Source organism: Acinetobacter sp. XS-4 (genome assembly GCF_023920705.1).
In the GTDB taxonomy this organism is placed as follows: domain Bacteria; phylum Pseudomonadota; class Gammaproteobacteria; order Pseudomonadales; family Moraxellaceae; genus Acinetobacter.
Genome location: NZ_CP094657.1, coordinates 2,882,282 through 2,997,624, shown reverse-complemented (window position 1 = coordinate 2,997,624; position 115,343 = coordinate 2,882,282). Strand labels below are relative to the sequence as shown.

Genomic DNA, 115,343 nt, shown 5'->3' with positions numbered 1-115,343 from the left:
AAGATTCGTTTAATAACACCCACTTTACCATCAGAGGAATGGAAAGATGGTTTTAAAGTTATTTCAGAAAATACCTATTCGGACCCAGAGAATCTACATGAAATAATGATTGAAATGATAAATACTCATATGTATTCTAAAATTAATCATTTAGGAAAAATTAAATTAAATAATACAATTAGAATTACAGAAGATGAAAATATTTATTTTGAAAGCCCAAATGTAAAAATGCAATTTTCTTATTCAAAAAAAATTTTAGATTTAATTTTATCCGGTAAATATTCAGCTTTAGATCTAGTATGTAATTTGACTGAAGATGGAACAAATCCTTTAGAGACTTTTCATTTAATAGATTTCTTATGGATGAATGGTTTTATTGAAACAGAATGATAAATCTAATTTGGAGAATTTATGAGTATTAATAATTCTGAATCTGAAAAAACTTTAGCTCTTTATGATATTAAAGAACTGAAAAAAGTTTTAGAAGATGATTTTAGCCTAAATGCTATTTTGAATATGAGTAATCATAATTTTGGTGCTAATTTTTCTAATGAAGAATTAATAAAGTATATTACGGCCGAGCTAAATAAAGCAATTACTGCACAAAAATATGCAGTAAAAGGAAATGACGATTCATGGGTTGAGATTTCATTAGATGATCCAATTTTACAAGGGGTATCTGGTGGAGATGATGATTCTAACCTGATTAATATTAATACAACTACTAACGTAAACCAATCAGTTACTTTGAATATGATGGTTTTTGCTGTTTTAATCATAATCATGGTAGTGGCATTAGCACAAAATGATGGTGGATTTTGTTGTTTCCCTAGAAAAACTTCTGTAAGAAAAGTTGATGGGACTAAGACTTCGATTAAAGATATTAAAATTGGAGATAAATTAGCCGCTTTTGGTGGAGGACAAAATACAGTTATTGAAAAAATTATTTGTCATGTTAACCCTGGTGATAAAATTTATCAAATAAATGACCAGATAGAATGTACGTGGGAACAACTATTTTTAAGTGTTGAGGGGATCTGGTTAGCAGTAAATTTAGACGGGTACAAGTTATATCGTGAGTTAAAAAGAATATCAAACCCTGATTTTGGTCTTTCTGATGAAGATATTAAACAAATATCTGTGGGAGATCAGATATATTATATGGATGAATTAAAATATATTGAGAAATTTGATTATCGAATAGTAGATCAAAAAGAAACATTATATTCATTTGTAGTTGATGGTAATAAAACCTTTTATGCGAATGACTACTTAGTTGAAAGTCAGGTAAATAAAATACCTACTAATGTATAAGAGGAGCTTGTAGTAATGAAACCTATAGTTATAGAGCTCTTAGATATAGATGGTAGCAAAAAAAATCTTATTTACGATGTTCAGAGAAATTTACTTCTATGGGAGTGTGATAATTCTGAGGTTTCATTAAGTAGAGTTGGCCGGAAATATAAAATTCCTGACGAACCGTGGGAGCATTATACACAAAAAAAAATTAGCCCAATTTTACCTGGTTTGAAAAAGGGCCCCTTTAGATTAGTTAAAATTCAACTAGGTTTAAGTTGTAATTTTAAATGTGACTATTGTGCTCAATCTCCAAAAGAAAACTCTTTAGAGGTAAGGAGAGGGGCAAATAGAGAAGAAAGGGAAAATTTTGTAAATAATCTTTTAAATTATTTACAAGTCGATGAGCATGTCATATTTGAACTTTGGGGAGGAGAGCCTTTTCTTTATTGGGAAACTTTTAAAGAAATTTCTGAGAGTCTTTTAATAAGTTTTCCTTTTTGTAAAATTAGAACTACTACTAATGGCTCTCTCATAAATCAGGAAATTTTTGATTGGATATTAAGAAATGAAAGAGTTGAAATTATACTAAGTCATGATGGGCCTGGAACGCATCGTGATCAAGATGTTTTAGATAATCACTATATAAGAAAATTATATACTGAGTTATTTAAGCTTAATAGACATTTAAAATTTAATTGTGTATTAACTATTGATAATTTATCAGTAGAAGAAATAAGAAAATATATCGCAGATAAACTAAATACCTCATGTGAGTATATATTACTTTTAACAGAAGGTTTGGCTATGCCCATTAAGCAGGCGGTTTCATTGCCTTCTTTGCTTGACCTGACCGGACTATATAGAGAAATGATTGATGGGAATTCTTTGTTTATTTTTGGCAATGAACTTCAGGATTTTTTTGACATAATATCCCAGCGTAAACCAAACGTCTGTATCGAGCAAAAATGTGGGTTAGACAGAGAAGATGTAATCGTAGTCAATGTTAAAACTCAAGATATTGTTACTTGTCAGAATACCTTGCCTGAAGGAAGACATAAATTAGGCAATCTTAAGGAAATCGAATCTGTCCAACTTAATACAGCTTATCATTGGAGGTCACGATCTAACTGCGAAAACTGCCCTGTGTTGAATTTTTGTAGAGGCTGTTGTTTGTATTTAGAAGGTGAGAGTTTCAATAGAGCTTGTTTATCACAGTTTTATTATAGATTGCCATTTTTTTCTGCCGCTTTATATTGGATAACAGGGTTAACGCCTATAAAAATGAAAAGTTTTATGGGTGAAATAGATTTGTCTGAAATGACCTTGAGTTAATGAAATTATATGAAAGAAATTGATATTTTTGTAGAGCGTTCTGATGGGCGAATATGGCCTGTACCTGGTGTATATGCCTCTAAAAAGGATTTTGAAAATGAAGGGTTTGAAGCTAATGTGCATGATACTTTTTTAAATATTCCTGATAAAGTGATAATTGAATATTTAAATAAATTTCAGAATAACTCTTATAAAAAAATTATTGTTTTTATTGGTGGATTTACATATGAAAAGGTTTCACCATTAACAAAACAATGGTTTAAACTAATTAATAATAAAATGAAAGATTTAAAGAATAAAATTGATCAAATAGAAATTTCAATTATTGGTTTTTTTGCAGATTTTATTAATGTTAAAGATTTTTTTGATCAAGCTGATTATGTATATATAAATGGTTATGATTCTTTCTTTAAATTTATGTCAGATAGGGTGAAATTAAAAACTAATTTAGATCCATTGAAACGGAAAAATGCAGATTATCTTCCTGCTAATGGATTTATTTGGCGCTCAAAAAATCTTATGATAGATATGCCCTCTTTAATTTGTCCAGTAGGCTTATGTGCAAATTGTATTTATGACTTTAAAACCTGTACGACTTTTAAAAAAGCAAAAGAATATGATTTAGAGAATGACTTTAACCACCTATATGAAGAAATTATTAGTACAGATTTACCTTTAAATTTAGCGCTCACAGGAAACTCTTTAACGCTTTCTAACGAGAAAATTATTCTAACATATCAAATGCTTGAGAAGATATCCGGGAGAGGGATTTTTGAATTACATCTTGATGTAAATTTCCCGCAATTTTTTTCTTTCGAACAAGCATGGAAACTTGTTGAAGATAATAATATAGGATCTTTAAGGCTGGTTATTCCTGCTTTAACTAGCAAGGGGTTACAGTTATATGGACATTCAAATTTTGATATAGAGTCATCATTATTAAAATTAAGAGAAATTGTAGGGCGTACTACATTTATAATGGTTGAACTAATTATAGGTCTCCCTGGTGATACTATTGATGTTATAGAAAGTAAAATATCTTATTTAGAAAGTTTTGTTGATATTATTAATATACAAGTTATTTCTATCCATAAAGACTCTAAATTATTGAATCATTCTGATTATAAAAAGATTTCTGAAAATCTAGATATGTGGGGTAACTGTGAATGGGAGCTGCCCGATGTGTCAAGGAGTGAGCTTGCTATATGGTTAGATAATTACCAAAAAGAGAAATTAAATTCTATTATTAACTTTAATTACTCTTCATTTACTGAGGTTCTACATGCTAGTAATAATAGATTTTCATCGTTTGAAATTAGAGAAAATCTTGATAAGTTAGAAAATAATAAGCCGAATTGGCTTACATCTAAACTATTTTTGGATCGAATAGAGCTGAATAAAGATTATGTTAATGCTTATATTGAAATTTTTAAATAGTATTATTTATCTTTTTGAATTTAAATAGCGGATAAACTCTTGTTTGTTGGTGGGTGAAATTACAATATTTTTTATCTGTTTTTTATTTTCATAAATTATTGTGATTCTATCTAGAGATAATGCCGGTGATGATGCAAGAGTATTTGTTTCTTTAATACTTTTTATATTGTTTATTGGTATTCTCCAGCTGAAAATGCTGCTCCTTACTAATAATATATTTTTGTCGATTTTATAGTGTGTTGTAAACAAAGGATGCCATATTAGTAAGGTGATAATAAGTAGCTTAAAATTATTTTTAATACTTTTATTCTTTTCAAGATAATATGTTTTAAAAATGAAAAATAGATTTATGGTTAATAATAGTATTATTAACCATAAATCTATTTTTGAATTAAATATAAGGGTATTCATTTTATTTTAAATTTTCTTTGTTTAATGTTTTAATAAATTCATCCTTTTCCTTGGGGGAGATCATTATTGTTTTTAAATATCCAGTATCATCAAGATATTTTATTTTTAAGCGATCCAATGATAGTGCTGGAGCTGATAATGGATTATACGTTTTTTCTACGCTCTGTATGGATTTAATTTTAATTTTCCATTTAAGAACTGTACATTTTATAATAAGATAATTTTTATCTATGGTGTAATTGGTGTTAATGATGGGTGTCCAAATTAACCATAATAATATACTATAAATTATAATATCAAAAAAGTTATTTTTAATATTATGAGTGGATTGTAATTTTAAAATATCATTAAGTATATATATAGTTACACCTAAAAATATAACTAAAATCCACCAGTCTACTTTTGATTTAAACTTGTTCATTGCTCAATGTTCATGTTTTTCCTTAAAATACCATTTTTTAGAGTTTTTAGTCTATCACTATTTTTTAATTTTTGTAAAGAAAAGGTTTTTAATAGAAATGAATGTATTAAATGTATATTAATATATAAATTGTAAAATTTCAGTAATAATTTTTTATATTGGTAATATATTATTTTCTCAAAAAATAATTTTCTGTGAAAAAATGTTATTTTAAATATTTGATGGAAGAAGATGACATGGATTTACTATTTTTGAATGCTCTTAATTTGATTGGTTGCCTTTATTTGAAATCTATATGCAAATTATTATCTATCTTAAATACTCGACAAAAATACAGAGGATAATTAGTCTTGTAGGGGAAACTTAAAGTTTTGAATGTAAAGGAGTAAAATTCTAGTCATAGTCAATAATAAATTTTTCATTAGTTTTCAAATGACTAAAAGTTTTTCACCGTATGAAAATCTATAACCTCATTTTCACCATCGGTACGTAATACATCTAAAGCCAAAAATAGTTTTCCTTTTTAACTCTACTTCATTAGGTCTGTATTCTGAAAATAATAGTAATGTTCACAACTTTTCCAGTTGGTGAGTGGGCTTATAAATTAAGAATATATCTAGGCGAAAAGTTTTCCTTCATTAGTAAATAGCATTAAAAAGATCAAAATAATTTTACCTAATTGAATCATAATGCTCTAATAAGTTATTGTAAGAATATTTTTTATTTGAAAATAGATTTATGTCGATCGTTAACATAAAAAATGATGTCCTCGAATTTCTACATGGATTTTATAAAATTGACAAAGACGATTTTTATTTAGAAGTATTGTCTTTATTTCCTAGAGCATGTTGTGAGTATTCTTCAAGATTGTTGGCTCGATTTCTGATAGAGGAGAAAGCTTACGATATTACAGATATTTTAATGATAAAAGGGCAGTCTATCGTAGATGTAGGTCAATTACATTTATGGCTTAGCGTGAGTGGAGTTATTGTGGATATAACTGCAGGGCAATTTAAGCTAGCTGAAAATCCGATAATAATTGATGCACCTAGCTCTTGGCATCATAGAACTTTCTATGAATTGGAAACATATAGTCCTTCATTAGACTTCAAAAATTATGTTGATGATTTTGGTGAACTAACCTTGGAAAAGGATTATTTAATGATAGTTCAACACACTCGTCAGAATTCAACGTTGCTTTAAACTCTTAGTGTAATCGCAAGTTGGATAGCGATCACAGCCCAAAAAATTACCAAATTTTCCTGTCTTTTTCCATAAACGACCTTCTTCACATTTGGGACATAACCATTCAGGTGGTATATTTCTATTGATTGGTTTATGTTCATCCTGTGGTATATAGATAAATTCTTTAAAATTCTGCTCTTTAGTGATTTCCTCAAGGAATACTGAATTACGTTCACCAATAAGAAAGACTTTTTCTTTTGCACGAGTCAAGGCGACATAAAACAGGCGACGTTCCTCAGCAAAAGCATGTGTCTCTGGTTGTGGTAATACTATATTTAATAATGGATCATCTTCTTTTTCTGAAGGGAAGGCACTGTCACCACTGTTTAATCCGACGAGAATGACATAGTCTGCCTGTAAGCCTTTGGAAGAGTGAATTGTTTTAAACTCAATGCGACAATTTTTAAGAAATGGCAAAAGATTATCTAAATTCGGTTTATTGTGGTTATAGCGACCTAAAATATAAATAGATTTTTTACCTTCAGAGTTTGTATTAGCATTATTGATTTCTGTAAGTGTCTTAAATAGGTATTCATGAATCTCTTGTGTCTTTGTTAAAAAGCTTATCTCAACAACTTTATTATTTGTTTTATCAATGGCATTGACTACTTTTTGAAGCTGAGATTTATTTTTTTGGATAAAACCACTGGCTACATTGGCAATACCCTGATTTGAACGGAATGTTTGGGTCAGCTGTGTCTGCTTAGTAGGGCCAAAGACTTTTTCGAATTGAGTAAAAATACTGATATCTGAGCCTGCAAAACGATATATGGCTTGCCAGTCATCTCCAACACAAAATAATTTTGCTTCAGGCACCTGATTCAATAAGGACAGAATGAGTCTAGCTCTAGCCTGTGAAGTATCTTGGAACTCATCCACGATAATCAGCTTAAAAGGACTTTTGTATTTGTTTTCATTTATTAGTTGAGCGGATTCAATCAGTAAGTCATCAAAGTCATATTCTTTATTAGTTTTTAATAACTGGTCGTACTGTTGATAAACTTTGGAAAATAGTTCTAAAAAAAGTCTTTCCCGTAGGCTGAGTAGAGGTCTGGCTAATAAATCGGCCATATTGGCTTGATTAGACTTATAATGATTTAAAAAACTACCATAAAGCTCATTGGTACCATATTCAAAGATGGACTGTGCTTTAGAATCGATCTCTGCAAGACTACGAGGTCTAAATTCTTGTCCTCTTGATTTAAGCTCTTGTTCCAATTTTTCAAATATTGAACCTGTAATAAACTCATTAAAGGTTGTAGTGATTAAATCAGTTTTATATTGTTTATGGATTCCTGATTTCCATTTCATGTCGTCCAGATACTTTTGCCCAAAGTGTGCAGGTGGCTTACCATGCTGATCTATAGCGTAGTGTTCAAGATATAGATTTAGTTCAGGTAGGTAAAAATCGGGTTTATATTGGCGGTGGTTTTCATCAGCTGTATCATGTTCATAAGTTTTTTCATAATGATAGGGAACCCCTTGAGTGTATAACCAGTTTGCTATGGCTTTTTCACCATGTGACTTAACGATTTCTCCCTGATAGGTTTCGAAGCCATTCTTGAATCTATCAAATGATCGTTTTTGTGCTTTTTCCCAATCATTTATGGTTTTAAAAGCGAAGGGGGATAACGGTGGTCTTAAATAAGCAGTTTTAAATAAAAGATACTTTTCTTGAAATTCTAGATCAGTTTCAGTCAAATTTTGAATAATTCTATTTAATAGTGGCTGAATCCTCACTGCATCTTCAGAAACTGAAGGGCTTTTACCTGTTGCTCTACCAATTACCTTGACACCAAATTTATGAAAATTAAGGGCTTCAACACCAGTATTAAATTGAGTGAGAATATCTTTTAATCTAAGGTTAATACGTTCATTGAGTTCTTCTCCTGCATTTTTATTGAATGCGAGGACTAGAATCTCCTCAGGTTTGTAGAGCCCAGTTAATAAGGCATAGCCCACTTTACCAATAATCGTTGAAGTTTTTCCAGAACCTGCAGCTGCAACCAATAGATTGCGATCCTCAAAGATGATAGAGGAAATGCGCTGTTCATTAGTTAGAGGGGTACTTTCCACCTGATCAAAAAAACTTTTAAATGCTTTTAACTCGCTTTCAACAAAACATTTATTTTTAACGTCAATGGCGTAGTTTGCTTTGATTGGCAATTCAATAAATTGTCGAAGTTGTTCAAACAGATTTTGTAGATCAGCCTCAAAAGCAAAAGAGCTATCTCGTTCTATGAGATTACTAAACTTTTCTACGAAGTTTTTTGTTTTCATTGATAAGTCTGATCTAAATAGACTACATATACGATGAGATAAGTAAATATTTTGTTGGATAAAATTTTGATACTCTTGTAAGTATGGCTTTAGTACTTCCTTAATCGTATCCGCATTTTTCTTATTATTTAAAAATTCAATATCATCTAGTAGATTTGATTTTAGAACTTTAGCATGTGAATTGAAAACACCTTTAAGTACATAATTTTGTTCTGAAGTAGATAGTGTGACAGATGACCAAATCCAGCCACTTTGAATATTTATATCAAGTATTTCATCTAAAGTAAGGTGAGTGGTTTGTTTATTGAGATCTAGCTTTAATGTTGGAAATGTGTAGCTTAATTCCCAATTGGCAAATCCCGTAAAAATATAGCTAAGTAGACTGGGTTTTAAATCCATAATTATCTTTTTCAGAATTTTTAACGTTAAAAAATAGAATATATTTTAGTATATTTTTATTAACATCTCTAAACAAAGTTTTTGGTTTAGACGAACAAAAGTTCAAACTCTAAAATTGAGGAAAATGATGAGTAGAGTAAACAGTCCGGATTTTACCAAGAAGAATTGGATCAGGTCACATGACAAGGTTATGCCAATTTGTTAGTTTAATTAAAAAGTTTTTTAATTCATGATCATATTAATAAAAGAATCTTCATGATGAAAACTTGATGCACACTATATCCAGCCTTTCTTGTGATCTCAATCTCATTAGATTAATTTATCTTTTTTTGTAGATTATTATAAACAGTAGCCAGTTAAAGGGCTTGTCTTTGAAAGTTTTTTTATATAATTTAGATAAATAATGAGTAGCGTTTATATAATTGAATGAAAGTAAGATTTATAAATTTCTTAAACAGATCTTAGTTGAAGCTCTGCAAACTAACATGTTGTTCTGCGAAATAAGTATCTTGTTATTAAGTTAAAAGCTATTTATTTATAATAAAAAACCATGAATTTAGTATTGCTATCTAATAAAACTGAACATCATGTTTAGATGATAATTCTATCGGTAAATAACAATGAGCCGATGGCGCAGAATGTTTATACAGAGAGAATTATGGCTATTATTGTTCGTATCCTCAAAGCTAATCATGGGGACTGTATATTGGTTAGTCATGAGGGGGCCTTGAGTGCTTTCAACATATTGATTGATGGTGGACCTTCGATGGCCTTCAAGCATGGTCTCAGACAACGATATAAGGGAGCACTTTGCAAAGTGCTCGATGATCTGAAAGAAAAGGGGCAACATGTAGATCTGGTTATCTTAACTCATATTGATGACGACCATATCAATGGACTGATCAAAGCTTTTGAAGATTCTGAATATTTACCTCAACTAGTGAAAGCAATCTGGTTCAATTCGTCTCGATTGATTACACAGCATTTCAAAGTCCCTGAGATTTCGGAGAATAATATTCTATTGGCTGATGATTCTCCTCTAACAAGCGTGCAACAGGGAAAAGACCTTGAAAAATTGCTTGATGAAATCCAGTGCGTACGAGCACCGCCTATAATGGCTGGGCAAGTGTATAATGTAGGCCCATTCACTTTGAAAGTCTTGTCACCTGAACGAAGTCAGCTCGAGCGACTTTTACATAAGTGGCCAACTGAGGTTGAATCAGGTAAGACCTCATCGCATGACAATGATTATGGCCTTTCGTTAAGCGAGATATGGGCAGAGGATAAGTTTGTATCAGACCCATCTATTTATAATGGAAGCTCTATTGCATTTCTTCTTGAATCTGATGGTAGAAAAATGCTTTTCCTTGGAGATGCACATGATCAAGTTGTTGCAGGTAATATAAGAGCATTAGGTTACAGCGACACTAATAAGCTTAAACTTGATCTCGTGAAGATTTCACACCATGGTAGCCAGTACAATACGAGTAGCGAAACTCTTTCATTGCTAGATTCACCTTGTTACGCCATTTCCACTGATGGAACAAAACATGGTCTTCCTAATAAGCGGACTATTGCGAGAATCATTAAAGCAACAAATGGTAAGATTTTTTTTAATTACAGTCATGTGATTCCACCGCTACTTTTACCTGATGAAGTTGAGGGTTTTTCTTCTCGTTTAGACGTGCTTGATGAGGAGATCAAATTTTAATATGACAGCATCCGAAATCATGCAGTCTTATTGCGTTAGGGTTAATGCTGGTAGCGGCGTACTTGTCAATGCTATGACACAGGATTACTCCTATGTGCTGACCGCAGCCCACGCAATTGAGAATGTCACTGACCATGTGGTAATTGATCATCAGGGTAATAATCTTCCTGTTTTAGCAGTGCTCAAGTATCCAGTATCGCAAAATGTGGAAGCGGTCCCTTATGATTGCGCAATTTTAAAAGTTGAATATCAGGCAAGAGTTGCACAAAGATGTATTTCTGCATCAAGCTTGCCTCTACGTTCCGATCTTGTATTAGTTGGATTCCCAGGGACCGAGAGAAAAAGTTCGAATCCTATAAAGCATTATGATGGGCATTTGACTAGTGTAGCCAATGAGCTGGTCATTTTCACAGTTGAAGGTACTCCTGGAAAAGCGACGATCGACGGCATGTCAGGCGGAGGAGTTTACCACGTCCAAGGTGAAAGCCCATTTCTTATAGGTATTGAGTTCCAAATGGATGGTACTGGTCAAGACCAGCAATATGGTCGAGTGCAATGCTACAGCCTGATGAGATTTGAAGAAATCATAAAGGCACATGCAAGTGCATTGATGATTCCTGCTCATTTGGAATGCTTTTCTAGAATGCGGGAGATGATATTTGCATTCAATGTGATTGACCAAAACAACGTCTATCATCTTAAAGCAGCGTTAGAGGGACTTGCCGATTCTCTAATTGCGAGCGGGATGCCTCCACCTTATGAAGTCATGATGCAATATAATTTACAGTTGCTTGTTGATTCCAAACGCCCTGATGAGCTCAAAACTCAAGAATTATGGACAGCTTATTTAGAGTTTTTAGTAATCTGCGCTTTGATGGATAATATTGGAGTTACAAATGTTGACTATATAAAAAGTTTAGAGCGAAAGCGCAGGTTGTTATATACCAGTGATGGCACGAATTGGATTAGTCGCTTGGAAGAGCTGCTTAAAATTGCCCGCAAACTTTTAGACAAAGATGGCACGCTTATTGTTGCATCACCAGATGCGGCAGCAAAACATCTACCTCCGAGTTTTGTGCTTGATAGAGTGATAAGTGATATTGCTGTTGTACCAAATCAAGGACCATTTTCCATTGATGCGGTTGAAAGCTCTATCTATACGAGTTTCAAACTAACTCATCTGGAAGGGCTTCGCAATACTTGTGTGATCGATAGCGAATTTGAATATAAAAGTCTGCCATCTGGCATGGCACAATTACAATTTCTTAAGGACAAGCTTAATGAAATTATTAAGTGAGGAAGTCGATCTAGATTTCTTATCTGCTCAGTACGAGAACGTTAGGTTTTACATGTTTCGCTCGGATGACCCTTTTTCGTTCATCTCTTGCATAACGTGTATATGTGAAACGTCAGCAGAAGTAGTAGAAAATTGGCAAGCTATCCAAAATATTATTTCTGTTCATCATCAGCCTGCGGGCAGCTTGGCAGCATGGAATGTATATTTGGCTTTTGTCACAATTGAGCAAGTTCCTGTATGGGAAAAATATGAAATCGAAAATAATAAGTTTGCTGCTCGTAAGATCATAATTGATGGGCTTCTAGAAATACCTAGTCTTGAACAATTGGCTATTGAACTACAAAACCAGTTATTAGGTTCAGATTTAACGCTTGATACTCGAGTCAATAACCCAAAAGAGGCTTTGCTATCTTTAGAAAAGTATGTTCGTGGCGCACCATTAGATTCAAAAATCGAGTCTAGAGAAAAGCGTGCCCAGATGATCAATAGCATAATGGAATTTTTGAACAATAATGAAAATTAAAAAAGTTGAGATTGAGGCATTTCGTGCCTACAAATCAAAGTCAGAAGGAACTTTTGATTTTACGATTGAAGGAGATATTCCTTCAAACTTTGTTGCGATTTATGCGCCAAATGGTTTTGGTAAAAGCTCCTTTTACGATGCTGTGGAATGGGCTGTTACCAACCATTTGGAAAGGCTTGGAGGGGAATATAATAAATCTAACTTTGAGAGTGCGGCTAAGTCTACTAAGGACCCTAATGAAGGTCAAAAAATTCTACGTAACAAATACGCCGATAAACAAGTAATTACAAAGGTTGTGGTATCTACTACTAGACCTATCCCTTTTGAGAATGAACTTCCGAAACTTCGAGCGAATGGGCGGGACTTAAGTTTTGGCCATAAGAGTCAACGGAGAAATGAGTTTTTTCGACGTGTTGTTTTGAGCCAGGATGAGATTGATAGATTTCTCAGAGAAGCAAAGCCTCAAGAGCGATATGCCAAATTCATGGGAAGCTTTGGTGGTGATATTGAGATAGCTCGCAAGGAGTTATCAGTACTTATCAGTGATAATAATGCGGAGTTGAGTGTTCTTAATAAGAAACGTGAGTCGCTTATTGAAGAGTTAAAACAACCGATAAATCTTTCTGTATTCGAGCATTTCAATACAGTCGCGGCTGAACTTAATGCTGCGGGTGAGAATATTATATTAGCTGATGAAAGATTTTCATCTCAGAGCGAATATCGACTTAACGCTAGCCTTGTATCGCGACAGCATGAACTGAACACGTTACTCCATGCGAAGACCAAAACATCAGAAGTGCTAGCAGACGGGTTAACAAAAATACCTGAAATAGAGCGCCATATCCACTATCAAGTAGAGCAAAGAACTCAGCTTTCTAGGCTACAGAAGGGGGTTGCCGATGCAGACAAGTATCAGATGCTTTTTGGCTCGTACGAAAAATGTGTGACGGATCAAAAACAAGCATATGCTCTTCTGACTCGTCTTCTTGAAATCGCTGAGAACACAGAGACTTTTTTAATAACTGAGTCACGTCTTCACGAATTATTCACAATCCAAAAGGAGCTAACCGAAGAACGTTCCAAAAGCTCTATCAACCTTACAAGTCTTGAACAGCAACTAAGTGAATTGAACAGCGAGCTTAAGATTGTTGACGATAGAGCTTTGCTATTAAGAAATTCTGTCGACAATGCTGGACCAGTCTATATCTCACTTACGAGCCACCGAGCTCAGATTAGTATTCTAAGGCAACAAATCATCGCTAAAGAAATTACTATTCAGGTAGACAATATCCAGTTAGACGAATTGAATCGTGAGCTAAGAGAGGTCTCCGCATTAAACATTACATCCAATTTATTATTAGGTGGAAATGTAGGAGCTTTACTTTTTGATCAACAAAAAATTGAGCAATTGACAAGATGTCATGCTGACCTTGATTTGATTGAAGTTCATAATAAGGCTGTTTATGCTACTCAGAAAGCCTTAACTGAACAGATGGAGCAGCACGAACGGTTGATTGCCACAGGCTTAGATTATCTTGGTATACAGCCTTCTAATGTTTGCCCTTTGTGTACAACTCATCACTCATCTTCAGAGGCTTTGATAGATAAGATTAAGAGTCAAAATCTACTGTCTGAATTAAGTTTAGAGAATTCTAGAAAGCTTTCACTCTCCTTGGTGCGTCAAAAAGAACTTAGAGATGAAATTCAAGAGATTACCCAGCAGGCCGTTGAAGCACAGGTTCAGCAGCTCAATATTCTACGTAAAAAGCTTACTGAGGTTAGTGAGAGACATACTCAAGCAATGTTTGAGAAATCTACTTTGGAAGCAAAATGTAAGACCTTGGAAGTTGGAATCATTGAACTTGAAAAGTCAGTTTGGGGGCTTTCAAATGATGAGCTAGTGCTTAGAGTAGAGGCAGAGCTTAGCCAACTTGCTACAAAACGTTTGAATCTACTTGCACGGCAAGCGGAATTGTCTACCCAAATTCAATCTGTAACTGAGTGGAACAGATCTAAAGATTCCGAGTTGAATGCATTAATTGCTGAAAGGGAGAGAAAAAGTAGTGAATATGTCTACGTTACAGTAACGACATATCTAATTGAAAATGCTATTACTACTTCAGACCTCAAAAAGCATTGCTCGGTGAAGAAAAATGAGCTTGATGCGGAAGTACTCAAGTATAAAGTTGCTAGTGAATCCTTAGCTAGCCAGTGCAATTTGTTGCAGCAGGAAATGATGGCTGATGGCACATGGGTGGATTTTACTAATTTGAAACTGCAGAAGGATGATTTGGAAGTAAGCCTTGCCCGTTCCCAAACGGTAGTGAACGCTTTTTATGAGAGCTTATCCAATATTATTATCGTTCATCCTGAAGATACTTTGGAGAAAGTCAAAGGGCTCATAACAATGGCGGTTGAAGATTGTCGACTTCGTGTTCTAGAGCTTGATAAGCTGTTAAACAGCATTAAGTTGCTCCTAGAGCTTATGGCTTCGTTTAAGCCTTATATTAAACGTATCTCTCTTCAAGAGGAACTTACCAATGTAGAGCTGCAGCTAGAACAGCGTAATCGAGTTGATGTCACTCTGAAAGCGGAAAGGAATAAAATTGTCGACAGCCTAAAAATGCTTATTAATAACTTTTTTTATGAAGATCTTATTAATTCCATCTACAGGAAAATAGATCCGCATCCTGCCTTTAAAAAAGTAGAGTTTAAAGCAGACTTTGATTCCGATAAGCCCGGTCTAAACATCGTAGTTAGCGATGGGGCTGGAGAGTTGATATCTCCGATCCTTTATTTTAGTGCTGCTCAAACAAATATTCTTAGTTTGAGTGTATTTCTAGCGAGTGCGCTTCATGCGAAGGATGATGAGGGTAATCCCATTAACGTTATTATGATTGATGATCCAATCCAATCAATGGACTCCATTAACATACTTTCTACGATTGATCTCCTGCGAAGTATTTGCTTGCAGTTTGACAAACAAGTCATTATTTCAACGCATGATGAAAACTTCTTTAAATTACTCCAACGCAAAATTCCAACACAAATATTGGGGTCAAAATTTTTGCAATTAGAAAAGTTTGGTGTAGCTGTGTCAGTCGAACCATTCCTCAACTATTCTTTATAATAAGCAGCGGGGAATCTATTAAATCGTTCCTTGGATTGTGTTGCCTTAAAGGTTTGAACTTGTTAATGGAGGCTATTGGGGTTCTGTTTTTAGCTTAAGAGAGCTTTGTGAAATCGTAATTGGTAGGCCACACTTATAACATAAGTTTAAGAATGAGATCACATTGACCGAATCATTTCTAACATTGTCCAAAAAGTCGTTCAGTTCTTTGATAGATTGGCCGACCGTAGTAATAATTGTTAGAAGTAGAGAGTAGTTATGATCTAAGACAGGGGCGTCGACCGTCGCACCTTTTAAGAGTTACGTCCATACATAGGTTGTGAGTAATCATCCGTAAAACTTGATTCACGATAGTATTTCAGCAAAGAGACATTCTTCCAGCCTTTACTGAATTGAATTACGGGGGAAGTGTTTTGGTACTGGAATGGTGATTGGCCAAAGCTCTTAAGTAAACTAGCCTGTAAATTAGTTTATGTAATTTCCTTTTAAATTCTTCAGTAATAGATGGCAGAAGCATTCGTTTTATGATGTCTAGTTAACGTGTGCACTGCAGAATTCAGCCCAATCAGCCATTAAACCTTTACGTTTTTCAAGATAAGCTCCACGTAAGTAAGCTGCTTCAACTTCATCTGGTAGTTTGTGTGCTAATACATGCTCACAGACTTCACGAGGGTAATCTGTTTTATCGGCTGACCAATCACGGAAAGTTGAACGGAAACCATGTGTCGTGATCACTCGATTTTGCTTAGGATCAATATAACCAATCCCATCTTCTTTTAATTTCTTGTCATGCATCCGTTTGATCAAAGCAGTTAGGGACATATCTGACAGCATACCACCGCGTGGAGCAGGGAAAATGAAGTCATCTGGTTGAGGATGAGTTTCTTGATAAAGCTGTTCAAGTAATCTAATAGCTGCTTCAGATAAAGGAACTCTATGTTCTTTATCAGCTTTCATTCGTTCTTTTGGAATAATCCAGATTTTATTTTTAAAGTCGATTTCTTTCCATAAAGCTCCAAATACCTCACCCGAGCGACAAGCAGTTAATATGGCAAATTCTAAAGCTTTGGGAGAAATTCCATTTCGCTGTTGTAAGTCATGAATGAAACTAGCCACTTGCACATATGGTAATGATGGATGTGGTCTAGATTCTTGTTTTAAATTACCAAGAATAGGTTCTAAATTACCTTTCCATGCTGCAGGATTATCTCCAACAAAATATTCCATAGCTTTAGCATAATCAAAGATAGTTTCTAAACGACCACGAATACGTTTAGCAGTTTCATTCTTTTCAATCCAAATAGACTCAAGAGCAGTGGCAATATCAATTTTAGTGATTGAACCAATAATACGATCCCCCAGAGTTGGATAAATATAGGTTTCTAAAGTTGAAGACCATTGAGCAATATGTTTTTCATTCTTCAGTTCACGTGACTTATTTGCAATAACAATTTTGGCACATTCTCGGAATGATTTTTTACGATGATTTTGGATGCGTAAACTTTCTAATTTTTCTTTTTTTTGTTTTATTGGGTCAATGCCGTTACGAATCTGTTTTTTTATTTCTAGAGCTTTAGCTCTAGCTTCTGCTAAAGAGACTTCAGGATATGGACCTAAACCAATATCACGGCGGTGTACCTGCTGTTTACCATTATCATCAAAACGTTGTCCGACAGCAACACGTAAAATCCAAGCTCGGGAACCATTAACGATACGTAGATGTAGACCATCAACACCACCGACAGCATGTCTACCATTCTCTTTTAATTTTGATACACTGAGTGCTGAAAGTTCTTTAGCTTTCTTTGGCATAGGTTGATTTTGTCCCACATAAAAACCCACATAGAATATTGGAAATGATTGGATTGTACAAGATGGGGATGGATGATTGTTTTTATAATGTATTGAAAAATAAGGTGTAAATATATTATTTTGGATGCTTTGAGACAGGTGTTAGACGGACACCGCTTCCGCCAAATTCGAAAAGCCCCTGTTAAAAGCAGGGGCTTTTTTTATGTGAATGTTTTAATGCTTAGAAACCTATATAAAAATTTGAATAGAAATAGTTAAAACAAGAATGATTCTAATTGCTTTGGATAATAGATAAGTTGAGTTTAAGTTGTCTCTTACAGAACAAACTAATAGGTGAATGTGCTGCACAAATAATTTTTGATCTTATTCTAATTGCTTATAATCATGATGAACCTTTTGATCGAGATCGTCATGATCTGTCATTGTCATAGGCTGATTGATGGTTTTGTGTCATCTTGGTTTGGCCAGTGTGTGCCAATGAGAGCATCATTATTTTGCTCAGTTCTTTCTTTTTTGTCTGCAGTTCCCGTATCCTCAATGTTTTGATTCGGGTAGGGTTATTCATCCTCGGATGATTGACTATAGTTGTTAAAATAGACATAAGTTATTTAAATATAATAGCTTATGTCATATAAGTTATTTTAAAACCATAGTGAATTTAGGTTATCATTAATTCAAGGTAAGGATTTTCTACATTCTCAACAATATTCCAATTTGATAAATCACTTTTGACTTTTAATAGATAGTCTAAAACTTTTCTGAAATCATTAGAGTTAACAAAATTAGGTTGCCATCTAGTATCACGATTATTTGAATAAATAGGATATAATCGTAACTTCATTAATTTATTTGTTGTAAACAAAAGTTGGGAAATGAAACCATAAGGAGCTGCGTCAGGGTATCCGTCATACTCACCATCACTATTAAAAAAACCATTACCCATACTAAATATAATAGGTTTATCTTTTGTTTTATAGATTTGCTGTATTGTGTGCGGACCATGACCTAAAATTAAGTCAGCGCCTGCATCTACTATTTGATTGCCGAGATTTCTCTGGTAGCTTTGTACTGGTAGAAAATCAACTCCCCAATGCGGTAATACAATAATATAACTATCTGGAAATGTTTTTCTTTCAAGTCGAATACTTTCTAATAATTCACCTTCGATAGTATTAACACCGCTTTTAGATGGTGTAGCATAAAATTTAAAAATACGATGATTATTAAAACGATACCAATACGCTGAAAATATAGTTACATATTTCCCATTAATTTCAAATCTCATTGGTTTGTTAGCTTCTGTACTATCCATCCCTGCACCACAATAGAGAATATGGTGTGCCTTAAGTTCATCTATTGTATTTTTTATACCTAGGTTACCAAAATCAGCAGTATGATTGTTTGCTAGGGTAACAGCATGAATATTCCCTTTTTTTAAAGCATTTAGTGTCTGGCTAGGTCGTGCACCTAGAATAAATTTTTTGAGTCCTTGAAGTGGAGAAGGAGTGCTTTTATTAACTAATGCGGCTTCGAGATTTACTATATTAAAATCGGCCTGATTTAAAAAAGTACGTAGACAATTTAAACTATGATCATAACCATCCATAGTTAAGGTGTCATATGTTTTGCGTAATAATCTTCTTTTACTATAAAATTCACCAAAATAAGTATCACCAATAAAATTTAATACAACTTCATTTTTTTTAAATTTTTTATCGATTGATGGTTTTAAGTGTTCAGTATATTTTGTTTCATATATGGCCTTTTCGACTAAGTAATCTCTATGAAAAGCATTAATTGCACCTGAAACAATGATTAATTTATATTTTTCATTAATTTTTATAATACAAAAACACTCTGATGAATTTTCACCAAAAAAATAACCATATTCTACTTTATTGTTTTTCAATAAAAAAGAGCTGTTATTTAAAAATTTATTATTATAATAAGTATCACTAAATTTAAGATAATATTTAAGCTCAGGAGGAAGTTCAGTAAATAATAGAGAAATTTCCTTTAAATCACTAATAGAAAACCTTTGAGGAATTTTTGAATGTTTTCTACCAGTCATATTTTTAGCAACAGTATGATCTAGGTTGAGTGAATCAAGAATGTCTTTAAAGTGTTCACTCGTTTTAATTTTTGAACATTCGAAAATAGTATTTGCTAAGAGTAATGCTGTATCTGGAGAAGAGGTAATAATTAGATTTAATAGTGCTTGATATAGAGAAGGAGGATTCTGATTATTATAACCAATACTGTTTAAAGATTTCGCCTCTTTTTTTACAATTTCAGTTATGTTTAATATTTGATCAAGTGTTAGTTCTCTTTTTTCTAGTTTTTGAAAAATTAATAAAAGAATAAGTAATGGTCCTAAGCCAAAGCTATGGGTGGCAGAAGGATCGCCATCCTCAAACTCTAATAGTTTTGATTGGATATCAATTTTTTGCACGCAATACATTATTTAAAACTCCATATAAAATTTTTCCAAAGATTTTTTACTTCAATATCTGAATAATAATTAATACTATTATATGCTTCTTGTGATAAATATTGATATTGGTCTGGATCTGTTAATAAAGACTCTATCTTTTGTGCTAAACTATTAATGTCACTATCTTTAATTAAATAACCATTAATATTGTTTTTAATCAAATCAGATGGCCCATATTTGATGTCGTATGAAATTACAGGTGTACCACATGAAAGACTATCTAGTATAGCAATACAAAAACCTTCTATGCTGCTAGTAATAAGTGAGATAGTTGAGGTTTCGATTTCACGTAAAATATCAGTGCTATAACCTCTCAGAAAAACATTGTCCTCAAGTTTTAATTCTTGAATTAAATTTCTAAGTTCTTTTTCAGTTTTATAATTATCTCTAGCATCACCGAATCCGTATAAATCAAGTTGAACGTTTGGAATATTGTTTTTTACTATAGAAATAGCTTTTATCATGTGATCTAATCTTTTTTCAACATAATATCTCCCTACAGAAATAATTCTATTCTTATTGCGCTCTATAATTGAGATTCTCTTTCTTTTTTTTGCATAACTTGGAGGTATTACATTAATTGAAAAAAAATCACCAAATCTTAAAAATAAATCATTTTTTTGCTGTTGAGTTGAAACAATAATATTTTTAAATACTGTGGGGTTGTTCAAAATATTTCTGTAATTGCTATTGAAATCACCCTCTAAAATATCTTGAGGGTTACGTGTATGTACACTGTGGAAAATTGAAATTAAAACTGGTTTATTTTTCATTTTTAAAAGAATAGGCGCAAAAATTTTATTTTTATCAATAAAAAAATAACATTCTTGATTTTTCTGGCATAATAAATCTAACCAATATGCAATAAAACTTTCCTCATTTGAAAATGAAGCATATAGTGAATTTTGTCGATATAAGACTATTGAAGTACAAACATTTTTTTCATTATCAACTTTGTCATAATATTTTTCTATGCAAACCTCATGATTAGTGTTAAAGAATTTTTCACATATTTTATTTTGTTTTTTATCTAAGATGATTTCACTACTCTTGAAACCGCGAATATCAAAAATCTCACGTTTAATTTTTTTTCGATTTAAGTCAAAATAGTTTATATATGAAATGTTATATTCTTCATTTTCAAAACAGTGTAAATAAAGAATATATTCTCCTTTGTGAAATACTTTATAATCATAGGGATTTGCAGTTTTTTCAAAAATGTATTCTGGATTTGTTTTTTTGAAATCTTCTAATTTATATGGTTTGTTAAAAATGTCTATTTCCTGGAAATAATCATATACATTTAGGAAGTTTTCATGATTTTCTTCCAAATTGGAAATGTTTAAAGATAATTGGGGGTTGTATGCAGTAGTTATGATAATTGGATTCAAATCTATTTCTTTGAATAATCTTAAACGTGCCAAAGCTGAATGTTCAATTCCAGTTAAAGACTTTCCAATATTAATATTTAAAAAATAATACATGGTTACCCGTATGCAGCTGAAGCTAATGTTAATGGATTTTTAAAAATTAGAGTGTTAAATTCAATTTAAGTTTCATAATTTTATTTGCAAATATTATGTGGCGTTAAATTTGTACACTTCTTTTTTAAAAATAGTTAATTATTATATTTAAGAAATATTTATTTTTCTCTAGGTGTGTAATTTTTTTATTTAACTATTTGTTTTTAAATAAATTTAATTACGTGTGTTTAATACACATGTTTTAATTTTGTGTTTGGTTTAAATGTTTGTTTTTATTTGTTTTTAAGTTTATTTGATTTAAATTTTATTCTTAGGTTTGGAGTTTTATTAATTTTTTATTTATTTTTTTTATTTTAAATGAGTATATAGTTCATGATAAGTAAAATATTTTTTATATCTTTTTTTGCTTTGCTTTCTATGTCAAGTAGAGCTTCTGATATATGTAACAACAGTACTGCATTACTTGGTAATATTGAATCCGTATATAAATCTGGTAAATTTAGGATATATTATTCTAAGAATCCTTCTAGTCCTGACTATTTAACAGATATGAGTGATTTAAATAGTAATAATATACCGGACTATGTTGAAAATATCGCTATTCAAGCTAATGCTATGACTGATGCCTTAACTTATTTGGGTTTTACTCACCCATTGGAAAGTGAAAGGTATAAAGGAGTTGCTGAATATATTGATATTCATGTGAATTTATCAAGTGGAAATGGTTTAGCTTATGAAGGGGTTACAAATTATATTAATAAAATTAACAAAGAAAATAAATGTACTCTTATTCTACAAGTTAGAAAAAATCTTGAGAACTTTCCAGCAAATTGGGCAACTGTTGCTCATGAAATTTTCCATTTATATGAGTATGGATATAGTCAATTTAAGGAGGGGTGGTATATAGAGAGTATGGCAAAATGGTCTGAAAATGTCTTGAGAGCCGAGCAATCGAATGAAGGTACAGTACAATTGCCACAAACAATTAATGAATTAAATAATTCTGTATATGGTGTTGAATATAATCAACTTTGGTATAGATTGGCTTATTTATCTGACTCTTCAACTGGTCAATTGGTGCTACCATCTGAGTTACTGAATAGAACCTATATAAATGGAAGCAAAGTTTTTAAAAATGAAATTTTTAAAGGACATTCTTTCATGAAGAAAGTATTGGAAAATTTTAAGTTAAAGTCTGATCAAATATCTTTTCAAAACAATTGGAACCCCCATCGTTGGAGTGAGTCAGCTCAGCTCAATACCAGCAATAGAGCTTATATGTTAGATGCAATACAGGAGACAATGCTTCAATTTGGTATGAATAGAACTGCAGAAGAATCGACTTTTATCAATCTTAATTAACTTAAAATTATATTTAACGTAGGGAATAAATTTATTTCCTACATTCTATTTCTATCTATTTTATGCAATCTATTGTTTATATTTATAATTTATGTATTTATAAAATATTGGGAGACTATATTTTCTGGTATTTATTGAGTAAGTTTTCAACTTTAACTCACCCAACAGGCTGCCACCGCCTACTTTGAAGCGCTGTTTAATAATGCAACGATGAGTGCTATAGATCAGGAAGAACGTATTATGCAGTATTACCTTAAAGCTTCATCTTTAAACAAAAAATTAAACTCTAAATCTAAGCCAAATGGACAAGTGATGACTAACGCTATTGGAATGTTTAAGGGGTATGGACGTTGGGCAAGCCTCAACGAAAGATACTGTATATGGACTGCTTTGTAGTATTACGGAGTTTGTTGCCCATGAATTTTGGTGATGAATCTAAATGATGGATATAGTACTACTATTTAAAAAAGCTTGGAGTCGGTGTTTAGACTGTTGGATTGAGTTAATTAGCTTAAGTAGCGTAAAATTTGATTAATTGAAAAGTACTAAGGCGTTTATAATTAGATTCAACAAGATTATCCATAAGTTAAATTGAGCTAGAATAAATCTGTGGGATTACATTTTTAATGATGGTAAGTATGTACTCTGAGCAACTGTATTATAAAATGCCCCCTTTGCATCACTAACTTGCAAAGTAAAATCGCCTGTTATGTACCAAATTTAAATTAAGAGATATGGATAATTCATGAATTTAATAAAACCTAGTAGTAAGTTCTTTCTTGCAATTTTTCTTATGATGAATCTTTCAAATACATATGCAGCAAAAATACAGGCTGTAGATGCTGAAGTACAAGAGAGTGCTGTAGATGTAATGGAAGCTGCTGGAGCAGAAGCTGTAGGTGGACAAGAGGATATGTGCCGTGTTGACGAGGCATGTGATGTTGCATCTGCTGTTTCTGAGGATGAAATGTACGGTGGCATTCAACAAGAATATGTCGTAAAAGGCTGTAAGGTAACAATCTACAACGATGGGCCTGTGAAAATGGTCAATGTAAAGACGGATCAACCATGTGATGCTCCACTTCCTAAAGACCATAAATTTTCTAGATAGACTCTGTGAGCCTATAAATTATTTTGAGTGCCTTTAAAAAGTTTGAGTACTTAGCAGCTTATATGGAAATTTGGATTGAGTTAAGCAGATTGAGATTTCAGCTTAACTTTATATTTCATAGTGTCTTGAGAATGAATCCTCACTTTCTACTATTTAATCTTTAGCATGTTGTTTTTTCTCAAAATCATGAACCATTCGAATACGCTCTTCAGTTGCAGGATGAGAGGATAAAGTATCAAGCACAGCTGTAGATAGTTTATTAGCTGAAGATTCTTCTTGAGAAGTTGGTGGGTTGGACTGATTTTTTTTATCGATACCTTCTTCTGTTGTATCGCTTAAACGTTGTAAGAAATTTGCGAAGTGCGAGACTTCTATATGCTTCCTATCCATCAGCTGTAAAGCATATAGATCGGCTTCTGACTCAAATTTACGTGAGTAATTTGCACCAATCATAGCGGCAGGTAATGACGTAAATAAGTCTGAATTATCTCCTGTCATTGCAATGTATAATATACTTAAGCCTAAACTAGTTAACCCTTGTTGCAAACTATGGCGATAAACCAAATGGCCTTGTTCATGGGCTAATACGCCTAAGATTTCCTGATTGGTATGTGCCATTTTGATCAGTTCATCTGTGATGATAATCGTATTATTGGGTAGCGCTACAGCATTTGCCCCTAATTGATCGCCTTTACGGAAGACTAATTTGGCTGGTCTGTTTTCAGCAACAGTATTCAAATATTGTTTAGTAATTTGGTCTTTTTGAGTTTGTGCTAATTGGCTGGGTGCAGTCCAATTATTTAATACATAATTCTCGGCTTCATCACCTAGTTTCTTTAAAGTATTCTCAGGTAATTGAAAAGCAAGATAATGGGATGTAGCTGGAACACCCCATTTCACTAGACTGATCGCGAAAGTGATCACAAAAATTACACTAAAAAGAATAAGGCCCGGAGAGCGTTCAAATTTCCAGATCGAATGTTGAACCTTTTTAGTTGTGTAATTAAACCATTCAGGTAATGCACTATGAAATTCAATCCGTGCATCATCGTCTAATTCAATTACTGGGTGTAACTGTCCCAGCGCACCAATCAATTTCATATCAGTATATTGATAATGACGCTGTTGTTCTAATTGCTCACCATACCGAATTAGAACTTCAGATTCAGATTGAGCTGAAATCTGAGCACGGTGTGGTTTAGACACTATGCCATCATAGAAAATGATATCTACTGCTTGGGACATAAATTATTAAACTCAGATTATTATAGAGAGATGTCAATATCAAAAATATCACTGATTTCTTCAGCTAAAGCACTTTGTTCTTGCTGAGCGAGATTCATCATTTGATCTGGATCATCTAATAAAATTAAACTCATCGATTCAATCTGATATTTGTGAATACGAACCGCAGCCCAAGCAGACATTAAGCCTATGGTTAAGATTTTTACAATCCAGTTTGAAGCTACAATCCATGCAAAACGCCATTGATTACAGTCTGTTTTAAATTGACTGTTTCCAACTGTAGTATTGTTCCATGTCGTAATAAAAAGACGTGCAGCAATTAATGGATAAATAAATAATCCAATAAATGCATATACTATAAATATTCCGAAGATTAAGGCGTTCGGTGAGAACCCAGCAATTGTTCCGATAAGTGCAAAGTAAATGATTGAAAAAATAGCAATTATACCAATTGCAATAAAAACTGGTATATAAACTGCAGCCATATAAGCAGGCCATTTCGCATTTAATTTAAAATTTAATTGTCCAGCATATAAGTTGTTTAGATAATATTTTTTATATAACCAAATAGCTACAGGTGTAAAGATTCCTAAAGTGAAAATATATACCAATATACTCAAAAGAAAGACTTTATAAGATTCTTTTATCGTTCCACCAAAATAAAAACGTGCGTTGCCGAACTTACTATTTCTTGCAGTAAAACGCAAAGTAGCGCGAATTAGCCAAGGTACTGCTGTATATAGTGCAACTAGCCCAACCACAGTCGCAATCATTGAATACTGTGATGAAATTGCAAATACGGCATAAATTCCTAATGCAATTAAACGTCCAATCAAAATCTTGGTTGGAATCCCTGTAAAATCAAAGCGGCGTTCAAAAAATTCTGTATTGCCATAGAAATAGCGTAAGCGACGAACTTTAGCCCAAGGTGCATATAAGCTTAAAGTAATAATAGTCAAAAGAATATTAACGATCCAGATTCCAAAATATTCTGAGGCTTTACCATGAAACTTAAAATGATAAATTCCTGATTGTGAAATTGGTGGGGACGTAATATTTTGATCCTCATTCAAATCTTGAGGAGATGAGGGTAAAGCTTGTTCTTGCATTTTATTCTCTTTATTGAAACTAAATGATCTTGATTGAATGTAATAGATAATTAGAAAGCTATTGAGAATATTATATATTTTTTATAAATAGAAAGAAATAGAATGAAAAGCAAACAACATTTTTACCATTATATTATTATTGAGTTGTTCAGCTTAAAAAGCTTATCGTGTGAAGCATGCTTATTAGCTTTGCAGTAATATTGGTACTTTATTGCGGTTTTAAATTTAGTAGTAAATCTAATTTGAACTGAATTTTTTCTATATCCTTTACCATTTTTATATTCTAATCTTACCTGTCGAAACTAATATATCTTTATAAATTTCAATCCCGTTATAAACCCCCATTTAACAATCACTTACTCATTATTTATCCTTACTTTTTAATGATCTAATTTAAAGCAAATGTCATTTGTGTGCTTGACTGAAATAAATGTGAAGCTTATCCTTTGCCTGCTGGCCACATTGCCAGCCGGCTTTGACAGGCTGTTCTTCAAGTACATTGAAAAAACTCGTTTTTTTAATGTAGACCCACTCGTCTCCCTTTTTGTAGCGGTAGGACGGAAGGGGGACGCCTTCGTGCGTGCTGGGTTCTTGAAGCCAGTCTGTCAACCCTCTTTCGTTCTGCCACCATAATTCTATAAATGTCGGCAGAACTCCCAATAAAAAAGGAGTTGGCTTTGCACATTCTTAATTTCTTGGCAGCCTTTGCCAAAAGCTATAACGACACAACTTAAACTTTTAAAGCAGTTTGATGATCTAAACATTGTCAGGCTTTAAATCACTTCGTCTAAAAACTTGCATCAACAATAAAACTTGAGATGTGCCAAGCACAGTCTTTATGGGCTTTGCTATGCCTTTTTTTGCTTAAAAAGAGTAAAGGTATTTTTATCTCATTTATATAAAACAAGAATTTATTTTATAACGGTAAAACTATGCCACATTCAGATCTCCCATTTCGTGCTTTAAGTGTGCTTCATACCTCTCGATATCTTTTTAACAACTATGGCTTTCACAATGTCGGGGTCGACCGAATTATTGAGTCAGCAAAAGTTCCCAAAGCCACTTTTTATAATTACTTTCATTCAAAAGAAAGGCTAATTCAAATGAGTTTAACCTTTCAAAAAGATGGGCTAAAACATGAGGTAATTTCAATCATTCATGTTCAAAAAGACTTAACTCTGCTTGAAAAGCTTCGCAAAATTTATTACTTACATGCCGATTTAGACGGACTCTATCATTTGCCTTTTAAAGCTATTTTTGAAATTGCGAAAACACATCCCAAGGCGTATCAGGTGGTCGTTGAATATCGAAACTGGTTTATTAATGAAATCTATAATTTACTTTTAATAACCAATACAAATGCTTCAAAACAAGATGCTCACATGTTCTTGTTTGTGATAGATGGGGCAATGGTTCAGCTTTTAGATCCAAACAAGCCAGATGAAAGAGGAAGGCTTTTAGATTATTTTTTTATTAATTTAGGGTAGGTGTGGTGAGAACAGAGCTAAGAAAAGATACTAAAAATCTTAGCTTAGGCCAGTAATAATCGCTGCTCGATTTATCATTATATTTATAATATTTTGTAAAATTACTTTGAATACTTTCAGATAGATATCACTTTAACTAAACTCGAAAAGCTCTTATAACAATAGGAGTTTTTCACTAATTAAATCTTCATAAAATAAAAATAGTGTTTTTACTTAACGGTTAAATTATTAGATTGTTTGACAGTTTTTTTGTATATAATATGTATTCTTTATATTTTGTAACCATTATAGAGTAACCATGAAAAAAATATTAATCATTACTACGTTAAGTTCTTTTAGTTTAATTGCGTGTTCAACTACTGAAACTTCAAGAACGATCCAAAGCCCACAAGTAACTGTAGCTACATCACAAATTAAATATACGGGAGTAAAAGCTCCAGTTTCTATTGGTAAATTTGATAATCGCTCTAGTTATATGAGAGGTGTTTTTTCTGACAATGTAGATCGTCTAGGTGGGCAGGCGAAAACTATTCTTGAGACACATTTACAGCAAACTGGTTATTTTACAGTTTTAAATCGCGACAACTTATCTGAGATTAAACAAGAAGTTGGTTATAGCAATACAAGCCAATCTATTAAAGGCGCTCGTTATGTCATTACTGGTGATGTATCTGAGTTTGGTCGTAAAGAAGTAGGCGATCAGCAATTATTTGGTATTTTAGGGCGCGGTAAAGAGCAAGTTGCTTATGCAAAAGTTAATTTAAATGTTGTTGATGTAAAAACATCAGAAGTTGTGCATTCAGTACAAGGTGCAGGTGAATATGCATTAGGTGCTCGTGAAGTATTAGGTTTTGGCTCTACAGCTTCTTATGATTCTACTTTAAATGGCAAAGTACTCGATTTAGCTGTTCGTGAAGCAGTTAATAATCTTGTGACAGATATTCAAAATAACCGTTGGTCAGTTCAATAATTTTGGATATGTGTTAAATGAAAAAAATTCTTTTAAGCAGTTTTCTTGCTATGGGATTGGTTGGTTGTGCTGCTGGTCCTCAGCCTTTATATAATTGGGGAACTTATACTCATCAAACCTATTTGATGTATAACGCACCTGAAAAAGCTACACCAAGTGCGCAAATCACAAAATTAGAAGCTGAGATTGAAAAAACTAAAGGCAAGGGCTTAGCTGTTCCACCAGGTTTATATGCTCATTTGGGATTATTATATTTGCAAGAAAATAATTCTCAAAAAGCAATCGAGTATTTCCAGCTTGAACGTCAAGTATATCCAGAGTCTACAGTTTTAATGGATCGTTTATTGCAAAAAATGAATGTGAATGGTGGGTATACAAAATCATGATTAAGAAATTTTTAATTGCTGGTTTGGTTATTTCTAGCCTTGCATTTACGGGATGTGCTGTTACTCCACCGCCCAATAAAGATATTACGGCTTATAAAGCGCATATGCCAAAATCGATTTTGGTATTGCCGCCAGTCAATGATTCGCCTGATGTAAAAGCGACTTATAGTTATTGGCCTACTGTGGTGGCGCCTGTTGCAGAAGCTGGCTATTACGTTTTTCCAATCTCTGTTGTAGACAATATGTTTAAAGAGAATGGTGTTACTAATGGCAGCGATGCTCAGTCTATCTCACCTCAGAAATTACAAGAGATTTTTGGCGCAGATGCTGCTTTATATATTCGAATTAAAGAATATGGCTCTAAATATCAAGTCATTCAAAGTGTCGCGACAGTAAGTGCTGATGCAAAGCTCGTTGATTTAAAAACTGGAGATGTGATTTGGACAGGTGAGAAAAAACTTGTTCAAGCAAGTAATGATGGCAACGCGGGTTTAATCGGAATGGTCGTCGGTGCTTTAGTTGAACAGATTGCTGGCAGCTTTAATGATCGGGCTTATCCATTAGCGAGTATGGTAAATACTCAACTTTTTACCCCGACGACTTATAATCCGGGTATGGGGTTGCTATATGGCCCACGTTCACCAAAGTATCAACAAGATGGAGTCGTAGCTAAGTAAATTAAAGTCTTAGCTAAAGTTTTACTTTATTAAAAAAAGGCTGCTTCATATATTAATTATATGGAGCGCTATATAAAATTATTCTTCCGGAAGGTTTTATAAATTTTTTGGTTAAGTAGGAGAGCTAGAGCAACTAGTTCTCCTACTTAATTCGTTTTACTTCTTTTGCTTAAAGCGGTATTTACATTTTAGGCAGCGATAATCTTGAAAAATATTTTTATCGATCATCACGCCCGCTTTTTTACCAAAAATATTGCCAACTACACCGCCAGTAATGCCTGCGCTAATTGCACCGACAAAAGTTCCTACAGTTCCGCCAACAATCACACCTAAAGGTCCAGCAAGCGTACCAATTGCTGCACCAACTGAAGCTCCAGTTGCAGCACCACCTACAGTGCCTGCGGTTGTACCAGCAGCTGTCAGTAAAACACCGCCAGTTGTTCTAAGTAATTTGTCATGGTCACGTGCTTCAACTTCGGTAGAACCACACTTAGGACATTGCAGAGCTTTTTCCATAAAATTTCCTGTCTTTCATCATTGAGTGACACAGTTGGCGGCGCTAAATCAGTAAAGTGGGTAAAGAACCTGTCTTTCGATGAAGTGTCTTTTCCTATTGAGTGATTGTAACGATAAACTGGTCTGCTTTGATTTTAGCTGAACATTGACACAAATATTTATAGATCATGTAAACACTTGTACTTTAATAATTATCTCATTAAATACCAATGTTTAGAATGACTTAGGGTTACATATTAATGTGTCTAGCAGAGAACAATTTAATAATAATGAATAAAATGTGAATGGTTTTTTGAGAAGATTTTCGGAAGTTACTTAGTGAAATGAGCTATTCAATGATAAAAGGCTTATCCAAACAGGATAAGCCTTATTTGAAGATTAGAGTGATTTTTTCCAACTCAAAAATTTATATAATCCAAACATGAATGCAATCCAGATTGGAATTAAAATAACTGATTTTTCAAATCCTTGAGTCCACATGATATATAAAATCATGCTAATAAAAATCAAAACAATATAATTACTCAAGGGTGAAAATAGTGCAGGGAATTTAACAACTTTACCTTCAAGTTTCATGGCACGTTTAAACTTCAAATGGGTAAAGCTAATGATTGCCCAGTTTAAAACCAGTGCAGCCACAGCCATGTACATGAGATAACTTAAAGCTGCTTCTGGGATAAAATAGTTCAGTAATACACAACCAAAAATCAGAATAGAAGAAAAGATAACAGCAGGTGTTGGAACACCTTGTTTACTCACTTTTGTAAAAATTTTGGATGCGTGGCCTTGTACTGCTAGGCCATATAACATACGACTATTTGCGTACATACCGCTGTTATAAACAGACAGTGCAGCCGTTAAAATAATAAAGTTAAGCAAATGCGCTGCCCAACCAATACCAAGCTGGCTAAAAATCATCACAAACGGACTTTTATCTAGGCCACCAAGGTCAAGCTGATTCCAAGGAATAAGCGACATGATGATGGCAAGCGAAGCAACATAGAAAACCAAGATTCGAAAGATGACTTGGTTAATGGCTTGTGGAATGCTTTTTTCAGGATTTTCAGCTTCAGCAGCAGTCATCCCAATCAGTTCAATACCACCAAAAGCAAACATTAAGAAGGCGAGCATATAAAACAGGCCCGAGAACCCATGCGGGAAAAATCCACCATGCTGCCAGAGGTTTGAAAAGCTAGCGATAGAATCGCTACCTGCGGTGAGCAATAAATATAAGCCAAACACGATCATGGCAATGACCGCAGCGACTTTAATAATGGCTAACCAAAACTCAGATTCACCATAAAATTTAACGTTGCCTAAGTTCAAACACGTGACTAAAACAAAGAAAAATAAGGCTGATATCCAAGCAGGAATATGAGGCCACCAGTAATGCACATATTTAGCAACGGCTGTCAGTTCGGTCATCGCGACCAGAATGTAAACCACCCAATAGTTCCAGCCCGATAAAAAACCGGGGAATCTTCCCCAATATTTTTGTGCAAAGTAACTAAAGGAACCGACCACAGGTTCTTCTACGATCATTTCACCCATTTGGCGCATAATTAAAAATGCGACCAAACCGACAATGGCATAACCTAAAATAATAGAAGGGCCAGCAGACTGGATGACTTGTGCAGAGCCTAAAAATAAACCTGTCCCGACAGCGCCACCCATAGCGATTAGCTGGATGTGGCGATTTTTAAGTCCACGTTTTAATTGGGAAGATGAGTTGCTCAAAATATATGCGCTGAATAAAAAAGCTGGCGCTATTGTAATGGATTGGCTAGGGATAACCTAATTTGAAAAGGATTTTACTCAGTTAAATAAAAAGGATTCGTACAAAGCTATACGAATCCTTTTTTAGAAAAATGATGTTTTTATAAATTAGAAAGACACCATTTTGCCCGGGTTAATCATTGCACCGATGCCATACATACTTTTTGCGAGCGGAATGACAACGGGAGCAAGGGTACGGCCAAACATAATATTTTGATGGTCAATTTTAGATAACATCTCGAAGTCATTAGATTGCCCAACAAAGTCATTTGCAATGGCTTTACCAATGCGTACAGTCTGTGCAACGCCGTGACCACTCCAACCGTGAACAGCATAAATTGGAAATTTATTGCCAAACTTACGGCTGTCTACAGCACCATTTACAGTTAAATCAGTTGTTCCACTCCAGACAAAATCCATTTCTAGATTTTTAATTTGTGGGAAAACCGTATGAATTCGATGTTCTAGATAATTTAATGTTTTCTCTGGTCCCCAACATGTTCCTGTACCTTGACCACCAAACAATAAGCGGTTGTTAAACACGGGACGGTAGTAATCAATCTGGAACTGAGTGTCATAAACAGGATGCTCAAATGGCAGAAGCTCTTTGATATCAAGCTCTAGCAGGGCAGTCGTCGCAACGTAGGTGTAAAACGGAATAGTAGTATTGCTTTGCTCTGATAAAAGTTTAAATGAAGCATGGTGTACCGCTAACACCACAGATTTTTTAGCTTTTACGACAGCATTTGCTGTTTGAACATAAATACCATCTGCTTTTTCTTCTATTGAAATGACTTCTGTTTGTTCATAAACAGTACCGCCATTTTGGCAAAAGCCATAAATTAAGCCACGGTTTAAAGCTAAAGGATGAATTTGTCCACCTAACTCATCAATTAAACCACCTGTATAGTAGTCCGACTTAATAAAGTCCATGAGTTCATGCTTACCCACAATGCGCGTATGGTCTTCACCTAAATATTTTCGAGCATCGGCGCCTTGTGTTAAACCAACCAAATGTCCTTCATGAACGGCGGCGGTAATGTGACCATTTTTTCGGTCAAAGTTGAGCTGGTATTTTTCTGAGATGTCATCAATAAGTTGCATGGCTTCTGTAGAGGTAAAATGCCAGAGCTTTTTGGCATCTTCATAGCTTAAGCGATCGGCCATTTCTTGAGCTTCCCAGCGAGCTAAACCGGGGGTAAGTTGTCCGCCATTTCTGCCAGAAGCGGCACTACCAATGCGATTTTTTTCTAATAAGACCGTATCTACGCCTTGTTCAGCTAAATGTAATGCACTAGATGAGCCTAATAAACCACCGCCAATAACCACCACATCGCATTCAATATCAGCTTGTAAACTGTCAAATGAATGCCAATCAGAAAGTGAGCTTTCATAGTAGTTGGCTGGATTATCTACTGCTGCATCTTCTACATTTGTTGTGTCAAATTTTGCATGTTTGGGATTTAACCAGCTCCACTCTTTGCCCATTTGTAGAGATTTACTTGGTTTATATTGCACGTCTTTTAAAAGTTGAGGTTTAGAAATAATTTTCATGACGAAGTTCCTTAAAAATTAATAAGCATTACTAATCGCAATACTTTGTTTTTTAATCGTTTTATAGATAAATAAAAGAATCCCTAACGATAACCAGAAACATCCAAAAGTAAGTGAAGATGAATCAAGGTTAAGCCAGAGGCAAATAATGCTGATGACGGATAAAAGCGGTAAAAAGAGGTTTAGAAATTTATTTTTAAACCCAGAGCGCTGTTTATCTTTAATATAAAACTTCATAAAGACTGAGAAATTTACAGCTGTAAACGCAACTAGAGCACCAAAGCTAATGAGGCTTACGACTTGGGCTAAATCTAGAAAAACCGCAGACATTGAAATAAGACCAACAAATAAAACCGAAAAAAAAGGTGTACCTAAGGAGATGTGAATTGTCCCAAAATACTTTTTAGGAAAAATATTATCGGTGCCCATTATATACAGTAAACGCGAAGCGCTGGCATGAGAGGCAAGGCCAGAGGCGACAGTGTTCATAATTTGCCCGCATAAGAATACGGATTGGAAAAATGCACCGCCGACATACAGCACAATTTCAGGTAGTGCTTCAGTAGGGTGCTGGAAGCGCAGATTATTTGGAAAATAAAGCTGAATAAACCAAGCTGCCGTAAAGAAAATGAACCCACCAACCAGTGTTGTTAACATGACTGCTCTGGGAATATTTTTAGTCGGCTGTTTGGTTTCATTTGAAAGCGTGGTAACCGCATCAAAGCCCAAAAACGAAAAGCACAAAACTGAGGCACCCGCAACGAGTGGTAGTATAGATTGCTGCTCATGCCAGAGTGGGGCTAATGTAAGCACATGCTCATAACCTTGGGTCGAGCCAATGCCCTGAATCACTAAATACACAAAAATGACCATGAGTATGATGGGTGCAAATACAAACACGAGACTTAAGTTGGCCAGTAACCGAATGCGGAAACAATTTACTAAAGTGACTAGGCCAGCCGACACAAACACCCAGAACCAATAAGGCAGACTTGGAATAAGGGCTGTGAGATAAATTGCGGCAAGCAAAACATTAATGAGGGGTAATAACAAATAGTCGAGTAGGGAACACCAGCCGACAAAGAAACCGCTTTTAGGTCCTAAGCTTTCAGCTGTGTAGCTATATGCTGAGCCTGATTTTTCTGAATTTTTGCTGAATCTTGCATAGCTCCAAGCAGTGAGTAGCATGGCACCTAGTGCGAGTAAATATGCCAGTGGCACATGTCCATTGGTAATGCCAGAGACAATGCCGAAAGTATCAAACACTGTCATGGGAGTCATGTAGGCAATACCAATAATTGTGACTTGCCAAAGAGACAATTTTTTTAAGGAAGACGTTTTATTTTCCATGTCATTTCAACCTCAAATTTCGTTGTTTTGCTTTTCATCCGGAAAAGCGATGCTATTTTTGAGCCAAAACTTCCCCTAAACCTGAATAGACAAGTCTGTTTGAAGAAAGTTTGTACAAAAACTAGGGGCTATTTCGCCTTGGTGATGCTCTACAGGAAGGTCAAATATTTATATCTTTGACTTCACTCTAAATCACCACCAGTTGAAAAGATTGACATGGTCGTGACAGGACCTGGTCGGGGCTTTGTCCTCTAAATAATGTGCCTGTTCTGATGGTGATGTCATTTGAAGTAATCACTCGAGAAGAGTCGTTGATCACAATTGCTTTTTGTTTAATATTTTTCAGCTTCGGCATGAGTAGTTTTTCGAGTGCTGAAACTAAAATATCGGTGGCAATTACACCAATAAATTGATCACGAATCATGACCGGATGGGCAAGGGTAATGGTATACGCACCATTACAGATATAATCGACGTAAGGCCCATGGATGCACGGACTTTTATTTTGAGCAGGTTTATGGAACCATTCAAAAGAGCGAAAATCTAAAAATCGCTGAGCATTTTGATAGTTTTCAAGTTTGGCTTGTTGTAACTGATTTTCTTTTTTATACCACCATTCGAGTGTCCAATAATCTTGTTCTTCTTGCGTTGCAGGGCTATAACTTGCAAAGCCGATCCCTTGACTGTAATGGCTTTCCTGTAACGCCTTTTTAATTTCTTTTTGCAATGCTGAACGTTCTGAACCTGAAAGCTTAATGTCTTTTGTTTTTTCAGGTTCATGCTTAGAGAGAATTTTACTCGCTTTGGTCGCCAGTTTCTCTGTAATGGCTGTCGTTTCCTCAACAACATTTTTTAATAAATTTTGAAGCTCTTCTATATCTAAATGTTGGGTCATTCCTATAACTCCTAAAATTCCATATTTCTCACTCGATATTTGATAAGCGCTCTATTTTATTGTTTTTATTCGATTGTTAACTTATATCGAAGCATTTGATCCGTTAGCATAGAAATAATCTTTCTTGCTTGAATAACAGCATCATCTTCATTGCCTTGAACAAAAGATGATAAAAGTTGGTGGTATTGCGCAACGACCAATTGATGAAATTGATCATTTTGATAAAGCACAGCAATGAGCGGCGCCCATTCGGCTTGTATGGTTAACTCTTGATTTGCTAGTCGAGCTGATTGAGCAAAAGAGGTGAGTGTCAGCAAACAACGTAAATCAAGTTGAGCACGCGTGTCTGCTTCAATTGCTTTTTCAAATTGTTCAATAAGCTCTTTGATTTTGTTCAGTTCATATTCAGTGGTTCTTTGTGCTGCTAAATACGCACCATGGCTTAAAATTGCACTATGAAACTCGCCTAGATCAGCCAGATATTCATTGGAAGCTTGACGTAGAGGATGCTTGTTTAATAGTAAATCGGGTGGTAACTCACAAACAAAGCTTCCGCCGTTTCGCCCGCGTCGTGTATCAATCAGACCCTTTACGCGTAAAGTATTTAACGCTTCACGAACGGTAATGGGTGACACTCCCATTAAGCGAGCTAAATCCGCCTCGTTGGGAAGTTGTTCATTGCTTTTAAGCAATCCAGAGATAATTGCATTTTCCAAGCGTTCTACAACTTGTTCCGATCGAGTTGCCTGAGCGATAGGTGCAAAAATTATCGTATATGCTGACATGGCGAATTCTCTAAAAGCTAAGTCAGTGACTTAGCTTAATGAAACGGATAAATAATTAAAACACGCCATATTGATGGACGGCCTGTTCATCTTCAGGCACTGCTGGTATTGCATCCCAAAGTTCAACAATTTTGCCATTATCTACACGCCACAGTTCAAAATAGGCATGTCGATTTCCAGCAATATTTCCTTCGGAATGTGTCAATACAAATTGACCATCAGCAATGGAGCGATGAGTTTTGGAGTATACCAAACCTTGTCCTTCATTACGGATATTGTTCAAAAAATCAATGACTGCCTTAACACCATCACCAATATCTGGACTATGTTGAATGAACTGATCGTTGTGGGTGTATTCTTTAAATGCTTCGTAATTGCCATCAATTAATGACTTCTTAAAGAAAGAGGTCACAATCTCACGATTTTTCTCTGAATCATGGTGAGTTACGATTTCGGTTGGGCCATCTAATTGTGTTCTGCCACTTACATTCGGCGCGGCTTCAGTCACCAGTCCATCCCAATGTTCCACAATTTTGCCATCTTTCACTCGGTAAATATCAAAACCAACTAAAGGGTTTTCATCTAATCCCTGAAAGCGGCCATGAATTGCAACCAAGTCGCCATCTGCCAATACACGCACAGCTTCATGTTGCATGTCGGGACAATCTTCTACCAGTTGGCGAAGGCCCGAAAGACCATTTGCAACCAGTGGAGAATGCTCTACAAAGTCTTCAGAAAAATAACGGTCTAGAGCAGTTGTGTCGTGTAGATTAAATAGCTCGTGATGGGCTTTGCTCACCAAGTCTTTCATTTCTTGTTTATTCATTTTGATCTCCTTTCAAAGTCCATTTTTATTATTCGTTTGAACTCATCACATGCTTAACGCGGGTATATTCTTCAAAACCATAGCCAGATAAATCTTTACCATAACCTGATTTTTTGAAACCGCCGTGTGGCATTTCTGCGGTGAGAGGAATGTGTGTATTAATCCAAACTGTACCGAAATCGAGTTCACGAGACAGACGAGTTGCACGGGCATGATCTTTGGTCCAAACACTTGAAGCTAGGCCATATTCAATGTCGTTGGCTTTTTCAATGGCATCATTTTCATCTGTGAATTTTTGAACAGTAATCACTGGTCCAAAAATTTCATTTTGAATTGCTTCATCGTGTTGTTTTAAACCACTAATAACGGTTGGCTCAAAATAGAAGCCCGGACGGTCTGCCTGTTTTCCACCAGTTTCAACTTTGGCGTGGGCAGGTAGGTTATCGATAAAGGCTTTAACATTCTTTAATTGATTGGCATTGTTAAGTGGACCGTAAAGTGCGTCTTGATCATCGGGTTCACCAAAACGTGTATTTTTTGCAGCTTCAACTAACTTGCTTAAAAACTCATCATGGACTGCTTCAGACACAATCACACGTGTGGCAGCTGTACAGTCTTGGCCTGCGTTGAAATAGCCAGTTAATGCAATCATTTCAACTGCTTTGTCGATGTCGGCATCTTCAAAAACCACTACAGGTGCCTTACCACCAAGCTCAAGGTGAGCTTTTGCTAAATTTGCAGCCGCTGAAGCTGCAACCTGTAATCCGGCACGAACTGATCCTGTAATAGAAACAAGCGCAGGGGTTTTATGTGATACCACTTTTGAACCCACTTGAGCTTGGCCTAACACTACGTTAAGTGCACCCTTAGGGAAAAATGGTGCAGCAATTTCTGCAAGTAAAAGGGTGCTTTCTGGTGTTGTGTCACTTGGTTTAAGTACCACCGTGTTACCCGCAGCCAAAGCAGGAGCAATTTTCCAAACAGCCATCATAAGTGGGTAGTTCCAAGGTGTAACTTGACCAACTACACCAACTGGTTCACGGCGAATAGAAGAGGTTAAACCTTCTAAATATTCACCTGAAGCTGTGCCATTGAGTAAGCGGGCAGCGCCTGCAAAGAAACGAACTTGATCTGCCGATGCACCTACTTCTTCTGATGCAATTAAGTGTTTTAACTGACCCGTATTACGACTTTGGGCCTCAATTAAACGCTCAGCATTTGCTTCAATAGCATCTGCCAAATTCAGTAATGCTTTTTGACGAGTTGAAGGTGTGCTGCGTCCCCAAATTTTAAATGCTTCTTTTGCCGCAGCATAAGCCGCATCAACTTCTGCCTCGGTTGCATTCGGTGATTGTGCATAAACTTCACCAGTCACTGGGCTGACTAAGTCGAAATAATCATTTCCTTTGCTAGCAACATATTCGCCGTTAATAAAGTGTTTTAGTTGAGTTTTAGCCATTTTTATACCTTGTCCTTAGGTTTTTAACATATAACATATAATACTATATGTATTATGTTTTAAATTTTCTGTCAAATGCTTTGATGAGAGGAGTGAGTGAAAAAAATTAGAATTCAAATCAAATTGGATTTTAAGCTTTTGATTTTATTGTTTTAAAAAATTAAAAAATTATTGAAGATTTTTAGAGCAGGCTCATCGTTGTACTAATTCAGTAGATTTGATGAAAGACAATAGAGGAATTTTGCTAATCGAGAGCAGCTTGATGAGCCAAACCTTGTGTTTAGCTCATCAGTTTCGAGTTCTTATTGATTGAAATTAAAGGGCTTTATTAGGTCTTATGACTCGCAAGCAGAATGCTGGTTTCACTGTTATAAATACCTGAAATGTTCCTGATTCTCTCTAAAACTTTGTCGAAGTTTTCTAAAGTATCAGAGCGTAGCTCGACCAAAATGTCCCATTTGCCATTAGTTTTATGCAAACATTCCACTGCACTTTCTAGGCGTAGTTCTTTAATCACAGATTGCGCTTTAGTGCCTTCAACCATAATGCTCATCCATGCACGAATGACGTTTCGTTCTGCATTGGGTTTAAATCGTACCGTATATCCAGTAATGATGCCCGAAGACTCTAGATACTCGATTTTCTTTTTAACCGTTGCGCGTGAAACGTGAACTTTTTCGGCTAACTCAGTAACAGACATCCGTGCGTTATCTTTAAGTAAACCTAAAATAATTTGATCAATGTTATCCATATTGTAATTGTCAATTATCAAATTGGTAAAAAATAATTCATTTTTGACTGAATTACAAATTTTGTGAATCAATTTGATTTTGAATAATAGGGTCATCAGCTAACCCTCATAATTTTAATTTAATGGACTAGATAAAATGAATAATTTTGCAGTTTCACGTAGTGACTTTAACGAGTGGATGGTTCCAGTTTTTGCACCGGCAAATTTCATTCCGGTACGTGGCGAAGGTTCACGTATCTGGGATCAAGAAAATAAAGAATATATTGATTTTGCAGGCGGGATTGCAGTAAACGCATTAGGTCATGCGCATCCAGTGGCAGTGAATGCTTTAACAGAACAAGCAACAAAACTTTGGCATGTAGGCAATGGTTATACAAATGAACCAGTTCTACGCCTTGCAAAACAACTCACTGAAAATACATTTGCAGATAAAGTTTTCTTCTGTAACTCAGGTGCTGAAGCGAATGAAGCTGCATTAAAACTAGCTCGTAAAGTCGGTCTAGACAGTGGCGTTGCTGGCAAAAGTGGCATTGTGGCATTTAACAATGCTTTCCATGGTCGTACTTTATTTACCGTTTCAGCGGGCGGTCAACCTAAATATTCTCAAGACTTTGCACCACTTCCAAATGGCATTAACCATGTTGCCTTTAATGATTTAGACGCTGCAAAAGCGGTAATTAATGAGCAAACATGTGCGGTCATTGTTGAACCGATCCAAGGTGAAGGTGGCGTTATTCCAGCTGACGTCGAATTTTTAAAAGGTTTGCGTGCACTGTGTGATGAGTTTGGTGCCTTACTTATTTTTGATGAAGTACAAACTGGTGTTGGTCGTACAGGTGCACTTTATGCATACATGAACTCTGGTGTTATTCCAGATGTATTAACGACTGCAAAAGCATTAGGTGGTGGTTTCCCAGTCGGTGCAATGCTAACAACAGATAAGTTTGCTCCACATTTTTCAGTGGGTACGCACGGTACGACTTACGGTGGTAACCCGTTAGCAAGTGCGGTTGCAGGTGCAGTATTTGAATTTATTAATACGCCTGAAGTGCTTAATGGTGTCAAAGAACGTCATGACTACTATAAAAAAGCTTTAAATAAATTAAATGAAAAATATGAAATCTTTGAAACGATTCGTGGTGAAGGTTTACTGATTGGTTGTGCCCTAAAAGACAAATTTGCTGGTAAAGCAAAAGATATTAATAACCTTGCAGGTGAAGAAGGTTTACTGAGTTTGATTGCTGGTCCAAATGTTCTACGTTTTACACCGTCTTTGATTATTCCATTTGCTGATATTGATGAAGGTTTAAAACGCCTTGAACGTGCGCTTGCTCGCTTTGTGGAAATTCAAAAGGATGAACAAGCAGCATGATGATTATTCGCTACATTGAACCTAAAGATGTTAATGACCTTTACCTGTTGGCGCAAAAAGCGGGTTTTGGTTTGACATCTTTGCAGCCCAATATGGAAAAACTTGCTGCTCGTATTGAGCGGGCTTGTAAAACTGTCGCAGGTGAACTCCCAAAGGCAGATCAGGTCTATTTATTTGTTTTAGAAGATAGTGAACTCAACAAAGTTGTCGGTGTTTGCGGTATTGAAGTCGCACTTGGTTTAAAAGAGCCTTGGTACAACTTTCATGTAGGAACCCAAGTTCATGCGTCAGAACCGTTAAGTGTTTATAACGCTTTACCTACTTTGTATTTGAGTAATGACCATACCAACTGTAGTGAGCTTTGTACTTTATTTTTAGATCCAGACTATCGCTTAAATAAAAATGGCAAGTTTTTATCTAAAGTCCGTTTCTTGTTTCTGTCAGCATTTCGCCAATATTTTGAAGAAACCATTGTTGCTGAAATGCGTGGCTATTCCGATGCAAATGGGCAATCACCATTTTGGAATGCGGTAGGGCATAAGTTTTTTAATATTGAATTTACCAAAGCTGATTATTTGAGTGGAGTCGGGCAAAAGGCTTTTATTGCTGAGCTGATGCCAAGACATCCACTCTATGTCGATATGTTACCTGACGATGCTAAAGCCGCGATTGGCATTGTTCATCCAAATACTCGACCAGCCTACAACCTCTTGCTTGAAGAGGGGCTACGCTATAAAGGCTATGTCGATATTTTTGATGGTGGGGCGACATTGCAGGCCGATATCGAAAATTTACGGGCAATTAAAGAAAGTCAGTCTGTAGCGATCCAAATTGAACAACCTGAAAATATTGCGGTAGGTGATGAAGCTTACATTGTGGCCAATGATGACTATGAAAATTATCGCTCGATTCTTGTGTATAGCAAACCGCACCAAAACATATTGCAGTTAACAAAAGAACAAGCAAAACAATTGAATATTGAAAATGGCGCTTTAGTTCGGGTGCTAAGTGTTCAAGTTAAACAGGTTTCGAGTCCAGAAGTGGTCAATAAACTCAAAGCCACTGAGCATTTTCGAATGGCTGTTAATTAAGCGGAAATTACTATACATTTCACCAAATTTAAGAAGGAATACTATATTATCGCTAACGCAAGATTGGTACATGGATAAACACAATCTTGCTCGCTGAGCTGGAATTAATTAGCCTGTTTCTATTCTATAAAAGACAGATAATAAAAATATTTAATTCATTTATATATTTTAATTGTCTGCTGAAATTATGTTGAGAATAGCTGGCTAATATAATAATGAAGGGAAGGATTGATGATTAATTTTTATTGTTATAGGTAATAGCTTTTAAAAAGGAATTTATAAGGTTTTAAGTGATTTAATAATATTATTAACATGATTTAATGGACTAAATTAATAATCATATAATTTATTTATTATTAAAACATTTACGACGGTTGCTATAAATTGGAGTAAATATTACATGAGTAAGAATAACGGAAAGCAGTTCCTGGAAGGAGATCTTCTTGGTAGTCAACATATGACTGAGCAAGAAGAGGAGAAATTGCAGCGCTCATTAACCAATCGTCATATTCAGATGATCGCAATTGGTGGTGCAATTGGTACTGGGTTATTTATGGGTTCTGGGAAAACATTAAGTGTTTCGGGTACTTCAATTGTTTTAACCTATTTAATTATTGGTTTCTTCTTTTTCTTCGTGATGCGAGCAATGGGTGAATTGTTGCTTGCGAATACTAATTTTAAAACATTCGCAGATTTTGCAACGGCTTATCTCGGTCCGTGGGCTGGGTTTTTCCTTGGTTGGTCGTATTGGTGTAACTGGATTATTACTGCTATTGCTGACGTGATTGTAATCGGAGGGTACATGCAGTTTTGGTATCCTGATTTACCCGTTTGGATTCCTGCATTTACATCATTAGCCATCTTAACGATACTCAATTTTGTGGCCGTCCGGCTTTTTGGTGAATTAGAGTTTTGGTTCTCACTCATCAAAATTACTGCAATTATTCTGTTTATTTTGGCTGGTATTTATTTAATTAGTACCGGATTTACTTCTCCAAATGGTGTTAAAGCATCGGTTAGCCATTTGTTTGAAACACAATCTATGTTCCCATATGGTGTAACAGGTTTCTTGGCAGGCTTCCAAATTGCCATATTTGCATTTGTAGGTATTGAGCTTGTCGGTACAACTGCTGCTGAAACCAAAGACCCGCATACCTCACTTCCAAAAGCAATTAACTCTATTCCTTTACGTATTTTATTATTCTACGTGGGTGCATTGGTTTGTATTATTGCAGTCACCTCTTGGGCTAAAGTATCGCCAGATAAAAGTCCGTTTGTAGAAATGTTTACATTGGTTGGGTTACCAATTGCGGCAGGTTTAATCAACTTTGTTGTTGCGACTTCAGCTTTATCTTCGGCAAATAGTGGAATCTTTGCGACCAGCCGTATGTTATATGGTTTAGCTTTAGATAACGATGCGCCTAAAAGCTTTAGTAAGCTGTCTAAAAGAAAAGTTCCAATTAGAGGGCTTGTGTTTTCAATGGCTTGTGTGACCCTTGGGACATCAATTCTATTTATTGTTCCAAATGTTATGACTGCATTTACGATTATTTCAGCGCTCACTTCAATTTTATGTATTTTTACATTTATGCTGATAGTGCTTTCATATATTTATTATCGTAAGAAAAGTCCTGAATTACATATCCAGTCAAAGTATAAAATGCCAGGTGGTTTATTCATGGCATGGGTGACGATGTTGTTTTTAGTCTTCACTATAGTAATTTTAGCTTTAGATCATGATACGCTGATTGCTTTAGAGTTCTCACCAGTATGGTTTATTGGTTTGTTTATTGCCTATAAATATAAAAAGAAAAAGATGTTGCAGCTTGATATTTTAAAAGCTCAAAAGGTTGATTATATTTAAGTCGAGTATAGTTTTTTATATTAAAGCTAGGTGAGTGCCTAGCTTTTTTATTTTGAAAAGTAGGAACTGATTGAAAGATAAAACTTAAAAAAAGAAGGTTAACTTAAAGAGATAGGTGATATATAAATAAAATTCGAAAAGAGATATGATAAAAAATTGTAAATTTTGTTATATATACTACTTATAGAATTACTAATGACTTGAAAAATAGTTGAGAAAGAATAATGTTTGAAATAACCCCATACGTGGGAGCTAGTTTAATTAACTTTGGCATGAAAAGAGAAGAAGTAAGAAAGATTTTTTCTGAGTATGAGCCTAGAGCATTTTGGCGAAATTCTTATTCAGAGTCTGCTACTGATGGCTATGATGAAATTGGTATTAATGTATATTATGATAGTAATGATAGAGCTATAGCATTAGAGTTTTATGAACCTGCTCATGTTGTTTTTAATGGGATAGAGCTATCTAAGCTCCCTGCATATGAGGCTTATAAGCTAATGGCTTCATTAGATAAAGATATTGCTATTGATGAGGATGGATTAACTTCTTTTAAATTTGGGATAGGTTTTTATGTACCAATTTATGAGGAAGACTATATGCTACCAGTTGAATCAATCATTCTATTCACAGAAGGGTATAGTAATTAATAAAGTTGAATGAAAAAAATTAGCTAAGATACAATCAATATTAGTATGCAATATAGTGAAATATATATCAGATAATGGTATATAGAGATTACTTGTTGAATAAATAAGTGCTTAATAAATAATCGAGATGGAATAATGTTTGAAATAACTCCATACGTGGGAGCTTGTTTAATTAAGTTTGGCATGAAAAGAGAAGAAGTAAGAAAGATTTTTTCTGAGTATGAGCCTAGGGTCTTTGGGAACAATTTTTCTTCTGATGGTTATGAAGAAGTAGGTATTAATATAGATTATGATAGTGCTGACAACGTTATAGCATTGGTATTTTATGAACCTGCTCAAGTTGTTTTTAATGAGGTAGAGTTATCTAGGCTCCCTGCATTTGAAGCTTATAAGTTAATGGCTGCATTAGATAAAGATATTGCTATTGATGAAGATGGTCTAACTTCATTTAAATTTGGGATAGGTTTTTATGAACCAAATTATGAAGAAGAACCATTTTTACCAGTTGAAGCAATTATAATATTCATAGAAGGGTATTATGATTAATTCTATAAGGACAATTAGTATTTGAAAATCTATATTATTCGAAAAAAAGATATGTAAATAAAAGGAAGTGTAGTGGATAAGCAAAAAATTGTAATAGACTATTTAGATAAAAATAATGAACTATCAAAAGAGTTAATATGGGGAGAGATGTACAAGACTGATCAATACTTTGTTAGAAGTATTCCTTTCTTTGCACCTAACCTTGCATTTGATGATCTTATTCAGGTTGAAATAGAAAATGAAAAACTCTATTTTGATGATTTAATAAAGCCATCTAATAATTCAACATTAAGAATTGTATTTTTTAATAACGATATTAAATGTATTGAAAAAATATTAACTACTTTGGAGGTTTATTTATGTGGTTGGGAAGGCTTTGAAGGTAAACATTATTATGCAATTAATATACCTAAAAAGGTTAATTATGCTCTAATTAAAAAATATTTAGATGATAAGAAGATTTTTTTTGATTATGAGGAATCATGCTTGTCAGATAAACATTCAAGTGATTTATGCTTGTCTTAAAATATTAGTAAATAAAAGAGAGGGGGAGTTAGTCGTGGGTGATGTTAATAATTTAAATGGAAAATTTTTTGAATATGATCATGTGCATTCTATAAATATGTATTTTGATGACTTTGGTGGGGTCTATAATTTAGATATGGTTTTAGACAAAGATTTGTCAGATATATATAGTGAAAAAATAAAAATTAGATTCTTTAATATTACTAATCTTTATCTGAATGATTTTGGTAATAGATTTACTCAGTTTGAAGATTTATATATTGAGAAAAATTTAGATGGTTGGGATGGTGTTAAATATAACTTAAAACAAATAGATGAGGATGGAATTTTCTTTAAATTTTTTAATTTTGAATTATTGGAAGAGTAATTTTATAAAATAATAAAATTTGTATTTGGAAATTTATTTAGTATATATATAAATTAATTTATTGAGAAAATAATGACTGATTTTGTTAAAGAATTAGCAGCTTGTTCTGTTAAAGGAATACAGCTTCCTTTGAAAAAACCAAAGAAACACGATTTGTAGATTTTGATTTAACAAAAGAACAAATTAATAGATGTATTACAGGTCGTTTGTTATAAAAAAGCCTCATAACGAGGCTTTTTTTATAATGGTTACTTAATATTTGGATCGCCTTTTTTCAAGAAAAAGCGAATTGCTAACTTTTGTAGAAATGTTCCATAAGGAGGGTGGAAAAGCTGAGTCGGGAAAAACCGATGGCGAATAAAAACAGTTTTTGCATGTGAAAGTTCACGGAAGCCTTCTTCACCATGATATGACCCCATGCCTGAGTTTCCGATACCACCGAAAGGAGCATCATGGTTAACTACATGCCAGCCCCAATCATTAATGGTCACACCACCCGAATGAGTTTCACGTAAAATACGATCACGTTCTACTGAGCTATGCGTAAAGCAATAAAGCGCTAAAGGTCGTTCGTCCGATTTTACATAGGTAATTGCATCATCTAAAGAATCATAAGCCACCACAGGTAAAATAGGGCCAAAGAGTTCTTCTTTCATAATGCGCATGTCTGGCGTGCAATTCAGCACAATCTGTACAGGCATTCTGCGACCTTGTTGGTCAAAGCTGTAAGTGTCGCAAGGAATAATACGTGCACCTTTTTCTTGTGCATCGGTCAAAATATCTTGAATACGTTTTAAATGGCGGTCATTTACAATCGATGTGTAATTCTCATTATTTTCAATGTTTTGACCAAACATTTTTATAAAGCTTGCTTTAGAGGCTTCTACAAACTCATCAATACTTTCTTTTGGAACCAACGCATAGTCAGGCGCTACACAGATTTGACCACTATTTGTTGCTTTACCATGTGTAATACGTTTTGCAGCATCGGCAAGCGGGTAGTTGCGGCTTACAATTGCAGGTGATTTACCACCTAACTCAAGTGTAACAGGTGTTAAGTTTTCAGCGGCCGCTCGCATGACGACTTTACCAATCGCAGGGGAGCCAGTAAATACAATATGGTTAAATGGTAAAGAGGTAAATCTTGCTGGGTCTGTAATTTCTTCACCAAACACAGCCACTTCATCTTCATTAAAGACTTCAGCCAGCATTCGTCGAAGCATTGCATTAGTATTCGGTGTAATTTCAGGCAGCTTAATCATGACTCGGTTGCCAGCAGCTAATGCGGCAATGAGCGGGCCAAGTGCTAAATAAACGGGGAAGTTCCAAGGAACAATGACACCAACCACGCCTTTAGGTTGGTATTGCACACTTAAACGGTTTGATAAAAATAAAAGCTCGGTACGGCGTTTACTTGGGCGCATCCAGCGGCGTAAATGATGAATTGCATGATCGGCTTCTAGCACTGAGCCAAGCAGATCTAATAGTTTAGATTCATCAAGTGATCTAGAACTAAAATCGGAATTAATCGCGGCAGCTAATGCATCTTGATAACGAATGATTTGTTTTTTGAGTTGATGCAGCTTTGTGCGGCGTGTCTCAAGACTTGGATAGGGATCTGCCTCAAAATTGGCACGTTGTTTGGAAAAAATAAGTTCCATATGTTCGGTGGCAGAACCGCTATATTCTTTTAAAGTGGAGCTTTCCATTATCGTTCCTTCCATACTTTTGCTTATGATACTTTATGCTTGAAGCGTCGTATGGTCGATGTTAAATTGAGACAACAAGAGGTAGTTTAGTGCCATTATGCATGTCACTCTAGGGATGGTGCGAGTTAGATGCCTAATAATCTTTATAAAAATACAAATGTTGTTATCGAAGGAAATTATGATAATACATCCTTAGGTTCGAATACATATTTGCTAGGTTTGACCAGTTTATTTGATGAAATGGGTTTGCAAGGCCATTCAATATCAGATGTTCTATCAGGCACAAATATTTCGCCAGATACGATGAATCAATCCTCTTTATATATTTCCCAAGTTCAAAAAATTCAACTATTTCAAAATATTCAAAAACTATCTCACGATCCATTAATTGGACTACGTGCAGGGCAAAAGCAGCGCTTGTCAGATTTTGGGGTGTATGGTTACGCACTATATTCTTCGCGTAATTTTAGACAAGCGGTAGAGCTTGGCATTCGACATATTAAACTTGCAGGGCCTATTTTAAAGAAGTCATTCTATGTGCGAGATGACGCTGCCGTTTTTGAAGGGCAGGACATTATTGCGCTTGGTACGCTTCTACCTTTAGTGTGCGAGTTTTGGTTTAGCTCTATGCAAACCTTAATCGAACGGGTGCTTGAAGGACCATTTCAAGCGAAGAAGCTTTTATTGCCCTATCCAGCACCTGACTATGCAGAAGAATATGAAAAAGTGTTTCATTGTCCCGTTCAGTTTAATGCTGGGGTAATGCAATGGCACTTTGATTTAAAATGGCTCGAAGTACCTTGCCCAAATGCCAACCCGATTACTGCGGACATGTGTAAGTCATTTTGTGAGCGGATGTTAGGTGCAGCAGTAGCTGAAGAACCCGAGTTAGTAAAAACGATTCGTTTAATATTATTGGATGGAACGGGGCTTTTTCCATCAGCTCAAGAAATGGCTGAACGGTTACATATCTCAAAGCGAACCTTACATCGGCGCTTGGCAGGTTTTGATTTAACTTATCAGGAGTTATTAGATGAAACTCGGCGCCGTCTTGCGGATGAATATTTGCGAGAAACAACTTTAACCGTAGATGAAATTGCCGAAAGAATTGGCTTTTCAGATACTTCTAATTTTAGAAAAGCCTATCGTCATTGGACAGGCATTTCACCAAATGAGTATCGAATACAGTACCTAAATTAGAATCAGGTTTGTCTGCTATTTAAAGCGAGAGAGTAACTTTTTCTGCAAAAATGGATTACAGAGCAATATGGCAAATAAAATAATAAATATGCCGATAATACTGAATAAATCTGGTAATTCATGCCAAAAAACAAATCCCCATATTCCTGCAAAAATAATAGCAATGTAATTCATGGGGCCAATTTGTCCTGCTGGCGCTAAGCTATAAGCATAAGACATAAATAGTTGGCTAATGTTTGCTAAAAGTCCTGCGGCAATGAGCAGGGCCAGTTCATGCCAAGTGAAAATGCGCCAATGCCAGAACATTGGAATAGATGAAATTAAACTACCAAAAATACAGAAATAAAAAACGATACGCTCAGGCGGCTCTGTACTGGTTAAAGCTCTTACAGTCACAAAAGCCATTGCTGATAAAAAGCATGCGCCCAATCCAATAAAAGATAATGCATTAAATAAACCTTGGTCGGGCTTAGCGACAAATAAAACCCCAACGAGTCCAATCACAGCAGCAAAAATCATCGATTTAGTAATTTTTTCTTTTAAGAAGAGCCATGCAATGAGTGGAATAAAGATAGGAGATGAGTAACTAAAAACCATAGCATTTGATAGTTTTAAGTTCGCAATTGCATAGAAAAAACCATACATTGCAGCAAGACCCACTAGACTTCGCCAAGTGTGCATCCACAGTTTATCGGTTTTAACGAAGTCTAAGCCCTGCTTTAAAAGCATAGGAATAAAAATAAATAAACCTACTGCATTTCTAAAAAACACGACGGTCGCATTGTCCACTGTTTGCGAAGCAAAACGAATGCATACCCCCATAATGGAAAATAATAATGCTGATGTCATAAGACAAAGCAATGCTTTTCCAAGTTGAGTCGAGGGTAGATTTGGAGCAGTCTGATTTTGCATAGAGAAATACAGTTCTTAATTTTCGATGTTATTTTAGCAGTGATGTTAAGTTTTGGTGAAATGTGTCGTAATTAATGTGGGAAATGTGAAAAAGATGAGGGGATATACCTCATCTTTTAAACCTTATTAGGTCACTGGGGCTGGGTTAAATACAGCAAGTGAGTTATGAATACCCCAACGGTCCGACCACGTTTGTTGTTCACCACTCGCCACTTGTAAAATCAGTTCAAAAAGTTCCCAGCCCACTTCTTCAATAGTTTTCTTCCCAATGGCAATATCACCAGCACTGATGTCGATCAGGTCATACCAACGGTTTGCAATATTGTTTCTGCTTGCCATTTTAATGACCGGCACTGCTGCCAGCCCGTAGGGCGTACCGCGGCCTGTGGTAAATACTTGAACGGTAATACCCGATGCCATTTGCTGTGTACCACAGATAAAGTCACTCGAAGGCGTTGCCGCAAAAATTAATCCTTTTTTTGTCGGTCTTTGGCCCGGTGCGAGAACCTCTACAATAGGTGAGCGGCCCGATTTGGCAATCGATCCCATCGCTTTTTCTACAATGTTATTCAGTCCACCTTTTTTATTACCCGGTGTTGTATTGGCACTTCGGTCTACTTGGCCTGCTGCTAAGTAGTCGTCGTACCATTTCATTTCCCGAATTAAATCTTTGGCAACTTGTTCATTTGCTGCACGTGGAGTGAGTAGATGAATACCATCACGGACTTCTGTGACTTCAGAGAACATGACGGTACCGCCACATTGCACAATCAGGTCAGCTGCGAAACCAACGGCAGGGTTCGAGGTGACTCCAGAAAATGCATCACTCCCGCCACATTGCATTCCTACAACCAAATTAGAAGCTGGAACTTCTTCTCGAGTACGTTGATTAAGCTTTTCAAGATGTTGTTCTGCCACGGTTAAAATATGGTTCACCATACTTTCAAAACCATGATGCCGTTCATCTTGCAACTGAATAATATCTTCATTTGCTAGGGGAATATATTTGTTTTCTTTAGGAATATTTAAAAGTCGTTCGGGTTGCATTTTTTCACAGCCCAGACTCACAACCATAATTTCTCCACCAAAATTAGGGTTGAGTGCAAGATTATGAATTGTACGAATAGGAACAATTGCAGCAGGTGCATCAATTGCGACACCACAGCCGTATAAATGGTTTAACCCGACCACACCATCTACATTTGGATATTTAGGAAGTAAATCACGTTCAATAATTTTAACGACATAATCGACGATACCTTCGACACAGTTAACACTGGTTGTAATCCCTAAAATATTTTTTGTGCCGACGCTGCCATCCTTATTTTTATAGCCTTTAAATGTATATCCACTAAGAGCAGGAAGCATTGGATCAGGACGAGTTGCTAACTCAAGATCATCTAGTTCAGGTGCCTCAGGCATTTGAGTAACGGCTTCATTCACCCAACAACCTGCAAGTAAATCTTTATTGGCATAACCAATAATTTCCCCATAACGAACAATTGCTTCACCTTGTTTTAATGACTCTAATAAAACTTTGTGTCCTTGTGGTACATCATCAACCAAGGTGAGTTGATGTTCTTCAATATGTGTAGAGGGTGGTAAGCCGCCGTCATTGACGACAATGGCTACATTATCGAGAGGACTAATTTTTATGAGGAGAGGCTTCAGCATGATCGTTCCTTGTATACATTTGAAGAGAGGGCTATAACGCATAATTTTTTTAAGCGTTATAGCGAAGCATTTTTAAGAGGTAGGTTTTAACTCGAAGCGCTGGATTTTGCCGACCATAAAGAGGTAGCAAATAATTGCGATGACAGCATGTATACCTACAAAAACCAGTGCGCCATTGAAAGAACCTGTCGAGTTGATGATATAGCCAATAACAATAGGGATAACAATGCCTGCAGTATTGCCGAAGGTATTAAATAATCCACCCGACAAACCAACCATTTCTTTCGGTGCAACATCAGACATCACTGCCCAACCTAATGCACCAAAACCTTTGCCAAAAAAGGCGAGCGACATAAAGAACAAGATAGCTGTTTGCGAATCGACATAGTTACAAACCACAATACTGGTTGATAACAACATGCCAAAAATAATGGGAAATTTACGCGAAAAGGTTAGAGACTTGTTCATCTTGATAAGTTTATCGGAAATTACTCCCCCTAATACGCCACCAATAAATCCACAAAGTGCCGGTAATACAGCTGCAAAACCAGCCTCTAAAATTGACATGTGGCGTTCTTTTACAAGGTAGACAGGGAACCAAGTTAGAAAGAAATAGGTTAAGCAGGTAATACAATACTGAGCGATAAAAATACCTAGAAGCATACGAGAAGAAAGCAGCTTTTTAATATTTTTAAAATTCATCTTGTTGTTTTCATCAGCAACTTTAAGCTGATTTTCACCCATGCTAGTAATAGCACCGCCTGCTTGTAAATATTTGAACTCATTTGAATTAATAGTAGGGTGTTTTTCTGGACTATAGATGACTTTTAACCAGATGAAAGCAATCACAATGCCTAATCCGCCCATAATCCAAAAAACAGATTGCCAGTGAACATGTGCAACTAGCCATCCCATGAATGGTGCAAATATAACAGTTGCAAAATATTGAGCTGAGTTAAATATTGCTGCGGCAGTTCCACGTTCTTTAGTTGGGAACCAAGCTGCTACAATCTGGCTATTGCCCGGAAATGCTGGACTTTCAGATAATCCAACCAAGAAACGTAAAAGAAATAATGAGGCGATAATGAGAGGAATAGAACCTAAAATATCAACAAAACCCAAGAGAATAGTGAAAAAAGACCAGAGTATAATGCTCCAGAAATAAACTCTTCGAGCGCCGAACTTGTCGAGTAACCAGCCACCTGGAATTTGACCAATAACATAAGCCCAGCCAAATGCAGAGAAGATATATCCCATGGTCACTGTGCTTAATCCCAGTTCTTGAGACATTGGGGCAGCAGCCATTGAAAGTGTTGCCCGATCACCGTAATTTAATGAAGTGACTAAAAAAACCATCGCTAAAATGTAATAGCGCGTCTTATTATGTTTCGCTCGTTGCTGGCTAACGGCAGCAATATTTGTTTGCAGATTATCCATATACAAACTCTTTTTAATAATCGACCTATTTGCATATCCGTGAAATAGGTGACGTCATGTCAAATTCATCGATAGAATAGATGAGAAAACGGAATTTTGTATCTACTCTATAGTCCTAGTTCTAAAACCGCGTCTTTAGATGTATGACATCATATGATTAAAAATATTATTTTGGCAAGTAGGGTCGAAAAATAATTTTTATACGGGTTTATATTGACAAGTCGTATGATGTCTTATAAGTTTTGATCATGAAAAAATAGTATCAAAATGCCAAGGAGTATTTTTAATGGCGACCTCTACACCTATCGTTAAATCAATTCGAGCAATTCCTGTTGCTGGACATGACAGCATGCTGCTCAATTTGAGTGGTGCCCATGGACCTTATTTCACTCGTAATATACTCATTATCGAAGATAACTCTGGAAATATTGGGGTAGGTGAAATTCCTGGGGGAGAAAAAATTTTAGCGACATTAAATGATGCTAAAGCCTTGATAGAAGGGCAGCCGATTGGTGAATATAAAAATCTACTTAAAAAAATTCAGCAAACTTTTGCTGATCGTGACAGTGGTGGACGAGGCAATCAAACCTTTGATTTACGGACCACAATTCATGTTGTAACTGCTTATGAGTCGGCATTGCTTGATTTGCTTGGTAAGCATTTAAATGTAAATGTTGCAAGCTTATTAGGTGAAGGTCAGCAACGTAGTGAAGTTGAAGTATTGGGATATTTATTCTTTATCGGTGACCAAAAACAGACGTCATTAGACTATGCAACTTCTACAAATCATCATCATGACTGGTATAAAGTCCGTCATGAAAAAGCATTAACACCTGAGGCAGTGCAGCGTTTAGCAGAAGCTTCTTATGACCGTTATGGGTTTAAAGACTTTAAGTTAAAAGGTGGAGTGTTACAGGGCGAACAAGAAGCTGAAGCTGTTACTGCAATTGCGCGCCGTTTTCCAGAAGCACGTGTGACACTTGATCCAAACGGAGCATGGTTTTTAGATGAAGCAATTGCTTTAGGCAAACATCTGAAAGGCGTGTTGGCCTACGCAGAAGACCCGTGCGGTGCAGAACAAGGTTATTCAAGCCGCGAAATTATGGCCGAGTTTAAACGTGCAACAGGTTTACCCACTGCGACCAACATGATTGCTACCGACTGGCGAGAAATGTCGCATAGTATTCAACTGCAAGCTGTTGATATTCCTTTAGCTGATCCACATTTTTGGACATTGGAAGGCTCGGTTCGAGTTTCACAGCTCTGCAATATGTATAACTTAACGTGGGGTTCACATTCTAATAATCACTTTGATATTTCACTTGCTATGTTTACCCATGTTGCAGCCGCTGCGGTAGGTAAGGTAACGGCAATTGATACGCACTGGATTTGGCAAGAAGGGACAGATCAATTGACTAAAGCGCCGCTTGAAATTAAGGACGGTAAAATTCAGGTGCCAACAGCTCCAGGACTTGGTGTCGAGCTGGACTGGGACCGAATTAACCAAGCGCATGAACTCTATAAATTAAAAGGTTTAGGGGCTCGTAATGATGCCGATGCGATGCAATTTTTAATACCAAATTGGTCATTTAATAATAAAAAGCCATGTTTGGTTCGTTAATGTTTTATCGATATGTTTGAATAATTCGCTTTTTGAATTGTTTTTATTCTTTGCTGTCCATATGGACAGCTTTTTTTATGTCTAACGATTAGCTGTGAAATTAAGATTTTTCAATAATATTTTATAAAACAATTTGTTAAGTGTTTTTTGGTAATAAACTTTTATCTTTTTAAAAAAATTAATTTTTCAGAGGAAAATATATTGATTAAAATAAAATTTATGATGTAAGATGTCTGACAACATAAACGTGTATGGATATTTTCTAATGGATGCTCTTGAGTTAAAAAACATTGTTTCTGATGGTCTTCTTTCTTTTCCGGTGACCGACTTTGACCAAAATGGGGACTTTAATAAATCTTCGTATGCAAAACGTCTTGAATGGTTGGCACCTTATGGCGCAAGTGCTTTATTTGCTGCGGGTGGTACAGGCGAGTTTTTCTCGTTAACTGGAAATGAATACTCTGACGTGATTAAAACAGCGGTTGACACTTGTAAAGGTAGTGTACCGATTATTGCTGGGGCAGGTGGTCCGACACGTCAAGCGATTGAGCAGGCAAAAGAAGCAGAGCGCTTAGGTGCACACGGTATTTTGTTAATGCCGCATTATTTAACTGAAGCAAGCCAAGAAGGTTTAGTTGAACACGTTAAGCAAGTATGTAACTCAGTAGATTTTGGCGTAATTTTTTATAACCGTAGCATTTCAAGATTAAATCTCGATTCAATTCAAAAGTTAACTGAGATGTGTCCGAACTTAATTGGATTTAAAGACAGCTCTGGTCAAATCGATATGATGACAGCAGTGACTCAAACGATGGGTGATCGTTTGTCATATCTAGGTGGTTTGCCAACAGCAGAAGTTTTTGCAGCACCATATAAAGCCTTAGGTTGTCCAGTTTATTCGTCGGCTGTATTTAACTTTATTCCAAAGACTGCAATGGAGTTTTATAACGCGCTTCGCAGTGATGACTTTGAAACAACGAATCGTTTAATTAAAGATTTCTTTTTGCCACTGATTAAAATTCGCGACCGTAAATCGGGTTATGCAGTAAGTATGATTAAAGCAGGTGCCAAAATTGTTGGGCACGATGCAGGTCCAGTGCGTCCACCATTAAGTGATTTAACTCAAGCAGACTATGAAGATTTGGCTGCCCTCATTGCGACACTTGGTCCGCAATAATTCTAACTGTTTAGGTATTGGAGCTTTAAAATGAGTAAAAATAACGGTGGGCAGTTTATTAATGGTCAGCGCGTTGCTGCAAATGCACCCGCTCTAGAAAGTGTGGGTGCAAAAGACTATCAGCCAACAGGCTATGTATTTAGTCAGGCAACACTTGAAGAAGTGGATCAAGCTGCTCAAGCTGCGCATCATGCTTTTTTAGTTTATAGCCAAACATCTCAAGAGCAACGCGCCTCTTTTCTTGAAGAAATTGCTCGCCAAATTGAAGCATTAGGCGCGAACTTACAAGAAGTCGCTTCACTTGAAACAGGCTTGCCACTTGCTCGTCTTCAAGGGGAAACAGGTCGTGTTACTGGCCAACTTCGACTGTTTGCTGAACTCTTACGTCGTGGTGATTTTTACGGTGCTCGTATTGATGTGGCATTGCCAGAACGTAAGCCTTTGCCACGTGTTGATTTGCGTCAATACAAAGTAGGGGTAGGACCGGTTGCTGTGTTTGGCGCGAGTAATTTCCCACTAGCATTTTCAACTGCGGGCGGTGATACCGTAGCTGCTTTAGCAGCAGGATGTCCGGTTGTTTTTAAAGCACACTCTGGCCATATGGCGACTGCCGAGCTTGTTGCAGAAGCCATTGAAAAAGCAATTGAAGTTTGTGATATGCCTAAAGGCACATTCAACATGATTTTTGGCGCTCGTATTGGCGCAAACTTGGTAGAACATCCGCTCATTCAAGCAGCTGGTTTTACAGGATCTCTTGAGGGTGGGATGGCGCTTTATAACCTTGCGCAGAGTCGTCCTCAGCCGATTCCATTCTTTGCGGAAATGTCGAGTGTGAACCCAGTCGTGGTTTTATCTCAAGCGCTTAATTCACGTGGTGAACAAATCGCTCAGGAAACTGTTGCTTCGTTTAATATGGGATGTGGCCAGTTCTGTACAAAACCAGGGTTAATTTTAGGCGTACAAGGTCCTGAATTTGACAGTTTCGTAGCAGCTTTAGTTGAAAGCACGCAAAAAGCTGTGCCACAGGTCATGCTGAATGAAGGTACTTTAAAAAGCTACCGTCAAGGTATTGATGCTTTAAACAGTGAAGTTGGTTTTGAAGTAGTTGCGACAGGTCAAGAAGCTGAGCTAGTTTCTCAAGCAAAAGCACATCTATTTAAAGCGGACCAATCTGTTTTATTGTCAGGCAACGCAAAACTACAACATGAAGTTTTCGGGCCAATGTCGATTGTGATTGGCGTAGAAGACGAAGCAACTTTGTTGAAAGGGATTGAAGCTTTAGGTGGACAGCTTACGGCAACGATTATTGGTGATGAAAATGAATTATCTGAAGCTGGTGAGCTTCTTCATTTGTTAACTGGTAAAGCGGGTCGTGTATTGTTTAATGGCTTCCCGACAGGAGTTGAAGTGTCTGATGCCATGGTACATGGTGGCCCTTTCCCTGCAACCAGTGATGCGCGTGGAACTTCGGTCGGTACGGGAGCAATTGAGCGCTTCTTGCGTCCGGTATGTTTCCAAAATACGCCACAAGTTTTATTACCTGATGCCTTAAAAGATAGTAATCCGCTACAGATTACTCGTCTAGTCAATGGGCAATTAAGTCAGGCTCAAATTTAAAAATTGTGCAGCTCAATCAAAGGTATTGAGCTGCATATTTTTTAGCTTATTCAACGCATTATTAAATATTGAAATAAGCACAAGTTGCTTACTTTTTAAATATATGTGAGTGTTTGATAAGGGAGATAAAATATTTTAATTTTAATAGCTTAGAGGAATAAAAACCGAATATGACTATCGTCTAAGTTTATAGTAAAATGAATTTTCTAATTTTTTCAACATTTCATGAGTTCTTCAGATTATGTCTAGTGCAATTAAACCTAGATCAACAAAAAAACTAAGCCAGATTATTGTAGAACAACTGATCGAAAAAATTCAGTCTGGAGACTTCCAAGTCGGGGAGAAAATTCCGACCGAACTTGAATTAATTGAAACTTTTGAAGTAAGCCGCTCTGTTATTCGTGAAGCAATCACTGAGTTGCGTTCATTAGGGTTTGTCGAGACTCGTCACGGGATTGGTACTTTTGTAAAAGAGCAGACTGTTGAACAGAATTTTTTGCTGTCTAATGCCAGTTTAGAAACCATTAACGATATTGTCTCTTTACTGGAGCTTCGAATTAGCCTTGAGTCTGAAGCTGTCTTTTTAGCATCAGAGCGCCGTAAGCAAATTCACATCGATAAAATGAAAGCTGCGCTTGAAGATTTTGAACGTCATATTTCATCAGATGCAAATGATGGCACAGTAAAAGCTGATTATGATTTTCATATTGCGATTGCTGAAGCTTCTGAAAATCAATATTTCGTTGATTTTTTAAAGTATCTGGGTGAAAAAATTATTCCACGTGCACGCCTAAAATCTATTGAGCAAAGTCCAGAAAACCGTGAAGAATATTTAAAAGCGGTTCACCATGATCATGTCAATATTTATAACGCAATTGTCGATCAGGATGGTTTGTTGGCTCGACAAATGATGCGTGCTCATCTGTCTAAAAGTATTAAAAAGTTTAAGCAGTAAATCTTGAGCTAAAATTAAGTTGATTAAGATAAAAAAGAGAGCTGATTTAAGCTCTCTTTTAATTTTATAAGGTGTTATTTACAACTAAAGTTTTCAGCTTTTTCGCTATCACCTTGACCATTATAACGGGCAATCAGTGGGTAAGGACAAAGTGGGCGGGTACGGTCGGGTGCCCAGTTTTGTGGAAGTTCAGTATTCACTTGACCACTTGGGTTACCTGCGCCGCGTGCGGTCGCAATGATTTTGTCAGGGGCTTGCCCATATTCAACCCAGTTGACTAAAGCAGTCAATGCATCAAATTGGTCGGTCGCAATGCCATCACGGGTATGGTTCATGCCCGGAACTCTAAAGAAACGTGCAAATTCAGGTGCTGTACCTTTTGCATCATTTTTATAGTGTTGGAGTAGTTGATCGTACCAATTTTGGGTGTCATCTACAGAGAAAACGCCATCTGCTGTGCCTTGTACCACAATCATTTTTCCACCATGATTGCGGAGTTTATCAAGATTAAGTTCATCGGGTGGCATCATGAAAGACATCGAACTTTCGGTGTACACATCATTGGTTGCCGATAGTTTTAGATAGTCGGTATCGAAGTTAAAATTAAAGGCAAATTGTCTAGAGTTTTGAGTCACAGTCGGGTCTGGTGGAACCTGAAAAAGAATGCCGACCGCAACTGGGTCACGCGCTGTTCCCACCGAAGATTCAAATTTCCAGCTTGCCCAGTTGCTTCCCACTAAGCCCGGGTCGAAAGGCTGGGTTGCATAGAGCGCTTGTCCAGCAGAGTTTACAGGGCCACGGTAAATGTTTGCTAATACATCAATTTGTTCGGTGCTTAAACAGGTGCCATCTCTTGTACTTGAGCAAACAGATACATCTTTGTGAATATCAAAAGCTGTACGACAAGCCTCAACATCTTGAACCAAGCCATCTGCAACACCGTCTAGAGTATCGCATCGATCTAAAATCACTTTTGCTAAAACTTTACGCTCTGGAATAGTAAGGGCGGTACTTAGGTCATTTTCATCTGTTGCGACACGACGAAGCTGCTGCGCTGTATAGAGTTGAGCTGCGGCTGCACGAGGTAAGTGAAAACCTGGTGTACTTGCCAAAATTCCATCATATTGGTCGCCCAAACGGGTTGCGGCAATCATGGCATGACGCCCGCCATTAGATGTACCACCTGCATAGGAGCGATCTGGTAATTTACCATATGCTGTTTTAATGAGGTTTTTTGCCATAGGCGTGAGTTTGGTGATCGCACCGTAGCCATAGTTGATTCTGGCTTGAGGATCTAAACCAAACATTGGATTTTGTGAAGTATTATGTCCAGCATCAGAAGAAATAACAGCAAAACCATCATGTAGAGCATTGGTCAGCGGGCCACCGCTGCCGACCTGACCCGTTGCAGGAACTAAATTACCATCGGTTCCACCATTGCCTTGATAGAGAAAACGACCGTTCCAATCAACAGGTAAGCGCATTTCAAAACCAATTTGATAGGTTTGTCCATCGACTGGGCTTACACGTTGGTCCATATAACCTTTGACCAAACAATGAGCGCCAATCGGTTTGTTGGCTACAGTCAATGTGCCTGCCTCTTGAAGAGTAGCTGAGCTAATGATTGTATTGGTGTATTGAAATCCAAGTAAGTCCTTACAGCTTCCTGTCATTTTTATACCCACAGCAGGAGATAACTGTGGTGGTTTCGTTGTTGAGGGAGGTGATGTGTCATCACTATCACTTCCACAGCCTGCCAAAGAACCAAGCATGGCAAGCATTAAAGCGGAGTGGGCCAAAATTCGTTTATTGTTGGTGTAATTCATTATTCATATCCTTATTAAATGAATGGTCGCAATTAATCTAAAACCAGAAAATTAGCTGTGCTTCGTGCAATCATTTTGTTGTTTTGCCAAGCTTCACTTTCGAGATTCAGTACAGTTTTGCCTTGTTTAATGAATCGGCATTTTGTAATGACTTCGCCCACAGCACAGGGCCTTAAAAAATCCATAGTTAAGTTAATGGTAGTGGCGGGTTTACGATCATTGGCAAGAAATGCAAAAAGCCCCATCACGTCGTCAAGCATCGCGCAGATCATGCCGCCTTCAACGGTACCGCGTGGATTGGTAAAGCTTTCTAGCGCCGTGTAATGGATGGTGAGTTCAGTGTTTTTTTCATTCCAATGAATATTGTGTCCACCCAAATGGTGGTGGATGGGCGGTAAGTGTTCTAAAATTTTCTGATCCATAATGAAGGGTCCATGCTGAATTACTTATTTCCCGAAATAAAAAGAGGTTCTATGTGTGACAGAACCTCTTGTTTTTAATTATTTAAATTTCCATGTGTAGTCGATGTTGATGCGGGTTTCATTTACAGGTTTGATATTTGCTGTAGAGAGCATGTTGTTGTCATAAATGGCATAGCGCGCGCGTAGCCCTAGATTTTTTAACCAGCCACTTTGAACGGTGTAACCTAAATCAAAGTCCGTTTCGCGTTCTTTTAGATTGGTTCCACCTAAGTTGGGTGCATAAATATTGTGACCTGTCGTGTAACGAGTCATGAAACGTAAACCCGGTACATAATCTTTAAAGTCATATTCATAGCGGAAGCTATAGGCTTTTTCCTTTGGGTTTAAAAACTCGCCCGGCCATGTGTCGATGAGAAGCCCAGTTTCACCTCCAGTCAAATACGGAAATGCGGTGTCGCCGTGATGTTGGAAGGTTCCAAAAATAAATTTATGGTTTTGATGTTTGAGTTCGAAATGCGCATGATAAAGGTCATTATCGACTAAGCCTGCTTTTGCTTGTCCATCATCTCGGCTGCGGTAGTAACGTAATTGAGAGCTAAGATTGGTGGTGTCATTAATTTTATGTTGGTGTAAGGCACCCACCATGGTTTGGTTATAAAGATCATCAACATCCATATAAAAAGCGGTGAGTTTGAGTGCGGGATTAAACTGATAGTTTCCACCTAAATAATAAAGCCCATCAGTTTCGGAACTTTTAAAACGTCCATTTACGCCTGAAATTTTAATTTTTTCATAGTTGGTTGAATCACGATGATTCACTTTATCGAGGTAGGCTGCCTGTAAATCAAAATCTTTAATATCTTTACTGGTCAGTGAAATTCCTCGATAGGTTTGAGGAAGCAAACGAGCAGGTGAAGCCACTAAAACCGGGTTCATTGGCATGAGCGTACCAATACGTAGTTCAGTTTGACTCATTTTCGCTTTTGCTGTGACCCCAATTTCCCCATAAGAGTCAGCAGGTTCATTGGTGCGCGTGTCTCTAGGTAAGTTTCCTGTACCTCCATGTTCTGCGTCGGCATCGAGTTTAAAACCTGCCGTCGCAAGTACATCCAGCCCAAAACCGACAGTCCCTTCGGTATAACCCGAATTGGCTTTGAGAATAAACCCTTGTGTCCAGTCCTTGGCAGCAGGGTAAGCAGATTGCTCTTGATAGTCGCGGTCAAAATAGAAATTTCGCGTGGTGAGTTCTACTGAACTGTTGTCAATAAAATTGCCAGCCCACACTGAACCAGAGAGCATAAGGGTAGAGTACATCCATAATTTCGACATAGCATTTCTTCCTGAAATAACATTTTTTTGTTTTCAATAAGGCATAGTTGTTGTGTCTGCCTTGTTTGGTTTTAAATCGAATTATTTTCCGAGCAGTTCTCGGGCTACGATTTCTTTCATAATTTCATTGGTTCCCCCATAAATTTTTTGTACCCGTGCATCCACAAAAAAGCGTGAAATCGGATATTCCTGCATGTAACCGTAGCCCCCAAAAAGCTGAAGTAATTGATCAATCACTTCACATTGGACATCGGTAATAAAGCACTTCAGTGCGGCAACTTGAGTGACGCTTAACTGGTGTTGTTGATATAGCACCGCACATTGATCTACAAAGGCTTGTGCGGCTTTTGCTTTGATTTGAGCGTTTGCGAGCACAAATCGCGTGTTTTGCATTTGACTTAAAGGCTGCCCGAAAGCTTTACGCTCTAGTACATAGTCTTTAGTAATTTCAATGGCGCCTAAAATTGACCCCAACGCCATCATGGAAATGCTCAAACGTTCGCGAGGTAACTCTTGCATTAAATACGCAAAACCTTGTCCTTCTTGACCCAAACGTTGTGTGACAGGTACACAAACATCATCAAAAAATAGTTCAGCTGTATCTTGGGCATGCAGCCCGATTTTTTGTAATGAACGGCCTTTTTTAACGCCATCTAACGCAGCATCGACTAGAAAAATCGAAATGCCTTTTGCTTTAGCTTGCGGATCAGTTTTCGCAACCAGAACGATCAGATCGGCATGCAAACCATTTGAAATAAACGTTTTTGAACCATTAATACGGTAATGATCATTTTCTAAAATCGCTTGAGTGCGTATGGCCTGTAAGTCTGAACCAGCATTCGCTTCGGTCATGGCAATTGCAGTGACGACTTCACCTGTCACCATTTTCGTTAACCAATAGCGTTTTTGCTCTTCAGTTCCAATATTTTGCAGGTAAGGAGAGACCAACTCATTTTGCCCGCCAATGGCAACCGCTAAAGATGCAAAACCAGCTTGAGCAGTTTCTTGAACCAACATGAGTGAGTAGTGCACAGGAGCGCCATAGCCGCCATATTCTTCGGGTACATCGACACACAAAAAGCCATTTTCCCCAAGACGAAGCCATAGATCACGTGGAATCAGGCCATCGTGTTCCCACTGTTCATAATACGGAGCAACCTGTTCTTTTAAGAACCTGCGATAGCTGTCCCGAAATAGTTCAAATTCTGTATCGTGTGGCATGTTAAACCTTTTTTTAGGCAAAAGTGAGGCTAAGGCCCAAACTGAAGTTTGAGCTTCCTTTTTTATTTCAATTGTTTATTGCTTTAAGGTGGGTACCCGAATAATCAGTGGGTTTTCGGCCTGTTTTTGATAAAGTTCATCAATTAAAGCAGCACGACGCTTGGTAATATTGCCTTGATTGAGGTTGCCTTTATCGGTCACTTCACCTGCATCGAGTTGAGGTGGCTCGGTCATTAAATAAAGCATTGAGACTGTATTTGAGCTACCAGTCGCATCTTTATTAAAGGTGGTTAAAAATTGGCGGAACCATTGCTGGACTTTAGGGTGCTGCAATATCTCTGCTGGAGAATGTTCGCCCAGCTTAAGACCAGCTTGTTGAGCACAAGCATCTAGTTTTGGAAAAATCAAAAAACCAACCGCATTCAGGTTTGAACCTGTAATGCAGACATCTTGAACCAGTAAATTACCTTGAATCAGTACTTTGTTGCGTAGTGTGCCCACATTCACAAAAGTACCAGTATTGAGTTTAAAGTCTTCTGCAATTCGTCCATCGTACATCAAGCCTTTGGTCGGATCATTGATATCGACCAAACGAACAGCATCGCCAGTATGGAAAAAGCCTTCATCGTCAAATACAGTGCTTTGTTGGTCTGCCTTTAAACGCCAATAACCTTTCATGACATGTTTGCCACGAACACAAAACTCAAGTTTGTCACCACATGGCACTAGCTTAATTTCACATCCCGGAGCAGGGTAACCAATAAAGCCAGCCATTACGCGTGGACCAGTTGTAAAAGCACAAGAGGGAGCAGTTTCAGTCATGCCCAAGCCGCTCATAATGCGGATTTTTTCTCCGCAATGTTGCTGAGCAATTTTATCGAGTCTGTTCCAGCCCGCTTCTGAAAGCGCTGCACCTGCAAAGAATAAAATTTTAACTTTGGCAAAAAAGCGGTCTCTTAATTCTTCATCTTTTTCTAACGCTTCGGTGAGTTCTTCCCAACCTTTTGGCACATTTAAATAAACTGTCGGAGAAATTTCTTTGAGATTACGAATAGTTTCATCAAATTTTCCTGCAACGGGTTTGCCGTCATCAATGTAAATGGTACCGCCGTTATAGAGTGCGATGCCGACATTGTGACTGCCACCAAACGTATGGTGCCAAGACAGCCAGTCGAGTAGGACAGGTGGTGTTTCTTCAAACTCAGGGAAAGTTTGTAATAACATTTGCTGATTAACACACAACATTAAATGCGTGGTCGGCACAGCTTTAGGCAATTTGGTTGAACCTGATGTAAATAAGAATTTGGCAATCTGGTTTTCATCAAGGGTTTGGTAAAACTCTTGAACATTTGAAACAGGCGTATCTAATAGTGACTGAAAAGACGTGCAGATCTGATTGCCGACAAGACCTTTATTGGTCACCACTTCAATGTCAGGTGTAATACATGCCTGAATGGCTTTGGCAAAAGCTTGTCCATCGCTGGCATAGACCATACCTGGTGTCAGCACTTCAAACACATGTTTAAGTTTGCCAAAGTCTTGAGAAATTAGAGAGTAGGCGGGTGAAATAGCAGAGAAAGGCACGCCTGCCAGCATGGCAGCCATAGACAGTGTTAAATGTTCGAGATCATTACCACTTAAAATAACCAGAGGTCTTTCTTGGCTTAACTTACGTTCATGTAATGCCTGAGCAATGTGCCATGCACGTTGTAAAACTTCTGCATAACTCAGTTTGACCCATTCACCTTGAGCATTGCGTTTTGCTGCAAAAATATGGTCTGGTTTGGTTTGTGCAAAATGAATTAACCGATCTGTCAGTTTTTGTGGATACGGTTTTAATTGCTCTTTTGGGCTGATATAGAGCGTGTCATCTTTGTGGTGATAATGAATATCATGTTGCCCTAATTTTACGAACCGTTCGCGGTCTTGTGATTGAGTGGCATTCATTTGCATTTCTTTCACTCCATGGAAAGCGCATCACTGCGCTTTATTTTTTTGCATCATGCAATTTTTATTTAATATGTTGTTGTCTGCATTATCCCGACTAAATCGGGTAATGACGTGATTGGGTCTGAATGGTGATCCAGCGTAGTTCGGTAAATTCGGCAACAGAGACTTTACTACCAAAACGTCCGTAACCACTCGATTTTGTTCCGCCAAATGGCATTTGAGCTTCGTCATGTACGGTTGCGCCGTTAATGTGACAAATACCCGAATCAATCTGTTGAGCGACTTCTAATGCCTGTGAAATATTTTGGCTAAACACTGCTGAAGAAAGACCGAACTCGCTGTCATTTGCCAGTGCTACGCCTTCTTCAATACTTGAAAAACGTTGAACTGTGCATACAGGCCCAAATGATTCTTCGCGGTAAAGCAGCATGTCAGGTTTAATATTGAGCACCAGCGTCGGTTGCATGGTGGTGTCTTCAATATGAATACCTAAAGGTAAATCGGCACCTTTGTTTTGAGCATCTTCCAGCAAATGCTGAATACGGTTTGCAGCACGTCGACTTTCTAAAACACCGAGTACATTGTCTTTTGAGGTTGGATTACCTGCCCGAATAGCGCGGGTTTTTTCAATCAGTTTTTCAATAAATTGGTCGGCAATATTGTCTTGAACCAAAACACGTTCGGTCGACATACAGATTTGACCCTGATTAAAGAACGCTCCAAAAGCGACTGCATTTACGGCTTCATTAATGTCAGCTTCATTTAAAACCACAACAGGGGCTTTACCACCCAATTCAAGTAAAACAGGTTTTAAATATTTGGCAGCAGTCTCGGCAATAATTTTTCCGACTTTGGTTGAACCCGTAAAATTAATGCGCTTCACAGCTGGATGAGAGACTAAACGCTCTACGATTTGTGGTGCATCTTCAGCGGCATGCGTAATCACATTGACCACACCTTCACCAAGACCTGCTTCATGTAACACTTCACCAATGAGACGATGTGTTGCTGGACAAGCTTCCGAGGCTTTTAACACTACTGTGTTACCACAAGCCAAAGGCATGGCAAGGGCACGTGTTGCCAAAATGACAGGGGCATTCCAAGGAGCAATGCCAACAATGACACCGCAAGGAACTCGCACACCCATTGCAAGATTGCCCGGCACATCTGACGGAATGAGGCTTCCGTCAATTTGTGTAGTCATTGCTGCTGCTTCACGTAACATGTTGGCAGCAAGGTGAACGTTAAACCCATACCATGTCGCAGTTGAACCTGTTTCTTGCATTCCAGTTTGAATGAATTGCTCGGTTTTTTGGTCCATTAAATCGGCTGCTTTTAATAAGCGTAAGCGACGTTCGGTAGGCGAGAGTTTCGACCATACTTTAAAAGCTTGTTGTGCCGAATCGATTGCACGATCAACATCTTCCAAGGTTGCAGCAGCAGCTTTACTTGCCACTGATCCATCGATGGGGCTAATACGCTCAAAAGTTGCCTGATTTGATGCATCAACAGATTGACCGTGAATAAGTAACTGTACATTTTGCATGGGTTGTGTCCTTACATTGCCATTAGTGAATCAAAAGTTAACCAGTACGTTTATAGCTCTGTAAACCCGGTTTAATTGATTTTTCATCTAAAAATTGTTTCAAACCTTCTTGGCGGCCATTTTCTGTATCACGATGAATACATTGATCGAGCTTGGCATATAAGTAGTCTTCGTTTTGGTCCCAAGTCAGTTCACGGCAACGTTTAAAGCCATTTTTAGCTGTACGAAGAACCACAGGGTTTTTCTCAAGTAAGCAATTTGCAAGCTCAGTCACTTCAGCTTTTAACTGTTCAAGCGGTACGCTTTTATTCACAAGGCCCATCGTTTCGGCTTCTTTACCACCAAAGGTTTTACCTGTCATGATGTAGTACAAAGAGGCACGGTGACCAACAGTATCTGCCATTGCCTTGCTTACAAGGTTGCCCGGCGGAATACCCCAGTTAATTTCAGATAAACCAAATGTTGCTTCATCTGCTGCAATCGCAAGATCACAAGCCACTAAAGGTGAGAAACCGCCTCCAAAGCACCAGCCGTTGACCATAGCAATGGTTGGTTTTGAATACATGCGAAGAAGTTGCCACTGCCAACGGCATGAGTCGCGGCGTATACGTTCTTGATAAATTTCTGGTTGAGTATCGACTTCACGGAAATATTCTTTCAAGTCCATGCCTGCTGTCCAAGAATCGCCTGCACCTGTCAATACAAGCACACGTGCATTTTGATCAAGTTCTATGGCTTCAAGCACATCAATCATTTCACGATTGAGTGTAGGACTCATGGCATTTTTCTTTTCTGGGCGGTTTAGGGTAACCCATGCAATTCCATCTTCAACTTTAACATCTACGGTTTCCCAGCGGTTTTCATAACTCATCTTCATACTCCTTGAATGATTTTTAGCTGTTCTGGGATTTAATTTAATATCAGTTAAACTTACATTCAAGTCTTTTTTATAAAATTTCATAAATATTTTATAATTCATTGTATTTTAAATATTAATTAATTTTGTGGATAATTTAATATAAAAATATGTTGATTTTTTAGTAAGTTTAACTGATATTTTTGGTGTGTTTAAACAATAATACACAAAGGGCTAAATGGAACGACTAGTCAATAAGGGATAACACAATGGAAAAGATATTAGGACAGTCTGCAAGGGCAAAAATCACGTTGCTATTATGTTTTGCAATCGCAATTTTTGAAGGCTTTGATCTTCAGTCAATGGGGGTAGCCGCCCCACGAATGCGGGCTGAGTTTATGTTGGACAATGGCCAGATGGCATGGGCATTTAGTGCTGCAATTTTAGGAACACTACCAGGTGCCATATTAGGTGGTAGATTTGCCGATATTGTAGGGCGTAAGAAAATTCTGATTTTTAGTATTTTACTTTTTGGAATTATGTCTTTGCTAACAGCCTATGCTGCTAACTTCAGTTTGCTGTTACTCATTCGTTTTTGTACTGGTTTAGGAATGGGTGGGGCACTTCCGATGATGATTACACTGGCATCTGAAGCTGTATCTGATCAGCACAAGGGCAAAGCGGTGAGTATTATGTACAGCGGCATTCCTTTTGGTGGATTACTTACTTCTGTGGTTGCTATGTCGTTGGCTGGCGATGCAGAGTGGCGTCATATTTTCTATATTGGTGGTATAGCGCCAATTTTATTAATTCCACTGATTATGCGCTTTTTACCTGAGTCAAATGATTACCTGCAACGTAAAGGTCAAGCGCAAAAAACGACTCCCTTCTTTGAAGTTCTATTTGCCAAAGAACGTCGTATGTCAACGATTCAGCTTTGGGTGAGTTTCTTCTGTACCTTAGTCGTGCTGTACTTCTTATTGAACTGGTTGCCGTTACTCATGGGCGCGCAAGGCTTATCGAAATTACAGGCAAACTATGTGCAGATGGGCTATAACGTTGGCGGAATTTTAGGTTCAATCCTCATGGGTGTATTGCTTGATAAAATACGCATGAGTTTTGTGATTAAGCTGATTTATCTTGGCATTCTATTCTCGCTTTGCTGCTTGGCAATTTCTCCAACCGTTGCATTACTGGCGCTTTCGGCAGTGGGCTGTGGTTTATTTATCGTGGGTGGACAATCGGCACTGTACGGCTTGGCTGCCATGTATTATCCAACGGAAATGCGTGGAACTGGAGTCGGTGCGGCGGTTGCAATCGGGCGTATCGGTTCTTTTGCAGGACCTTTAATGGCTGGTTTTTTACTCTCGCTTGGACAAAGCTCGACCATTGTGATTGGTTCAAGCATTCCGGTGATTTTAATTGCAGCGATCTCTGCATTACTTCTTGTCAAAAAACCTAAACAGCCTGTACATTTAGTACAAAGCTCAGGTGCTCGCTAAGTTTTAACGAAAGTATGGGGTTAGCGCCTCATACTTTCACTACAGATTTTCTTATGATGATTGAAAGGTTATGGTACGTTCGAATTCAGTTCAAAAAAAAGTAGAAGATGAGCCTAAGTTAAGTTACATGATTGCTCGTGTTGACCGAATTATTAGTAAACATTTAACAGAACATTTAAAAGAGCTTGAAATTACCTTGCCGCAATTTACTGCGCTTTCTGTTTTAGCTTCAAAAAGTAATGTATCCAATGCAAAGCTTGCTGAGCGCTCTTTCATTAAGCCGCAATCTGCCAACAAAATTTTGCAAGATTTACTAGTGAATGGTTGGATTGAGAAAAAACCAGACCCAACCCATGGCCGCCGTATTTTAATTACGCTGACTCAAAGCGGTGTTGATAAGCTAAATAAATGCAATGAAGTTGTTTTAAAAGTTGAAGAAAAAATGCTTGAAGGCATTGATATTAACTTGGCTTATTTAATTCGTAACAACCTAGATATTATGGTCAATAATCTTAAAAACCTGTGATGAAAGGTAGTTTGCAATTTAATTTATTAAACTTAATAGAAATGCTTAAGCACTGATTCACACAGAAAATTTATTTCATTTTACAAATGAACTTGCTAGCATCGAAGTGACGTTTTTGGTGATGTGTGGCAGCGAATGTCTTCAGGACAACAAGTTTTACTTAAACTAAGAAAAATGATTATTTCAGGGGAACTTGAAGGCGGTGCCAGAATTGCCGAAATTCCGACTGCCGAGTTACTTGGTGTTTCAAGGCAGCCTGTTCGTATTGCTTTTAGGTTGCTTGAGCAAGAAGGCCTCCTCATTAAAAACCCAACTCGTGGTTACACGGTCCGTGAAATTTCAGAACAACTTGTTCATGATGCGCTTGAAGTGCGAGGGGTGCTTGAAGGATTGGCTGCGAAAACTTTGGCAGAACAAGGCTTAAGCGAAGAACAGAAAAAGACGCTGCAACATTGCATTCAAGAAACTGAAAAACTATTTAATGATAAAGACGAGTTTGGCGACGCTGAACTTGAACGTTATCATCATTTTAACGTCATTTTTCATGACACCATTATTGAAGGCGCACAAAACGTCGCACTCATACAAGCTTTAGCAAAAAACAATCAGCTACCAATGGCATCTGCTCAAGCCATTACCTATGACCAGAATCAAGCTTTGTCAGAGTATCGCCGTTTGCACTATGCACATTTGCAGCATTGTTCGATTTTCGATGCCTTAGTACATCGTCAGGCAGGGCGTGCTGAAACCTTAATGCGTGAACACAGTAGTGTGGTGATTTTGGGTGAAACGCTCAGAAATGTTCTAAGTGCTTAAGCTGAAATAAGTTCCTTTATTTTCGAATAAAGGAACTCAATAATTAAAGTTCAATCACAAGATTTTTAGTTTTTGCACGAGAACAGCAAGGCGTAAATTGGTCATTCAATGCGTGTTCCTCATCGGTCATAAACATATCTCGATGATCAGGGGTGCCTTCTACAACGCGGGTAATACATGTGCCACAAATGCCTTGTTCACAAGAAACAGGTATATCGAAACCATTTGCAATTAATGTCTCAGTAGCAGTTTGTTCTGGTAATACTTCAATTCGACGGCCCGTACCTTTAACTTCAATAGTGAAAGCTTCATCGTTAGACGTATCTGCTTTTTGAGCGACAAAATGTTCTTGATGTAACTGTTCGCTATGCCAATCGGCTTGTTCGGCTGAGCTCATGACAAACTGCATAAACCCTGTAGGTCCACAGACATATAAATGTTTATCAGATGAAGTTTGGGCTAAAACCTCTGCCATATTACATTCGGTATCTGGTTGGTCTTGAATGTGAAAATGGACTTGGTCACCAAAATACTCGGTTAAGTTGCCATAGAAAGCAATCATTTCACGGCTACGAACAAAGTAATGCAATTCGAAAGGAATATTGGCCGACTTAAGTCGATACGCCATCGATAAAATAGGGGTAATACCAATACCACCAGCAAATAAAACTGCCTGTTTTGTGTGAGGGTGAATCTCAAATAAATTACGAGGTTCACCAATCTTTAAATGGTCACCTTCACGATATTCTGTGTGGATGCAACGTGAACCACCGCGTGAATTGGCATCATGTAAAATACCAATCACATAACGATGCTTTTCACTGCAACAATTTGAAAGTGAATATTGACGGGTTAGACCATTTTTAAGATGTACATCAATATGTGCACCTGCTTCAAAACTCGGTAGCACTGTACCATTTGCTGCAACCAATTCAAAAGCGCGGATGGTCGGGGTGAGCTGATGAATTTTATCAATAATAACGTCCATGTTCATGCTCCTTTTAAATAATCCGTATGTTTGGGAACTTCTGAGCAGATGTTTCAGGAGGCGTTTTATTTTCTTCAGTAAGTAGTCGCTCAATTACTTTACGAGACTGTACACCGCCCGCGTCGATGTTGAGCATCAGTAACTTGCGATGTGGATTGTTTAGAATATTTTGCTGCTGTTGTTCAAGCATTTCTAAATCTTCAGTAAAGATTTTGCCTTGTCCTTCACGAATTTGATCAGTGAGTTCAGTATTGTCAGGCTGGAAGTTGCGTGCCATTCCCCAGAAATACCAGTGTGAGGTTTCAGTTTCTGGCGTAATAAAATCGACCACGATTGAGGAAACTTTTTTGTCATTTTGTGCGTGATAACCACCATGTCCGGCATGTGCTACACCCACTTCAATATGAACATTACTTGGAGCATAGAAGTGACAACGTTGCCAACGGTCAACGGGTACATCATCTGCTAAGTGGTTACCACGAAGGGCCATTTGCCAAAATGGAGGCGCAATCACATTTTCCATATAGCGTTCGGTAATGACATGGTCACCGTCAACTTTAGTGACTGGTAATGATTCATCAATTTCTTTTTGTCCGATGCTGCTTGAGTGAACATAGGTCTCGTGGGTTAAATCCATCAGGTTATCGACCATCAAGCGATAGTCACACTGAATATGAAACAGGCCTCCGCCATAGCTCCATTCAGGGTGATCTGCCCATTCTAAAGTTGGCAATTTTGCTTCATCTGCTAAAGTTTTTTCGCCTGGCCATATCCAAATAAAACCAAATTTCTCAACAACTGCATATGATTTATTGCAAGGGAAACCATTTACACGTTGGGCTGGCATTGAAACTGTTTTTCCGTCACAACCCATCACTAGTCCATGATATCCACACACGAGGTTGCCATCTTCTACATAGCCAAGTGAAAGCGGGGCACCACGATGGGGACAAAAATCTTCAACGGCTGCAACTTGGTTTTCTTTACCGCGGTAAAAAACAATTTTTTCACCACAGATAGTGCGACCTAATGGCTTGTCTTGGATTTCTTCTGGGCGGCAGGCAACATACCAAGCATTTTTAATAAACATTGTGACGACTCCTTATCACTTATTGGATCCAATTTATAATAAATAAAAATAATGGTCAATTGATAAGCAGTATATTTTTAAAAAAAAATTGATGTTTAGGATTAGTAGTTTTGTATATATTTAAACAATATTGAAGACTTTTATATTTCTTTTTAATTTTTTGAACGAAATTTTTATCGACTTTATTTGGATCCATAATGCGTCAATCCTATGCTGAATCTGAATAGCTGTTGTGGTTGCAAATTTAAAAATGGATAAATATTTTATGGATCCATATTTTTAATTTTTTAAAATTAAAATGAATTATAAATATGTTTTTCAATGATTTGAATTGTTAATAATTAAATTTTAAAAATATTGTTGATTTTTTGGATCCAAATATTCAGTATAGAAAAAGAGCAGGACGCTCCAGAAAACAATTTCGCTCGCGTAAGTTTTTTGAAAAACAAATATTCCTCTAGGTCATTATGGATACGGATATGCATAACCACCCAATCGCTCATATAGCAATGTCGTGTGTATGTCTTATCCAAGGGAGATACACAAATGGAAAGAGACGTTCTAAGTGAGATCAATCAAAACAACATGAGCCGCTACCAATGGTTCGTCATTTTGATCTGTATTTGTCTCAATATTATTGATGGCTTTGACGTGATGGTAATGGCATTTACCGCTCCATCCGTGTCAACAGAATGGTCACTTTCAGGTGCACAAATTGGCTTGTTACTCAGTTCAGGCCTTTTCGGGATGGCTGCTGGCTCCATTTTTCTAGCGCCTTTAGCCGATAAGATCGGTCGCCGTTTACTCATCTTAGTTTGTCTTGTGATTGCAGGTCTTAGCATGTTGGGTTGTGCTTTGGTGCAAAGCCACAGCATGTTAGCAGCACTTCGGTTTATTACCGGAATTGGGGTGGGTGGCATTCTTGCGAGTAGTAATGTATTGGCAAGTGAATATGCCAATGCTCGTTGGCGCAGTCTCGCAGTAAGCTTAATGTCTACAGGGTATGGAATTGGCGCGACACTTGGCGGAGTACTCTCACTGGCATTGATTGAGCATTTAGGTTGGCGTTCAATCTTTTTAGCAGGTGGGGTTACTACCATTGCAATGCTGCTGATCAGCGCATGGTTATTACCAGAATCTTTAGATTATTTACTCGCGAAACGACCAAAACAGGCACTAGAACGAATTAATGCAACTGTAAATCGTATGGGGCTAAACGAATTACCAGTTATGCCGCGTTATGAAAAAATGAGTACGCAAAATGGCAGTGAACTCAGTAAATTATTTGCTGGGCAACTTGGATTTCAAACACTTTGTTTGTGGTTTGCATTCTTTTTAGTGATGTTTGGCTTTTACTTTGTCATGAGCTGGACACCAAAAATTCTTATTTCAATGGGGATGTCGCCACACCAAGGCGTAAGTACCGGCATTTTAATTAGTATTGGTGGTATTTTCGGGGCAGCCATTATTGGTTTATTGGCGTCACGCATGAAAATTTTCTATGCCTTAAGTCTATTTTTAGGGCTAACGTCTGCATGTGTTTTCCTATTTGTTGCAGTCTCGGCTCAAGTAAGTGTCGCACTCATGGTGGGGTTATTACTCGGCACACTTATTAATGGCTGTGTGGCAGGTTTATATTCTATTTCTCCAACAATTTACGATGCCGAAATTCGTAGTCGTGGTGTGGGCTACGCGATTGGTTTTGGTCGTATTGGGGCAATTTTATCGCCAACAATTGCAGGCATTTTTCTAGATAAAGGTATCTCGCCCGCAACGCTTTATGCTTATTACGGTGTGGTCTTTATTTTAGCTATTTTCCTGATTTTAAGTTTGGGTAATGCTTTTTACCGAAGTAAAAAAGAGCAAAACTATTCGCTTAAAACAGCACCTTAATCCATTAAAAATTAAATAGTTGAGATAAAAAATGAAAAATACACCATTGTGGGTGGGGGTATGCTTGTGCCCATTATTTAGTCAAATTGTGCATGCCGAGTTTATTGCAGACAGTAAAGCTGAGCTGACACTACGTAATTTTTACTTTGACCGAGACTATAAAAAAGATCCATATCCCTATACAGCAGCCAGAGATTGGGCGCAGGGTCTAATTTTTAAAGGCCAGTCTGGTTATACCGAAGGAACAGTTGGGTTTGGTGTCGATGTACTGGCAATGGCAGGTTTTAACCTGATGGGGAGCCGTGCTGATGACTATGCACGTAGTGGCTTGCTTCTAGTTAATACTGATAACTCACGTGACGATTATTATGGAAAAATAGGTATTACTGGGAAGGCCAAATTTAGAAAAAATGAGCTTTTTGTGGGTGATCTAGTTCCACAATTACCAACCATATTTTCATCGCCAGCGCGTTTGTTCCCTCAGACTTACCGCGGTATCCACTTTGTTTCAAATGAAATTCCAAACCTTCAACTTGAAGGCTTTTATGTCGACGAAGTTCGTCAACGTGATTCGATTCGTTATACCGATGTTGGAACGGACAATATTAACCATCGTTTTGACAAAGCGGCAACTACTGATTCTTTTTATACATTAGGTGGAAGCTATCAGTTAAAGGACTATCGTCTACGAGCTTACCATGCTGAACTGAAAGACATTTACCAGCAACAATTTTTGGGCTTTAACGGAAAACAACCTTTAAATGATCAGCTTGATTTTTTAAGTGATGTGCGTTTCTTTAATAGTGAAGAAACTGGAAGCAAAAAAATAGGAGAGGTCGATAACCGCCATATTAGTGGCCTGTTTGGTTTGAACTATCAAAATCATACGGTTTCTTTGGGCTACATGCAGGCTTTTGGTTCAACTGGTCTGCCATTTTTGTCGGGAACTGAAAGTCCGGTTGTGCTTGATTTTATGAGTTCGGACTATTCAAATAAAGACGAAAAAGTCTATTCGATTCGTTATGAGTATGACTTTAAAAATGCGCGGGTAGGTGATGTTTCATTAAATGGACTACGCTTTATGACTCGCTACGCAAAAGGTGAAGATATTGATTTATTGCAATATGGCGACCAACGTTTTAAAGAAGAGTCGATGGAATTTGATTTGGGCTATAAAATTCCTGAAGGTAAGTTAAAAGGTTTGGGAATGCGAGCTCGTTTTTCTCACTATCGCAATGACATGCCTACCAATATGACATTCCATTCGGCAAATGAAACTCGGTTGAATGTCGATTACACCTTTAAGTTTTAACGCTCAATATTTAAGTAAATTAAAAACGAGTTAAAACATTGTGAGCAGCAATGTTTTAACTTTAGTTATCAACTGCACAAAATCCCTCTATAATACCGCCAATCTTATTAAAGCCAATTGAGTCGTTCATTAAACACATGGCTTTAATCTCTCATTTTTTAAGTCAATTTCTTAGCTGTGATTCGGCTTATTTTTCAATATTTAGAATTTTATGTGTCTGTGCTGACACATAAAAATATTTAGGTGCCAGCATGGAAATCAAGGTTAATTATCTCGACAATCTTCGACAGGAAGCTAAGTTCGATGACTTTACGGTAATTGCCGATCAACCAATTCGCTACAAGGGTGATGGTTCGGCACCGGGCCCATTTGACTATTTTTTAGCATCGTCAGCATTGTGTGCAGCGTACTTTGTAAAAGTGTATTGTGCAGCTCGAGATATCCCAACCGATAACATTCGTTTATCGCAAAATAATATTGTTGATCCTGAAAACCGCTACAAACAAACCTTTAAAATTCAAATTGAATTACCAGCCGATATTTCAGAGAAAGATCGCCAAGGAATTTTACGTTCGATTGACCGTTGTACTGTTAAAAAAGTGATTCAAACGGGTCCCGAATTTATTATTGAAGAAGTTGAAAGTATCGATGCAGATGCACAAGCATTGTTATTGCCAAGCTTAACTTCAGAAAGCCATACTTTTATTCAAGGTAAAGACCTGCCATTAGAAGAAACCATTGCTAATATGTCTGCCATTTTGGCAAATTTGGGCATGAAGATTGAAATCGCATCTTGGCGTAATATTGTTCCAAATGTATGGTCATTACACATTCGTGATGCACAGTCTCCGATGTGTTTTACCAACGGTAAAGGTGCAACTAAAGAAAGTGCTTTAGCGTCTGCATTAGGCGAGTTTATTGAACGTTTAAACTGTAACTTCTTCTATAATGACCAGTTCTGGGGTGAAGAGATTGCCAATGCTGAATTTGTGCATTATCCAGATGAAAAATGGTTTAAACCGGGTCCAAATGGTGAATTACCTAAGGAAATTTTAGATGAATACTGTCTTGAGATTTACAACCCAGATGATGAGTTACTTGGTACACATTTATATGACACCAACTCAGGCAACGTAGAGCGCGGCATTTGCTCGTTACCTTTTGTGCGCCAGTCTGATGAAGAAGTTGTTTATTTTCCATCAAATTTAATTGAAAACTTGTACTTAAGTAATGGTATGAGTGCAGGCAACACTTTAGAAGAAGCCCAAGTTCAATGCTTGTCAGAAATTTTTGAACGCGCTGTTAAACGTGAAATTTTAGAAGGTGAAATTGCACTTCCAGATGTTCCAGAAGACGTATTAGCAAAATACCCAAGTATTGTTGCTGGTATTAAAGGTTTAGAAGAGCAAGGTTTCCCTGTATTAGTTAAAGATGCATCGTTAGGCGGTCAGTTCCCTGTAATGTGTGTAACTTTAATGAACCCGCGTACGGGTGGGGTGTTTGCATCTTTCGGTGCACACCCAAGTTTTGAAGTTGCGTTGGAACGTAGTCTGACTGAATTGCTTCAAGGCCGTAGTTTTGAAGGCTTAAATGATTTACCACAACCGACTTTCCAAAGTAATGCGGTTACTGAACCGAACAACTTTGTTGAGCACTTTATTGACTCAAGCGGTTTGGTCTCTTGGCGCTTCTTTAGCTCTAAATCTGACTATGACTTTGTTGAGTGGGATTTTTCTGGAGAAGGCGAAGAGTCGAATGCAGAAGAAGCTGCAACATTGTTCGGTATTCTCGAAGAGATGGGCAAAGAAGTGTATATGGCAGTCTATGAGCATTTAGGTGCGACTGCTTGCCGTATTTTAGTACCAGATTATTCAGAAATTTATCTGGTTGAAGATTTGATTTGGGACAATACCAATAAGGCACTTTCATTCCGTGAAGATATTCTAAATCTGCATCGTTTGGATGATGAACAGCTTGAGGCGTTGGTTGAGCGCTTAGAGGAATGTGAGCTAGATGATTACACTGAAATCACCACACTCATTGGCATCGAATTTGATGACAATACAGTTTGGGGACAGCTCACAATTTTAGAGTTGAAATTGCTGATTTATGTTGCTTTACAACAATTTGAAGAAGCAAAAGAGCTTGTCGAAACTTACTTGCAATATAACACCAACACTGTTGAGCGTGGCTTGTTCTATCAGTGCATGAACGTGGTGCTTGAAGTGATGTTAGATGAAGAGCTAGAGCTTGAAGACTATCTAATTAACTTCCGCCGTATGTTTGGTGATACACGAATGGATGCAGTATTAGGTTCTGTTGATGGTAGTGTTCGTTTCTATGGCTTAACACCAACAAGCATGAAATTAGAAGGACTTGATCGCCATTTACGTCTGATCGAGAGCTATAAAAAATTGCATGCAGCTCGTGCTAAAGCCGTAGCGATGTAATTTAAAAAACGAAATAAAAAAAGCCTATTTAAAAATAGGCTTTTTTTATAAAACAAATTTCTATCTTAAGCCGATGCTTTCGTGATCTCTGCGTTTTCTGTATCTGCTCTATGGTCTTGTTGCTCATCCAAAGTATGCTTAGCTGGAATATACGACATTGCACGTTCTGCTAAAGCTGTAATGGTAAGACTTGGGTTAACGCCCAAATTGGCACCTAACATTGAGCCATCTACAACGTATAAGTTTTTATAGTTAAAGACACGGTTTTGTCCATCTACCACGCCACGTTCTGGGCTTGAGGAAATTGCACAACCACCCATACAGTGGGCTGTAAAAGGCACGTTAAATAAAATTTCGGTAATGGTTGTCATTGGATGGCCATTAAACATTTTGGCAACTTTTTCAGTAAAGGTATTGGCCTGTGGAATATAAACCGGTAGCTTTTTCCCTTCGCTCGATAACACCTTACCAAAAGGCCAAAACCAATTACGTTTCAAACGCATGTTAATTGAAGCATCGGCAGTTTGCATCACTAAGAAAATTAAAGTTTGTCGTGCAAAACCAACTGGATTACTCATGCGTAGAAAAATAAATGGATGGCAGATGAGTGCCCATAACCAGAAGAAAATACGCGTCCAACCCGGTTTACCTTTTGCCATGTATGTACACATCAGGCCCATTGCATCGGAACCATTTTGATAGCGAGTCGCTTCAATGTGAGTGTCATGGTCAATGTAAATACTTGAACCAATGGCAACACCCTTACTCATGTCGACATCTTTACCAAAAAAGCGCACACCTAAAATCGACTCGGCATTGGTACGTACCCGATTACCCAAATCATCAGAAACATTTGGCAGAGAACCAGACTGTTTTAAGCGGAACAACATCTCTTGAGTACCCAAAGATGATGCCGAGAAAATCACATTTCGAACACGCCAAGTACGGCGCTGTTTGTTAAACCATGAGCTTGAACATTCAGTCGTGACTTCATAACCATCGCTGCCATCTGCTTTACCATTGAGTGGTTTAACGTCAACAACTTTGGTTTCTTCGTAAACCTTGGCGCCTTTTTTTTCGGCAAAGTATAAATAATTTTTATCTAAGGTATTTTTTGCGTTGTGTTTGCAACCCGTCATACAGCCGCCACATGCGGTGCAGGTTGCACGATCTGGACCTTCGCCATTGAAATATGGGTCAGGATAGGTTTTACCGCCTTCTTCACCTTCTGGTGGGAAGAAGGTTGCAACACGAGTTGGTTTAAACGTGTGCCCAACTCCAACTGCGTCGCCCATTTTTTTAAGCATCAGGTCGGCAGGTCCAAAGATTTTATTATCAGTCACCCCAAGCATGCGTTCTGCTTCAGCATAGTGTTGCGGCATTTCACTTTTCCAGTCCGCAGCATCCGCCCATGTGCCTTCATCCCAAATATGTTCAGGTGGGACGAGTAGAGTGTTGGCGTAGGTAATGGAACCACCACCCACGGCATTACCACAAATAATGGTGACATGACGGAAAAAACGCATATTGAAATAGCCGAATAACTTCATACCAGGTCGCCAAACCCAGCGGCGGGTATTCCAGTTGTTTTTGGCAAAATCTTCAGCTTTCCAGCGTCGCCCCATTTCCATTACAGCAACTGAGTAGCCTTTTTCGGTTAGACGGCAAGCAGAAACACTACCACCAAAGCCTGAACCAATAATGAGATAATCATAGTCATAATTGTTTGTTGTCATGCCGAGGACTCCTGTCTGGCGATATTTTTATAGTGACTCGGTATATTTATGGATGAATCGACCAATGTTCTGAATGGAATCATTAGACTCTTTTAGTATACCTGCGTGGAATTGAAAAACATGTCCGACTCGGTCATAAACCTTTAAGTTTGTCGGAATACTGTGCTTTTCAGTCTGTTCAGCAAGACGTTTTGCATCATCCAATAAAACCTCTTCTGTACCCACATGAATCAAAACAGGTGGTAATCCAGTTAAGTCAGCATAGAGTGGCGAACAGGTTGGATCGGTTGCCGATTTTTGTCCGCAATAGTTTTTTGCACACCAAACTAACCAGTCCTCTGACAACATCGCATCTTGATTAGCATGAGTTTTCATAGAGTTTCCAGAAAGACTTAAGTCAACCCAAGGTGAAAGTAAAACTAAAGCCGCGGGCAAGGGTAACCCTGCATTTCGTATCGCAATTGCAGTACTTAAACTTAGCCCACCTCCAGCAGAGTCACCAGCAATCACGAGTTTTTTCGGGTCTTGTCCTTGGGCAAGTAACGCTTTATAGACTGCAATGGCATCTTCAATAGCAGCAGGACTTGTGTGCTCTGGAGCTAAACGATATTCAGGTAACCAGACTTGTGCCTGAGCGACATGTCCGATTTGGGCAGCAAGCTTGGTGTGACTTTTTGAGCTACCCACCACATATCCACCGCCATGCAAATACAAGATGCCGAGTCCTGATTGAGTCATTTTGGGCTGAATATGAACTGTTGGTACTTGAGCAATTGATTGTTTTTTTGTTTTATAGCCACGTGGCCCCAGCACAATAGCACTGGCTGCATTGCTACAAAAACGCTGTAACTTTAGTGGTGTTTTAGGGGATAAAGCTGGACGTAGCGTGGTACGGATAGTCCATGCAAGAAGCTGCTTCATAATAAGGACTCATACTAAGCCTGTAATGACGGTCAGCATCTCTTAAAATGAAGAGTATGCTGACCACTATTTTTATTTTGCTGATTTGTTGAGTAGACGAGTTTGCAAGGCAGTTGCGGTTGCAAAAATCTTTTGATAACCCTGTGGAAGAATACGCTGGATCACATCAACGGCTTTTGCATCGGCTCCGATCAATAAGCGGCGACGGTCTTTACGAACAGCTTCTAAAATTTGTTGAGCTGCATCATCCGCAGGGGTGCGAAGTAATTTATCGAAAGCATCCTGACTTTTTAAAGGATCCATTCCTAAAGACTGGACGCTATTATTCATGCGGGCAGCTTTGGCAATATTGGTACGAATACCACCCGGATGCACACAGGTCGCACTCACTCCAGCATTTTGTAGATCGAGTTCTTGGCGCAATGATTCAGTAAAGCCACGAACGGCAAATTTACTGGCGTTATAAGCACTTTGGGTCGGTTGAGCTGTTAAGCCAAACATACTAGAAATATTAATAATATGCCCATCACCACTTTGCTTTAAGTAAGGTAAAAATTCTTTTGTGCCATAAACCACGCCCCAAAAGTTAATACCAATGAGCCATTCAAGATCTCCATAGCTTACACCTTCAGCCGTGCTACCTATTGCAACACCCGCATTATTAAAAATAAGGTTAACTTGGCCATGTTCATTTACAACAGATTTTGCCCAAGTTGCCACTTCATCACGCTTAGCCACATCGACTTTTTGAGTGGTTACTTTGACAGAATAGGCTGCTAAAAGTTCGACTGTTTTGGCTAATCCGGCTTCACTGATATCGGAAAGTGCTAGATGGCAGCCTTGTTTTGCTAGTGCAATGGCAAGTGCCTGTCCAATACCAGAACCCGCACCTGTCACAGCTGCAACTTTGTTTTTAAAAGACTTCATAAAATTCTCCGTTTATTTTTCTCATTTCCTAGGGTGAAGCTTGTTTAAGAAATAGTCGAAACTTGAGTGTAGTTTTCAACATCAAAGCGACGAGTACGTTGACGATACTCAAGAGTAAAACCTGGCCAGTTATTGGTATTTTTGCCATCAGCAGTCTGATACCAACTGGTACAACCTTGAGCCCATACGGTTTTTTTCATTTTTTCTTGAATGCTTTGATTAAACTCATGTTGAACTTCTGCACGAACATTGGTGAACAGAAGTTTGTTTTGTAGGGTTGTCTGGAGGGCATCTAAAATATAATTCACTTGGCTTTCAATCATATAAACAATTGAGTTGTGTCCAAGATTAGTGTTTGGACCATAGAGCATAAAGAAGTTTGGAAAGCCGCTAACAGTTAAACCGAGATAAGCTTCTGCACCGTTTTTCCATGTGTCTTTTAAGGTGCGGCCATCAAGACCTGTAATCTGCATTGGTGCCATAAACTCTGTTGCGGCAAAGCCTGTACCATAAATAATGGTATCGACTTCACGCAGATTTCCTTCCGTATCTAAAATGCCGTTTTCGGTAATTTCTTGAATGCCAGTATTAATCACATCGACATGAAGTTGAGTGAGCGCTTCATACCACTGATTCGAAATCAAAATACGTTTACAACCAATTGGATAATCCGGCATTAAACGGTGGCGTAACTTCCCATCTTTGACGACTTTACGAATGTGGCGCTGGAATAAATATTCGACCAAAGGCATTTCATTGAGTGACGTTGTGAAAGCCAGCAAACGAATTTCATGGTTTCCGTATTGCAATACACGATCCAGACTTTGCAAAATTGGAAGTTTACGGAACGCTTTTTTCTCTAAAGGCTGGTAAACCCGATCAGGTTTAGGAATCACGTAAGGTGCAGAGCGTTGATAAACATCGAGATGCGCTACTTGTTTTTCAATTTCAGGTACGAATTGAATTGCACTTGCACCCGTACCAATCACTGCAACACGTTTGTCAGTTAAGTCATAGTCATGATCCCAACGCGCTGAGTGAAATGCCTTACCTTTGAAGTTTTCAATACCTTTGAGTTTTGGATAAGCAGGGCGGTTGAGCTGACCTACAGCACCGACTAAAAACTCGGCTTCAAAACGTTCACCAGTCGTACTTTGGATGTGCCATACACCTTGTAATACATCGAATTCGGCGCTGGCTATTTCAGTATTAAATTGAATGTGCGGGCGAATTTCATATTTATCAGCACAGTGGCGTAAATATTGATAAATTTCCTGAGAAGTTCCGTAGCGCTTTTTCCATCCTAGCTCTTGTTCAAAAGAAAAAGAGTACAGATGTGATGGCACGTCACATGCAGCACCCGGATAAGTATTGTCACGCCAGACACCACCGACATCGGCAGCTTTTTCAAACAAGGTAAACTGGTTGAATCCTGCCTGTTTCAGCCGGATTGCAAGACCTAAACCTCCAAAGCCAGTTCCAATGATGGCGATACGTATATTTTTATTTGAATTAGTCGACGAATTAAACATAGGCTGCTCTAAATCCTTAAAAACAGTGGGCGAAAGAATCGCAATTTTCTGTATGCAGAATAGACGTTTATTTGCTTGATTTAGAGGATGGATGAGGACAAAATATTGTGATTCGAGGACATTTTGGGAAGTACAGTGACGTACGCTTGGGCATTTGAACGCAGCATACATAGTGTTCGGTTAATGGCTGATTTTGCAGTACAAGCAGGCGCTTCTTATCAGACCATTTTAGATAGAACAGGCTTAAGTCAACAGCAGTTGCTCGACCCGAATATGGTGGTGTCAGGGCAACAGGAATTACAGCTCATTCATAATTTGGTTGCACAGTTTCCAGACCGACCAGTGTTGGGCTTAGAAGTAGGTACACGCTATCATTTCACAACATTTGGGCCATTAGGTATGGCGCTGATGAGTAGTGCCAGCATTCGTGAAGCACTAGATTTAGCTCTCACTTATTTTTCACTTACTTTTGCTTTTACCCGATTTGTCGTTTCAGATACTGATGCTGGAACACGTGTCGATATTGAAGATGACGGTATTCCAGTATCAGTTCGACAGTTTATTATTGAACGGGATGTTGCAGCACTCATCACCGTGCAGCGTGATTTAACACAAGATGATTTTTGCCAATATTTGGCTTTTTCTTTTGAGCCTACAGGTAATTTAGAAGCTTATGAAAAATTATTTGGGGTCATGCCTGAATTTGGTTCGAGTAAAAGTTTTGTTTTGCTTGATGCACAAAAAATTAATCAAAAGCTGCAAATGGCAAATGAGCTGGTGCTACATACAGCTGAAGAACAATGTCGGCAAATTTTAGATAAGCGCCAATCACAAAAGAAATTTATTAATTTGGTACAACAGCAATTAATGAATCTACGAGGCGAAATGCCTTCTATGGAAATGGTTGCCAATCGTTTGCATTTAAATGCTCGTACTTTACGCCGTCATTTGGCTTCAGAAGGGATGACCTTCATTCAAATACGTGAAGAAGTCAGGCAAGTTTTGGCAGAACAATATCTAGCTTTGCCTAAAGTATCTATCGAACAGATTGCCGAGTGGTTAGGTTATGCCGAGCCTGCCAGTTTTATACATGCCTATAAAAGATGGCATGGGAAAACACCTCATGCGATGCGTTTAGTACAAAAATAAGAAAGATGAAGGGTGCTTTTGTTTTCCCTTCATCTAAAGAGTGGTTTATTTAATAAAGCTCAGCTGCTTGCTGATTTTTTCTAAAATCGGGCCTTTCTTGGCCTGAAACTCAACTTTGTTTTGTTGAATCAGGTTATTGCCTTTAGTATCGATAGAAATAATGAGGGGACCAAATTCTCTCACTCGATTTATCCAAAGCGTTTCTGGCATACCTAAATCTTGCCATTCAGCACCTTCAATCTCTTCAACTAAGGTTGCTGCGAGCACTGCGCACCCACCTGGGAAAATCGCATGAACGGCAATATTTTCCTGACATCCAGCAGCCGTTTCTGGCCCCATGCCACCTTTACCTACAATGAGCTTAACGCCAGTTTGCTTGATAAATTCCCGTTCGAATTTTTCCATTCGCATACTGGTTGTTGGCCCAATCGAAACCATTTCGAAGTCGTTTTCACCTTTCTTACGTACAATAGGGCCGGCGTGAAAAATCGCTCCTCCTTCAAGGTTAACTGGTAGTTCTCGACCTTGTTCGATTAGTCTGCGATGGGCAACGTCACGACAAGTTACCAAACGGCCAGTCAAATAAACGACATCACCGACTTTAAGGTCTAAAAGGTCTTCATCTTTAATAGGAGTTGTGAGAATTTTTTTCATAGTACAACTCCTTCATGAGACAAGATTTCATACGACATATCTGGGTTAATCTTAATTTTGCCACGGCGATGTGCCCAGCAACCTGTATTTACGGCAACCCCAATGGTTGATGGGTGGCGTGCAGAAGATTCAATATTGACTCCCATCACACTGTTATTCCCTGTGAGTCCCTGCGGGCCAATGCCAATTTCATTAAGACCTTGTTCTAACAGTTGTTCCATTAAGGCAGCGCGTGGATTATCACTGGTTGAGTCAACTGGACGCATAATCGCGAGTTTAGAAAGACGAGCTGCGGTTTCAACCGAAGTTGATACGCCAACACCAACCAGTAACGGTGGACAGGCATTTACGCCGCGTTCGGTAATAACATCCATCACAAATTCAGCAACACCTTCATAGCCTTGACCTGGCATTAAAACTTTTGCCGCACCCGGTAGGGTACAACCGCCACCTGCCATATAGACATCAATGGTACAAGTGTCGAGTTCAGGCACAATACGCCAGTCTAACCATGGAATTTGAGTACCAGTATTGGTGCCCGTATTTTTTTCATCAAAGGTTTCAACAGCGTTGTGGCGTAAAGGACCTATACGAGTTGCTTCAGCAGTTGCTTCGCTCAAAATATCTTGAAGTTCACCAAGCAAAGGGAAGTTCGCACCTGCTTCAACGAAATATTGAATGACACCCGTGTCTTGGCAGCTTGGGCGGTTGAGTTTATCCGCAGCTTGCTGATTTTCTTCCATCGAGTCATAAACTGATTTAGCCAATGGATTGGTTTCTAAAGTACGCAGTTCAATTAACTTGCTTTTCACATCTTTGGGTAGGCGTTTTCCAATATAAGCCGTAAATTTAGCCATGGTGTCCGTAAGGGACTGGACTGCAATATCTTTGTCCATGTTGTGCTCCTTGAAGAAACTTGTTCAGATCTAATTGATGTAAATAGGGTTATTGAGTTGCTTTCGCAGTGTTTACTTTCACTTTTTGGGAGAAGCTCAGCACCAGTGTTAGTAAGGTCGAAATAATGAGTAGGCCTGCCACAAAATAGAGTCCACCTGTGAAGTCTCCAGTTTGATCTTTAATCCAGCCGATCATGGCAGGGCCTGCAAACCCACCTAAATTTCCGATTGAGTTGATAGTGGCAATGCCTGCCGCTGCGGCTGATCCTGACAAAAACATAGTTGGCATGCTCCATAGCGGTGGCTTGGCACAGCTAATACCGACATTGACAATGGTAAGTGCTGCAATTAATCCAATGACATTATGTGTTCCAGCCGCAATTGCGAGACCAACCGCTGCAGTTAAACACGCGAGAGCAACATGCCATGTACGTTCATTGGTGCGGTCAGAGTGTCGAGACCATAAAACCATGGCAATCACAGAAACAATTGGTGGAATAGCATTTAAAAGCCCGACAGTCATAGACGTTACGCCAAGCTGTTTAATAATTTGCGGTGCCCAGATGCCGAGGGTATAAAGCCCAGCCGATGTTCCAAAATAAATCAACGCAAGGGCGAGTACCCGTGGGTTAGCAAGACCGCGAAGAATGCTGTGATGCTGATGAGTATTTTTTCCGACATCTTCTTCCTTCATGGTTTTTATAAGCCATTCGCGTTCATCCTGTTTTAACCAAGTAGCTTGTTCAGGGCGGTCAGTCATATATTTAAAAACGACAACGCCTAAGATGAGTGCTGGTATTGCTTCAATAATGAACATCCACTGCCAGCCAGCGAGTCCCCCAATTCCATGCATTTCAAGTAATGCGGCAGAGATTGGTGAGCCAACTGCCGTGGCAATAGGAGCGGCTGCCATAAACAAAGCAATCACACCAGCGCGATGGCGTGCAGGAAACCAGTAAGTTAAGTACAAAATAATGCCCGGAAAGAAACCCGCTTCGGCAACACCGAGTAAAAATCGCATAACGTAAAAGCTGGTTGAGCTTTCTACAAATGCCATACCAGCTGCAATCAAGCCCCAAGTCACCATGACTCGAGCAATCCAGATACGGGCACCGACTTTATGCAAAATAATGTTGGATGGGACTTCAAATAAGAAATAACCCAAAAAGAAAATTCCGGCACCAAACCCGAGAACTGAGGCAGTAAAGCCTAGGTCTTCTTTCATGGTGAGTGCGGCAAAACCAATATTGACGCGATCGATATAGGCTACAAGGTATAACAACATAATAAACGGTACGATTCTCCATGTGATTCGACGTAACGTTCGCTTTTCAATATCCATTTCCATGTCATGACTCCATATTCATGACTACCAATCCTGATTGGTAGTTTTCGCTTTCTTTACCGCTATTCATTCGGCTAGATGGCTTTTTCCCGTTCATCCACAGCATTCCTTCTGCGGACGTTTTTATGCTCTTAAATAAGAGGCGACTTATGTCGGGAAACAATGAAATGGATGTTAAACCCTTTAAAAAACTGATGAATCGATATAAAGTTAAATCACTATTGCAAAAAACTTAATAATCATGAATGCAGATACGGAATTAGCTTTCTTTTGTTTATTGGTAAAACAAGGAAGTCTTGTCGCGACGGCACGAGAGTTAAACTTGACTCCGCCTGCGGTTTCTAGACGTTTAACTCAACTTGAAGAGCGTTTAGGAGTAAGGCTCTTAAATAGAACAACACGCCGAATTAGCTTAACCAGTGAGGGTGAGGTTTACTTTGAAAATGCGGTTCGTATTTTAAAAGAGATCGATGAAATGGAGCGTTTGGTTTCAAGTAGTCGGGCAGCTCCCAAAGGTGTATTGCGTGTGAATGCTCCTTTAGGATTTGGCCGCTCATATATTGCGCCAGCCATTTCTACATTTGCTAAAATTTATCCTGATGTCGAGGTTCAACTACATTTAACTGATCGCCCTATTAATCTGCCAGATGAAGCAATTGATGTCTCAATTCGATTTGGTGAAATACCCGATTCACGTCTAATTGCCAAGAAGTTGGCAGCCAACCGCCGTTTGTTATGCGCCTCACCTAGCTATTTAAAAATGGCAGGGCAACCGCTCACTCCCCATGATTTAACGCAGCATCAGTGTATTGTGATTCGGCAAAATGATTCTGCTTATGGTAATTGGCGGTTAAGTCATGGCAAACAAGTTGAAACTGTTAAAGTTCATGGACAACTGAGTACGAATGATGGGGCAGTTGCATTAAATTGGGCTTTACAAGGCTACGGTATTTTGATGCGAGCAGAGTGGGACGTAGCAAAATATTTAAGAAGTGGCAGATTGGTTCAAGTGCTAGAGGACTATGAAACACTACCAGCAGATGTCTATGCGGTGTATTTAGAGAGACTAAATTTGTCACCTAAAGTCGCGCACTTTTTAGATCATTTACGTCAATTTTTAAATCAGCATGTTGATGGACCAGAGCCGCGTTCAAGCTGGTAATGATGGTATTAACCTTGATTAAGAAAGCCAACTTAATGCCTAAGTTGGCTTTCAATATTAGTTTTTGTTTAAACGTAAATGCAATAAACGCGTTGCTGAAGTGTGGCGAATTTCATCGATTCGTGCATTAAAATATCGCTCAGTAATGGCTTCACCTGAAAGATCTTCGACGACTTTAAATCCCATTTGCTCCACGGCATGATGCAAATCTGCTGGTTTAAATTGACCTAATAAAGGTTCTTTCAGCAAATGGGTAAACTGTGCAACGCCCATACTTCCAAGTCGCTCAATACCATTCAATTCCTGAAAATCGGTCGAATAGTCGAGTACCACTTCACTACCGCTTGCAGCAAATTCAGCAATACTTTTTAGCGTCTGTAAGGTCGTTTGAGGGTTTAAATAGTGGGTTGTTCCTAACCATGAAAAAAAAGCTGGAGTGGAAGGTTCATAGACACTTCTGGTCAAGGCTTCCGAAATAGACTCTTTTTCAAAGTTAATCGCGACAAACTCAACGGTAGCAGGAATATTTCCTAGCTTTTTTAGCTTGGCTTGTTTAGCAGCTTGAGTATCAGGATGATCCACTTCAAAAATTTTCAAAGTAGGATAATGGTGCGATTCGCGTAGTACAAAAGAGTCTAGACCTGCACCCACTAATACATATTGTTGAGTATTTTGCTGAACTGCCTGATCAAGTAAATCTTCGGCATAACGGGAGCGTCCAACCACTTGTCCAGTAAGTAAACCTAAAGTGCGGTTTAAAACTGCAGAATTCATCACTTTAACAATAAATGAGTTGGAGAGAAGTTTTTTCCAGCTTTTACTGGTCAGCTCAAAAGCATAAGGATCTGAAAATACAGGGTTCTTTGTATTTTGAAAATGATTGGCCCGTAATGCAGCAGCAGCTTCGGCGGTACGGCTTGATTGACCTTCTTTCATCTTTATCCTGTTTTTTTATTTCTTGAAGATATTCAACGAAGAAGGCAGTGTATTTCATGAAAACCTAAAATACACTGCCTATTTCTTACAAGTGATTTGATCGAAATTACAAATTAATGAGTTTTTGTCGTTTGATACGTCACTTCATAATCTTTCAAATCTACCTTCTTCAAACGTTGTTTTAGCTTTTTCAATGACCAAGGCCATGCAGCAAAATTACGTCCGTTTGCATCAAGATAATAGCTCTTACAGCCACCACTATTAAATACAGTTGTTTGTAAGTGTTTTTGCACCAAGTCATTATGCTTTTTCAGCACATCAGGTTTAACGTTTAACTTACTAATCCCTTGGTTTTTAATTTTCAACAAGCCATCTACGATGTAGTCTAGCTGCGCTTCTGCTAGACCAATAAAAGAGTCATAAACCAGTACATTCGGTCCTAAAATTAAAAATGCATTTGGTACATTTTCAATGTTGGTGCCTAAGTAAGCCTCTGGAGAACTACTTTTCCATATATCCTGTAAACATTGACCTTTTTCATTGTGGACACGTTTACCAATTGGTGGATGAGAGACCTCAAAACCTGTACCCCAAATAATTACATCAACTTCATGGCGTTCACCGTTAGCAGCAACAACAGTATTGCCCTCAACTTTAACTAAACCATGGGGAATAAGAGATGTGTTTGATGCTTCTAAAGCAGGATAATAATTGTTGGCAAACAAAATGCGTTTACAGCCAATATCAAAGTTTGGTGTTACATTTTTACGTAGCACAGGGTCATTAATTTGCAATTTAAGTAATTGCTTACCCAGTACGTTGACTGGTTTTAGTGCAAGTGGGTTACGTAAACCAAAGTTAATTGCATTAAGCGTTAACGCTACACTTTTACGCCAGCTCGCCTGAATAGAGGGATATTTAGCAATCACTGATTTACTAAACTCGCCTAAGTCCGTATCTGGTTTTGGTAGTACCCAAGGGGCTGTACGTTGGAACACAAAAAGCTCTTTTGCTTTTGGTTGAATTTGTGGCACAAACTGAATGGCAGATGCACCTGTACCAATCACGGCAATACGTTTACCCGTTAAATCATAATCATGGTTCCATTTAGCTGAATGGAACATCTCGCCTTTAAACGTATCTAAACCTTCAAGACGTGGGATTTGAGCTTCAGTAATTGGGCCTGTGGCAAAAATAACGGTTTTAGATAAATACTGGCCTGTAGTCGTATCAAGTACCCACACATGACGTGAGTCATCCCATGCGGCATTCAGCAGTTCGCTATTAAACTCGATTTTAGATGCAACATTAAACTCGTTACTCACATCTTCAAGATAACTTAAGATTTCTGGTTGGCGCGCAAATAAATGGCTCCATTTTGCACTTGGTGCAAACGAGTAAGAATAAAGCGCAGATGGCACATCACAACCACAACCTGGATAGGTGTTTTCACGCCATGTTCCACCAACACGGCCAGCTTTTTCAATAATTTTATAATTGGTATAACCAACTTGATCTAGACGAATGGCAGCAGCGATACCTGAAATGCCAGCACCCACAATAAAAGTATCGAAAATATGGCTTGGTGATTTGACAGCTTTTTTTGCTGATGCATTTGTTTTCATTTGAGCAGTCATATGTGTACTACCTATAAATTTCTTATTTAAATAATTTGTACGATGTGCCAAGGAACTTGGTATACAAGCTTGGTGATGCACGTTTCATGAGCCAGAATAACTTCGCATCAATTTGAGGAATGGTATAAAGCTCATCCTGATCAAGACGATTAAGGGTTAATCTTGCGACATCATCACTTGTAGTGAGGGCATAGTTCATGAGTGCATGGTCTGCAAGCTTAGAATAACGTCCCGGAATTCGACCATTTTTAATGATATTAGTTGGAACCAAAGTAGGGCAGAGCACATTAACTTTAATATTGAACTTGTGTAGTTCGGCAGAAAGCGTTTCTGAAAGTGCGCGTACACCCGCTTTAGTTACGTTGTAGGCGGTCATTTCTGGTGCAGCTGTATACGATGCCGCAGAAGCAACATTAATAATCGCGCCATAACCTAACTTTTTAAACTTTGGAACAAATGCATGACACCCATGAATAACCCCCCAAAGGTTAATATTCATGACCCAGTTCCAGTCTTCTAGGCTTAGCTCGTCAAACTTACCGCCTAAACCTACACCTGCATTATTAATGAGAAGGGTTACAGGGTGTTGCAGTAAGATTTCCGCAGTTTCAGCGAGATTTGCCACATGTTCGGCATTGCTCACATCACATTGCAGAGCAAAAGCTTTTGCACCCTCTTGTTCAAGAAGTTTTACAGTTTCTTCAGCAGCTTCTAGATTAATGTCTGCACAAACCACACTGCCACCACGTTTTGCCAGTTCAATTGCAAAACTTCGACCAATCCCACTGCCTGCACCCGTCACTACGGCATAAGCTTTTTGGCTTGGTTTAACTTTCTTTTTGCCAAATAAAATCATGATTCATCCATAAATAGCTTGAAGAGATACCAGCTATTAACCTCAATAGCTGGTTATAAAGGACGATTAAGAAACGCGTACAGGTGGGGTAAATTCTTTAACAAAGAAAGGAGCAATCGCGCCGCCTTCGTTTAGTAATTTCTTTTTGTAATACTCAAGATATTCAGTCGTATCATGATCATTTGGATGAAAGTCTGGACGTAAATAGTCAAGAATTTGACCTATCGTACTGCCAAAAACGCCATCTTTGGGACCAAAAATTAAGCCTACTCCGCGACGAGCATCTTTCCAGAATTTTAAAGTCAGCATCTCTTGCGGTTTTCTTAAAACAGGGACAACTAAAGTAGTTGCAGGGATAAGGCCTAAAATCGTAAATAAAGCGAGGAAGAAGCCAGAAGCGCGCAGTGGATAGCTGCCATTTAAGATTTGATAGACATCATAAGCAATGTCTTTATGCTCAGACTCTTCAAGCATATGCCACATCCACAATGCACGACTCTTTACATCATCTGAATAATAGAAATTCTTTTCATGCTTCATCATGTATTCAGCAAGTACCGCAGTAAAATGCTCAATACCCGCCATCATTGACAATTTCAGTGGTTGTGGAAATTTCAAAAATACATATTTAAAGAAGTTCGAACCAAGAAAGCGATATAGCGCAACAGGATATTCAGCCTCTTGCAGTGCATCGTTATATTCGTTGTGCAATTTTGAGTGGATTGCTTCTTGGCCAATCAACGAAGTTACTCGCTGTTTTAAGATTGGATCTTTAATAAATTCGCGGTGGTGACGAGCGGTTTCAATAACCAGATCTTCACCATAGGTTAAAAACACCGAAAGTGTGGCAAAAAATAAAGTAGCAAACTGGTTGTCCATATAGAATCTGACATCAATTTCCTTACCATCAAAACCAATATTTAAATGTCGGATTGGGATTGAGCTTTTGCTAGCAAAGTCCGGTAACTCGATTTCACGGTGAAATTTAAGTTTGTTTAATGATTTTTTTACTGTGGTCGAGATCATGGCGATACCCTGAGACAAAGTAGTGGTGCATTTTGATGAAAATCAATAAAATTGATGCTCAACAAAGCACTGTAAATTCCATTTTCAAAAGCAGAATATTCTCTGCATTGACTACGGTGTTGTTGCTCCGTTATTTGTTTGATTATTTGGCTGAATAACGGAAAGAAGAGTAAAGATAGACAAAGCTATTAGTGACTCTTCTTTAATTTTTTCATATTAATCTGACTTTATGTTCGGATTCAATTCGGGTAAATTTTTAAATATATAAAACTATTTTATAAATAAATTTCGATATAAAATTTTTAAGTTAATTTATTTTATATATTTGAAAAATAACAAATAATTTAAATTGTTGAGTGGATTTTTAATCCGTAAATGACTGTTGAAATCTATAAGTTAAGCTGTGTTAATCTCGATTTTTTTCATTAAGTTTGACAACTATTCGGATTTTGTTTTTTTATTTCTACAGCACCAGATTACATGCTAATCTGACTTTATGTTCGGATTATTGATTAGATCGTATGACCACGCGTAAACCTCGTCAAACTCGAGCCAAAGTCACCGTTGATACTATTATTGAAGCTGGTTTTATTGGGGTGGCGCTGCATGGGCCAAGTGGAACCACGACACGTCACATTGCAGAAATTGCTGGAGTGAGTGTTGGCTCTCTCTATGAATATTTTAAAAATAAAGAAGAAATTTATGATGCGATGAATCACTACTTTGTTCGGGAAATTCTGGACATGATTACAGAGCTTACCCCAACTATTTTGCAGTTGGAGTTAGAGCCTGTGATCGAAATGATTTTTTATACTTTTAGTGATTTATTAAAGAAAAATAACGACCGCTATTTGACTGTTTTGCGCTATGCAGGCGAGTTACAGTACGACAAATACATTCCAAAAATTGAACAGGCTTTAATGGAAGTCATCATGAAATATATGATGCATAATCCAAAATACCTAAAAATTAATAATTTGGCTGTAATTACCTATATTTGTATTAATAGTGGAATTTTTAATGTCGCTCGGCACCTGATCTTGCCAAATCCTTACATTAGTTTTGATGAGATGGTACAAGGGCTAACCACGATGATTATGAGTTATATCAATACAGAGATAGCGCGCTCAGAAGAGCATTGATCACAATTAGGGTTTTTCCATTCAAATAAATCATATAAAAAGCCCTCACATAAAGTTTTATGTGAGGGCTAAATTACATTATGGCATGGTTGGAACTTCTTCTGGACGCATATCGAAAATCAAAATTTCGGCATTATCACCATTGGTAAACGATAAGCTTTCGCTATCACGAATACGTGCAGCATCACCAGTGTTAAAGGTTTTACCATTTACATCAACACGACCTTTGGCAACGTGTAGGTACACATATCGACCCTCAGGAATCACAAATTCAGCAGTTTCTTCACCATCAAAAAGACCTGAGTAAATATTAATGTCTTGTTTGATCGACAAAGTTTTCTCGCCACCTTTTGGTGAAATAATCAAATGCAATTTACCGCGTTTGTCTGCTTCATCAATATGAACTTGTTGATAACCTGGATCTGTATTCACTTCATTTGGGACAACCCAGATTTGCAAGAAATGAACGCCTTCTTGAGCTGAATGGTTAAATTCACTATGAGCAACACCACGACCTGCACTCATGAGCTGAATGTCACCCGGCACAATCACAGAACCTGTGCCCATCGAGTCTTTATGCTCTAATGCACCTTCAAGCACATAGGAAATAATTTCCATATTGCGGTGAGGGTGAGTACCAAAGCCTTTAGATGGAGCAACGTTATCATCGTTAATTACAAGTAGATCAGAAAAACCAACTTGTTTAGGATCCCAATAGTTAGCAAATGAAAAGCTATGTTTTGATTGTAACCAACCATGATGTGCTGCACCACGCTCGTGAGATAAACGCATATCAAACATGATGTATTCTCCTGATTTAATTTTCTATCTGAGCGTAGTTTATCGTAGCGTTTATCGTAATAAAGCACTGAAAATGGAAAGCTTGGTGCGATTTTTAGAACGATTAAATGAAAATTATTAGTTAACTAAGAGAAGGGATCTTTTAGTTAAAATTGAAATTTTACCTTTAAAGCTAAAGAACAAATATAAGAAATGGCTAGATAGGCAAACACATCTAGATAAAACAGTTGAAAGAAAAATAGATCTTTTTATCCTATTTAATAGGTAAAAAATTGAGAGATATTTCAAGCGATATACACATTAGTCTACACTGTGTATTTAAATGAACTTAATAATGAAAATGAATAAAAAGCTAATATTAAAAATAACTAAACATGAGCTGTTTTGAAATAAAGTTACTTTTCAATGGAAATGTTTTGTATTTATCACTGGTTCTAATAAAAGTTTTAAAATCACCTTTTTTTTCAATAATTTGAGTAAGAGGGTGTTATTGTAAATAAATGTGAAAATATTCACAAAGCTGTATTTTTTTGTTAAGATCGTTAACATTAAAAACATAGAGATAATAATAATGATCAATAAAGTATTAATAGTGTTGTGTGTGGGTATCGTCTTTGTATTAGGATATTGGGCCTATTTAGATACTCAAAATAAAAGACATCAAGAGCTCATGCGGATCATTCAAGAAGCAGAAAGAAATCTACAAAGTATCGAACGCAATCCAAATCATGCTCATCACAGCAATTTAGCTTCCTATAATATGCAAGAATATATCGGTGAGAAAAAAATTATTTTCTAAAAATATTGAATGATAAATTTCTAAATTTTCCTTTGCCATTGGTCATATCTTTTCATAAATTTTGATCATGTTTCTGTTGAATCTGTTAAACTTATTGAACGTATAGTAAAAAAGCTGCATAGGGGTTATGCAGCTTTTTTGTGTTTCAAGAGGGGCTGTGACTATTTCCTATGTACGAACTAGAAACCAAATGAGTGGCATATTTGTTGCTTCATAAGTTTGAGATTCTTGTTTATAGGGCTGAACAGAAAAACAATATTGTTCAGCGACCTACATAGACGTAAATATTCCACAGTTCAGATTTTGCATAGAGGCTACTTATGGCGGCGCCCAATTCTTCGGCAGGCTGGTTAGAGCGTTTATTTAAGTTAAGCGACAATAAAACCACTTTCCGAACTGAAGTTCTTGCTGGTGTAACTACATTTCTAACGATGTGTTACATCATTATTGTCAATCCACTCATTTTATCTGAAACCGGCATGGATCATGGCGCCGTATTTGTTGCGACCTGTTTGGCAGCAGCAATCGGCTGTTTAGTGATGGGGATCATTGCTAATTATCCAATCGCACTGGCCCCTGGTATGGGTTTAAATGCTTATTTTACCTATTCAGTTTGTATGGGTATGGGCGTGCCATGGCAAACAGCTTTAGCAGCTGTTTTTGTTTCAGGTCTTGTCTTCCTTGCAATTAGCTTCTTTAAAATTCGTGAAGCGATTGTAAATGCGATTCCGATGTCACTTAAGTTTGCGATTGGTGGCGGTATTGGTTTATTCCTAGCACTGATTGCACTAAAAAATGCAGGCATCATTGTTGATAATCAAGCGACATTAGTTGGCTTAGGGGATATCAAACAACCTACAGTACTATTAGCATTATTTGGATTTTTAATGATTGTGGTTTTACACCAATTAAAAATTCGTGGTGCAATCATTATTAGTATTTTGGTGGTTACTGCAATTGCTACTGCTTTAGGTCTAAATGAATTTAAAGGTGTAGTGGGTCAAATCCCTTCAATTGCGCCAACGTTCATGCAAATGGACTTTAAAGGTCTATTTACTGCAAGTATGGTCGGTGTCATCTTCGTATTCTTTATTGTCGACTTGTTTGATAGTACAGGTACTTTGGTTGGTGTTTCACACCGTGCCGGTCTTTTAAAAGACGGTAAATTACCTCGTTTGAAGAAAGCATTATTTGCAGACTCTACTGCAATTGTTGCTGGTGCTGCATTAGGTACATCTTCAACTACACCATATATTGAATCAGCTTCAGGTGTAGCAGCGGGTGGACGTACTGGTTTAACTGCTGTTGTAGTTGCTGTCCTATTTATCTGCTGTTTATTTTTAGCACCTCTTGCTCAATCTGTACCAGGTTTTGCAACGGCGCCAGCTTTATTGTTCATTGGTGTGTTGATGATTCAAGGTATCACTCATATCGATTGGGATGATATTACGGAAGCTGTTCCAGCCTTTTTAACTATTGTATTTATGCCATTTACCTATTCAATTGCTGATGGTATTGCAATGGGCTTTATTAGCTATGCATTAGTTAAATTATTCACGGGTAAGGCAAAAACTGTACCGTATATGGTATGGATTATTGCTGCACTTTGGGTATTTAAATTTATCGCGTTTGGCGGTTAATATGATTTTTTATAATTTTCTTCTTGAGCTATCTTAGTCATAGTTTCTAGTAAGAAGAAAATTATAGAAGGGTGTGATTTTTACCACACCCTTTTTTCTTTAGATGTGGAGTTAATATGAATCAAGTCGAGCTGATTCGTGCCTTACCAAAAGCCGAATTGCATGTACATATTGAAGGGACTTTTGAACCTGAATTAATGTTTGCAATTGCCCAGCGCAATCAGATTCAGATTCCTTACAAATCTGTTGAAGAAGTAAAGCAAGCTTATAACTTTCATAATCTTCAATCATTTCTAGATATTTACTATGCTGGTGCGAATGTTCTTGTACATGAACAAGACTTTTATGATTTAGCATGGGCTTATTTTGAGAAATGTGCCGAAGATCATGTCGTTCATACAGAAATGTTCTTTGACCCGCAAACCCACACTGATCGTGGTGTTGCGTTCTCAACAGTGATTAGCGGTTTAAAGCGTGCTTGTGCAGATGCTAAAGCTAAGTTTGGTATCAGCTCTCAACTGATTATGTGTTTCTTACGTCATTTAAGTGAAGAAGCTGCATTTGAAACACTTGAACAGGCTTTGCCATTTAAACAAGACATTATTGCTGTAGGCCTCGATTCAAGTGAAGTAGGGCATCCGCCAGCTAAATTTGAACGTGTTTTTGCTAAAGCACGTGAAGAAGGTTTCTTAATCGTTGCTCACGCTGGTGAAGAAGGTCCACCTGAATATGTATGGGAAGCTTTAGATCTACTCAAAGTGAACCGTATTGATCATGGTGTACGTTCTGAAGAAGACGAACAATTAATGGTGCGTTTAATTAACGAAAAAATGCCTTTAACAGTTTGTCCTTTAAGTAACTTAAAGCTATGTGTTGTTAAGGATATGAAAGATCATAATATCCGTCGTCTATTGCAAAAAGGCGTACACGTGACGGTTAACTCAGATGATCCTTCATATTTCGGTGGATATATGAATGATAATTTCTTTGCCATCCAACAAGCTTTAGACTTAAACAATGACGAGTTGAAGCAACTCGCAATTAACTCTTTTGAAGCCTCTTTCATTTCAGATGAAGAAAAACAAAAGTGGATTGCAGAAATCCAAAAAATCTAAATAAAAAAACCGCCTATCTCAGGCGGTTTTTTTATACATACGTTTTATTTAGGCTGTTTAGTCATGCTATTTAAAATGTTGTCTTTATCAACAAAGTGATGTTTTAAAGCTGCTAGTACATGCCCAACAATCAGCAAGCCAGCAAACCAAGAAATATAAACATGCAAAGGTTTAACAACAGCTAAAAGCTCTGGGTTATCTTGTACTAAACGCGGAATTTCAAATAAATATAAAACAGGGGCAGGGTGACCAGCGCTCCAGCTAAATAAACAACCCGTGACAGGTAAAGCCACCAAAATCACATAAAGCAATAGATGACCAACGTGTGCCAAAGTTTTCATCATTGGAGACATGGTGTCAGGTAATTTTGGAGCTGGATGTGTATAGCGCCATAAAATCCGGATAATCACCAAAAAGATAATGGTGGTTGCAATATTTTTGTGCAGCGTAATGACATCGCCTTTAAAGGGGCCATCAACGTCATAACTTAAAAAATTTCCACTATAGAAACCAATAGCCCATGCTGCGATGAAAATGATTGCCATCACCCAATGCAGGATTTGTGCGGTACGGGTGTAATACTGAGATGAAACAGCAGGCATAAAAAACCTATTTTTTTGTCGCTTTGATTTTCAATTTTATGGGAAAGCACTGATTTTGAGAAATGTTTTAAATGTAACAGAGCGTGCTAAAAACAGAACGTTTAAGGAAAAATGCATTTGATGAGCTGGATTTTGTTGGGGAAAAAGATTGCATAAATGCATCAAATTATTTGTTTCTTCTAAAGTCGAGTTTAGGCACAATACGCGCTGCCAACGTTCAATCAAAGGAAAAAATGATGAAAAAATTGATGCTCGCTCTAGCGCCAGTTGTTTTAGCTTTAACAGCGTGTGCAACGACTACAGGTACGGGTACAGGCGCTACTTCTGCACAAACAACAACTCAGCAGTTGGGTGTTGCTGCATTAAAAGTTGCTGTAAATGCGAAATGTATTACAGAAATTAATAATGTTGCCGCTTGGAAAACAGCAACAAAGCTTATGACTGCTGAGCAACGTGATAGCATTCAAACTAATGTTTGTGGTTGTGTGAGCGAAAAAGCACCAAATAGTGTAACGGCAGTAGAATTGGCAGCGGCTGCATTTGATGTAAATGCACGTGCTACAATTGTAAACCAAGTAGTTTCAAAAACTGTAAATGAGTGTGTGGCAGAAGCTTTACAAAAGTAATTAATGTTTTTTGTATTAAAGAAGGCTGATTACTATTGATCAGCCTCTTTTGTTTAAAGGTGAAGAGTAAATGTTTATTGCTGGTGTAGATGAGGCGGGACGTGGCCCATTAGTAGGTTCCGTTGTGGCAGCGGCTGTTATTTTAGATCCGAATAATCCAATTGAGGGATTAAATGATTCTAAAAAATTAACTGAAAAGAAACGTGAAAAGTTGTTTATTGAAATACAAGAAAAAGCCTTAGCTTGGTCAATTGCAGAAGCAACGCACGCTGAAATTGATGAATTAAATATTTTACAAGCGACTTTTTTGGCCATGCAGCGCGCAGTTGATGGTTTAAAAGCTCAACCACAAAAAGTGATTGTAGATGGTAATCAAATTCCAAAAGGAATCATTATTCCTTGTGAAGCTATTGTTGGTGGAGATGCGAGTCACCCTGAGATCAGTGCAGCGAGTATTCTGGCAAAGGTTACGCGTGACCGACAAATGGCAGAATTAGATCAGCAATATCCATTATTTGGTTTTGCCAAACATAAAGGATATCCAACTAAAGCGCATTTTGAAGCGATTGCAGCGCATGGGGTAATCGATCAGCACCGTCGCAGCTATGCTCCTGTTAAACGTGCTCTAGGCCTATAAATACAAAGTCCTAAAAAATTTAAAGCGACTAGAAAGTCGCTTTAATTAGGGAGAGAATAACTTCATATTAACGATTGAAGTTTTTCTGTGCATAATTATCATCTTCAAAAGAAACTTGATAATCTTGATCAAGATGCTGAAGATGTTCATGCATTGCACGTTCATGTTGAATACGTTGATAAATTTCTTCGCGATGAACAGAAACCTCTTTTGGTGCATTCACACCAATACGAACCTGGTTTCCTTTGACGCCAAGCACAGTAACACTGACTTGATCCCCAATCATTAATGTTTCCCCGACACGGCGGGTCAGAATCAGCATGTTTATCTCCTTGCTAAACGCTTAAAACTGCAATATTGGTACCCAAATAAAAGCTCAACCTCAGTTTTCAGTCAGATTCTAACAGAAATATGAGAACAAAGTCATATTTTGATAATCACTGCCAAAAAACTTTCCGTTTAATATAACAGAGCCGCTATAAAAAAAACTATAGCGGCTCTGTGTTTTCTTTGATTATTGTCGGACAAGTAAACATTTTTTAATGAATTATTGACCGTTTGGTAAAATTAAGCGCGGGCGCTGCTTTCACCATGTTCACGATCTAAACCAAAAGCGGTATGTAGACAACGAACAGCAAGTTCAAGATATTTCTCATCAATAATGACAGAAACTTTAATTTCAGAAGTTGAAATCATAAGAATGTTGATGCCTTCGTCAGCTAGGGCAGTGAACATCTTGCTCGCGACCCCTGCATGTGAACGCATACCTACACCTACGATAGACACTTTAACGATGTCATCACGTGTTGAAACTTCACGTGCACCAATATTTTTGGCAGTTTCATTTAAGATTTTTTCAGCTTTTGCTAAATCAACACGGTTTACAGTGAAAGTGAAATCTGTTGTGCCATCTTCTTCAACATTTTGCACTATCATGTCGACTTCGATATTAGCATCACTTACTGGTGATAAAATTTTAGAAGCAATACCTGGTTCATCAGGTACACCTAAAATCGTTAATTTTGCTTCGTCACGGTTAAAAGCAATACCTGCAATAATTGGCTGTTCCATAGTATCTTCCGCCTCAGTCGTAATGAGTGTACCTACATTTTCTTTAAATTCTTCGTCAAACACGCCGTCATTATCATTATCAAAACTTGATAATACACGTAAAGGAACTTGATATTTTCCGGCAAATTCTACTGAGCGAATTTGTAAAACTTTTGAACCTAGTGAAGCCATTTCTAGCATTTCTTCAAAAGAAATACGGTCGATTTTTTTGGCTTTAGGAGCAACACGCGGGTCAGTGGTGTAAACGCCATCTACATCAGTGTAAATTTGGCATTCATCTGCTTTTAGAGCAGCAGCAAGAGCAACACCAGAAGTATCTGAACCACCGCGGCCTAGCGTTGTGATATTTCCGTTAGCGTCAAAGCCTTGGAAACCTGCAACAACAATAACACGGCCTGCATCTAGGTCATTGGTCATGACATCTGTATCAATAGACTCGATACGCGCCTTGGTAAATGCACTGTCAGTTTTAATACCGACTTGACGTCCGGTATAGGATTTAGCTTCCACACCAATCGAATTAAGTGCCATAGCTAACATGGAAATCGTCACCTGTTCACCGGTTGAAACCATTTGGTCTAACTCGCGTGGGTCAGGTGTTTCGGTAATGGCTTTAGCGAGAGCAAGTAAGCGGTTTGTTTCACCACTCATTGCAGATACGACCACAACAACCTTGTGACCGTGATCATGCCAACGCTTAACACGACGAGCAACATTTAAAATGCGCTCGGGGGTACCCATAGAAGTACCGCCATATTTTTGAACGATTAATGCCATAGTTTTTCCATATAAGCCATGACCCTGAGAGGCTTTTCAGGGTCAGTTACACAAAAAGTGAAGTCTTATTTTTGTTCAAGCCATGCAGGTAATGCAGCAATAACTTGTCCAAACTTCTCGTTAAGTGGCGCGCCACCTTGTGCTAAGTCAGGTTTACCACCACCTTTACCACCTAACTCAGTTGCTAGATGCTTGATGATGTCACCTGCTTTTAGATTTGCAGTGTATTGTGATGCAACTGAAGCAAGTAGGCTAACTTTGTCACCCTCTACGCCAGCTAACACAATAACTGCATTCTCTAATTTTGATTTAACACTGTCATGTAAGTTGCGAAGTGATTTCGCGTCTACACCTTGAACAGTGGTAATAAGCGTTTGACGACCAGAAATCGTTTGTACCTGATCAATCAATTCTGACGCTTGGAAGTTTGCCAATTTCTGATTGAGCTGTTCAATCTGCTTTTGTAATGTAGAAACAAGTTCTACATTAGCCTGTACACGCTCAACAGTTTGGTCTTTCTGTGCTTTTAATAAGCCATTAATGTGCTGGATATCTGAATCAGTTTTTTGTACTACATCTAATGCTTTAGTACCCGTAACTGCTTCAATACGACGTACGCCAGCAGCTACACCGCCTTCAGAAGTGATTTTAAATAAACCAATATCACCTGTACGCTTAACGTGAATACCACCACAAAGTTCAATCGAGAAGTTTTTCTCATCAATCACTGAACCCATAGCGAGAACACGAACTTCGTTACCGTATTTTTCACCGAACAGCATCATGGCACCTTTAGCTTTTGCCGCTTCGATGTCAAGGAGTTCAGTCGTTACTGCAGTATTTGCAATAATTTCTGCATTCACTAAACGCTCAACCTGTTGTAACTGTTCAAAAGTTACAGGTTGGTCATTAGCAAAGTCAAAACGTAAGATATCACTTGCAACTAAAGAGCCTTTTTGTTGTACGTGTGAACCTAAGATTTGACGTAGAGCAGCATGTAATAGGTGAGTTGCCGAGTGGTTGCGAGCTGTTGCATCACGGATATCTGCTTTAACAATCGCTTCAACGTTTTGATCAGCTTTAAGGTTACCAACAGTCACAATACCTTGATGGACAAAGGCACCGCCTGACTTTTTGGTATCTTGAACTTCAAAAATACCAGTTTCGTTTTTGAAGATACCTGTGTCACCAATCTGACCACCACTTTCTGCATAGAAAGGAGTTTGGTTTAAAACGATAAGTGCTTCATCACCTTCAGAAACTTCATCAACTTGTACGCCATCTTTATAGATTGCTACAATTTGGCCTTGACCAGTGGTGTTGATGTAACCGTCAAACTGGGTTTCGCCTTCAACTTGTACAATGCTGTTATAGTCAATAGCGAATTTACCAGCATCACGAGCACGTTGACGCTGAGCAGCCATTTCTACTTCAAAACCAGCTTCGTCAATAATAAAGTCACGTTCACGTGCAATATCAGCAGTTAAGTCTGTTGGGAAGCCGTAAGTGTCGTAAAGTTTGAAGACTGTCGCACCAGGAATAGTCTTATCTTTTAATTGAGCAAGTTCACCTTCAAGTAGTTTTAAACCTTGCTCAAGTGTTTTAGCAAACTGTTCTTCTTCACGAACTAAAGTTGCTTCAATCACATCTTTACGAGCTGCGAGCTCAGGATAAGCCTCACCCATAACTTCGATTAAAGGTTGCAACATTTTGTAGAAGAACGTACCAGTTGCACCAAGCTTATTACCATGACGCACAGCGCGGCGGATAATACGGCGTAGTACATAACCACGTCCTTCATTGCTTGGATTTACACCATCAGCAATTAGGAAACAGCATGAACGAGCATGGTCGGCAACAACACGTAAAGAAGGTTGGCCTTCATCTTCGATACCAATAATGTTTGCAGCAGCTTTTAATAAGTGTTGGAACAGGTCAATGTCATAGTTTGAATTAACATGTTGCAATACAGCAGAGATACGCTCTAAGCCCATACCTGTATCAACAGATGGAGCAGGGAGAGGGTGAAGTACGCCATCAGCAGTACGGTTGAACTGCATGAAAACGTTGTTCCAGATTTCAATGAAACGGTCGCCATCTTCTTCAGGTGTGCCCGGTAAGCCACCCCAAATGTGATCGCCATGGTCAAAGAAAATTTCAGAACATGGACCACATGGACCTGTGTCACCCATTGCCCAGAAGTTATCAGATGCGTATTTTTCGCCTTTATTATCACCAATACGGATAATACGTTCAGGCGCTAAACCGATTTCTTTATTCCAGATGTCATAAGCTTCATCATCGGTGTGATAAACGGTCGCATATAAACGGTCTTTAGGGAGAGCTAGCCATTCATCGCTAGTCAAAAATTCCCAAGCGAATTTAAGTGCATCACGTTTGAAATAATCACCAAATGAGAAATTACCTAACATTTCAAAGAACGTATGGTGACGAGCAGTATAACCAACATTGTCTAAGTCGTTATGTTTACCACCAGCACGTACACATTTTTGTGATGAAGTTGCACGTATATAGTCACGTTTTTCAAGACCTAAGAAGCAGTCTTTAAACTGGTTCATCCCAGCATTTGTAAATAATAAAGTTGGGTCGTTGGCAGGAACAAGAGAACTCGACGCGACACGTGTATGCCCTTGCGTCTCAAAATAGCGCAAAAATGCTTCACGAATTTCAGCAGATGTCATTAAACGAGTACTCACAACCAAGTCACTCCATATTTTCGAATTTGGCTAAATGTATCATCAATGCTCGTTTGTTTTATGCCAAACCTTAGCATGTGATACGGGGCTTATTTTTTAAAAACGCTAAATTGTAGCGGAAAAACCCCACCGAACCAACGATTTTAAAAGGAATATCTTACAAAACTGTGATTTGGCTAAAAATCTATATTCAACTGGGCGTGACGTGCTTTACTATATGCCTTCTTTAGCCTGTAGTTTTGTAGATAAGGATAGGTCATGCAACGTATCGCCATTAATGGGTTTGGCCGAATTGGACGTAATGTTTTACGTGCTTGGTTTGAGAGCCCAAAACAATTTCAATTTGAAATCGTGGCGATTAACGACATAGCAGATGTCCAGACATTAGTGCATTTATTTAAATATGACTCAACACATGGCCGCTTCAATGGAAATGTTGAAATATTTATTGAAAATGAAAAAGTTTTTTTGAATATTCAGTCAAATCAACGAAAGCTAAAAGTTGAGGTTTTAAAGCAGAAACAACCTGAACTTTTACCATGGTCTAGTTTAGATATTGATGTGGTGCTTGAGTGTACAGGACTGTTTCGTTCTCACGCTGATGCAACGCGTCATCTACAAGCAGGGGCGAAGCGGGTCATCATTGGGGCAGCGCCTTTTGACCATGTCGATGCAGCCATTGTTTATGGTGTTAATCATCATGAAGTCAAAGTAACAGATCAGATTATATCAAGCGTTTCATGTACTACGCAGGCTTTGGTTCCATTGGTAAAAATCATTGATGATGCTTTTGGTATTGAAACAGCGCTTATGACCGAAATTCATGCAGTAACGGCAGATCAATCTGTGCTGGATCATGCGCATCGTGATTTACGTCGTGCTAGAGCATCTGGACAAAATATTATCCCAACCACGTCTAGCGCACTCGGTGCATTAAAACGTGTTATGCCTAAAATGGAAGACCGCATTGATGGTTATTCAATTCGCGTACCTACCATAAATGTAGCTGCAATTGACTTAACTTTTATCGCGCAATCTCCAATTACTGTGCATCATATTAATGAATTATTGATTAAAGCATCTCAAACAGACTATGCAGAAATTATGGCAGTAACAGATGAGCCATTAGTTTCTAGTGATTTTAACCATTCACCTTATTCACTCATTGTTGATTTAACTCAGACTATGGTCGTTGGGCATCAAGCGAAAGTATTCGCTTGGTACGATAATGAATGGGGCTATGCAAATAGATTATTAGATTTGTGTGATTCTTTCTAAATTTAAAATAACTTAAGAAAGCTATTCAACAGTCAAGGTCGGTTAATTGCAAACAAGGCGATAGTTCAGATATTGGCCCATTCTTTGGTCGAAGAACTTTTGACTATGATATAAGTAAAGCAGAGTAAGATCTTGAATATTATTATTAATTGTTTAAATCTTCTTTTTGACTTTAGAGTTTATTAAGAAAGATTTATGCAAATTGTCAGGTGCATGGCAGAAAGTATCATGCTACACTAAGAGAAATCGGGTGTGTTCCCGATTTTTTTATGTGGGGTCGTTCCACGTTGATCAGATTTTAGGCTTGAAATATGACCATTTCAGAGACATGGTTGCTGCCTGACGGGGTAGCAGATGTATTGCCGGAACAGGCACAAGTCATTGAAAAACTTCGCCGTGAAGCTTTAGATTTCCTCGCGGTGCGAGGTTATCAATTGGTATATACACCATTTATCGAATACATCGAATCGTTGTCTTCATTATCAGAATCAAATCAAGACTTAGATTTAGTAACTTTTAAGGTTATTGATCAGCTCTCAGGCCGTTTACTCGGTGTTCGTGCTGATATGACACCACAAGTTGCTCGTATCGATGCACATGTAAGACCAGTTGAAGGCATTGCACGTTACTGTTATTCAGGGACTGTATTACATACTAAACCACAAAATTTCAATGCCACACGTGCACCTTTGCAATTAGGTGCAGAGTTATATGGCCATGACAGCATTGAAGCTGATGTCGAAATGGTCGATGTCATGCTGGGATTGATTGAGAACATTTATACTCTACAAGGCGCTCATTTAGATTTGGGCCATGTAGGGTTGTTCCGTAGTCTAGTAAAGTATGCTGGCCTGTCAAAAAATGAAGAACATGAGCTGTCTGATCTTTATCAAAGAAAAGCGTTACCAGAGTTAGCAGAATTTACTCAAAACCTAAATATGGGTTCTGATTTCTATGCGCTTGGCCGTTATTCTAGTGATCTAGAAGCATTACAGACAAATTTAAGTGCCAGTATCTTGCAAGATGCGGAATTTAAGTCAGCATTAGATGCACTTAAAACGACACTTGAGCAAATTAAAGGTCGTTGGCCAAATCTCAATATCGGTATTGATGTTGTAGAGCTACGTAGTTATCACTATCACACTGGCTTAATGTATGCGGTATATGCACCAAACCGTGCTGCGCCATTAGCGCAGGGTGGCCGTTATGATGGTATTGGTGAGCACTTCGGTCGTGCACGTCCTGCTACTGGCTTCAGTTGTGATCTATATGCCTTAGGTGCAAATCAGTTCGCAGAGATCGAAACTGTTGTTGCTCCAAAAGGCTCAGAACAAGATTTACTCTCAGCAATTTCGAATGCACGCGCTCAAGGTTTACGTGTCGTTCAATTGTTAGGTAATGATGATTTAAGTTCTATTCCATACGCGACCCATCAACTTGTGGCGCAAAATGGTCAATGGAATATTGAAAAGATTTAAATGCCAACGGTAATTTTTACTGGTGGTTTCCAATTTTAACAGCATGATGTAATGAGGCTATTATGGGCAAAAATGTTGTGGTACTTGGTACCCAATGGGGCGACGAAGGTAAAGGTAAAATCGTCGACCTGCTCACAGATCAGGCGGCTGCGGTAGTACGTTATCAAGGCGGACATAACGCAGGTCATACTCTTGTCGTAGGTGGTAAAAAGACTGTATTGCACCTCATTCCATCAGGTATTTTACGTGAAAACGTATTGTGCTTAATTGGTAATGGTGTAGTACTTTCACCAGCCGCGTTAATTGAAGAAATGGGAATTTTGGAAGCGGAAGGAGTTCCGGTTAAAGAACGCCTACGTATTTCTCCAAACTGTCCACTCATTTTGCCTAACCACATTGCACTTGATCAGGCACGTGAAAAGAAACGTGGTAATGCTAAAATCGGTACTACAGGTCGTGGTATTGGTCCTGCTTACGAAGATAAAGTAGCTCGCCGTGCAGTGCGTGTTGCTGACCTTGTTCGTGGTGGCGCAGCATTAGAAGAAAAACTTCAAGAAATGCTTGAGTTACATAACTTCCAGTTAACTCAGTTCTACGGTGTAGAAGCTGTTAAATTTGAAGATGTATTGGCTCTTTGCAACCAATGGCGTGAAGTTCTTGCTCCATTAGTAGTTGATGTTACTAAAGTGTTGCATGACTATCGCAAAGAAGGTAAAGCTGTAATGTTTGAAGGAGCTCAAGGCTCACTTCTAGATATTGACCACGGTACTTATCCATATGTTACAAGTTCAAATACAACTGCTGGTGGCGTAAGCTCTGGTTCAGGTATGGGACCTTTGCATCTTGATTATGTATTAGGTATTACTAAAGCTTATACAACACGTGTAGGTGCTGGTCCATTCCCAACTGAATTGGTTTACGATGCAGCTGCTGATGCTGGTGATCCAGTGGGTAAACACCTTGGTACAGTTGGTCATGAGTTTGGTGCTTCTACTGGTCGTCAACGTCGTTGTGGTTGGTTTGATGCTGAAATCCTTCGCCGTTCTGTAGATGTAAACTCACTTTCTGGTATTTGCTTAACTAAACTAGACGTTCTAGATGGTTTAGAAGAAGTGAAAATCTGTGTGGGCTATGAAAATACAGATTCAGGCTGTGTAGGTTCTTCTGATGCGGTTTCTTTTGAATGCTTGAAACCAATTTATGAAACTATGCCTGGTTGGAGCGAGTCGACTGTTGGTTTAACCAGTATCGAACAATTGCCAGCAAATGCTTTGGCTTATGTGAAGCGTATTGAACAATTAATCGAATGTCCGATTGACATCGTTTCAACTGGTCCAGACCGCGCAGAAACAATTGTTTTACGTCATCCATTCTCTGCTTAATTAGCAAAGATTAAAAAGGCCTCCTGAAAGGGGGCTTTTTTATACCCGACTAAAGTGCAGTTTTCGTTTTATTCAATTCAGATTAAAACACTATATAGATAAGGAATGATGGGCTCAGGATGAAGCTACAACCAACTATTTCGAAAACAATTTTTTATTCTTTTTTATTCGCTATTGGTGGTTCACCTACACTGGCGATGTTAGTGATTTATGGACAAGAATATCATGAAGATTTCTTCATGACTGCTTTTATGAGTCTGTCGGTATTGTTCGCATGTGTGTTAATTCCTGTGGTACTCATACAAAATAGTTATTTACTCTGGAAAAGAGAAAGTCCTAATCTTGAAGAGAAAGTTAAGGCTTTAAGTTATGTCTATCTTGGCTTAAATGTAATATGTTTGATTTTCTGGATTTATTTGATGACTTTATCGACTTGATCGTTACATAAATACTATGATCATGAAGAAATGAGACATTCAAAGAGTAAGCGGGATTTCTTATAATAAGTGCAAAAGAATAAACAGCTTTTTATCGATTTAGGTGATCCTTGTTATGAATAAAAAACTCTTTTTAAGCTTGTGTGCAGCAAGTGTAATGACCATTTCTGGCTGCGCAACCGTAGCGGATATGGCTGGCGCAGATACCGCGACTTTAAATGCTCAATCTGCTCAAGGTTTTAGTAAAATGGTGCAGGAAGCGCGTGGTAAAGGAACTTTGGATACAAGTTCGAGTACCTATAGTCGTATTAATGCTGTTTTTAACCGTTTAAAGCCTTATGCGAACCAGATGAACCAGACTGGTCAGCCTTTTAGCTGGCAGTTGGCTGTACTGAAATCAGATACCATTAATGCTTATGTAGCACCTGGTGGTAAAGTGGTGTTCTACACAGGTATTGTAAATAAATTGAACCTGACAGATGCTGAAATTGCAGCTGTTATGGGGCATGAAATGACGCATGCTTTAGAAGAGCATGCAAAAAGTAAAATCGGCGCTCAAGCTTTAACTGATTTAGCTCTAGGTATTGGTTTAAGCTATGCAGGCAATAATGTCGGCCAACTTGGTACTGCAGCGGCTCAGCTAGGTTCACAAGTAGGTGTTGGTTTACCATATTCTCGTAGCTTGGAAAGCCGTGCTGACCAAGGTGGCTTAATGCTAATGGCACGTGCAGGTTATAATCCAAATGCAGCGATTACACTTTGGGAAAAAATGAATAAGCTTGAAGGTGGTGGTGGATCATCATTCTTGTCTACTCACCCATCTAACTCTCAGCGTATTAGCGATATGCGTCAAAACTTGCCTGCTGCAATGGCCGTTTATAATAGCCGTAAATAAGATATAAATTTTTTTATAGGTAAAGAAAACGGATGCTTAAGCATCCGTTTTTTATTTAAGGGGCAGGGTTGGGCTGTTGGATATGAATGGCTTCAATGCCTTGTAAGACTTCAGCAGGCAGTTCAATTTCAAATGCCTGAATATTCTCTTTAAGTTGGTCCAGATTAGTAGCACCAATAATTGTACTGGTCACAAAGAATTGTTGTTTGATAAATGCTAATGCCATTTGGGTTAAGCTTAGCCCATGTTTTTCTGCTAGTTGCGCATATTGTTCAGTTGCCCACTCGCTTTGAGGGTTACTGTAGCGGCTAAAACGTGGAAATAATGTAACACGAGCATTAGCGGGACGAGCACCATTTCTAAACTTGCCAGAGAGGTAGCCAAATGCAAGAGGAGAGTAAGCTAATAGGCCGACATCTTCATATTTAGCAATTTCAGACAGACCTATTTCATAAGTACGGTTGAGTAGGCTATATGGATTTTGAACACTTACAAACTTACTGACACCTAACTTTTCAGCCAAATGTAAAAACTTCATAGTGCCCCAAGGCGTTTCATTCGATAAACCAATATAGCGAATGCGTCCTCGGTTAATCTCTTCTTGTAGAGCAAGTAATGTTTCTTCTAAAGGCGTTGTGTCGTAATCATTTTGTGCTTGCGGATTGCCATAAGCTAGCGTACCGAAAAAGTTAGTATGACGTTCAGGCCAATGAAGCTGGTAAAGGTCGATATAGTCGGTTTGGAGACGTTTTAGTGAACCATCTAGGGCTTTGGCAATATGATCGCTGTTGAAGCGCGTATGGCCTTCTCTGATGTGTGTTCCTCCAAAGCCAGGCCCTGCAATTTTAGAGGCGAGAAAGACTTTGTCACGTTGACCATTTTGGGCAAACCAATTGCCAATAATGGTCTCAGTTGCACCATAGGTTTCAGGTTTTGGCGGAACCGAATACATCTCTGCCGTATCCCAAAAATATAAACCGTGTGCCAAAGCATAATTGAGTTGTTCAAATGCTTCTTGCTGGGAGTTTTGCTCACCAAATGTCATGGTGCCTAAACAAATTTCTGGAAGTTTGAGGCCTGTGCGACTAAGTGGGTTAAATTGCATACAGCGGAATCCTTGGAAATTTTGAGTTAGCCTAACGGAGAATATGTATTCAACTTAAATCATAAAATGAGAATAGTTTGTAAGTTTTGTGTATTAACTCATTGTTGCATATAAAAAAAGCAAACCGAAGTTTGCTTTTTATTAAAAATTTAATAAATATTATTCTTCATCATCATAGTCTTCATCAGAAGAAGGTGCCTCTTCTAATGAAACATCAAAAATAAGAATAGCTTTACCATCTGTCTGGATCATGCCTTGATCTTCTAATGTCTTGAGTACACGGCCAACCATCTCACGTGAACATCCCACAATGCGGCCAATTTCTTGACGAGTAATACGAATTTGACGACCGTTTGGCAAAATCATTGCTTCTGGCTGTGAAGATAGGTCGATTAAACAACGTGCAATACGTCCAGACACATCAATAAATGCAAGATCTGTCATTTTACGAGTTGTATTTTTTAGACGACGAACAAGTTGTGCAAAAACAGCATAGCTTAAGTCTGGATATTGTTTGCTAAGTTCGTGGAAGTTGTCATAGGAAATTTCTGCAATTTCACAGACATCACGAGTACGAACTTCAGCTGTACGTTGAGGGTTCGGTTCGAAAAGCCCCATTTCCCCAAAAAAGTCGCCCGGATTCAAATATGCAACAACAATTTCACGTTCGTCATCTTCACGTAAAATAATTGAAACTGAGCCTTTTAAAATTAAATATAAAGATTTCGACTCTGTTCCGGCATCAACAATTGTGGTTCGTTTTGGATATCTGTTGATGTGAGCACGTTTTAACAATGCTTTAACGGATTCAGGTAGTTGCCCCGGAGATAAAGCATCTGTGCTGAGTTGTGAAAAATTTGAAGTCATGCTTAATATGTTCCGAATAGGGTAAACAATTCACACAAGCCCGAGATGAGCTATTATTACACAGAAGAGATGAAATTCCTTATCAACTCATTTTATGTTAGTGTACAAAACAAGGGTCTGTTGACATTTCACAGATGGTTGCGACATAAGACAATTCTTTTAGACGTTACCAAGCAAGAGCTATGAAATTTAACCATTCTAAATAAATAGATCTTAACAATGGAACGTACAAAATAACATGGTCTTGCGCTGTGCCTGCGCTGCTTAAATGGCAACTCAGATTATGGCTGAAATTTCACAAACTATGTAACAAAACTGGACAAAGGATTGCCATTGTCTGGGTTTTGCGTGCTATTTAGATTAATTTTTAGCTCTAACGCAATCCATAGATGAAATGTCAACAGACCCTGCTTAAATTTATAATTTTTTTTAGGTAGTTGCAATGCAAACAAGTGTACATTGGCTAGAGAATGTTGCTTTTGAAGCAAAATCAGATAGTGGGCATAGTGTCATCATGGACGGCTCACCTGAGTATGGTGGTGAAAACCGTGGTCCACGTCCTATGGAGTTGCTATTAATGGGACTTGGTGGGTGTGCTTCGTTTGATATTGTGACCATTTTAAAGAAATCACGCCAAGATGTGACGAATGTTGTATGTAATTTAAAAGCTGAGCGTGCTGACACAATTCCAGCTGTTTTTACTAAAATCCACTTACACTTTGTGGTAACAGGTAAAGCTGTGAAAGAAAAACAGGTTGCAAAAGCAGTTGAATTGTCTGCCGAAAAATATTGTTCAGCGAGTAAAATGCTTTCTGATGGTGGTGTTGAAATTACCCATGACTTCGAAATTATTGAAGCGGAATAAGCCACTTTTTTGAAAGGTATAAACAAAAAGCTGACATTAGAGTTGGCTTTTTTATTGTCAAAAATAACTAAAAAATAAGAGGAAGGGTGGAAGTGAAGATTCGTGCTGCTAAATTGGAAGATACTCAAGCAATATGCGATTTACTGAAACAGATGGGCTATCCACAGCCACTCACTCTTATTCAAGAAAAATTTGAAATATTACATAATGACGCTAACTCACAAGTTTTGGTTGCTGAAGAAAAAGGTACGATTTGTGGTTTTTTATCTCTTTATTTTATTCCGCAAATTGCCTTACAAGGTGACTTTGCCAAAATATGCTATCTATGTGTTGATGAGCATGTGCGTAGCAAAGGAGTAGGACATTTGCTTGTGCAAGAAGCAGAAAGGTTAGCAAGGCAGCGGGGATGTGATCGAATGGAACTTCATTCTGGAATGCAAAGACCTTTGGCACATCAATTTTACCTAAGAGAAGGTTATATCGAAGCACCAAAGTATTTTCGTAAAGTTTTAAATTAACGAGCTGTATTTAGAAAAAGCTGTGGATCTACCCGAGCATTATTAAGGCTCATCCCCCAATGCAAATGTGGGCCTGTTACACGTCCAGTTTTGCCCACTAAACCTAGCGTTTCTCCTTGATGGATATGTTGGCCTTTCTCTACTTTAATGGCGCTTAAATGGCAGAACATGCTGACTAGGCCTTGGCCATGATCAATCAATACAGTTTGACCATTAAAAAAATAAGATCCGGTTTGGATAACGACACCATCTGCGGGTGCAACAACTTTTTGTCCTACTGGAGCAGGGATATCTAAACCTGAGTGGGGGGCGCGTTCTTCACCATTAAAGAAACGTTTTCTTCCGAAAGAGTTGGTAAATTTCCCTGATGTTGGACGTATAAATGCTGGTAGGGTTTGCCATGAACTCTGTGTAAATGAGTTATACACCTCATTTTGTTCTTTAGCTTCTTGAGCATAGCGGTCTAACTGGCTTTGGTTCGGGTTCACATAATCTTGGTTAGTGACTTTAATCCGTTGCTCCGCATAAGGATAGGACTTAACTTCTATTTGAATAGGGGCTTTATTCGTGTCGAGCTGAACACGACCAAGTGGAGTAGATAACGGAATACCCACAACAGCATAACGTTGTTGACCTTCCTGACTAATTAAAACTGGCTTTTGTTGAAAGGTAACGTGAGTAATATCGCTAGTTAGGGGAATAACTGCAATCCCACCAGCTCTTCTGGAGTCTTGTGGAAGCTCGGCAAAGCAATAAAAAGGTATGGATGTAAAAAGTAACGAGGAGATGAGCTTTTTTATAAACATGGCAACCTTAGTTTTTATGCAAAGAATAATGAAGATTATATCAATAAGTTTTAATTAAAAGTTATTTTAATTTTTTTAAAGAAAAGGTTTATTTGTTATTTTATTTTAACAGTTGATTGTTGAAATTGTATATTAATCTTTATTTTGTTGGGCTTACTTATTTTTTATTTTAATTTTTCTAAATTTTATTTTTTATGGTTTTTTATATTTTAATTCCTACTATTTTCTTTGGTTTTTAAAGATCTTGTTATTTTAATTTTTATTGTTAATAATGATTTGTTGGTTGAATTTATAATCAAAATTTTAATTATTATATAAATATTTTAAAGGACTTAATATAATGTTAGATATCTTTTATGAAGATCGTTTTACTGAAATATGGAAATATATGCAACGAGGGTTGGTTTATCCAGCCCCCCATGCAACTTTTAGTACGGTTTGGCTTAATACAGAAATTACACGTGAAAAAATTCGTCAATTAATGATCGCTGTGCGTCAAGAGATTAATAAAAATCCTGCACTTTCTAGTAAAAATACGACTTTGGCTGTCGGTGTATCTTTTGATAACTGGGATCTGATTTGTGAAAAAGATGGTTTATCACGACCAAAAGGAATGCAATTACATTATCCAAAGCGCCATCATCCAAATATCTCTAAAGTTTTTGCTGATTCTAATGGGAGTTTTAAAAACTCGGAAGGTGATATTTGGTTGCATGTAAAAAGTGATGATGCTAATGCATGTACAGTATTACAAGAATATATTGAGAAATTTTTAGCGTTAGATATTAAAGAAATAGTGAGTCAGGTGACTGCTTCACAATCTAAAAACGGTCGTAATGGTAAGGTTTTAGGATGTCGTTTCTCTGAAAATTTAAATAATCCATCTGATCCTATTTCACTGGCAAAGCATACTTTAATTGGTGCTGAAGATATTGAGCACTTTGGTGGTTCATACGTTTTATCTCAACGGTTTATGATTAACTGGGATCAAATCAATATGATGTCAGAAGATCAAATTGAAGATTTGATTGGA

General features: G+C 37.8%; 98 protein-coding genes and 2 pseudogenes (2 of these 100 running past the window's edge). 51 read left to right on the top strand and 49 right to left on the bottom strand.

The features are described from left to right. The 4 genes in view from MMY79_RS13930 to MMY79_RS13915 are tightly spaced (at most 21 nt apart) and all read left to right on the top strand, a layout consistent with a single transcriptional unit that may run on beyond the window. Positions 1-390 carry the 3' end of a radical SAM family RiPP maturation amino acid epimerase gene (locus MMY79_RS13930; RefSeq protein WP_252609504.1) on the top strand. It extends 1,050 nt beyond the left edge of the window, so 390 of the gene's 1,440 nt are visible here — the last part of the coding sequence; its start codon lies off the left edge, out of view; it ends in the stop codon at positions 388-390. A gap of 21 nt (positions 391-411) precedes the next feature. Beyond that, a complete protein-coding gene (locus tag MMY79_RS13925; protein ID WP_252609503.1) occupies positions 412-1,314 on the top strand; it encodes a hypothetical protein in 903 nt (300 codons plus the stop codon). 15 nt (positions 1,315-1,329) lie between these two features. Beyond that, positions 1,330-2,631 (top strand): radical SAM protein, encoded by a 1,302-nt coding sequence (locus tag MMY79_RS13920; RefSeq protein WP_252609502.1) that lies wholly within the window; start codon positions 1,330-1,332, stop codon positions 2,629-2,631. Positions 2,632-2,640: 9 nt separating this feature from the next. Next, positions 2,641-4,068: a hypothetical protein gene (locus MMY79_RS13915; RefSeq protein ID WP_252609500.1), complete on the top strand. Its 1,428-nt coding sequence runs from the start codon at positions 2,641-2,643 to the stop codon at positions 4,066-4,068. A 6-nt stretch (positions 4,069-4,074) separates the two neighbouring features. On the opposite strand, the gene MMY79_RS19450 is transcribed toward MMY79_RS13915, so the two are convergent. Beyond that, positions 4,075-4,479: a PH domain-containing protein gene (locus MMY79_RS19450; RefSeq protein ID WP_354669032.1), complete on the bottom strand. Its 405-nt coding sequence runs from the start codon at positions 4,477-4,479 to the stop codon at positions 4,075-4,077. Position 4,480: 1 nt separating this feature from the next. After that, positions 4,481-4,900: a PH domain-containing protein gene (locus MMY79_RS13910; RefSeq protein WP_252609498.1), complete on the bottom strand. Its 420-nt coding sequence runs from the start codon at positions 4,898-4,900 to the stop codon at positions 4,481-4,483. A 738-nt stretch (positions 4,901-5,638) separates the two neighbouring features. On the opposite strand from MMY79_RS13910, the gene MMY79_RS13905 reads away from it, so the two are divergent. Further along, positions 5,639-6,103: a hypothetical protein gene (locus MMY79_RS13905; RefSeq protein WP_252609496.1), complete on the top strand. Its 465-nt coding sequence runs from the start codon at positions 5,639-5,641 to the stop codon at positions 6,101-6,103. On the opposite strand, the gene MMY79_RS13900 is transcribed toward MMY79_RS13905, so the two are convergent. Next, complete coding sequence (locus MMY79_RS13900; RefSeq protein WP_252609494.1) at positions 6,089-8,824, bottom strand: UvrD-helicase domain-containing protein; 2,736 nt, start codon at positions 8,822-8,824, stop codon at positions 6,089-6,091. The two genes, MMY79_RS13905 and MMY79_RS13900, sit on opposite strands and share 15 nt — an antisense overlap. A 658-nt stretch (positions 8,825-9,482) precedes the next feature. On the opposite strand from MMY79_RS13900, the gene MMY79_RS13895 reads away from it, so the two are divergent. The 4 genes from MMY79_RS13895 to MMY79_RS13880 are packed head-to-tail and all read left to right on the top strand — an operon-like array spanning position 9,483 to position 15,485. Next, complete coding sequence (locus MMY79_RS13895; protein WP_252609492.1) at positions 9,483-10,535, top strand: MBL fold metallo-hydrolase; 1,053 nt, start codon at positions 9,483-9,485, stop codon at positions 10,533-10,535. A gap of 1 nt (position 10,536) precedes the next feature. After that, positions 10,537-11,832 (top strand): ABC-three component system protein, encoded by a 1,296-nt coding sequence (locus MMY79_RS13890; protein ID WP_252609490.1) that lies wholly within the window; start codon positions 10,537-10,539, stop codon positions 11,830-11,832. Continuing rightward, the gene (locus tag MMY79_RS13885) at positions 11,816-12,355 is read left to right on the top strand and encodes an ABC-three component system middle component 1 (protein WP_252609488.1); all 540 of its coding nucleotides are present in this window, start codon (positions 11,816-11,818) and stop codon (positions 12,353-12,355) included. The genes MMY79_RS13890 and MMY79_RS13885 overlap by 17 nt, the downstream gene beginning before the upstream one ends. Further along, on the top strand, positions 12,345-15,485 hold the full coding sequence (locus MMY79_RS13880) for a hypothetical protein (RefSeq protein WP_252609486.1): 3,141 nt from the start codon (positions 12,345-12,347) through the stop codon (positions 15,483-15,485). The genes MMY79_RS13885 and MMY79_RS13880 overlap by 11 nt, the downstream gene beginning before the upstream one ends. Before the next feature lie 531 nt (positions 15,486-16,016). On the opposite strand, the gene MMY79_RS13875 is transcribed toward MMY79_RS13880, so the two are convergent. From MMY79_RS13875 to MMY79_RS13865, 3 genes are all read right to left on the bottom strand, one after another. Next, positions 16,017-17,297, bottom strand: coding sequence for a site-specific integrase (locus MMY79_RS13875; protein ID WP_252613529.1), 1,281 nt, complete (start codon positions 17,295-17,297; stop codon positions 16,017-16,019). Positions 17,298-17,955: 658 nt separating this feature from the next. Beyond that, positions 17,956-19,749 (bottom strand): CapA family protein, encoded by a 1,794-nt coding sequence (locus MMY79_RS13870; protein ID WP_252609484.1) that lies wholly within the window; start codon positions 19,747-19,749, stop codon positions 17,956-17,958. Between the two features lie 8 nt (positions 19,750-19,757). Beyond that, positions 19,758-21,275, bottom strand: coding sequence for a glycosyltransferase (locus MMY79_RS13865; RefSeq protein ID WP_252609482.1), 1,518 nt, complete (start codon positions 21,273-21,275; stop codon positions 19,758-19,760). Positions 21,276-21,647: 372 nt separating this feature from the next. Between MMY79_RS13865 and MMY79_RS13860 the strand changes: the two genes are divergently transcribed. Together MMY79_RS13860 and MMY79_RS13855 are read left to right on the top strand one after the other, a co-directional pair. Next, positions 21,648-22,637, top strand: coding sequence for a hypothetical protein (locus tag MMY79_RS13860; RefSeq protein ID WP_252609475.1), 990 nt, complete (start codon positions 21,648-21,650; stop codon positions 22,635-22,637). 793 nt (positions 22,638-23,430) lie between these two features. Further along, the gene (locus MMY79_RS13855; RefSeq protein WP_081399348.1) at positions 23,431-23,748 is read left to right on the top strand and encodes a hypothetical protein; all 318 of its coding nucleotides are present in this window, start codon (positions 23,431-23,433) and stop codon (positions 23,746-23,748) included. Positions 23,749-23,901: 153 nt separating this feature from the next. Here the strand turns inward: MMY79_RS13855 and MMY79_RS13850 are convergent, their stop codons facing one another. Together MMY79_RS13850 and MMY79_RS13845 are read right to left on the bottom strand one after the other, a co-directional pair. After that, positions 23,902-24,993, bottom strand: a complete 1,092-nt coding sequence (locus MMY79_RS13850; RefSeq protein WP_252609473.1) for a M48 family metallopeptidase — start codon at positions 24,991-24,993, stop codon at positions 23,902-23,904. Between the two features lie 20 nt (positions 24,994-25,013). After that, a complete protein-coding gene (locus MMY79_RS13845; protein ID WP_252609471.1) occupies positions 25,014-26,102 on the bottom strand; it encodes a YjgN family protein in 1,089 nt (362 codons plus the stop codon). A 932-nt stretch (positions 26,103-27,034) separates the two neighbouring features. Here MMY79_RS13845 and MMY79_RS13840 point away from each other — a divergent pair. The 4 genes from MMY79_RS13840 (at position 27,035) to MMY79_RS13825 (ending at position 29,622) form a co-directional block, all read left to right on the top strand. Further along, positions 27,035-27,589 (top strand): TetR/AcrR family transcriptional regulator, encoded by a 555-nt coding sequence (locus MMY79_RS13840; protein WP_252609469.1) that lies wholly within the window; start codon positions 27,035-27,037, stop codon positions 27,587-27,589. Between the two features lie 298 nt (positions 27,590-27,887). Continuing rightward, positions 27,888-28,559 carry a CsgG/HfaB family protein gene (locus MMY79_RS13835; protein WP_252609467.1) on the top strand — a complete coding sequence of 224 codons (672 nt, stop codon included), beginning with the start codon at positions 27,888-27,890 and terminating at the stop codon, positions 28,557-28,559. Between the two features lie 17 nt (positions 28,560-28,576). Continuing rightward, positions 28,577-28,945, top strand: coding sequence for a DUF4810 domain-containing protein (locus MMY79_RS13830; RefSeq protein WP_252609465.1), 369 nt, complete (start codon positions 28,577-28,579; stop codon positions 28,943-28,945). Further along, a complete protein-coding gene (locus MMY79_RS13825; protein ID WP_133974643.1) occupies positions 28,942-29,622 on the top strand; it encodes a GNA1162 family protein in 681 nt (226 codons plus the stop codon). Before MMY79_RS13830 ends, MMY79_RS13825 begins: the two co-directional genes overlap by 4 nt. Before the next feature lie 156 nt (positions 29,623-29,778). Here the strand turns inward: MMY79_RS13825 and MMY79_RS13820 are convergent, their stop codons facing one another. From MMY79_RS13820 to MMY79_RS13780, 9 genes are all read right to left on the bottom strand, one after another. Next, positions 29,779-30,138 carry a hypothetical protein gene (locus MMY79_RS13820; RefSeq protein ID WP_252609463.1) on the bottom strand — a complete coding sequence of 120 codons (360 nt, stop codon included), beginning with the start codon at positions 30,136-30,138 and terminating at the stop codon, positions 29,779-29,781. A gap of 378 nt (positions 30,139-30,516) precedes the next feature. Further along, positions 30,517-31,875 carry an amino acid permease gene (locus tag MMY79_RS13815; RefSeq protein WP_252609461.1) on the bottom strand — a complete coding sequence of 453 codons (1,359 nt, stop codon included), beginning with the start codon at positions 31,873-31,875 and terminating at the stop codon, positions 30,517-30,519. A 147-nt stretch (positions 31,876-32,022) separates the two neighbouring features. Then, positions 32,023-33,468: an FAD-dependent oxidoreductase gene (locus tag MMY79_RS13810; protein WP_252609460.1), complete on the bottom strand. Its 1,446-nt coding sequence runs from the start codon at positions 33,466-33,468 to the stop codon at positions 32,023-32,025. An 18-nt stretch (positions 33,469-33,486) separates the two neighbouring features. Beyond that, positions 33,487-34,818, bottom strand: a complete 1,332-nt coding sequence (locus tag MMY79_RS13805) for an APC family permease (protein ID WP_252609458.1) — start codon at positions 34,816-34,818, stop codon at positions 33,487-33,489. Positions 34,819-35,005: 187 nt separating this feature from the next. Continuing rightward, positions 35,006-35,713: a cache domain-containing protein gene (locus tag MMY79_RS13800; protein WP_252609456.1), complete on the bottom strand. Its 708-nt coding sequence runs from the start codon at positions 35,711-35,713 to the stop codon at positions 35,006-35,008. 65 nt (positions 35,714-35,778) lie between these two features. Next, on the bottom strand, positions 35,779-36,498 hold the full coding sequence (locus tag MMY79_RS13795) for a GntR family transcriptional regulator (protein ID WP_252609454.1): 720 nt from the start codon (positions 36,496-36,498) through the stop codon (positions 35,779-35,781). Between the two features lie 55 nt (positions 36,499-36,553). After that, a complete protein-coding gene (locus MMY79_RS13790; protein WP_252609446.1) occupies positions 36,554-37,324 on the bottom strand; it encodes a nuclear transport factor 2 family protein in 771 nt (256 codons plus the stop codon). Positions 37,325-37,352: 28 nt separating this feature from the next. Then, a complete protein-coding gene (locus MMY79_RS13785) occupies positions 37,353-38,783 on the bottom strand; it encodes a gamma-aminobutyraldehyde dehydrogenase (protein WP_252609444.1) in 1,431 nt (476 codons plus the stop codon). A gap of 328 nt (positions 38,784-39,111) precedes the next feature. Beyond that, on the bottom strand, positions 39,112-39,534 hold the full coding sequence (locus MMY79_RS13780; RefSeq protein WP_035366510.1) for an Lrp/AsnC family transcriptional regulator: 423 nt from the start codon (positions 39,532-39,534) through the stop codon (positions 39,112-39,114). A gap of 136 nt (positions 39,535-39,670) precedes the next feature. Here MMY79_RS13780 and MMY79_RS13775 point away from each other — a divergent pair, with 136 nt between their 5' ends. The 8 genes and pseudogenes from MMY79_RS13775 to MMY79_RS13740 all read left to right on the top strand — a co-directional run. Then, positions 39,671-40,906, top strand: coding sequence for an aspartate aminotransferase family protein (locus MMY79_RS13775; protein WP_252609442.1), 1,236 nt, complete (start codon positions 39,671-39,673; stop codon positions 40,904-40,906). Next, entirely contained in the window at positions 40,903-41,997 is a 1,095-nt protein-coding gene (gene astA / locus MMY79_RS13770) for an arginine N-succinyltransferase (protein ID WP_252609440.1), read from the top strand. The genes MMY79_RS13775 and astA overlap by 4 nt, the downstream gene beginning before the upstream one ends. A gap of 400 nt (positions 41,998-42,397) precedes the next feature. Then, the gene (locus MMY79_RS13765) at positions 42,398-43,861 is read left to right on the top strand and encodes an amino acid permease (protein WP_252609438.1); all 1,464 of its coding nucleotides are present in this window, start codon (positions 42,398-42,400) and stop codon (positions 43,859-43,861) included. A 224-nt stretch (positions 43,862-44,085) separates the two neighbouring features. Next, complete coding sequence (locus MMY79_RS13760) at positions 44,086-44,508, top strand: hypothetical protein (protein ID WP_252609436.1); 423 nt, start codon at positions 44,086-44,088, stop codon at positions 44,506-44,508. 135 nt (positions 44,509-44,643) lie between these two features. Next, a complete protein-coding gene (locus MMY79_RS13755) occupies positions 44,644-45,054 on the top strand; it encodes a hypothetical protein (protein ID WP_252609434.1) in 411 nt (136 codons plus the stop codon). Positions 45,055-45,126: 72 nt separating this feature from the next. Next, complete coding sequence (locus MMY79_RS13750) at positions 45,127-45,579, top strand: DUF4265 domain-containing protein (RefSeq protein ID WP_252609432.1); 453 nt, start codon at positions 45,127-45,129, stop codon at positions 45,577-45,579. A 34-nt stretch (positions 45,580-45,613) separates the two neighbouring features. Continuing rightward, positions 45,614-45,946: a hypothetical protein gene (locus MMY79_RS13745; RefSeq protein ID WP_252609430.1), complete on the top strand. Its 333-nt coding sequence runs from the start codon at positions 45,614-45,616 to the stop codon at positions 45,944-45,946. A 128-nt stretch (positions 45,947-46,074) separates the two neighbouring features. Next, a pseudogene (locus MMY79_RS13740) lies at positions 46,075-46,161 on the top strand (SMI1/KNR4 family protein); the annotation flags it as partial. A gap of 33 nt (positions 46,162-46,194) precedes the next feature. On the opposite strand, the gene MMY79_RS13735 reads toward MMY79_RS13740, so the two are convergent. After that, complete coding sequence (locus MMY79_RS13735) at positions 46,195-47,655, bottom strand: coniferyl aldehyde dehydrogenase (RefSeq protein WP_252609428.1); 1,461 nt, start codon at positions 47,653-47,655, stop codon at positions 46,195-46,197. Positions 47,656-47,784: 129 nt separating this feature from the next. Between MMY79_RS13735 and MMY79_RS13730 the strand changes: the two genes are divergently transcribed. After that, complete coding sequence (locus tag MMY79_RS13730) at positions 47,785-48,855, top strand: AraC family transcriptional regulator (RefSeq protein ID WP_252609426.1); 1,071 nt, start codon at positions 47,785-47,787, stop codon at positions 48,853-48,855. 15 nt (positions 48,856-48,870) lie between these two features. Here the strand turns inward: MMY79_RS13730 and MMY79_RS13725 are convergent, their stop codons facing one another. The 3 genes from MMY79_RS13725 to MMY79_RS13715 form a co-directional block, all read right to left on the bottom strand. Continuing rightward, the gene (locus tag MMY79_RS13725) at positions 48,871-49,767 is read right to left on the bottom strand and encodes a DMT family transporter (protein WP_252609424.1); all 897 of its coding nucleotides are present in this window, start codon (positions 49,765-49,767) and stop codon (positions 48,871-48,873) included. Between the two features lie 126 nt (positions 49,768-49,893). After that, on the bottom strand, positions 49,894-51,441 hold the full coding sequence (gene garD, locus MMY79_RS13720) for a galactarate dehydratase (protein WP_252609422.1): 1,548 nt from the start codon (positions 51,439-51,441) through the stop codon (positions 49,894-49,896). 72 nt (positions 51,442-51,513) lie between these two features. Then, entirely contained in the window at positions 51,514-52,878 is a 1,365-nt protein-coding gene (locus tag MMY79_RS13715) for an MFS transporter (protein WP_252609420.1), read from the bottom strand. Positions 52,879-53,164: 286 nt separating this feature from the next. On the opposite strand from MMY79_RS13715, the gene gudD reads away from it, so the two are divergent. From gudD to MMY79_RS13695, 4 genes are all read left to right on the top strand, one after another. Continuing rightward, the gene (gene gudD / locus MMY79_RS13710; protein ID WP_252609418.1) at positions 53,165-54,499 is read left to right on the top strand and encodes a glucarate dehydratase; all 1,335 of its coding nucleotides are present in this window, start codon (positions 53,165-53,167) and stop codon (positions 54,497-54,499) included. A 265-nt stretch (positions 54,500-54,764) separates the two neighbouring features. Next, complete coding sequence (kdgD, locus tag MMY79_RS13705; RefSeq protein ID WP_252609416.1) at positions 54,765-55,676, top strand: 5-dehydro-4-deoxyglucarate dehydratase; 912 nt, start codon at positions 54,765-54,767, stop codon at positions 55,674-55,676. A 30-nt stretch (positions 55,677-55,706) separates the two neighbouring features. Then, positions 55,707-57,293: an aldehyde dehydrogenase (NADP(+)) gene (locus tag MMY79_RS13700; RefSeq protein ID WP_252609414.1), complete on the top strand. Its 1,587-nt coding sequence runs from the start codon at positions 55,707-55,709 to the stop codon at positions 57,291-57,293. 241 nt (positions 57,294-57,534) lie between these two features. Continuing rightward, positions 57,535-58,248, top strand: a complete 714-nt coding sequence (locus MMY79_RS13695) for a FadR/GntR family transcriptional regulator (protein WP_005042034.1) — start codon at positions 57,535-57,537, stop codon at positions 58,246-58,248. A 74-nt stretch (positions 58,249-58,322) separates the two neighbouring features. Here MMY79_RS13695 and MMY79_RS13690 read toward each other — a convergent pair whose 3' ends face one another. From MMY79_RS13690 to MMY79_RS13660, 7 genes are all read right to left on the bottom strand, one after another. Further along, entirely contained in the window at positions 58,323-60,074 is a 1,752-nt protein-coding gene (locus tag MMY79_RS13690) for a tannase/feruloyl esterase family alpha/beta hydrolase (RefSeq protein ID WP_252609412.1), read from the bottom strand. Between the two features lie 32 nt (positions 60,075-60,106). Further along, on the bottom strand, positions 60,107-60,496 hold the full coding sequence (locus tag MMY79_RS13685) for a PaaI family thioesterase (RefSeq protein ID WP_252609410.1): 390 nt from the start codon (positions 60,494-60,496) through the stop codon (positions 60,107-60,109). A gap of 78 nt (positions 60,497-60,574) precedes the next feature. After that, positions 60,575-61,825 (bottom strand): OprD family porin, encoded by a 1,251-nt coding sequence (locus tag MMY79_RS13680; RefSeq protein ID WP_252609408.1) that lies wholly within the window; start codon positions 61,823-61,825, stop codon positions 60,575-60,577. Positions 61,826-61,906: 81 nt separating this feature from the next. Beyond that, complete coding sequence (locus tag MMY79_RS13675; RefSeq protein WP_252609406.1) at positions 61,907-63,046, bottom strand: acyl-CoA dehydrogenase family protein; 1,140 nt, start codon at positions 63,044-63,046, stop codon at positions 61,907-61,909. 75 nt (positions 63,047-63,121) lie between these two features. Then, complete coding sequence (locus MMY79_RS13670; RefSeq protein ID WP_252609403.1) at positions 63,122-65,008, bottom strand: feruloyl-CoA synthase; 1,887 nt, start codon at positions 65,006-65,008, stop codon at positions 63,122-63,124. A gap of 82 nt (positions 65,009-65,090) precedes the next feature. Next, the gene (locus tag MMY79_RS13665) at positions 65,091-66,542 is read right to left on the bottom strand and encodes an aldehyde dehydrogenase (RefSeq protein ID WP_252609401.1); all 1,452 of its coding nucleotides are present in this window, start codon (positions 66,540-66,542) and stop codon (positions 65,091-65,093) included. A gap of 37 nt (positions 66,543-66,579) precedes the next feature. Beyond that, on the bottom strand, positions 66,580-67,419 hold the full coding sequence (locus MMY79_RS13660; protein WP_252609391.1) for a p-hydroxycinnamoyl CoA hydratase/lyase: 840 nt from the start codon (positions 67,417-67,419) through the stop codon (positions 66,580-66,582). A 248-nt stretch (positions 67,420-67,667) separates the two neighbouring features. Between MMY79_RS13660 and mhpT the strand changes: the two genes are divergently transcribed. The 3 genes from mhpT (at position 67,668) to MMY79_RS13645 (ending at position 70,242) form a co-directional block, all read left to right on the top strand. Next, entirely contained in the window at positions 67,668-68,900 is a 1,233-nt protein-coding gene (gene mhpT, locus MMY79_RS13655; protein WP_252609389.1) for a 3-(3-hydroxy-phenyl)propionate transporter MhpT, read from the top strand. Positions 68,901-68,970: 70 nt separating this feature from the next. Next, on the top strand, positions 68,971-69,426 hold the full coding sequence (locus MMY79_RS13650) for a MarR family transcriptional regulator (protein WP_252609387.1): 456 nt from the start codon (positions 68,971-68,973) through the stop codon (positions 69,424-69,426). A gap of 123 nt (positions 69,427-69,549) precedes the next feature. Next, complete coding sequence (locus MMY79_RS13645; protein ID WP_077162611.1) at positions 69,550-70,242, top strand: GntR family transcriptional regulator; 693 nt, start codon at positions 69,550-69,552, stop codon at positions 70,240-70,242. Between the two features lie 43 nt (positions 70,243-70,285). Here the strand turns inward: MMY79_RS13645 and MMY79_RS13640 are convergent, their stop codons facing one another. Then, complete coding sequence (locus tag MMY79_RS13640; protein ID WP_252609385.1) at positions 70,286-71,230, bottom strand: PDR/VanB family oxidoreductase; 945 nt, start codon at positions 71,228-71,230, stop codon at positions 70,286-70,288. 13 nt (positions 71,231-71,243) lie between these two features. Beyond that, positions 71,244-72,320, bottom strand: a complete 1,077-nt coding sequence (locus MMY79_RS13635; protein ID WP_252609383.1) for an aromatic ring-hydroxylating dioxygenase subunit alpha — start codon at positions 72,318-72,320, stop codon at positions 71,244-71,246. Between the two features lie 546 nt (positions 72,321-72,866). Between MMY79_RS13635 and MMY79_RS13630 the strand changes: the two genes are divergently transcribed. The 3 genes from MMY79_RS13630 (at position 72,867) to MMY79_RS13620 (ending at position 77,975) form a co-directional block, all read left to right on the top strand. Beyond that, positions 72,867-74,213 (top strand): MFS transporter, encoded by a 1,347-nt coding sequence (locus tag MMY79_RS13630; RefSeq protein ID WP_252609380.1) that lies wholly within the window; start codon positions 72,867-72,869, stop codon positions 74,211-74,213. 31 nt (positions 74,214-74,244) lie between these two features. Continuing rightward, positions 74,245-75,525 (top strand): OprD family outer membrane porin, encoded by a 1,281-nt coding sequence (locus tag MMY79_RS13625; RefSeq protein WP_252609378.1) that lies wholly within the window; start codon positions 74,245-74,247, stop codon positions 75,523-75,525. Between the two features lie 251 nt (positions 75,526-75,776). After that, complete coding sequence (locus tag MMY79_RS13620; protein ID WP_252609376.1) at positions 75,777-77,975, top strand: OsmC domain/YcaO domain-containing protein; 2,199 nt, start codon at positions 75,777-75,779, stop codon at positions 77,973-77,975. Between the two features lie 65 nt (positions 77,976-78,040). Here MMY79_RS13620 and MMY79_RS13615 read toward each other — a convergent pair whose 3' ends face one another. The 4 genes from MMY79_RS13615 to MMY79_RS13600 all read right to left on the bottom strand — a co-directional run bounded on the left by MMY79_RS13615 (position 78,041) and on the right by MMY79_RS13600 (position 83,091). Continuing rightward, positions 78,041-79,711 (bottom strand): GMC family oxidoreductase, encoded by a 1,671-nt coding sequence (locus tag MMY79_RS13615; protein ID WP_252609374.1) that lies wholly within the window; start codon positions 79,709-79,711, stop codon positions 78,041-78,043. 27 nt (positions 79,712-79,738) lie between these two features. Beyond that, positions 79,739-80,632, bottom strand: coding sequence for an alpha/beta hydrolase (locus tag MMY79_RS13610; RefSeq protein ID WP_252609372.1), 894 nt, complete (start codon positions 80,630-80,632; stop codon positions 79,739-79,741). Positions 80,633-80,704: 72 nt separating this feature from the next. Further along, the gene (locus MMY79_RS13605) at positions 80,705-81,559 is read right to left on the bottom strand and encodes an SDR family oxidoreductase (RefSeq protein ID WP_252609371.1); all 855 of its coding nucleotides are present in this window, start codon (positions 81,557-81,559) and stop codon (positions 80,705-80,707) included. A 44-nt stretch (positions 81,560-81,603) separates the two neighbouring features. Further along, positions 81,604-83,091 carry an NAD(P)/FAD-dependent oxidoreductase gene (locus MMY79_RS13600; protein WP_252609370.1) on the bottom strand — a complete coding sequence of 496 codons (1,488 nt, stop codon included), beginning with the start codon at positions 83,089-83,091 and terminating at the stop codon, positions 81,604-81,606. 135 nt (positions 83,092-83,226) lie between these two features. Between MMY79_RS13600 and MMY79_RS13595 the strand changes: the two genes are divergently transcribed. Beyond that, positions 83,227-84,240 (top strand): AraC family transcriptional regulator, encoded by a 1,014-nt coding sequence (locus tag MMY79_RS13595; RefSeq protein WP_252609369.1) that lies wholly within the window; start codon positions 83,227-83,229, stop codon positions 84,238-84,240. Between the two features lie 45 nt (positions 84,241-84,285). Here the strand turns inward: MMY79_RS13595 and ttdB are convergent, their stop codons facing one another. The 3 genes from ttdB to MMY79_RS13580 are packed head-to-tail and all read right to left on the bottom strand — an operon-like array spanning position 84,286 to position 87,138. Next, entirely contained in the window at positions 84,286-84,894 is a 609-nt protein-coding gene (gene ttdB / locus MMY79_RS13590) for a L(+)-tartrate dehydratase subunit beta (protein WP_252609368.1), read from the bottom strand. Next, positions 84,891-85,790: a L(+)-tartrate dehydratase subunit alpha gene (gene ttdA, locus MMY79_RS13585; RefSeq protein ID WP_002163154.1), complete on the bottom strand. Its 900-nt coding sequence runs from the start codon at positions 85,788-85,790 to the stop codon at positions 84,891-84,893. The genes ttdB and ttdA overlap by 4 nt, the downstream gene beginning before the upstream one ends. Positions 85,791-85,839: 49 nt before the next feature. Then, entirely contained in the window at positions 85,840-87,138 is a 1,299-nt protein-coding gene (locus tag MMY79_RS13580; RefSeq protein WP_252609367.1) for an MFS transporter, read from the bottom strand. 238 nt (positions 87,139-87,376) lie between these two features. Here MMY79_RS13580 and MMY79_RS13575 point away from each other — a divergent pair, with 238 nt between their 5' ends. Next, positions 87,377-88,297 (top strand): LysR family transcriptional regulator, encoded by a 921-nt coding sequence (locus MMY79_RS13575; protein ID WP_252609366.1) that lies wholly within the window; start codon positions 87,377-87,379, stop codon positions 88,295-88,297. Between the two features lie 57 nt (positions 88,298-88,354). On the opposite strand, the gene MMY79_RS13570 is transcribed toward MMY79_RS13575, so the two are convergent. The 4 genes from MMY79_RS13570 to MMY79_RS13555 form a co-directional block, all read right to left on the bottom strand. Further along, a complete protein-coding gene (locus MMY79_RS13570) occupies positions 88,355-89,233 on the bottom strand; it encodes a class I SAM-dependent methyltransferase (RefSeq protein WP_252609364.1) in 879 nt (292 codons plus the stop codon). Positions 89,234-89,346: 113 nt separating this feature from the next. Beyond that, positions 89,347-90,870 (bottom strand): NAD(P)/FAD-dependent oxidoreductase, encoded by a 1,524-nt coding sequence (locus MMY79_RS13565; RefSeq protein ID WP_252609362.1) that lies wholly within the window; start codon positions 90,868-90,870, stop codon positions 89,347-89,349. Between the two features lie 22 nt (positions 90,871-90,892). After that, complete coding sequence (locus MMY79_RS13560) at positions 90,893-91,726, bottom strand: SDR family NAD(P)-dependent oxidoreductase (protein WP_252609359.1); 834 nt, start codon at positions 91,724-91,726, stop codon at positions 90,893-90,895. A gap of 66 nt (positions 91,727-91,792) precedes the next feature. Then, positions 91,793-92,752, bottom strand: coding sequence for a metal-dependent hydrolase (locus MMY79_RS13555; protein WP_252609357.1), 960 nt, complete (start codon positions 92,750-92,752; stop codon positions 91,793-91,795). A 521-nt stretch (positions 92,753-93,273) separates the two neighbouring features. On the opposite strand from MMY79_RS13555, the gene MMY79_RS13550 reads away from it, so the two are divergent. Further along, positions 93,274-93,894, top strand: coding sequence for a TetR/AcrR family transcriptional regulator (locus MMY79_RS13550; protein WP_016138803.1), 621 nt, complete (start codon positions 93,274-93,276; stop codon positions 93,892-93,894). Positions 93,895-93,972: 78 nt separating this feature from the next. Here MMY79_RS13550 and MMY79_RS13545 read toward each other — a convergent pair whose 3' ends face one another. Next, positions 93,973-94,695, bottom strand: coding sequence for a pirin family protein (locus tag MMY79_RS13545; RefSeq protein WP_252609355.1), 723 nt, complete (start codon positions 94,693-94,695; stop codon positions 93,973-93,975). A 571-nt stretch (positions 94,696-95,266) separates the two neighbouring features. On the opposite strand from MMY79_RS13545, the gene MMY79_RS13540 reads away from it, so the two are divergent. The 3 genes from MMY79_RS13540 to MMY79_RS13530 all read left to right on the top strand — a co-directional run bounded on the left by MMY79_RS13540 (position 95,267) and on the right by MMY79_RS13530 (position 98,249). Next, positions 95,267-95,494 (top strand): hypothetical protein, encoded by a 228-nt coding sequence (locus tag MMY79_RS13540; protein WP_049837772.1) that lies wholly within the window; start codon positions 95,267-95,269, stop codon positions 95,492-95,494. Between the two features lie 320 nt (positions 95,495-95,814). Beyond that, a complete protein-coding gene (locus tag MMY79_RS13535; protein ID WP_252609353.1) occupies positions 95,815-97,134 on the top strand; it encodes an NCS2 family permease in 1,320 nt (439 codons plus the stop codon). A 116-nt stretch (positions 97,135-97,250) separates the two neighbouring features. Continuing rightward, positions 97,251-98,249 carry an adenosine deaminase gene (locus tag MMY79_RS13530; RefSeq protein ID WP_252609351.1) on the top strand — a complete coding sequence of 333 codons (999 nt, stop codon included), beginning with the start codon at positions 97,251-97,253 and terminating at the stop codon, positions 98,247-98,249. A gap of 44 nt (positions 98,250-98,293) precedes the next feature. Here the strand turns inward: MMY79_RS13530 and MMY79_RS13525 are convergent, their stop codons facing one another. Then, on the bottom strand, positions 98,294-98,851 hold the full coding sequence (locus MMY79_RS13525; RefSeq protein WP_005299282.1) for a cytochrome b: 558 nt from the start codon (positions 98,849-98,851) through the stop codon (positions 98,294-98,296). Between the two features lie 236 nt (positions 98,852-99,087). Here MMY79_RS13525 and MMY79_RS13520 point away from each other — a divergent pair, with 236 nt between their 5' ends. Further along, positions 99,088-99,477: a hypothetical protein gene (locus MMY79_RS13520; protein ID WP_004793775.1), complete on the top strand. Its 390-nt coding sequence runs from the start codon at positions 99,088-99,090 to the stop codon at positions 99,475-99,477. A 70-nt stretch (positions 99,478-99,547) separates the two neighbouring features. Then, the gene (gene rnhB, locus MMY79_RS13515; RefSeq protein ID WP_004793774.1) at positions 99,548-100,114 is read left to right on the top strand and encodes a ribonuclease HII; all 567 of its coding nucleotides are present in this window, start codon (positions 99,548-99,550) and stop codon (positions 100,112-100,114) included. A 67-nt stretch (positions 100,115-100,181) separates the two neighbouring features. On the opposite strand, the gene csrA is transcribed toward rnhB, so the two are convergent. From csrA to alaS, 3 genes are all read right to left on the bottom strand, one after another. Next, a complete protein-coding gene (csrA, locus tag MMY79_RS13510; protein WP_004793773.1) occupies positions 100,182-100,436 on the bottom strand; it encodes a carbon storage regulator CsrA in 255 nt (84 codons plus the stop codon). 245 nt (positions 100,437-100,681) lie between these two features. Further along, positions 100,682-101,962: an aspartate kinase gene (locus MMY79_RS13505; protein WP_016138794.1), complete on the bottom strand. Its 1,281-nt coding sequence runs from the start codon at positions 101,960-101,962 to the stop codon at positions 100,682-100,684. Positions 101,963-102,027: 65 nt separating this feature from the next. Beyond that, on the bottom strand, positions 102,028-104,664 hold the full coding sequence (alaS, locus tag MMY79_RS13500; protein ID WP_252613528.1) for an alanine--tRNA ligase: 2,637 nt from the start codon (positions 104,662-104,664) through the stop codon (positions 102,028-102,030). Positions 104,665-104,937: 273 nt separating this feature from the next. On the opposite strand from alaS, the gene gap reads away from it, so the two are divergent. The 5 genes from gap (at position 104,938) to MMY79_RS13475 (ending at position 110,149) form a co-directional block, all read left to right on the top strand. Further along, a complete protein-coding gene (gap, locus tag MMY79_RS13495) occupies positions 104,938-105,957 on the top strand; it encodes a type I glyceraldehyde-3-phosphate dehydrogenase (RefSeq protein WP_252609349.1) in 1,020 nt (339 codons plus the stop codon). Between the two features lie 311 nt (positions 105,958-106,268). Then, a complete protein-coding gene (locus MMY79_RS13490; protein WP_252609347.1) occupies positions 106,269-107,435 on the top strand; it encodes an ATP phosphoribosyltransferase regulatory subunit in 1,167 nt (388 codons plus the stop codon). A 62-nt stretch (positions 107,436-107,497) separates the two neighbouring features. Then, on the top strand, positions 107,498-108,817 hold the full coding sequence (locus MMY79_RS13485) for an adenylosuccinate synthase (RefSeq protein WP_016138789.1): 1,320 nt from the start codon (positions 107,498-107,500) through the stop codon (positions 108,815-108,817). Positions 108,818-108,936: 119 nt separating this feature from the next. Continuing rightward, on the top strand, positions 108,937-109,254 hold the full coding sequence (locus tag MMY79_RS13480; protein WP_252609346.1) for a hypothetical protein: 318 nt from the start codon (positions 108,937-108,939) through the stop codon (positions 109,252-109,254). 115 nt (positions 109,255-109,369) lie between these two features. After that, positions 109,370-110,149, top strand: a complete 780-nt coding sequence (locus MMY79_RS13475; RefSeq protein WP_252609344.1) for a M48 family metallopeptidase — start codon at positions 109,370-109,372, stop codon at positions 110,147-110,149. Positions 110,150-110,204: 55 nt separating this feature from the next. Here the strand turns inward: MMY79_RS13475 and MMY79_RS13470 are convergent, their stop codons facing one another. Together MMY79_RS13470 and crp are read right to left on the bottom strand one after the other, a co-directional pair. Continuing rightward, positions 110,205-111,254: an NADP(H)-dependent aldo-keto reductase gene (locus tag MMY79_RS13470; protein ID WP_252609342.1), complete on the bottom strand. Its 1,050-nt coding sequence runs from the start codon at positions 111,252-111,254 to the stop codon at positions 110,205-110,207. 159 nt (positions 111,255-111,413) lie between these two features. Further along, positions 111,414-112,121 carry a cAMP-activated global transcriptional regulator CRP gene (crp, locus tag MMY79_RS13465; RefSeq protein WP_252609340.1) on the bottom strand — a complete coding sequence of 236 codons (708 nt, stop codon included), beginning with the start codon at positions 112,119-112,121 and terminating at the stop codon, positions 111,414-111,416. Positions 112,122-112,365: 244 nt separating this feature from the next. On the opposite strand from crp, the pseudogene MMY79_RS13460 reads away from it, so the two are divergent. The 3 genes and pseudogenes from MMY79_RS13460 to MMY79_RS13450 all read left to right on the top strand — a co-directional run. Beyond that, positions 112,366-112,428: pseudogene (locus tag MMY79_RS13460) on the top strand (hypothetical protein); the annotation flags it as partial. A 135-nt stretch (positions 112,429-112,563) separates the two neighbouring features. Further along, positions 112,564-112,986, top strand: coding sequence for an OsmC family protein (locus tag MMY79_RS13455; RefSeq protein ID WP_005041936.1), 423 nt, complete (start codon positions 112,564-112,566; stop codon positions 112,984-112,986). A gap of 92 nt (positions 112,987-113,078) precedes the next feature. Beyond that, the gene (locus MMY79_RS13450) at positions 113,079-113,504 is read left to right on the top strand and encodes a GNAT family N-acetyltransferase (RefSeq protein ID WP_252609333.1); all 426 of its coding nucleotides are present in this window, start codon (positions 113,079-113,081) and stop codon (positions 113,502-113,504) included. Here MMY79_RS13450 and MMY79_RS13445 read toward each other — a convergent pair. Further along, a complete protein-coding gene (locus tag MMY79_RS13445) occupies positions 113,501-114,310 on the bottom strand; it encodes a M23 family metallopeptidase (RefSeq protein ID WP_252609331.1) in 810 nt (269 codons plus the stop codon). The genes MMY79_RS13450 and MMY79_RS13445 overlap by 4 nt on opposite strands. A 340-nt stretch (positions 114,311-114,650) precedes the next feature. On the opposite strand from MMY79_RS13445, the gene MMY79_RS13440 reads away from it, so the two are divergent. Continuing rightward, a protein-coding gene (locus tag MMY79_RS13440; RefSeq protein WP_252609328.1) for a Dyp-type peroxidase crosses the window boundary here: on the top strand, positions 114,651-115,343 show its start. 3,219 nt of this gene lie beyond the right edge of the window; 693 of the gene's 3,912 nt are visible here — the first part of the coding sequence; the start codon lies at positions 114,651-114,653; the stop codon falls past the right edge of the window.

What these genes read in the sequence shown, in the direction of transcription:
- MMY79_RS13895 (WP_252609492.1), top strand. Translation starts at nt 9,483, where the DNA reads ATGGCTATTATTGTTCGTATCCTCAAAGCTAATCATGGGGACTGTATA.
- MMY79_RS13890 (WP_252609490.1), top strand. Translation starts at nt 10,537, where the DNA reads ATGACAGCATCCGAAATCATGCAGTCTTATTGCGTTAGGGTTAATGCT.
- MMY79_RS13885 (WP_252609488.1), top strand. Translation starts at nt 11,816, where the DNA reads ATGAAATTATTAAGTGAGGAAGTCGATCTAGATTTCTTATCTGCTCAG.
- gap (WP_252609349.1), top strand. Translation starts at nt 104,938, where the DNA reads ATGCAACGTATCGCCATTAATGGGTTTGGCCGAATTGGACGTAATGTT.
- MMY79_RS13535 (WP_252609353.1), top strand. Translation starts at nt 95,815, where the DNA reads ATGGCGGCGCCCAATTCTTCGGCAGGCTGGTTAGAGCGTTTATTTAAG.
- MMY79_RS13790 (WP_252609446.1), bottom strand. Translation starts at nt 37,324, where the DNA reads ATGAATAAACAAGAAATGAAAGACTTGGTGAGCAAAGCCCATCACGAG.
- MMY79_RS13665 (WP_252609401.1), bottom strand. Translation starts at nt 66,542, where the DNA reads ATGCAAAATGTACAGTTACTTATTCACGGTCAATCTGTTGATGCATCA.
- MMY79_RS19450 (WP_354669032.1), bottom strand. Translation starts at nt 4,479, where the DNA reads ATGAATACCCTTATATTTAATTCAAAAATAGATTTATGGTTAATAATA.
- MMY79_RS13805 (WP_252609458.1), bottom strand. Translation starts at nt 34,818, where the DNA reads ATGGAAAATAAAACGTCTTCCTTAAAAAAATTGTCTCTTTGGCAAGTC.
- MMY79_RS13785 (WP_252609444.1), bottom strand. Translation starts at nt 38,783, where the DNA reads ATGGCTAAAACTCAACTAAAACACTTTATTAACGGCGAATATGTTGCT.
- MMY79_RS13880 (WP_252609486.1), top strand. Translation starts at nt 12,345, where the DNA reads ATGAAAATTAAAAAAGTTGAGATTGAGGCATTTCGTGCCTACAAATCA.
- MMY79_RS13565 (WP_252609362.1), bottom strand. Translation starts at nt 90,870, where the DNA reads ATGACTGCTCAAATGAAAACAAATGCATCAGCAAAAAAAGCTGTCAAA.
- MMY79_RS13820 (WP_252609463.1), bottom strand. Translation starts at nt 30,138, where the DNA reads ATGGAAAAAGCTCTGCAATGTCCTAAGTGTGGTTCTACCGAAGTTGAA.
- MMY79_RS13845 (WP_252609471.1), bottom strand. Translation starts at nt 26,102, where the DNA reads ATGCAAGAACAAGCTTTACCCTCATCTCCTCAAGATTTGAATGAGGAT.
- MMY79_RS13685 (WP_252609410.1), bottom strand. Translation starts at nt 60,496, where the DNA reads ATGGATCAGAAAATTTTAGAACACTTACCGCCCATCCACCACCATTTG.
- MMY79_RS13850 (WP_252609473.1), bottom strand. Translation starts at nt 24,993, where the DNA reads ATGTCCCAAGCAGTAGATATCATTTTCTATGATGGCATAGTGTCTAAA.
- MMY79_RS13620 (WP_252609376.1), top strand. Translation starts at nt 75,777, where the DNA reads ATGGAAATCAAGGTTAATTATCTCGACAATCTTCGACAGGAAGCTAAG.
- MMY79_RS13840 (WP_252609469.1), top strand. Translation starts at nt 27,035, where the DNA reads ATGCCACATTCAGATCTCCCATTTCGTGCTTTAAGTGTGCTTCATACC.
- MMY79_RS13675 (WP_252609406.1), bottom strand. Translation starts at nt 63,046, where the DNA reads ATGCCACACGATACAGAATTTGAACTATTTCGGGACAGCTATCGCAGG.
- MMY79_RS13690 (WP_252609412.1), bottom strand. Translation starts at nt 60,074, where the DNA reads ATGAATTACACCAACAATAAACGAATTTTGGCCCACTCCGCTTTAATG.
- MMY79_RS13855 (WP_081399348.1), top strand. Translation starts at nt 23,431, where the DNA reads ATGATGAATCTTTCAAATACATATGCAGCAAAAATACAGGCTGTAGAT.
- MMY79_RS13650 (WP_252609387.1), top strand. Translation starts at nt 68,971, where the DNA reads ATGGTACGTTCGAATTCAGTTCAAAAAAAAGTAGAAGATGAGCCTAAG.
- MMY79_RS13615 (WP_252609374.1), bottom strand. Translation starts at nt 79,711, where the DNA reads ATGACAACAAACAATTATGACTATGATTATCTCATTATTGGTTCAGGC.
- MMY79_RS13865 (WP_252609482.1), bottom strand. Translation starts at nt 21,275, where the DNA reads ATGTATTATTTTTTAAATATTAATATTGGAAAGTCTTTAACTGGAATT.
- MMY79_RS13525 (WP_005299282.1), bottom strand. Translation starts at nt 98,851, where the DNA reads ATGCCTGCTGTTTCATCTCAGTATTACACCCGTACCGCACAAATCCTG.
- MMY79_RS13835 (WP_252609467.1), top strand. Translation starts at nt 27,888, where the DNA reads ATGAAAAAAATATTAATCATTACTACGTTAAGTTCTTTTAGTTTAATT.
- MMY79_RS13925 (WP_252609503.1), top strand. Translation starts at nt 412, where the DNA reads ATGAGTATTAATAATTCTGAATCTGAAAAAACTTTAGCTCTTTATGAT.
- ttdB (WP_252609368.1), bottom strand. Translation starts at nt 84,894, where the DNA reads ATGAAAAAAATTCTCACAACTCCTATTAAAGATGAAGACCTTTTAGAC.
- MMY79_RS13765 (WP_252609438.1), top strand. Translation starts at nt 42,398, where the DNA reads ATGAGTAAGAATAACGGAAAGCAGTTCCTGGAAGGAGATCTTCTTGGT.
- MMY79_RS13810 (WP_252609460.1), bottom strand. Translation starts at nt 33,468, where the DNA reads ATGAAAATTATTTCTAAACCTCAACTTTTAAAAGACGTGCAATATAAA.
- MMY79_RS13455 (WP_005041936.1), top strand. Translation starts at nt 112,564, where the DNA reads ATGCAAACAAGTGTACATTGGCTAGAGAATGTTGCTTTTGAAGCAAAA.
- MMY79_RS13830 (WP_252609465.1), top strand. Translation starts at nt 28,577, where the DNA reads ATGAAAAAAATTCTTTTAAGCAGTTTTCTTGCTATGGGATTGGTTGGT.
- MMY79_RS13475 (WP_252609344.1), top strand. Translation starts at nt 109,370, where the DNA reads ATGAATAAAAAACTCTTTTTAAGCTTGTGTGCAGCAAGTGTAATGACC.
- MMY79_RS13470 (WP_252609342.1), bottom strand. Translation starts at nt 111,254, where the DNA reads ATGCAATTTAACCCACTTAGTCGCACAGGCCTCAAACTTCCAGAAATT.
- MMY79_RS13610 (WP_252609372.1), bottom strand. Translation starts at nt 80,632, where the DNA reads ATGAAGCAGCTTCTTGCATGGACTATCCGTACCACGCTACGTCCAGCT.
- garD (WP_252609422.1), bottom strand. Translation starts at nt 51,441, where the DNA reads ATGCTGAAGCCTCTCCTCATAAAAATTAGTCCTCTCGATAATGTAGCC.
- MMY79_RS13485 (WP_016138789.1), top strand. Translation starts at nt 107,498, where the DNA reads ATGGGCAAAAATGTTGTGGTACTTGGTACCCAATGGGGCGACGAAGGT.
- MMY79_RS13550 (WP_016138803.1), top strand. Translation starts at nt 93,274, where the DNA reads ATGACCACGCGTAAACCTCGTCAAACTCGAGCCAAAGTCACCGTTGAT.
- kdgD (WP_252609416.1), top strand. Translation starts at nt 54,765, where the DNA reads ATGGATGCTCTTGAGTTAAAAAACATTGTTTCTGATGGTCTTCTTTCT.
- MMY79_RS13575 (WP_252609366.1), top strand. Translation starts at nt 87,377, where the DNA reads ATGAATGCAGATACGGAATTAGCTTTCTTTTGTTTATTGGTAAAACAA.
- MMY79_RS13725 (WP_252609424.1), bottom strand. Translation starts at nt 49,767, where the DNA reads ATGCAAAATCAGACTGCTCCAAATCTACCCTCGACTCAACTTGGAAAA.
- MMY79_RS13900 (WP_252609494.1), bottom strand. Translation starts at nt 8,824, where the DNA reads ATGGATTTAAAACCCAGTCTACTTAGCTATATTTTTACGGGATTTGCC.
- crp (WP_252609340.1), bottom strand. Translation starts at nt 112,121, where the DNA reads ATGACTTCAAATTTTTCACAACTCAGCACAGATGCTTTATCTCCGGGG.
- alaS (WP_252613528.1), bottom strand. Translation starts at nt 104,664, where the DNA reads ATGACATCTGCTGAAATTCGTGAAGCATTTTTGCGCTATTTTGAGACG.
- MMY79_RS13910 (WP_252609498.1), bottom strand. Translation starts at nt 4,900, where the DNA reads ATGAACAAGTTTAAATCAAAAGTAGACTGGTGGATTTTAGTTATATTT.
- MMY79_RS13700 (WP_252609414.1), top strand. Translation starts at nt 55,707, where the DNA reads ATGAGTAAAAATAACGGTGGGCAGTTTATTAATGGTCAGCGCGTTGCT.
- MMY79_RS13625 (WP_252609378.1), top strand. Translation starts at nt 74,245, where the DNA reads ATGAAAAATACACCATTGTGGGTGGGGGTATGCTTGTGCCCATTATTT.
- MMY79_RS13545 (WP_252609355.1), bottom strand. Translation starts at nt 94,695, where the DNA reads ATGTTTGATATGCGTTTATCTCACGAGCGTGGTGCAGCACATCATGGT.
- MMY79_RS13875 (WP_252613529.1), bottom strand. Translation starts at nt 17,297, where the DNA reads ATGCCAAAGAAAGCTAAAGAACTTTCAGCACTCAGTGTATCAAAATTA.
- MMY79_RS13530 (WP_252609351.1), top strand. Translation starts at nt 97,251, where the DNA reads ATGAATCAAGTCGAGCTGATTCGTGCCTTACCAAAAGCCGAATTGCAT.
- MMY79_RS13630 (WP_252609380.1), top strand. Translation starts at nt 72,867, where the DNA reads ATGGAAAGAGACGTTCTAAGTGAGATCAATCAAAACAACATGAGCCGC.
- MMY79_RS13860 (WP_252609475.1), top strand. Translation starts at nt 21,648, where the DNA reads ATGATAAGTAAAATATTTTTTATATCTTTTTTTGCTTTGCTTTCTATG.
- mhpT (WP_252609389.1), top strand. Translation starts at nt 67,668, where the DNA reads ATGGAAAAGATATTAGGACAGTCTGCAAGGGCAAAAATCACGTTGCTA.
- MMY79_RS13775 (WP_252609442.1), top strand. Translation starts at nt 39,671, where the DNA reads ATGAATAATTTTGCAGTTTCACGTAGTGACTTTAACGAGTGGATGGTT.
- MMY79_RS13490 (WP_252609347.1), top strand. Translation starts at nt 106,269, where the DNA reads ATGACCATTTCAGAGACATGGTTGCTGCCTGACGGGGTAGCAGATGTA.
- MMY79_RS13730 (WP_252609426.1), top strand. Translation starts at nt 47,785, where the DNA reads ATGCCTAATAATCTTTATAAAAATACAAATGTTGTTATCGAAGGAAAT.
- MMY79_RS13480 (WP_252609346.1), top strand. Translation starts at nt 108,937, where the DNA reads ATGAAGCTACAACCAACTATTTCGAAAACAATTTTTTATTCTTTTTTA.
- MMY79_RS13760 (WP_252609436.1), top strand. Translation starts at nt 44,086, where the DNA reads ATGTTTGAAATAACCCCATACGTGGGAGCTAGTTTAATTAACTTTGGC.
- MMY79_RS13915 (WP_252609500.1), top strand. Translation starts at nt 2,641, where the DNA reads ATGAAAGAAATTGATATTTTTGTAGAGCGTTCTGATGGGCGAATATGG.
- MMY79_RS13600 (WP_252609370.1), bottom strand. Translation starts at nt 83,091, where the DNA reads ATGTTTAATTCGTCGACTAATTCAAATAAAAATATACGTATCGCCATC.
- MMY79_RS13640 (WP_252609385.1), bottom strand. Translation starts at nt 71,230, where the DNA reads ATGGACGTTATTATTGATAAAATTCATCAGCTCACCCCGACCATCCGC.
- MMY79_RS13560 (WP_252609359.1), bottom strand. Translation starts at nt 91,726, where the DNA reads ATGATTTTATTTGGCAAAAAGAAAGTTAAACCAAGCCAAAAAGCTTAT.
- MMY79_RS13580 (WP_252609367.1), bottom strand. Translation starts at nt 87,138, where the DNA reads ATGGAAATGGATATTGAAAAGCGAACGTTACGTCGAATCACATGGAGA.
- rnhB (WP_004793774.1), top strand. Translation starts at nt 99,548, where the DNA reads ATGTTTATTGCTGGTGTAGATGAGGCGGGACGTGGCCCATTAGTAGGT.
- MMY79_RS13680 (WP_252609408.1), bottom strand. Translation starts at nt 61,825, where the DNA reads ATGTCGAAATTATGGATGTACTCTACCCTTATGCTCTCTGGTTCAGTG.
- MMY79_RS13780 (WP_035366510.1), bottom strand. Translation starts at nt 39,534, where the DNA reads ATGGATAACATTGATCAAATTATTTTAGGTTTACTTAAAGATAACGCA.
- MMY79_RS13570 (WP_252609364.1), bottom strand. Translation starts at nt 89,233, where the DNA reads ATGAAAGAAGGTCAATCAAGCCGTACCGCCGAAGCTGCTGCTGCATTA.
- MMY79_RS13660 (WP_252609391.1), bottom strand. Translation starts at nt 67,419, where the DNA reads ATGAAGATGAGTTATGAAAACCGCTGGGAAACCGTAGATGTTAAAGTT.
- gudD (WP_252609418.1), top strand. Translation starts at nt 53,165, where the DNA reads ATGGCGACCTCTACACCTATCGTTAAATCAATTCGAGCAATTCCTGTT.
- MMY79_RS13825 (WP_133974643.1), top strand. Translation starts at nt 28,942, where the DNA reads ATGATTAAGAAATTTTTAATTGCTGGTTTGGTTATTTCTAGCCTTGCA.
- MMY79_RS13795 (WP_252609454.1), bottom strand. Translation starts at nt 36,498, where the DNA reads ATGTCAGCATATACGATAATTTTTGCACCTATCGCTCAGGCAACTCGA.
- MMY79_RS13715 (WP_252609420.1), bottom strand. Translation starts at nt 52,878, where the DNA reads ATGGATAATCTGCAAACAAATATTGCTGCCGTTAGCCAGCAACGAGCG.
- MMY79_RS13735 (WP_252609428.1), bottom strand. Translation starts at nt 47,655, where the DNA reads ATGGAAAGCTCCACTTTAAAAGAATATAGCGGTTCTGCCACCGAACAT.
- astA (WP_252609440.1), top strand. Translation starts at nt 40,903, where the DNA reads ATGATGATTATTCGCTACATTGAACCTAAAGATGTTAATGACCTTTAC.
- MMY79_RS13605 (WP_252609371.1), bottom strand. Translation starts at nt 81,559, where the DNA reads ATGAAGTCTTTTAAAAACAAAGTTGCAGCTGTGACAGGTGCGGGTTCT.
- MMY79_RS13920 (WP_252609502.1), top strand. Translation starts at nt 1,330, where the DNA reads ATGAAACCTATAGTTATAGAGCTCTTAGATATAGATGGTAGCAAAAAA.
- MMY79_RS13505 (WP_016138794.1), bottom strand. Translation starts at nt 101,962, where the DNA reads ATGGCATTAATCGTTCAAAAATATGGCGGTACTTCTATGGGTACCCCC.
- MMY79_RS13555 (WP_252609357.1), bottom strand. Translation starts at nt 92,752, where the DNA reads ATGATCTCGACCACAGTAAAAAAATCATTAAACAAACTTAAATTTCAC.
- MMY79_RS13540 (WP_049837772.1), top strand. Translation starts at nt 95,267, where the DNA reads ATGATCAATAAAGTATTAATAGTGTTGTGTGTGGGTATCGTCTTTGTA.
- MMY79_RS13520 (WP_004793775.1), top strand. Translation starts at nt 99,088, where the DNA reads ATGAAAAAATTGATGCTCGCTCTAGCGCCAGTTGTTTTAGCTTTAACA.
- MMY79_RS13635 (WP_252609383.1), bottom strand. Translation starts at nt 72,320, where the DNA reads ATGTTTATTAAAAATGCTTGGTATGTTGCCTGCCGCCCAGAAGAAATC.
- ttdA (WP_002163154.1), bottom strand. Translation starts at nt 85,790, where the DNA reads ATGGACAAAGATATTGCAGTCCAGTCCCTTACGGACACCATGGCTAAA.
- csrA (WP_004793773.1), bottom strand. Translation starts at nt 100,436, where the DNA reads ATGCTGATTCTGACCCGCCGTGTCGGGGAAACATTAATGATTGGGGAT.
- MMY79_RS13755 (WP_252609434.1), top strand. Translation starts at nt 44,644, where the DNA reads ATGTTTGAAATAACTCCATACGTGGGAGCTTGTTTAATTAAGTTTGGC.
- MMY79_RS13800 (WP_252609456.1), bottom strand. Translation starts at nt 35,713, where the DNA reads ATGACCCAACATTTAGATATAGAAGAGCTTCAAAATTTATTAAAAAAT.
- MMY79_RS13905 (WP_252609496.1), top strand. Translation starts at nt 5,639, where the DNA reads ATGTCGATCGTTAACATAAAAAATGATGTCCTCGAATTTCTACATGGA.
- MMY79_RS13695 (WP_005042034.1), top strand. Translation starts at nt 57,535, where the DNA reads ATGTCTAGTGCAATTAAACCTAGATCAACAAAAAAACTAAGCCAGATT.
- MMY79_RS13445 (WP_252609331.1), bottom strand. Translation starts at nt 114,310, where the DNA reads ATGTTTATAAAAAAGCTCATCTCCTCGTTACTTTTTACATCCATACCT.